This window comes from Streptomyces sp. NPDC015171 (assembly GCF_043079545.1).
GTDB lineage: Bacteria > Actinomycetota > Actinomycetes > Streptomycetales > Streptomycetaceae > Streptomyces.
On sequence record NZ_JBIBUO010000001.1, the window covers coordinates 508,261 to 619,887 of the forward strand.

A 111,627-nucleotide genomic window follows, 5' to 3' on the forward strand; every position below is an offset into this window, starting at 1 on the left:
AACAACGCGGCCGAGGCGCTGGAGCAGCGGGTGGCGGAGATGGCCGGCCGGGACGACGCGTCCCGCCGGTTCGTCGCCGACATGTCGCACGAGCTGCGGACCCCGCTCACCGCCATCACCGCCGTCACGGAGGTGCTGGAGGAGGAGCTGGAGTCGGAGGCCGGCGGCATCGACCCGATGGTCGAGCCCGCCGTACGGCTGGTGGTCAGCGAGACCCGGCGGCTGAACATCCTGGTCGAGAACCTGATGGAGGTCACCCGCTTCGACGCGGGTACCGCCCGGCTGGTCCTGGACGACGTCGACCTCGCCGACCAGATCACCGCGTGCATCGACGCCCGCGCCTGGCTGGACGCGGTCGAGCTGGACGCCGAGCGCGGCCTGCACGCCCGGCTCGACCCGCGCCGCCTCGACGTCATCCTCGCCAATCTGATCGGCAACGCGCTCAAGCACGGCGGGTCGCCGGTGCGGGTGTCGGTGCGGGAGGCCGAGGAGGCGGGCGCGGAAGTGGTGATCCAGGTCCGCGACCACGGCCCCGGCATCCCGGAGGACGTCCTGCCGCACGTGTTCGACCGCTTCTACAAGGCGAGCGCCTCCCGGCCGCGCTCCGAGGGCAGCGGGCTCGGCCTGTCCATCGCCCTGGAGAACGCCCATATCCACGGCGGCGAGATCACCGCGGCCAACTCCCCGGAGGGCGGGGCGGTGTTCACGCTACGGCTGCCACGGGACGCCTCGCGGCTGACCGAGGAGGACGGCGCGGGCACCGACGACAGCAAGACCGACCGGAACAGTCCGGGAGAGGAGGGGTCATGACCGTACGACGCCTGCTGGCGCTGCCCCTCCTCGGCGCGCTGCTCGCCGGCTGCGGCATCCGGGCCACGGAGGTGCCGACCGACTTCGGGGCGGCGCCCTCCCGGGTGCCGTGCTCGCTGGCCGGGCCCGATCTGGCCACGCAGTCCTCGCGCGGGGTGCCGGTGCAGGTCTTCCTGCTGTGCGGGGCGTCCCTGGTGGCCGTGGACCGCGCGGTGCGGGTGCCGGAGGGCACCCCGGACGCCCGGCGCCGGGTGATCGTGGCGCAGGGGCTGCTGGACCAGCTCGCCGCGTCGCCCTCGGCCGCCGAGCGCGCCGCCGGCTACACGACGTACGTGCCGGGCGCCCTCTCGGTGAGCGGGCCGGGACCGAAGGACCCGGAGGAGGCGCTGCGGCTCGGCACCCCGCCGAGCCGTCTGACCTCGTACGCCCTGGCCCAGCTTGTCTGCACGCTGTCCGACTCGGCCGCCGCCGAGGGGGACGGCTCGGTCATCCTGGGCGGCCCGGACCAGGGGCGGCTGCGGCGCTACGAGTGCACCGACGACGTCCGCGACCGCCCGGGAACGACGCAGCCGCCTTCCAGCGACATCGCGGGGCCGTAGCGGGGTCCGGCGTCGTGCCGGCGCACCCGCGGCACCGGGGCCGGTACGGCGCGTCGCGCCAAAACGTTTCCACAGCGGAACCAATCGCACCCGCCGCCGCGTCTTGGGGGTCGTGCAGCGTCAAGGCTCCATCGGCGGCAGCGCCGCGTCCCGCATCCGTGTGACAGGAGGTGTCCTCCTCGTCGCGCATCTCGCCCTAGTCGCCTGGCTGATGCTGCGCCCCCTGGACGTCCCCTGGGTGATGCCCCCGAATCTGCGCCCGCTGGCCGGCGTCCGGGCCGATCTGGCGCTCGGCTGGCCGGGGGCCGCGAGACCGCTCGGCGAGGGGCTCGCGCTGCTGGCGCCGCTGGGCGTGCTGCTGCCCATGGCGCACGGCAGGCTCACCGTCTCCCCGCTCGCCTCCCTGGTGCGTACGGCCGCCGCGGGCACCCTGATCTCCCTGGGCATCGCCCTGCTGCAGACCGGTGTGCCGGGCCGGGTCGTGGACGTGGACTCGCTGCTGCTGAACACGGCGGGCGTCGCCCTGGCCCACCTGGCCGTCGTGCCGGCGGCCCGGGCCCGGCTGCGGCGCCGGGAGGCGGGGGAACCCGGCAGGGCCGGTCAGGTGGTCACCGTCCAGGAGGAGCTGTCTCAGGGCCGTACCCCGACGATTCCCAGGGTCGGGATCGCCCCGTAGAGCGACGCTTCGCCCCCTTCGTCTCCGTACCGTGGAAGACAGCTGAGGGACCCCGGCCGGGGTCCCGCCACCGGCTCGGGAGCGAGCCGACGACCACGGAGGAGCCGACATGACCGCCCTCGTTCGCCCCACTCACGGCCGCATGATCGGCGGAGTCTGCGCCGGCCTCGCGCGGCGCTTCGGCACCTCGGCCACGACGATGCGGGTGATCTTCCTGGTGTCCTGCCTGCTGCCGGGCCCGCAGTTCCTGGTCTACATAGCGCTGTGGCTGCTGCTGCCCTCCGAGGACAAGGCCCGTACCGCCTGGTGAGCCGGTGCGCGCACGCGCGTGTACGCCGCTGGGGCGCCCCGGTCCTTCGGGGGCGCCCCAGCGGCGTCGTCGTACGGCGGCGGTGTCAGCCGAGCGGGATGCCGTTCACCGGCACGCCGTGCGTGGGCAGGCCGGTCTTCTGCACCGGCAGTCCGCCGATCAGCCGGGCGGCCGGCGCGGTCGGCCCCTCGGCGAGGGCCTGCTGCACGGCGGGCCGGGCGGCGGCCACCCCGGCGCCCACGGCACCCTGCCCATGCGTCACGGCGCGCTGCCCCTGGGAGAGCGCCTGTCCGGCGCCCGGCAGCGCCTTGCCGACGTGCTCGGCCGGCAGCGTCTTGGTGACGGCGTCCAGGGCCTGGGTGGCGTCGGGGACCGCCGGGGCGGCGTTGGCGGCGCCCGCGCCGACGGCGGCGATGGCGGCACCGAGGGCGGCGACGCCCAGGCTCTTGACGGCAGACTGCTTCATTTAAATGCGTCCTTGAATGCGGAGACGGGTGATCAAAAATGATCTGAGCGGTCCACGACCGTAAACATGCCGGACCGCCCGCCGCAAACACCGAAATGCGGACGGCTTGTGAAAGCGCGTCCGCATTCCGTACCGGGAGCAGTCGGCGGCTACCCCTCCGAGCGGTCAGAACCGCTGGTGGAGGCGGTCTGCCGGAACAGCCATTCGGATTTCAGCTCGGCGTATCCGGGCTTGATCACGTCATTGATCATCGCGAGTCGTTCATCGAAAGGAATGAACGCTGATTTCATCGCATTGACGGAGAACCACTGGAGGTCGTCGAGCGTGTAACCGAATGCGTCGACGAGGTGCTCGAATTCGCGGCTCATACTGGTGTGCGACATCAGCCGGTTGTCGGTGTTCACGGTGGCCCGGAAGTGCAGCCGGCGCAGCAGCCCGATGGGGTGCTCGGCGTACGAGGGCGCGGCCCCGGTCTGCAGGTTGGAGCTGGGGCACAGCTCCAGCGGGATGCGCTTGTCCCGCACATAGGAGGCGAGCCGGCCCAGCGTGACCGAGCCGTCCTCGCGGACCTCGATGTCGTCGATGATCCGCACGCCGTGGCCGAGCCGGTCGGCGCCGCACCACTGGAGCGCCTGCCAGATGGACGGCAGACCGAAGGCCTCGCCGGCGTGGATGGTGAAGTGGTTGTTCTCGCGCTTGAGGTACTCGAACGCGTCGAGGTGCCGGGTGGGCGGGTAGCCCGCCTCGGCGCCTGCGATGTCGAAGCCCGCCACGCCCGAGTCCCGGTAGCGGTTGGCCAGTTCGGCGATCTCCAGGGAGCGGGCCGCGTGCCGCATGGCGGTCAGCAGGGCGCCGACGCGGATCCGGTGGCCGTTCTCCCGGGCCAGCCGCTCGCCCTGCCGGAAGCCCTCGTTGACGGCCTCGACCACCTCTTCCAGGGTCAGTCCGCCGTCGAGGTGCTGCTCGGGCGCGTACCGCACCTCGGCGTAGACGACCCCGTCCTCGGCGAGGTCCTCGGCGCACTCCCGGGCGACCCGGATCAGGGACTGCCGGGTCTGCATGACGCCGACGGTGTGCCGGAAGGTCTCCAGATACCGCTCCAGCGAGCCGGAGTCGGCGGCCTCCTGGAACCAGATCCCCAGCTTGTCCGGGTCGGTCTCGGGAAGTTCGGCGTAGCCGGACTCCCGGGCGAGGTCGACGACGGTCCCCGGGCGGAGTCCGCCGTCGAGATGATCGTGCAGCAGTACCTTGGGCGCCCGGCGGATCTGGTCCGGCGTCGGAACGTGTGCCGGCACGGGCGCCGGGACGGCCCCCGTCGGTGCAGTCTGGCTCGTCATTTCCGCACTCTAACTCCTACGCGCGTAGAGCGCCCGGTGCGTGCGTCAGCTGTTTTCCGGCGCTTTTCCGTCGATACGCAACGGTGACCCCATGGACGGGTTTCGTACACCGCCGCTTCTGACACTGTTCTGTCATGGGACAGCAAGCGACGCCGGTCCGAACGGCCAGGCTCGGAAGGGCAGTCGGCCAGGGGCCGGCGCCGGTGAGCGGAGCGGTGCTGCTGCTCCCGGGCGGCGAGGAGGTCTCCGGCCGCCGTCCCTCCCCCGTCTGGTCGATGACCCTCATCCGCTCCCTCGGCCGCGCGCTCGCCCGCGCGGGCCGGGCCGAGGGGCTGGCCGTCCACCCCGTCCAGTACCGCTACCGCGGCTGGAACGGCAGCGAGGCGCATCTGGCCGGGGACGCCGAGTGGGCCGCCGACGAGGTCGTACGGCGGTACGGGGACGTGCCCGTGTGCCTGGTCGGCGTGGACATGGGCGGACGCGCCGCGCTCCGGGCCGGCGGGCACGAGGCCGTCAACTCCGTCGTCGCGCTGGCCCCCTGGCTCCCGGAGGACGATGTCGCGGCCCCCGCCGAGCCGGTGAAGCAGCTGGCCGGCCGCCGGGTGCTGATCGCGCACGGCACGAACGACGAACGGACCGACCCCGAGCTGTCGTTCCGCTTCGCCGCGCGGGCGAAGAAGGCGAACCGGGACGTGTGCCGGTTCGAGGTGCACTCCGACGGGCACGGCCTGCACGCCCACCGGGACGAGGTGCTCTGCCTGTCCGCCGACTTCGTGATGGGGGCGCTGTTCGGCTGCCCGGTGTCGCGCCCGGTCGAGGACGCGCTGGCCGCCCCGCCGCCGATCGGGTTGCGGATGCCGCTGGCGGCGGGGTTCGGCAAGTCGTTGCAGCGCTGAGCCGGGCCGCGGCGCCGCTGCCGTGATCACGCCCACGGCACCGCCCGCCGCGGCTGCCCGGTGCTCAGCGAGGGGCGTTCAGGGCCTCCGGGGCCCGCTCGCCGGCCAGGGTCTGCAGGAGGGCGCGGATGACGTCCGTCGCCGCCCGCTCCTGGGCTTCCCGGGTGCTGGCGCCCAGATGCGGGGTCACCGTCACGTTGTCGAGCCCGAGCAGGGGCGAGTCGGTGCACGGCTCCTCGTCGAAGACGTCGAGGGCGGCGCCCGCGAGGCGGGACTCCCGCAGGGCCGTGTGCAGGGCCGCCTCGTCCACGATGCCGCCGCGGGCGACGTTGGCGAGATAGGCCGTGGGCTTGACCAGGCGGAGTTCGGCCTCGCCGATCAGGCCCGCGGTCCGCGGCGTCCGCGGTACGTGGACGGTGATGAAGTCCGAGCGGGACAGCAGCTCGTCCAGGGCGACCAGCTTGATGCCGTACTGGTCCGCCGTCGCCGCCGTGGCGTAGGGGTCGTGGCCGAGGACCGTCATGTCGAAGGCGGTCATGCGCCGCGCCACGGCCAGGCCGATGCGGCCGAGCCCGACGATCCCCAGGGTCTTGCCCGCGAGTTCGGTGCCGACATGGGTGCTGCGCCGCCAGATGCCCGCCTTCACCTCCCGGCCCGCCGACTGGATGTCGCGGGCCGCCGACAGCAGCAGCCCGCACGTCAGCTCGGCGGCGCTGACGACGTTGGCGGCCGGGGCGTTGACCACCACGACGCCGGCCGCGGTGGCGGCGCCGACGTCGATGTTGTCGACCCCCACCCCGGCCCGTCCGACGACGGCGAGCCGCGGCGCCGCCGCGAGGACCTCGGCGTCCACGGTCGTGGCGCTGCGGACGAGCAGGGCGTGGGCCTCGCCCACCGCGGCCAGGAGCTGCGCGCGGTCGGCGCCGTCGCAGTGGCGCACCTCGTACCCGGGGCCGAAACGCTCCAGGGCGGCCGCCGGCAGGGGGTCGGCGACCAGGACGACACGGGAAGACATCGGTATCTCCGTAGGTGTGGGGGCTGCTGGGCTCTGTGCGGGTGCCGTGCGCCCGGGGTTCAGCTCTCGACCGCCATCGCGATACCGAAGGCGATCATGACCGTGCCCGCGGTGGCGTCGACGGAGCGGCGGACCGAGCGGCGCTTCATCCAGGTGCGCAGACCGTGGGCGCCGAGGCTGATCAGGCCGTACCAGGCCACCGCCTCAAGGGCGTTGACCGCGGCGAGGGCGCTGCCCATGAGCGCGGGGGACGCGTCGTCGGGGATGAACTGCGGGATCGTGGCGCCGTAGAAGACGCCGACCTTGGGGTTGGCCAGGTTGTTCAGCATGCCGCGGCCGAAGGAGCGCCACAGCGAGGCGTTCTCCGGTTCCAGGTCGGTTTCCCCCTCCTGCCCCGAGCCGATGGCCCGCGCCGAGCGCCACAGCCCGATGCCCAGCCAGACCATGTAGGCGGCGCCGACGATCCGGAACACGGTGTAGGCCGTCTCGGAGGCGTCCAGCAGCGCCCCGATGCCCACCGCGATCGCGCCGCCCCAGATGATGGCGCCGACGCCCACGCCGACGCCGGTGACGAAGCCGTGGAGCCTGCCGCGCGCCACGGTGTTGCGGATGACCAGTGCGGTGTCCACGCCCGGCATGACCACCAACAGGGCGGACACCAGGGCGAACGAGACCAATGCCTGAAGGATTGACACCCTTACACTCCTGACTTGTCGGCCGTGATCTCGGCCAGCGGGATTCCGTCGCGCGTGAGGCCACGCAGCCAGTTCCGGTAGAGGATCCGTCCAGGTTCCTGCCAGTTCTCCACCGGGGCCGCCGACGGGTCGTCACCCGGAAAATAGTTCACCGGGAGGGCGATGTCCGCCCCCTTTGCCCGATCGCGGCGGAACTGGCGCAGCAGAGTGTCGACGTCGTACTCCGGGTGCCCGGAGACGTACAGCTCCCGGCCGTCCCGGCTGACCGCGATGTGCACCCCGGACTCGGGCGACTCCACCAGGATCCGCAGCTCCTCGGTCTTCTCGAAGTCGGCGCGGAGGTTCTCGGTGTGGCGCGACTGCGGCACCGCGACGACCGGCTCGAAGCCCGCGAGCAGCGGGGAGGACGGGTCGGTGAGCCGGTGCGGGAAGTTGCCGAACAGCTTGGCGGGCAGCTCGTGCTTGGGGATGCCGTACCGGTGGTAGAGCGCGGCCTGGGCGCCCCAGCAGACGTACTGGGCGGAGGTGACGTTCCGCTGCGCCCAGTCGATGATCCCGCGCAGCTCGTCCCAGTACGACACCTGCTCGAAGGGCAGCAGCTCGACGGCGGCGCCGGTCACGATCAGGGCGTCGAACCGGCGGTCGGCGACGTCCTCGTGGGTCTGGTAGTGCTCCTTCAGGTACGCCTCGGGCGTGCTCTTGGAGATGTGGTCCCGGGGGCGCAGGAGGGTGACGCGGACGGGGAGCCCGGCACCGGACAGCAGGCGCAGCAGCTGGGTCTCGGTGACCGGCTTGTCCGGCATCAGGTTGAGGATCGCGAGTTCGACGGCCGGGGTCGTGGTGCCGGCCGTACGGGGCTCGACGGTGACCGTGATGCCTTCCTCGGCGAGCTGGTCGACGGCGTCGATCCGGGTGTGCACGATGAGAGTCACTGCGTGGCGCTCCTGGTGGTCTCGGGCTCGGCTGCGGCGGCGAGTTCGGCCAGTACGGCGATGACGCACCGGTCGGCGTCCGCCAGCGCGCGGTTGCGCCCGCCGGGTGAGGGGACGTAGTGGTTGTAGAAGGTGGCCCCCTCGCAGAGCGGGCCGAGGACGCGGACCTTCCGGTCGGGCCTGCCGTCGGCGGCGACGGGGTGCTGGTCCGCCGTGATGTCGACACCGCGGCTGCTGCGGGCGCCGGCGCGGTGCCGGCGGGCCCGGCCGCTCGCCACGAGGTCCGCCAGCAGCGGGCTGCCGGTGGCCTCCACGTCGGGCTGGCCCGAGGTGGCGTACGCCAGCCAGTCGGCCGGTGCGCCGTGCTCGGTGCCGAGGCGGGTGGAGGAGAGCCGCCACGCCGTCCCGTCCCACTCGACGCGCGGGGCGGGCCCGAAGGGCACGCTGACGATCCCGGCCTCCAGCAGGGCGAGCAGCTCCTCGTGCCGGTCGAGCTGCGGGCCGGTCACCGAGCGGTTGAGGGTGGCGGTGAAGGAGCCGTAGAACGCGTCGTGGGAGTCCTCGTCCAGGCCGCCGAAGTCGACGGCGTGCCGGACGACGTCGCGCAGGTCACGCAGGACTTCGAGGCCGGCCTTGACGGGGCTGCCGCCGAGGCCGAGCCGGGCCTCCACCAGGTCCGAGCGCAGCCGCTCCTCGTACCACTTGCGGTAGGCGTCGCTCGAGTCGAACTCGGCGCTGTCCGGGAAGAGCAGCTCCTGCGGGTCGAAGTGGCCGAACCGCTCGGCGTGCTCCAGGTCCAGGGCGCGCAGCTCGTCGTCGAGGGTGCCCGCGCCGGCCGCCGCGCCCAGCCGCCCGGTCAGGGCGTGCTCGGCGTCGGCTCCCCCGACGAGGCCGGCGGCCCGGCGGTGGAAGGCGACGCGCATCTCGGTGCGGATCAACGGGAGCAGGTCGCCGTGCAGGTTCAGGAGGCGGCCGTCCCCGGCCGAGCGGAGGCCGTCCAGGGCCTCGGGGGTGAACACCAGCGGCTGGTACGGGCCGCCGGTGCGGTTGGCGGCGGGCCGGGCCCGGAAGGGGATGCCCGTACGGGAGAACAGCAGGACGCGCGGCTCCCGTCCGCTGGGCAGGTAGCGCAGACCGCCCTCGGCCGCCTCGTACCTGCCGCCCCGGCCCAGGGTGAGCGAGGCGAGGACGTCCATGCCCGACAGGCCGGTGCCGCCGAGGGCGACGGTCTGGCCGGGGGCGACGTCCACGAAGGCGGCGGCGGGCGGGTAGATCGCGTGGATGCGGCGGGCCGCTCCCGGCGCCCCGGGGTCGGGGGCGGCCTGCGGGGTGTGCCCGGTGGTGAGGAAGACCGTGTCCACCCGCAGGGTCTCGCCGGTGTCCAGGGTGATCTGCCGGGAGTCGCCGGGGCCGTCGGACAGACGGGTCGCCGCGGCGCGGTGCAGCCGTATCTCCACGTTCTCGGGGGCCCGGTCGAGCAGGCGCCGCAGGAACCAGCCGAGGTACTCGCCGAGCACCCGCCGCGGCAGATAGTCGTCCGGCCGCACCGGCCGGCCCTCGGCGCCGAGCGTGTAGCCGTCCTCGGCCACCTTCAGCCCCCGGGCCGTCACCCACTCGTACAGGTCGGGGCCCCGGTCGCCGACGGCCGCGCCCACCGTGGCCTCCTCGGGGAAGAGGCTCACCTGGGCGCAGACGGTGTTGAGCAGCAGATGGTCGGGCTGGTCCACGGCGTGGATGCCGACGCCGGTGCCGTCCGGGTCCACCACCTCGACCACGAGCCGGCGGCCCGCCCACTCCGGGCGGGCGGCACGGGTGACGAGGCGTTCGAGGACGCCGATGCCCCGCGAGCCCAGGCCGATGATCCCGACGGTGCCCGCGACCGGCGTCTGCCGGAGAGAAGTCGTCACCACCGCTCGGTCTCCCCGAAGAAGTCGGTGATGGCGGTGGTGCGGCCCGACTCGGCGGCGACGCGGTGCACTTCGAGGCCCACGGCGAGGTCGAGGACGCCCAGGCCGAACGGGGAGAAGACGACCGGCTTGTCCGTGCCGACCGCGGCCTCTCCGTTGATCACCTCAGCGAGGGTGCCGGTGATGAAGTCCCGGTTGCCGTACTTCTGTTCGGCCAGGTGCGGGGAGGTGTTGGCCTTCAGGCAGTGGTCGACGTCGTCCAGCACGTTGTAGGAGCCGGCGATCAGCTCGGGGCCGATGTCCCGCAGGGAGATGTTGAGGACGATCTGGCCGGGGGCGAAGGCGTCGGTGTCCAGGACGTACGGCTCGCCCGCGGTGGTGGCGAAGACGACCAGGTCGGCGCCGGCGGTGGCCTCCTGGAGGGTGCCGGCGTAGGACGCCGGGTAGCCGAGCCGCTCGGTGGCGTGGGTGGCCAGGGCCGTGCCGTACTCCGGGCTCAGGTCGTGCACCACGACCTGCTCGAACTCCCACTGCTCGGCGTGGAAGAACTCCAGGATGTTCCGGGCGATGATGCCGGCGCCCACCACCGCGAGCCGGCCGCTCTTGCGCCCGCCGGCCAGGACGTCGGCGGCCAGGACGGCCGACGCCGCGGTGCGGGCGGCGCTGATCTGCGAGGCCTCCAGCAGTGCGAACGGGTAGCCGGTCTCCGCGTCGTTCAGCACGAGCGTGGCCGAGGCGCGGGGGATGCCGCGCTCGATGTTGGCCGGGAAGCTGGCTATCCACTTGATGCCCGCGACCTCGCGCTCGCCGTCGAGGTAGGCGGGCAGGGCGATGATCCGGTCCGCGGGCTTCTCGGGAAAGCGGAGGAAATAGCTGTCCGGGTTCACGGAGCGTCCGGCGTGGTGGGCGAGGTAGGTGTCCCGGACGACCCGGACGATGTCCCGGCGGCTGTCCCGGACGATGTCCTGGACGGTACGGCCGCCGACGACGTCAAATTCGAACATGGGTGGCTCCTTCAGATCCTGGCTGCGTTGCGCGGTGGTGCGGAGGACGACAACGTCGTCCGGGTCAGTCGTCGGCGGCGCCGAAGCGCTCGCCGACCCAGTCGTCGTCGTAGATCGTGTCGAGGTAGCGCTCGCCGAGGTCCGGGCTGATGGCGGCCACGGACGCGCCCTCGGGGATGTCGTGGCTGGTGGCCGCGACCGCGGCGAGCACCGAACCGGTCGAGCCGCCGGCGAGGATCCCCCGCCGGGTCGCGAGCCCCCGGCACATGCGCACCGCGGCGGACTCCGGCACCATGACGACCTCGTCGACGAGCCCGTCGCGGTAGATCTCCGGGCGCCGGCTGGTGCCGAGGCCGGGTATGTGCCGGCGGGCCGGGGCGGCGCCGAAGGTGACCGAGCCGAGGGTGTCGACGGCGATGATGCGGGTCCCGGGCGAGTACTCGCGGAAGTACTCGGCGCAGCCCATGAGCGTGCCGGTGGTGCCCGCGCCGATGAAGACGATGTCGAACCCGCGCTCCTTGAGCAGGGCGGGGGCGGTACGCCGGTAATGGGCCTGCGGATTGGCCTCGTTGGCGTACTGGTTGGGCCAGACCAGGCCGGGGTCCTCGCTCAGCCGGGCGTGGATGTGGTCGATACGGGACTGGAGGAAGCCGCCGTTGGCGTCGCGGCGGTCGACGATGACCACCTCGGCGCCGTACGCCCGCATCAGACGGACGCTGGTGCGCGCGGTGTTGGGGTCCGCGACGCAGGTGAAGCGGTAGCCGCGGGCCGCGCAGACCGAGCTGAGCGCGATGCCGAGGTTGCCGGAGGAGGACTCGATGACCCGGCCGCCCGGCTTGAGCACGCCACGGCGTTCCAGGTCCTCCAGGAGGCCCACGGCCGCCTTCAGTTTGATGGATCCGGCGAGGTTGAGGCCCTCGACCTTGAGGGTGAGGTCGACGCCGGGGATGAAGTCGCCCAGGTCGAGGAAGATGTCGTCCAGTACCAGGTCGTACGCATTGCGAAAGATCATCGAGCACCTTCGGAAACGGGATGAGCGTGACGGAGGTGGTACGAGTGGTGCGGTGGCGGCACGGCGACGGCGGCCGGGCGCACGAGGGCATGGGTGTGCCCGGGGCGCCGGTCATGGCCGTCGTGGGACATGCCGCGGACGTGATCCGGAGGGTGCCGACGAGGCGCTGCTCACCTCGTCCGCCGGATGTCAGGCCGGCGCGGCCTCGGAGGCGGAATGTGTCCGCGCACCGGGGAGCCGCTGGGCATGACAGAGCGAGGGACGCGCCCGGCGTTCTCCGGGCGGACACGGAGCGGGCCGGCCGTAGGCGGAAGAGCCTTTCCCGGACTCGGTGCGACGCCGGTGTCTCACCGGGCGGGTCGCGGGAAGTGCGCGGCGACGACATCGCTCGTCGCGGCGCGAATGCCGGCGTCTCCGGTCATGGATACGGGAGTTCGCCCGCCGGACCGGCGGAGATTCGACAGGTGCTAAGTGATCGTCCGTCTGCTCGCCGACCGATGCCCCCGACGGCCCGGAGTGGCTTTCCCTCGGTGCGACGACCGCACGCGTGACGTGCACGCCTTTCCCCTTCCCCCGTTGGTGCCACTGGTGTTGCCGTTGCGTCACGAACTGCCGGTCCGGCGACAGCGCGTGATCTTGCGGAAACTGTAACCCGCGCTCTGTGACACGTCTATGACAACGGGATTAAGGGGCTATGCGATTCGGTTCTCTCCAGCCAGAAGCCTCTCCCCAGGAACTTTATGACACTCCGTCATATTCCTTGATTTCAGGCGCTGTTCATCAAGGCCGACGGGGAGATGAGACGCGAACCTATTCCGAAACGGTGAATAAGCGCCATTCTCGTCCGCGTCGCGGACAGCCGCCGCACAGGGAGAGGCGGAAATGGGTGTACGCCCTCAGGGAAGCAGACTCCCCCGCCGTGAGAGCAGGAACTTCTTGAAGGCGGCCACCGGGGGTGTGTCCGGGCGGTCGGCCAGCCAGGCGACCCCGATCTCGCGGGCCGCCCTCGGGGCGGTGACCGTCAGCTCCACCACCCCCGGGCGGGGAACGGTCGGCGGCGGCAGGAGGGCCACTCCGAGACCCGCGGCGACCAGACCCCGCAGGGTCTCCGCCTCCTCCCCCTCGAAGGCGATACGGGGCTTGAAGCCGGCCTCGCGGCACAGCGCGTCGGTGATCCGCCTCAGGCCGTAGCCGGGCTCCAGGGTGACGAAGGTTTCCTCGGCCGCCTCGGCGAGCCGGATGCGGCGGCGGGCGGCCAGGCGGTGCTCGGCGGGGACGACGAGGCGGAGCTTCTGCTCGTCCAGCCGGCGGGCGACCAGATCGGGGGCGTCGGGGACCGGCGAGGTGAGGCAGAGGTCCAGCTCGCCCGCCCGGAGCCGCTCCAGCATCGCCTCGCCGTAGTTCTGCACCAGGCTGAAGCGGATGCGCGGGTGGTCGGCGCGGAAGGCGTGCAGCAGTCCCGGTACCGTCTCGGCGCCCATGGTGTGCAGAAAGCCGAAGGCGACCTTGCCGGTGGCCGGGTCGGCGTCCGCGCGGACCTCCTCGGCAGCCCGCTCGACCTCGGCGAGGGCCCGCTCGACGGAGGCGAGGAAGGTACGGCCCGCGGTGGTCAGCGAGACGGTCCGGCCGTGCCGGGCGAACAGGTCGACACCCAGGTCCTGCTCCAGACGGGCCATCGCGCGGGAGAGGGTGGACTGGGGGACGTTCATCTCCCGCGCCGCCCGGGTGACGTGCTCGGTGCGGGCGACCCCGGCGAACCAGGCGAGCCGGGGCGCGAGCACCCGCACCACCTCGCTCATGTCTTCTGTGTCACCAAACGGTGACAGCCGCCCCTGTGACCTCTGCTGATGCGCCATGGGAACGATTATGGCGATTCCATGCATTGGACGGATCAGAGGTGCCGTCCCTACGGTCGAAGCATGTCTCCCGCCAGTACCGGGGCGTCCACCCGTGTGGACGCCGTTGCCCCGGCCCCCGCAGTCCCCGCCCCCGACTCCGACTCCCGGATGGCCCCGGGCGACCCCGGCTACGGCCGGATGCGGCTCGCCCTCTTCCTCGCCGGAGTCGCCACCTTCGCCCTCCTCTACTCCACCCAGGCACTGCTGCCGCTGATCTCCGGCGAGTACGGGGTCACGGCGAGCGAGGCGAGCTGGACCGTGGCGGCCGCGACCGGCGGACTGGCCCTGTTCGTCCTGCCCATGAGCGCCCTGTCGGAGCGCTTCGGCCGCCGAGCGGTGATGACGGGCTCGCTGGCCGTCGCCGTCACCATCGGCCTGCTGGTGCCGTTCGCGCCGTCGATCGGCGCGCTGGTGGTGCTGCGCGGGCTGCAGGGTGCGGCCCTGGCCGGTCTCCCGGCCTCGGCGCAGGCGTATCTGGCCGAGGAGGTGCGGCCGAAGGCGCTGGTCACGGCGATCGGCCTGTTCGTGGCGGGCAACAGCGTCGGCGGGATGAGCGGCCGGGTGATCACCGGCTGGGTCGCGCAGGAGTGGGGCTGGCGGGTCTCGGTCGCGGTGATCGGCGTGCTCGCGGTCGCGTGCGCGGTGGCGTTCCGGCTGCTGCTGCCGGCACCCCGGCACTTCACCGCGGGCTCGCTGCGCCCCCGGGTGCTGCTCGGCACGGTCCGCGGCCACCTCTCGGACCCGCTGCTGCGCCGCCTGTACGCGATCGGCGCGCTGTTCATGACGGTGTTCGGCGGGGTCTACACGGTGATCGGCTACCGGCTGACGGCACAGCCGTTCGGACTGCCCCAGGGCATCGTGGGCTCGATCTTCCTGGTCTACCTGGTGGGTACGGTCTCCGCGTCCACCGCCGGCCGGCTGGTGGGCCGCCTCGGCAGGCGCGGCGCGCTGTACCTGGCGGGCGGCACCACGGCGGCGGGTCTGCTGCTCTCGCTGGCGCCCGCGCTGCCGCTGGTGCTGCTGGGCCTGGTCCTGATCACGGCCGGCTTCTTCGCCGGGCACGCGGTCGCCTCCTCGGCGGTCAGCAAGACCGCCACCCACGGCCGCGCCCAGGCGTCGGCCCTCTACCAGTCCGCGTACTACATCGGCTCAAGCGCCGGCAGCACGGCGGGCGCGATGGCCTTCCACTCGGGCGGCTGGGCCGGCACGGTCGGCGTGGGCGTCCTCGCGGTCCTCGGCGTCGTCACGATCACGGTGCTCGGTTCCCGGGCGGCCCGGGCCGCCGCCCGCCGGGAGCCGGTCGCGGCACGGCCGGTCGCGGCCCGCTGACGCCCGCGGGACCCCCTCACACCTGCCGGACCCGCCGCGCCTGCCGGACCCGCTGACCCGCCGGTCCGGCCCGCTGGTCCGGTCCGCCGGCCCGCCGTTGCCGCCGGTCCGTCCTCGGCGCCCCGGACGGGCTCCCCCCACGTCTCGGAAGCGACTGGTCCGAGCTGCGTGTTTTCGCACTCCGGGGGCCATTGTCGGTGCGCTGCGGTAGCTTCCGAAGTGCTGGGGCGCGAGGGCGCGCTTACGGGACGGCCACAGGGGTGGGTGGACGATGGGCAACGGCACGGCGACGGCGGATCTCGACGTCGTACTGGAGAAGCACCGGACCGAGCTGACGGGGTACTGCTATCGCATGCTCGGCTCCTCCTTCGAGGCCGAGGACGCGGTGCAGGACACCCTGGTGCGGGCCTGGCGCGGCTACGACACGTTCGAGGGCCGTTCCTCGGTGCGCTCGTGGCTGTACCGGATCGCGACGAACGTGTGCCTCGACATGCTGGCGGCGGGCAACAAGCGGGCCAGGCCGGTGGACCTGTCCGAGTCCACCCCGCTGGCGAGCTACGCCCTCTCCCCGCGCCCGGACCACACCTGGCTGGAGCCGATGCCGGACACCCGGGTGCTGCCGGCGCTCGACGACCCGGCCGAGGCCGCCGTCGCCAAGGAGTCGGTGCGGCTCGCCTTCATGGCCGCCCTCCAGCAACTCCCGCCCAAGCAGCGGGCGGTGCTGATCCTGCGCGAGGTGCTGGCCTGGAAGGCGGCCGAGGTCGCCGCGCTGCTGGACACCACGGTCGCGTCGGTCAACAGCGCCCTCCAGCGGGCCCGGGCGACGCTCGCCGAGCGCGACGACAAGGGCGCCCGGGCGGCGGTCTCCGACCCCCTGGACGAGGAGCAGCGCAAGCTCCTCGAACGCTATGTGGCGGCGTTCGAGGGGTACGACATGACGGCGCTGACGGCGCTGCTGCACGAGGACGCCATCATGACGATGCCGCCGTTCGAGATGTGGCTGACCGGCGCCGGCGACATCACGGGCTTCATGACGTCGATCGGCCACGAGTGCGAGGGCTCCCGTCTGCTGCCGGTCGAGGTGAACGGCCTGCCGGGCTTCGCCCACTACAAGCCGGACCCGGAAGCGGGCGGCCTCTCGCCGTGGTCGATCCAGGTCCTGGAGATCTCAGCGGGCCGCCTGACCGGGTTCCACTTCTTCCTCGACACCAAGCGCCTGTTCCCGCTGTTCGGCCTGCCGCTCCATCTCGAAGCGGAGTCCGACGAGGTCGAGAAGGGCGGGTAGCGCGGGATCGGCGCCCCGCAGCCTGATCCGCCCGCCGGCCCGGCGGGCGGCCAGCTCCAGCCGGGCGAGCAGATCGACGGCGGCGAGACCCGGCGGCCCGAGCCCGCCCACGTCGCACACGACCACGCCGGCCCCGCCGGTCTCCAGCAGGGCCCGCACATCGGCGCAGAGCCCGGGCACCTCGTCACGGCGGACGGACCCGGGCAGCACGAGCACGGCGGGGAACTCGGCATCCACGTGCGGTAGACCGGCCCGGCGCCCGGAACTCATCGCGGTCGCCCGCGCCGTCCGGCACGGATCACATTGACCGGCCCGCCCCGGTCACCGGAGGGTTGGCCGTGTGACGGGGGTGCTGAGCGGGTTCGCGGTGATCGCGGTCGTGATCGGGGTGGGTTATGTGCTCGGGCGGCGCGGGACGCTCGGCGAGCAGGGGCGTGCGGTCCTGACCGGCCTCGCCTTCACCGTGGCGGGCCCGGCGCTGCTGTTCACGACCCTGGCGCGGGCCGACCTGTCCACCGTCTTCTCCCGCCGGCTGCTGGTGACGGCCCTGAGCACGGCGGCGGTCGCCGGGGTCTTCGTGGCGTTCGGCGTACTGCGGCGCTGGGGCGTGGGCCGTACGACGATCGGCGCCCTGTGCTCCGGCTACGTCAACTCGGGGAACCTGGGCATCCCGATCGCCGTGTACGTGCTGGGCGACGCGTCCCTGGTGGCTCCGGTGCTGCTGTTCCAGGTCGTCCTGGTCACCCCCGTCGCCCTGACGGTCCTGGACCTGTCCGGGGCGGGCGGTAAGGGCACGGTGGCGCGGCGGCTGCTGACACCGCTGCGCAATCCGATCGCCGTGGGCTCCCTGTCCGGGGCCGTCGTGTCGGCGGCGGGCTGGCAGCTGCCCGGCCCGCTGCTGAACCCGCTCACCCTGATCGGGGACATGTCCGTGCCCGCCGCCCTGCTGGCCTTCGGCATGTCCCTGCACGGCAGCGCGGCCCCGGGCCGGGGGCGGGACCGCGGACCCGTCCTGCTGTCGGTCGCGCTCAAGTCGGTGGGGCAGCCGCTGGTGGCCTGGGTACTGGCGACAGCCGTCTTCGGGCTGCGCGGGGCCCCGCTGCTGGACGTGGTGGTGACCGCGGCCCTGCCGGGCGCCCAGAACCTGTTCACCTACGCCAGCCGCTACCGGGTGGCGGAGTCCCTGGCCCGCGAGTCGGTCCTGCTGTCGACGGTGGTGTCCGTGCCGGTGCTCGTGGGGGTGGCGGCGGCACTGGGGTGATCCCTGGTGCGGCCGGGATGACCGTGCACAGGGCCGTCCCTATCGGGGCGTCACCGGTCCCAGCATGCCGAACGGGACCGGCGCCAGTCCGCCGGTCCCGTTCACCCGCATGGGAAAACCGCAGGTCAGGAGATGCGCTCCAGCACGACCGGGGTCGCCTCGAAGGCGGTGCCCGGGGCCGCGATGTCGTACGAGCCCGCCACCGCCTCCAGCGCGTACGCGAAGCGGTCCGGGGTGTCGGTGTGCAGGGTGAGCAGGGGCTGGCCCTCGGTCACCGTGTCACCCGGCTTGGCGTGCATCTCCACGCCCGCCCCGGCCTGCACCGGGTCCTCCTTGCGGGCGCGGCCGGCGCCGAGACGCCAGGCCGCGATACCGATGTCGTAGGCGTCGAGGCGGGTGAGGACACCGGACGACGGGGCCTTGATGACGTGCTGCTCCTTCGACGTGGGCAGCTCGGCGTCCGGGTCGCCGCCCTGGGCCGCGATCATGCGCCGCCAGACGTCCATCGCGGAGCCGTCGGCCAGGGCCTTGGCCGGGTCGGCGTCCTTGATGCCCGCCGCGTCCAGCATCTCGCGGGCCAGCGCGACCGTCAGCTCCACGACGTCCGCGGGGCCGCCGCCCGCCAGGACCTCCACCGACTCGCGGACCTCCAGGGCGTTGCCCGCGGTGAGGCCGAGCGGGGTGGACATGTCCGTCAGCAGCGCGACCGTCTTCACACCGTGGTCCGTGCCGAGGCCGACCATCGTGGAGGCCAGCTCGCGGGCGTCCTCGATGGTCTTCATGAAGGCGCCCGTGCCCACCTTCACGTCCAGCACCAGGCTGCCGGTGCCCTCGGCGATCTTCTTCGACATGATCGAGGAGGCGATCAGCGGGATCGCCTCGACCGTGCCGGTGACATCGCGCAGCGCGTACAGCTTCTTGTCCGCGGGGGCCAGGCCGTCGCCCGCCGCGCAGATCACCGCGCCCGTGGTGTCGAGGACGTGCAGCATCTCCTCGTTCGAGAGCAGGGCCCGCCAGCCGGGGATCGACTCCAGCTTGTCCAGGGTTCCGCCGGTGTGGCCGAGGCCCCGGCCCGACAGCTGCGGGACGGCCGCGCCGCAGGCCGCGACCAGGGGGGCCAGCGGCAGGGTGATCTTGTCGCCGACGCCGCCGGTGGAGTGCTTGTCGGCCGTCGGACGGGACAGCGACGAGAAGTCCATGCGCTCGCCTGAGGCGATCATGGCCGCGGTCCAGCGGGCGATCTCGCGGCGGTTCATGCCGTTCAGCAGGATCGCCATGTTGAGCGCGGCCATCTGATAGTCGGCGACCTCGCCGCGGGTGTACGCGTCGATGACCCAGTCGATCTGCTGGTCGGTCAGCTCGCCGCGGTCCCGCTTGGTGCGGATGACGGAGATGGCGTCCATGGCCATGGCTGAGGGCTTCCTTCCGGGAGGTGCGATGTGTACGGCCCCCCTGAGCGGATCAGGGGGGCCGTACGGGAGTTACTTGGTGAGATGTTCCGGGCCGAAGGCCTGGGGCAGCATCTCGGAGAGCGGGACGATCCCCGCGGGGGTGTCCAGGAGCAGGCCGGGGCCGCCGAACTCGTACAGGAGCTGGCGGCAGCGACCGCACGGGACCAGCAGGGCGCCGGCGCCGTCGACGCAGGTGAAGTGGGTCAGCCGACCGCCGCCCGTGCGCTGGAGCTGCGAGACCAGACCGCACTCGGCGCACAGGCCGAGACCGTAGGAGGCGTTCTCGACGTTGCAGCCGGTGACCGTGCGGCCGTCGTCGGCCACGGCGGCGGCACCGACCGGGAAGCCCGAGTAGGGGGCGTAGGCGTGGGACATGGCCTCCCGCGCCTCGGCGCGCAGCGCCTCCCAGTCGAAGCCGGTGCCCTGCCTGGTCACTTGCCCTGGCCCTTCCGGTACCGCATGCCGTCCGCCTTCGGCATCCGCAGGCGCTGCGCGGACAGCGACAGCACCAGCAGCGTGACGACGTACGGGGTGGCGCCCACGAAGTCGCTCGGGACCTCGTCGGTGAGCAGGTACCAGACCAGGACGAGCGCGGCCATGACGGCACTGACGACGCCCTGCCACATGGCCTTCTTGTACATCTTCCACCCTGCCAGCAGGGCGAGCAGGACGACCAGCAGCAGGAGCAGCGCGTGGACCGTGACACCGCCGTTGCGCAGCTGGAGCGCGTCGGAGTAGCCGAACAGTCCGGCGCCCATCGCCAGGCCGCCGGGGCGCCAGTTGCCGAAGATCATGGCGGCGAGACCGATGTAGCCGCGGCCGCCGGTCTGGCCCTCCAGGTAGGTGTGCGAGGTGACCAGCGCGAGGAACGCGCCGCCGAGGCCGGCGAGGCCGCCGGAGACGGCCACGGCCGCGTACTTGTACCGGTAGACGTTGACGCCGAGCGACTCCGCCGCGGTCGGGTTCTCGCCGCAGGAGCGCAGCCGCAGACCGAACGGGGTGCGCCACAGCACCCACCAGCTGCCGATGAACAGCAGCACGGCGAGGATCGTCACCACGGACAGGTCGGTGACCAGACCGCCGATGATGCCGGCCAGGTCGGAGACGAGGAACCAGTGGTGCTTCTCGATCGAGGCGAGGCCGTCGGAGAGGCCGGGGATCGTGATGTCCGGCAGCGAGTCCGCGGGCGGGGACTGCTTGGGGTTGCCGCCCGCCTCCGCCGCCTTGCCGCCGGCGAAGAACAGCTTGGCGAGGTACTGGGTGGCGCCGAGCGCCAGCAGGTTGACGGCGACACCGGAGACGATGTGGTCGACGCCGAAGGTCACGGTGGCGACGGCGTGCACCAGGCCGCCGATGACACCGAAGCCGATGCCGCACAGCAGGCCGAGCCAGGGGCTGGACTGCCAGCCGATCCAGCCGGCGCCGAAGGTGCCGAGGATCATCATGCCTTCGAGGCCGATGTTGACCACACCGGCCCGCTCGGACCACAGACCGGCGAGCCCGGCGAGGCCGATGGGGACGGCGAGGCCGAGGGCGGCGGCGACCTGTCCGGCGGAGTCGAGCTGGTTGGAGCCGGTGACCATGCGCACGGCGGCGACAAGCAGCAGTGCGCCGGCGACGATCACGAGGATCTGGCCGAGCGAGCGGCCCGAGCGCTGAGGCGCGTCGCCCGCTTTGGGCGCCGCCGGCGGCGGCGCGTCGGTCATCGTGGCAGTCATCACGCCACCTCCTGCTTCTTCGTCGGGGCGGCGGCCTGGGCGGCGAGTTCGGCGCCGACGCGCTGCTGCTGGCGCTTGAGGCCGTAACGGCGCACGACCTCGTAGGCGATGACGACGCACAGGACGATGACGCCCTGGATGACGCCGAGGATTTCCTTGTCGTAGCCCTGGAACTCCAGGTGGTTGGTGGTGCGCTCGAGGAAGCCCCACAGCAGGGCGCCGAGCGCGATACCGACCGGGTTGTTGCGGCCGAGCAGCGCGATGGCGATGCCGGTGAAGCCGATGCCGGCCGGGAAGTCGTTGCTGAACGCGTGGCTGTCGTTGAGCAGGGTCGGCATGCCGATCAGACCGGCCACCGCACCCGAGATGACCATGCTGGTGGCGACCATCTTCTTCACCGAGACGCCGCTGGCGCTGGCCGCGCTCTCGGACTGGCCGACGGTGCGCAGGTCGAAGCCGAAGCGGGTGCGGCCGAGCACGAACCAGTAGGCGACACCCACCAGGACGGCGATGAAGAGGAAGCCCCACAGCTCACCGGCCGGGCCCGCGTTGATCGTGAAGAAGTACGAGGACGAGGGCAGCGGCTTGGTGGAGACGACGGTGCCGCCCTGTTCGAGCCGGGCGAGCTTCCCAGGCTGCAGCAAGTAGGCGATGATCGCGGTGGCGATCGAGTTCAGCATGATGGTCGAGATGACCTCGCTGACGCCCCGGGTCACCTTGAGGATGCCGGCGATGGCGGCCCAGAGGGCACCGGTCACCATGGCCGCGATGATGATCAGCGGGATGGCGAGCCAGCCCGGCACGGTCAGCGCGCCGCCGAGGACGGCGGCGATGAACGCGGCGAGCCGGTACTGGCCGTCGACGCCGATGTTGAACAGGTTCATGCGGAAGCCGATGGCCACCGAGACACCCGCGAGGTAGTACGTCGTCGCCTTGTTCAGGATGTAGACCTGGCTGTCGCTGGCGAAGCCGTAGGTCAGCATGTCGTTGAAGGCGGCGCCGGGGTTCTTGCCGGTCGCGAGGATCACCAGGGCGGTGACGAGGAGCGCGGCGACGACCGCCAGTACCGGCGCGGCCACGCCGAGGAGCATCCGCTCCTTGTCGATCCGTGAGGTCAGTTTCTTCATCGCTCGTCGTCCTCTGTGTGCTCCAGGTGGCCGGTGGCCGCACCCGTCATGGCGGAGCCCAGCTCTTCGGGGGTGATCGTGGCGGGGTCGGCGTCGGCGACCAGGCGGCCGCGGTACATCACCCGCAGGGTGTCGGAGAGCCCGATCAGCTCGTCCAGGTCGGCGGAGATCAGCAGCACGGCCAGGCCCTCGCGGCGGGCCTCGCGGATGTAGTCCCAGATGGCCGCCTGGGCGCCGACGTCCACACCGCGGGTGGGGTGGGCGGCGATGAGCAGCTTGGGGTGGTGGCTCATCTCGCGGCCGACGATCAGCTTCTGCTGATTGCCGCCGGACAGAGAGGCCGCGGTCACGTCGATGCCGGGGGTGCGGACGTCGTACGCCTGCACGATCCGCTCGGTGTCGGCGCGGGCCGCCTTGATGTTGAGGAGCCCGCCGCGGGAGTTGGGCTTCTCGGTGACATGGCCGAGGATGCGGTTCTCCCACAGCGGTGCTTCCAGGAGCAGCGCGTGGCGGTGGCGGTCCTCGGGGATGTAGCCGATGCCGGCCTCGCGGCGGTCGCGGGTGGGGGTCCCCGAGATGTCGGCGCCGTCGAGGGTGACGGTGCCGGTGTCGGGCCGCCGCATGCCCATGATCGCTTCGACCAGTTCGGACTGGCCGTTGCCCTCCACACCGGCGATGCCGAGGACCTCGCCCTTGTGGATGGTCAGGGAGATCTCGTCCAGGATGATCCGCTCGATGCCGTCGAGGTCGGTCTGCGACAGGTGCAGGCCGTCCAGCTTCAGCATCGGGACGTCCGTGACCGTGGACTCCTCGGTCTCGGGGGTGGGCAGCTCGCTGCCGACCATCAGCTCGGCGAGCTGCTTGGGGGTGGTGCCCCGCGGCTCGACGGTGCCGACGGTGGTACCGCGCCGGATGACGGTGATCTCGTCGGCGACGGAGAGCACCTCGCCCAGCTTGTGGGAGATGAAGATGACGGTGAGGCCCTCGGCCTTCAGCTCGCGCAGGTTGTCGAAGAGCGCGTCGACTTCCTGGGGCACGAGGACGGCGGTGGGCTCGTCCAGGATGAGGGTCTTGGCGCCGCGGTAGAGGACCTTGAGGATCTCCACGCGCTGGCGGTCGGCGACGCCCAGCTCCTCCACGAGCACGTCGGGCCGGACGTTCAGGCTGTACGCGTCCGAGATCTCCTTGATCCTGGCGCGGGCCTTGCCGCCGATGCCGTGCAGCTTCTCCGCGCCGAGGACGACGTTCTCCAGCACGGTGAGGTTGTCGGCGAGCATGAAGTGCTGGTGCACCATGCCGATGCCGCGGGCGATGGCCTCGCCGGGGTTGGCGAAGGTGACCTGTTCGCCGTTGATCGTGATGGTGCCCTCGTCCGGCTGCTGCATGCCGTAGAGGATCTTCATCAGGGTGGACTTGCCGGCGCCGTTCTCACCGCAGAGGGCATGGACGGTGCCCGTGCGGACGGTGATGTCGATGTCGCGGTTGGCCACGACGCCGGGGAAACGCTTGGTGATGCCGCGCAGTTCGACGGCAGCGGGAGGGCTGGACGCGTTGATGGCGCACTCTCCTCGGGGAAAGGGGCTGCTTAGGGGAGGTGGCAGGCGTCGGCGACGCTAGCGCGGCAACTCCGTGCTACACGCGTAGAGTTGACACATTGTTATGGCTCGGCGGGGGGCTCCGGAAGGCGCCCCCGCGCCGAGCCACAAGTCCGACGGAATCCGTCAGATCACGGGGTGGTCTTGACCTTGACCGAACCGTCGACGATCTTCTTCTTCGCCGCGTCCAGCTTGGCCTTGATGTCGTCGATGAAGCCGCCGCTCGTGGAGAGCGAGACGCCCTCCTTCTCGAGCGAGTAGGTGTTGGTGCCGGTCAGCGGCTTGCCGTCCTTGACCGACTTGACGAAGTCGTAGACACCGACGTCGACGTTCTTGACCATCGAGGTCAGGATCGAGTTCTTGTACTTGGCCAGGCCCGGGATCTGGTACTGGTCGGAGTCCACGCCGATGGCCCAGGCGCCCTTGACGCCGTTGACGGCCTCGATCGCGCCGTTGCCGGAGGAGCCGGCCGCCGAGTAGACCACGTCGGCGCCGTTGTCCAGCATGCCCTGCGCGGCCTGCTTGCCCTTGTCGGGGCTGGCGAAGCCGGAGGTGTCCGAGCCGTGGCTGAGGTACTGGGTGTCGACCTTGATCTTCGAGTTGGTGTCCTTGACGCCCTGGACGTAACCGGCCTCGAACTTCTTGATCAGCGGGCTGTCGACACCGCCGATGAAGCCGACGTGGTCCTTCTTCGTCTTCAGCGCGGCCGCGACACCGGCCAGGTAGGAGCCCTGCTCCTCGGTGAAGGTGATGCTGTCGACGTTCTTGCCGGGCACCACAGCGTCGATCAGGCCGAACGACGTCTTCGGGAACTGCTTGGCGACCTTGTCGACGGCGGGCGCGTAGGTGTAACCGACGGCGATGATCGGGTTGTAACCGGCCTGGGCCAGGTCCGAGAGGCGCTGCTCACGGTCGGCCGGGGTGTCCGAGGACTTCGCGGTCAGCTCCTTGATGGAGCCGCCGAACTCGCCCTTGGCCTTGTCGGCACCGCGCGCGGCGGAGTCGTTGAAGGAGCGGTCACCACGGCCGCCGACGTCATAGGCGAGACCGATCTTGACGCCCTTGCCGCCGCCCGTGGAGGACGAGTCGGTGTCGTTGTCGGACGAGGTGCTGCCACACGCGGTGGCAGTCATGGCGAGAGCTGCGGTGGCGATACACGCAGCGGAAAGCTTGGCTACCCGGCGCACGGGAGGCTCCTTCACCTGACCTGAGCGCCGTGTCGGCGCTTGATGGGAGCACCTTGACAGTGCCCCAGCCGAGACGCCCCCATTGGCGTCGGCTTCGCGGCATCGTAACGCGCGTAGATGTCGCAAAAAACCCCCTCGCGAAGCCGTTATCGATTCGAGGCAAACAGCGTCTGAACTCGGAATCCCGGCCTCTGCCGCCATCCTCGCGGACAGTGCACGAATGGCTCACGGGAGTGTTGCGCCGGACAGCGGAACCTCGTCCGGGGAGGCATGCGGCCCGCTGGCGGCCCCGCCGTCCGACAGCCCGATCACGCCCCTCCTTGATCGAAATCCCTTGCACTCTCCGTGCGCAGTTGACTACGTTTCCTCGAACGACCTTCGGCATCTGACCAATGCCGATCACCAACGATGGTCCACAAGAGGGGGAACTCTTGAACTTCCGCAAGTCCATCTCGGCCGCGGTCGGCCTCGGCATCACCGCCGGCGCCGCGCTCGTCGCCTTCTCGTCGTCGCCCGCTGCCGCGGAGACGACGTGCACCACGTGGAAGTCCTCCAACGGAGGCACTGCCTACGGCAAGTGCACCGGAGGGGATACTCGATTTTCCGTGCACCGGGTCTGGGCCGTGTGCATAGGGCCGGACGGTAAGAAGTTCAACCGCGAAGGCCCCTGGGTCAATACCCGCAAGGGCCAGACCTCCAAGGCGGTGTGCAGCCCGGATCCCGGACACACCGGCATCGGCGTCTACTCGATGAAGATCGAGACCGACGAACCCGTCTGACCTGAAGTCGTTGAGTGATCTTCACCCGCGTTCCCTGACCAGGGCCGTCCGGCGCAGCACCGGGCGGCCCTGCTCGCTCCGCCGGGCGCGGCTCAGCCCTGCGCCGTGTTCGGGTCCAGGAAGACGGCCGCGGTGAACAGTTCCACGCCGACCGTGATCGCGTGCTCGTCGGCGTCGAAATCGCCCTGGTGGAGATCGCGTACGGTGCGCTCGCCGGGGCGCCGCACCCCGAGCCGGGCCAGCGCGCCGGGCACGTGCTCCAGGTACCAGGAGAAGTCCTCGCCGCCGAGGCTCTGCTCGGTGCTCTCGACGGATCGCATACCGCGCCGGGCGACCATGGCGCGGCGCAGCAGCTCGGTGGACTGCCGGTCGTTGACGACGGGCGGCACCCCGCGCATGTAGTTGATCTCGGACTTGGCCCGGTGCAGGGTGGCGACCTCGTCGATGGCCGCGTGCACGATGTCGGGCGCCTCCCGCCAGGCCTCCAGGTCCAGGCAGCGCAGGGTCCCGGACAGCTCCGCGTGCTGCGGGATCACGTTCGGGGCGTGGCCGGACTCGATGCGGCCCCAGGTGAGGGCGAGACCGGCACGGGTGTCCACACGGCGGGCGATCAGCGCGGGGACGTCGAGGGCGACCCGGGCGGCGGCGGTGACCAGGTCGGTGGTCAGGTGGGGGCGTGCGGTGTGCCCGCCGGGGCCGTCGAGCGCGATTTCCAGGCGGTCGCAGGCGCTGGTGATCGGCCCGTGCCGCAGTCCGATCCGGCCGGCGTCCACCCGGGGGTCGCAGTGCACGGCGAGGATCTGGCCCACGTCGGCCAGCGCGCCGTCCGCGATGGCGTCCAGGGCGCCGCCGGGCAGCACCTCCTCGGCGGGCTGGAAGATCAGCCGCACCGGACGGGCCAGCAGGCCCTTGGCGTGCAGCTCGGCGAGGACGAGGCCGGTGCCGAGGACGACGGTGGTGTGCACGTCGTGACCGCAGGCGTGGGCGCGGTCGGGCACGGTCGACCGGTAGGGGCAGTCGACCTTGGAGTCCGGGATGGGCAGGGCGTCGATGTCGGCGCGGAACGCGAGCAGCGGCGCGGACGGCCGCTCACCCTCCGCGAGCCCGATGTCACAGACGAGTCCCGTACCGGTGCTGAGGACCCGGGGCCTGAGCCCGGCCTGCTCCAGCCGCTCCTTGATCGCGGCAGTGGTGCGGAACTCCTGGTTGCCCAGCTCGGGGTGCATGTGCAAGTCGCGGCGGAAGGCCACGAGTTCGGCGTGCAGGGACTCGCTCAGCACGCCGGGGAGCACATCACCCGAAAGGCCGGCCTCGGACTCTAGGGACATCAATTGCTTCACCCTCTGAAGGGTAGGCCGCCCGACTGATCAACTACCCCTCGATCAACAAAAGTTCAGCCCGTTAGGGGAAGAAAATCTGACCGGCGGACGCATGGCGGCGGACTCGGATGGGTAAAACATCTGTTTTCTCCTTCCACGCATACCACGCCGCACGGGGGTCCCGCTCGCGATGTCCAGGAATCGGACCCCACCCGGGCGCCGGCCCCGGGCGGCGAGGGACGCTAGAAGTGTTCGACCTTCTGGCCGTCGGGGACCTGGTAGCAGCCGGAGACGACGTCCACGCTCAGCATCGGAGGGCTGTCCTTCGCCATCTGGACGATGTGGACACTGGCCTTCTTCGCGTCGTTGTCGGCCGTGAGCCTCAGGTTCTTGTTCTTGCTGGTGTCCGGCCCGTACTCGACGATCTTCCATCCGTGCTCCGGTAGTGCCGCCCTGAGCCGTCGCATGGCTGCCTCCAGATCACCGGAGGACGCCGGGGTGAAGCTCCACGGGTGGAGGATCCGGAAGTACGTGTCCGGGTCCTTGCCGGAACACTCCGTCACCGTGGCGCGGCTGTCGGACGTCTTCCCCTTGATCCCGATCAGGTCGTAGATACCGCTGGAAAGGGCCTCCAGCTTGTCCGCGGCGTCACTCGACGTGCTCGTGCCGGCGGACGGGATGCCGGGGCTCTTGTCAGTCATGCCGCATCCGGAGATGAGGGTGAGCGTCAGGGGCACGGCGACCGCGAGGGCGCCCAGCTTGATCTTCACGTCAGGGAGTCTCTCCAACTTCACACGCGCCCGGTAACCGGGCGGCCCGAACGTCTCGGGCGGGGGCTTCAGCTCCACGTTGTCGCCCTTCCCCACGACGACCAGCGCCTGGTTCAGCAGGCTCTTGGCGGCGGGGGCCCAGTACCCCCCGTGCCCGTGGGTGTCCGTCGCCATCTGGTCGGCGCCGAAGTCCGGGTCGCTCGGGATGACGAAGCCGTCCCCGCCGTGGCCGTAGCGGCCGATGTCCGGAACCGGGTCCGCGCCGCCCTCCTCGTTCCACACGGAGCTCCGTCGTAGCCCAGCCAGGTGATCGTGGAGACGGAGTGGCCGTCGGCCTTGGAGTGGGCCGCGTCCCAGACGTCGACCCTCCGGTTGACGGTGTGTGCCGTCGAGTGACCCGTGCGCAGATCACCGGCCGCGGCACCGCCGCCCGCCTCCTGCGGCACATGGTTCGACCGCGTCCCGGCGGACCCCGCGCGCCGCGGTGTCCGCCGTCAACCGCTCCCACTCGTCCCAGGCCATGCCTGTGGACCTCCCCCGTGTTCTAGGCGAGGCTCACCGCCGCCAGTCGGTGGACGTCCCGGGCGGTGCCGGTCACGCCGGAGAGGAAGCCCTGGGCCCGTGGCGAGGCGGTGTCCGTGAGCCAGGTGGGGTCGATGTCGCAGACCGCCACGCGGACGCCGGTACCGGCCAGGGCCAGCGGGAGGGTGTGGACGACCGTGGAGGGGAAGCTGAGGATCGTCCGGCCGATGGGGCCGCGGCGGGCGATCAGTTCCAGGGGGAGGTCCGGGCGGACTATCTCCAGCCCCGTCTCGACGGCGAGGCGGTGCAGTTTGTCGGTGCTCTCGCGGCGGTGGGCGAAGTAGCGGGTGGCGCCGTGCGCCTTGGCCAGGTTGCGGACGGCCTCCAGATAGCGGTCGCCGTCCACCACACCGGTCTCCACCAGGGAGGTGCCGACCATGTCCGCGCCCTTGGTGATGCGCGGCGGCCCGAAGCGGGCCCGGGTCCAGGCGAAGTCGTTGGCGGTGACGGTGACGCCCTCGGGGGTCTCCGTGACCGGCATGGAGGAGAAGACCTCGACGCGGCGCCGGTCGCTCGGGGTGAGGCGGCGGCGGGCCGAGGAGGAGACGGGGGCGAAGAGCAGGTCGCGGGCGCCGGGCCGGCCGCCCTTGCGGTGCCAGCGGACCAGGCGTTCGCCGCGGGCCAGCTGGGCGACGAACTCCATCGTCGCCGTGCCGTCGTCGACCACCACCAGGTCCCTGGCCCGGGTGATCGTCAGCAGCAGCTGGACATAGCGGGAGAACGGGTCTCCCATGACGATGCGGTCGGCGCGGCGGAGGGGTCCCGCCAGCCCGCCGATGGTGTGGAAGGGCGCGGTCGTACCGCCCCGCGCCTCCTCCCAGCGCACCCGGTACCCCTCGTCCCGGGCCAGGTCCGCCATGCGGCGCAGCTGGCCCCGGGTCATGGGGTCGGTCGGGGACAGGACGACGACGGTGAGCTCCGCGCCGGCCGCCGGGTTCACACCGGCCACCGTGCGCCGTATCTGCGTGGGTACGGACGGCAGGCCGTCCGGATCCGTGCTGTGCAGGCCGTGCAGGTGCGCCCACTCCAGTACGTTCAGCAGCTGGACCGGGCTCTCCACGAAGGCGAGCGTGCGGGCAGGGTGGCCGGCATGACCGGCACGGGGGCTCATCGTCGTACGACCGTCCCGTCGTAGGGCAGTTAAGGCGATCAGGGTGCTCAGACCGAGACCGGCTCGCCCGCGGCCGCGGCGATCTCCGCCTCGGCGACGGCGCCGGCGACGCGGCGCAGCTTCTTCATCGGGCCCAGCTCGGAGTCGTAGACCTTCTTGACGCCGTCGCCGAGGGAGGCCTCGATGGTGCGGATGTCGCGGACGAGGCGGACGAGGCCCTGCGGCTCCACGGAGGCGGCCTGGTCGGAGCCCCACATGGCGCGGTCGAGGGTGATGTGGCGCTCGACGAAGACGGCGCCGAGGGCGACGGCGGCCAGCGTGGTCTGCAGGCCCGTCTCGTGGCCGGAGTAGCCGATCGGGACGTTCGGGAACTCCTTCTCCAGCGTGTTGATCACGCGGAGGTTCAGCTCCTCGGCCTTGGCCGGGTAGGTGGAGGTGGCGTGGCACATGAGGATGTTGTCGCTGCCCAGGACCTCGACCGCGTGGCGGATCTGCTTCGGGGTCGACATGCCGGTGGAGAGGATGACCGTGCGGCCGGTGGCGCGCAGGGCCTTCAGCAGCTCGTCGTCGGTCAGGGAGGCGGAGGCCACCTTGTGGGCGGGGATGTCGAACTTCTCCAGGAAGGCGACGGCCTCGGTGTCCCACGGGGAGGCGAACCAGTCGATCCCCTTCTCCTTGCAGTACTCGTCGATCTGGCGGTACTCGTCCTCACCGAACTCCACGCGGTGGCGGTAGTCGATGTAGGTCATCCGGCCCCAGGGGGTGTCGCGCTCGATGTCCCACTGGTCGCGGGGGGTGCAGATCTCGGGGGTGCGCTTCTGGAACTTCACCGCGTCGCAGCCGGCCTCGACGGCCACATCGATCAGCTTGAAGGCGTTCTCCAGCTCACCGTTGTGGTTGATGCCGATCTCGCCGCAGATGTAGACGGGCTTGCCGGGGCCGACCTCGCGCGAACGGAACGTGCGCAGACGGGAGTTGGTGCTCATCAGGGGGTGTCCTTACTTGGGGAGGGAATCGAGAGAGGGGCCGAGGATCCAGCTGGCGATCTCTCGGATCGCGCCGTCACCGCCGGGGACCGTGGTGACCGCGCGTGCGGCGCCGCGTACGACGTCGTGAGCGCTCGCGACCGCCACGGGCCAGCCGACGAGGGCGAAGCACGGGAGGTCGTTGACGTCGTTGCCGACGTAGAGCACGCGCTCCGGCGCGATGCCCTGCTCCTCGCACCACTGCTTCAGCGCGAGGTCTTTCCGGTCGATGCCGTGCAGCACGGGGATCTGCAGCTTCCGTGCGCGGGCGGCGACGACCGGGTTCTGTTCCGTGGACAGGATCAGCATCTTCAGGCCGCTCCTGCGGAGGGCTGCGACACCGAGTCCGTCACCGCGGTGCACGGCGACGATCTCCCGTCCGTCGGAGTCGATCAGCACCCGGTCGTCCGTCTGGGTGCCGTCGAAGTCCAGTACGACCGCGTCCACGTCGTCGGCGGTCGGCAGCGAACCGGGGCGGTCCGCGTCGAAGAGGGGGGCCAGGGCCCGGGCCCGCGCCAGGTCGTGCGGGTCGTCGATCTCCAGCACCCGGGCTGGGTCGGTGCGGACCAGCTCGGTGTGGCCGAAGAAGCGGTGGCTGTGCTCGCGGAAGCCGGCCGCGTCCATCGCGTAGGCGGCGCCGGTCTCCAGGTAGTCCTGGGGGCGGTCCTGGCGGCGCGGGCGGTAGGACTTGTCGTGGTTGACGCCCACCCCGCCCTCGGTCTCCACCTCGGCGTCGCGCCAGATGAAGCCGTGGAAGGGGGCCACCGTGACGGCGGTGTCGGCGCCGTTCTCGGCGACCGCGGCGACGACCGCGTCGATGTCCTCGCGGATCAGGAACGGGCTGGTGCACTGCACGAGCAGGACCACGTCGACCGCCGCGCCGTGCAGCGCCTCGTGGGCGTCCATGGCGTGCAGGACCGCTGCCTCCGAGGTGGCGGTGTCGCCGGCGATGGCGGCGGGCCGCAGCACGACCTCGGCGCCGGCCTGCCGGGCGGCGGTGGCGATCGCCTGGTCGTCGGTGGACACGACGACATCGGTCACCAGCCGGGTCGCCCGGCACTCGCGCACCGCGCGCGCCACCAGCGGGACACCGCCCACGGGGGCGAGGTTCTTCGCGGGCACGCCCTTGGAGCCGCCGCGCGCGGGGATCACCGCGAGCACCCGGCGGACCGGAGTGCGTGGGCCCGCTTCCGAGTCGGTCATGGGGTCTACTCCTTGGAAAGTGGTCACAGCTCGCCCATCCGCCGGATCACGGGGGCGACCCGCTGGACGCCGTGGCGGTAGGCGCCGCGAGCGGCCCGGCGCACGATCTGCCGGACGGGGCCCGGCTCCTTGTCGGCGGCCGGGGCACCGGGCAGCGGGACGCCGTCGGGGCCGAGGTGGTGGCGGGCGAGGATGCCGGGCAGATAGCCGGGGGCGGTCTCGGGGGTGTAGTAGGGGTTCAGCGGCGGCAGGCCGCCCGGCCGGTCCAGCAGCGCGGCGATCCGCTCGCGGGCGGCGTCGAAGGCGGTCTCGTACGAGCCGTCGGCGGCGACACCCTGCCGGGCCACCCACTCCTCGTCCGCCGCCGGCCGGTGCCCGGCGTCGAGCTGGTCCCAGGAGGCGAGGCAGCCGGAACCGGTGAAGTGGTGGTTGCCGAGCACCTCGCGGACCCCGAGGTCGGTGAGGACGGCCGTGGGTACACGGCGGTGCAGGGCCTCGAGGGCGGCCGTGGAGCTGACCGTGACGAGCAGGTCGGTACGGTCGAGCACCTCGCCCATGTGCCCGTACACCAGCTGGAAGTTGGCGGGCACGTCCCTGCCCTGGACCAGCTTCTGGTACGGCAGTTCCTCGATGTGCGTGGTGTGCTCGCCGGGCTTGGAGCGCAGCTTGAGCAGCACCTCGCGCTCGGGGTGCCTGCGGGCGTGCTCGATCAGCCGGTCGAGCAGGTAGGCACGGTCGCGGCGGCTGTCCGGCACGGACGGCTGGGCCGCGAACACCACGGTGTACGGCTCGTGTTCGCCGGTGTAGGGCCGGCCGCCCAGGAAGGGCAGCGCGACCTCGGTGACCGAGGCGGCGTCGGCGCCCACTCCCTCGTACACGGCCCGGAAACGGTCCGCGTCATGGCGGGAGTTGGCGAGGACGAGGTCCGCGCCGTGGCGCAGCAGCAGCCCGTCGGCGAGCTTCTCGTAGACCACGCCGACATAGCCGGTGACGACGACGGGACGCTTCCCGGCGCCCCAGGCGGCGCGCAGTCCGTGCAGCATCGCCTGGACGCCGCCGCCCACCAGGGCTATGACGAGGACGTCGCAGGGCTCCTCGGTCATCGCGCGGAGGAACTCGACGCCGGTGACCTCGCGCAGGGAGTCGGCCTGGACGCCGACCTCCGTCAGCTGGCGGGCGGTCGGGGTGGCTCGTCCCCGAAGGAGGTATCCGTCGAGCCGGACCTCGGCAGCCGCCGGAGTGAGGCGCTGCGCGGTGAGCGCGCCCCACTTCCACCGGGTGTCGGAGTCCGCCAGGACGGCGACCCGCAGAGACTTCGTTGCACTTGCTGGCACGTCGAAGACGCTAGGAAGCGATTCCGAGGTTCCGCCCAACCCGAACACAACAAACGGTTAACAGCACATCGCCGAATGGCGAATCCGGCCCCGAATGGGGCTGGGGCAAGCCCAGTTAACAGCTTCGCCACACTTCGTTCACCTGATATAAAGGATCCCGTCAAGACGAATGACGGGCCGCCGCCTAACGTCCGTGACGTGGTCAAGCTCTCCGTCATCGTGCCGTTCTACAACGTGCAGCAATACGCGCCGGACACTCTGAGGAGCCTCAGTGCGAACGCGCGTGACGACTTCGAATTCATTCTCGTCGACGACTGTTCCCGCGACGGGACACCAGACATTCTCGCGCGCGCAGAACGCGAGCTGCCGGGGGCGGTCCTCGTCCGGCACGAGAAGAACGGGGGGCTCGCCACCGCCCGTAACACCGGCATGGACCGGGCGCGCGGCGAGTACCTGACGTTCCTGGACGGTGACGACTGGCTCGCCCCCGGCTACTACGAGCAGCTGCTCGGCGCCATCGAGGGACTGGGCTGCGACTTCCTGCGCACCGACCATGTGCAGTGCACCACACGGGCGCGCAGTGTGCACCGGGTGCCCGTGGGCCGGCGCAACGTGGTGCTGGACCCGCGGGAGGTGATCCTGCCCGCCGACCGCTCGACCTCCGTCGACTACGCCTTCGCCTGGGCGGGCGTCTACCACCGCCGGCTGCTGGACAAGGGCCTGCTGCACTTCACCGACGGGCTGCGCACGGCCGAGGACCGGCCGTGGATCTGGAAGCTGCACCGCGAGGCGGAATCCTTCGCCGTGGTGAACCTGCTGGGTGTCTTCTACCGGCGCGGCGTCGCCTCGTCGCTGACCCAGATCGGTGATGTCCGCCAGCTCGACTTCATCCGCGCGTTCGATCAGGTGATCGAGGAGACCGCCACGGACCGGGATGCCGACGCCCTGCTGCCGAAGGCCGTCCGCACGTACTGCGCCATCATTTCCCATCACCTGGGATCCATCGAAAGGTTCGAGCCCGCCGTGGCGAAGCAGCTGAAATCCATGAGTGCGGATGCGCTGCGGCGCATGCCGCAGGCCGTGCTGGACGACGCGCTGGACTCGATGGACCTCCAGCGCGCCACCAAGCTGCGCCGGCTGCGCCGCCGGGCCGCCGCCGCGGGAGCCGCCGCATGACCACTCAGATCTTCCAGGCGTCGACGCTGTACGGCACGGCCACGCTCGCCGCGGCCCTGGACTCCGGCCGCTTCGCCGCCGCCGACCGGCGGATCCTGCTGGTCTGCAACAACGCGGCCACCCCGGAGACGACCCCCGCCCTGAACGAGATGCCCGGCTTCGAGCGGCTGCGCGACCGCTTCGACGACGTGATCTCGTACAACGAGACCATCTTCCCCTTCCACCCCGGTGGCTGGGCGCCCCGCGCGGACGATCTGCCGCTGTGGGAGCGCTTCCTGCGCCACGAGTGGGAACTGGGCGACGACGACGTGCAGTTGGCCGTCGAGTCGATCCAGGTCAACCCCTCGCTCGCGCTCGCCCAGATCTTCGTCGGCGCCCCGGTCACGGTCTACGCCGACGGCCTGATGAGCTACGGCCCGACCCGCAACAAGATCGACCCGCTGGTCGGCACCCGCGTGGACCGCGTGCTCCACCTCGACCTGGTACCCGGCCTGAAGCCGCTGCTGCTGACCGAGTTCGACGTGCCCGCCGAGGTCCTGCCGACGGCCGACTTCCTCAAGACGCTCGCCGAGCTGGCGCCCCTCGGTGACGACCTGCCGCCGGTCGAGGAGCCGGCCCTGCTGCTGGGCCAGTACCTCTCCGCACTGGACATCCTCACCGCCGAGGAGGAGGAGGACCTGCACGTGCGGATGCTGCGCGGCGCGGTCCGGCTCGGCCACTCGAAGGTGGTGTTCAAGCCGCATCCCTCCGCCCCGGCCCGCTTCACCCGCTCGCTGGAGCAGGAGGCGGACAAGCTCGGGGTCGGCCTGACCGTCCTCGACACACCGCTCCTCGCCGAGGTGCTGTACCAGCGGTTGCGCCCGGCGCTGGTCGTCGGCTGCTTCTCCACCGCCCTGCTGACCGCTTCCGCGCTGTTCAACCTGCCCGTCGCGCGCGTCGGCACCGAGCTGCTGCTGGAGCGGCTGACGCCGTTCGAGAACAGCAACCGCATCCCCGTCACCATCGTCGACGCGCTGCTGCCCGACCTGGGCGACGCGGCGGCGGTCACCGAGCAGCGCCAGGGCACGGACGTGACGGCGCTGGGCAAGCTGGTGCGCGCCGTCGGTTTCGCGATGCAGCCGAAGATCCTGCCGAGGCTGCGCGAGGAGACCGAGGAGTTCCTCGCGGCCCACCTGAACGTCAAGACGCTGCGCTACTTCAAGCGCAGGCGTCTGACCTCGCTGGCGCTGCCGGGCGGGCTGCCCGCCCAGATGTCGTTCATCCCCCGCAACGCCACCGTCCGCCGGGTGGCACGCAAGGCGCGCAACCTGCGCCGGTCCGTCCGCCGCTGACCTCTTTCCCTCTCCCCGGGGCGGGCCCGCGACCGGGCCCGCCTCCCTTTTTTGCCCGACCGTCGGCCCCGTTAATTCAAAGTGACTTGACGGCAAACCGATCCGAACGGGCAGGAGAACAGCTGGAATATCGATCACGTTCTATTCCGTGATTCACCCAAGTGACGGCTGCCCGATCCCTCACTCCAGGGATATTCACAAGAATTCTCTAATGGTCAGCGCATGTTCGGGTAAGCGCCGAACACCATGTCTGCCGCATCCCCCGCTTTCGTCGCCCCCGCCCCCGCCCCCGTGCCGGCGGGAGCCACCGCCCGCTCCACCGAGGGCCGCCCCGCCCCCGGCGGACGCCGCAGCCGCCTGCTCGCCCTCGACGGCCTGCGGCTGCTGGCCGCGCTGATGGTCTGCGTCTACCACTACACCGGACGCGGCGGCACGGTCTCCGAGTCCTGGCACCGGACGCCGTCCCAGCTGTTCCCGACCCTGTCCCAGGGGGCCGTCTACGGCTGTCTGGGCGTGCAGTTCTTCTTCGTCATCAGCGGATTCGTCATCTGCATGAGCAGTTGGGGCCGCACGCTCGGCGACTTCTTCCGCTCCCGGGTCGCCCGCCTCTACCCCGCCTACTGGGTCGCCCTGGCGCTGATCACCGCCGCGTCCCTCGCCTGGCCGGCCGTCACTCGTGCCGTACGGCCGGACGAGTTCCTGGTCAACCTGACCATGTTCCAGCAGCCGATGGGCGCACCGCGTGTGCTCGGCGTGTGCTGGACCCTCTGGGTCGAGGTCCGCTTCTACGCGCTGTTCGCCCTGCTCGTCGTCGTGCGCGGGGTCACCTACCGCCGGGTGGTGCTGTTCTGCGGCGGGTGGACCCTGGCGGCCGTCCTCTGCCGCACCGCCGGCAGTGAGCTGCTCGACCAGCTCGTCATGCCCGACTACGCCCCGTTCTTCATCGGCGGTCTCGCCCTCTACCTCATCCACCGCTTCGGCAGCGACCTGCTGCTGTGGGGCCTGGTCGTCACCTCCTGGCTGCTCGGCCAGTACACCGCCACCAGCGGACTGTGGCACGAGGGCGCCCACGGCGGGTCCGTGCGCAGCCCCTACGTCATCCTGCTGATCGTCACCCTGGCCTTCGCCGCCGTCGCCGCCGTGGCCCTGGGCTGGACCGGCCGGGCCAACTGGCCCTGGCTGGCGACGGCAGGCGCGCTGACCTACCCCTTCTACCTGGTCCACGAGCACCTGGGCTGGTTCGTCATCCGCGCCCTGCGCCAGGAACTCGGCCTGGCCGCGTGGCCGACGCTCGGGGCGACGGTCACCGCCATGCTGGCGCTGGCCTGGCTGATGTACCGCTTCGTGGAGAAACCGTTCGGCCCGCGTCTCAAGAGAGCGCTGAAGAGGTCCCGTCCACCCGGCTCGCGGCTGTAGTTCCCGAAGGGGCGTTGCGGCCGGGCTCTCTCCTGGGGGGCGCCGCGACCGTGCTCAGCCGGTCCCGTACCGCGCCCCGATGCCCGCGATCAGCAGGGCGAGTCCCTCCTCGAACTGCCGGTCGTACCCCTCGAAGAGCAGCTGCCCGGCCTCCGCGGCGAGCGGGTAGCCGGCCAGGCGCCGGGCGCGCTCCTCGACGTCGTACCCCTCGCGGCGCTCGCCCGGCAGCGGCTGCACGCCCTGCTCCTCGATGACGAAGCCGACGGTGTACGCGTGCGCCGCGCGGCCCGCGTCGACCGCCTGGGCGAGCGTGAAACCGGCCCCCGTCAGCAGGCGCAGGTTCGCCTCCAGCTCACCGGCGTGGTCCGCGCCCGTGAAGCGCGAGCCGCTGAAGACCCGGGCGCCGTCCCGGTAGCCGAGCAGCGCGGTCCGCAGTCCGCGGTTGGACTTCAGCAGCCGTTCCTGCCACGTGTCGGCGGGGTCGAGCGTGACGCCGGCGACCATCCGCCGGTACATCTCCGTCGCCATCTCGTCCAGCAGCGCCTGCTTGTCCTTGAAGTGCCAGTACAGGGCGGGCGCCTTGACGTCCAGTTCCTTGGCGATGGCCCGCAGGGTCAGTCCCTCCAGGCCGCCTTCGTTCAGCAGCCGCAACGCCGTGTCGGCGACGCGTCCGCGGTCCAGGGGTGCGCGTTTCTCGGGGCTCACACTTGACAGCTTAACAGCGTTAAGGGCACTCTCGTGGACGACGGCACTTAACGGCGTTAAGGAGATATGGCATGAACGTCGCGGATGTTCTGATCGTCGGCGCGGGCCCGACCGGCCTGGCCCTCGGCATCGACCTCGCCCGGCGCGGAGTGGAGGCGCTGGTGGCCGAGCGGGGGGACGGCCTGTTCCCCGGCTCGCGCGGCAAGGGCATCCAGCCGCGCACCCAGGAGGTCTTCGACGACCTCGGCGTCCTGGACGCCGTCCGCGCGGCCGGCGGGCCCTACCCGGCGCGGATGTTCTGGAAGGACGGCGAGCGCCTGGAGGAGCAGCAGCTGTTCGAGGAGATCCCGGCGGACGAGGGCACGCCGTACACCGAGCCGCTGATGGTCCCGCAGTGGCGGACCCAGCAGGTCCTGCACGCGCGGCTGGCCGAACTGGGCGGCCGGGTGGCCTTCGGGCAGGAGGTGACGGGCCTGGCGCAGGACGACGAGGGCGTGACCGTGCGGTTCGCGGACGGCACGGCCCGGCGCGCGCGGTACGTGGTCGCGGCCGACGGCGGACGCTCGGTGGTCCGGCGCGCGCTGGGCGTGGGCATGACCGGGGAGACGGTCGACCCGGCGCCGTTCCTGGTGGCGGACGTGCGGGTGCGCGGGCTCGAGCGGGACAACTGGCACACGTTCGCGGCCGACGACGGCACCGGTCTGATGCTGTGCCCGCTCCCCGGCACGGAGGACTTCCAGCTGGCCGCGCGGGTCGCGGACGGCGAGCAGACCGATCTGTCGCTGGACGGCCTGCGCGGGCTGGTCGACCGGTACACGCACCTGGCCGCCGAGGACGTGACGGAGCTGCACTGGGCGTCCGACTTCCGGCCGCGCGCGGCACTGGCGGACCGGTTCCGGGTGGGCCGGGTCCTCCTCGCCGGGGACGCGGCGCATGTGCACTCACCGGCCGGCGGGCAGGGCCTGAACACCAGCGTGCAGGACGCCTACAACCTGGGCTGGAAGCTGGGCGCCGTACTGCGGGACGGTGCGCCCGAGGCGCTGCTCGGCACGTACGAGGAGGAGCGGCGGGCGAACGCCGCGGCCATGCTGGACCTGTCGACGGGCGTGCACCGCGGGGAGGTGCGGCGCGGACGGGCGACGGTCCAGCTGGGGCTCGGCTACCGTGAGTCGTCGCTCAGCGCGGACGCCCGCACGGCCCCGGCCGGGCTGCGCGCGGGCGACCGGGCGCCGGACGGCACGGTGGCCGGCGTACGGCTCTTCGACGCCTTCCGGGGGCCGCACTGGACGCTGCTGGGGGCCTCGGCGCCCGGGGTCCGCTCGCTCCCGGCGGCCCCGGACTCGTACGGCCGGGGCGTCTTCCTCGTCCGGCCGGACGGGTACGTGGGCTGGGCCGGCGACACGGCGGCCGGACTGGACGCCTACCTCGCCCGGGTCGGCCGCCGCTGAACCCCTCGCGCTACGTGCTCGCGAGTGACAGCTTCACGGCGAAGCCGAGGAACAGGGCACCCGCCGCCGAGGTCGCCGTCGCCGACAGCCGCTTGCGGCGGCGGAAGGCCGCGGCCAGGCGGGTGCCGCCGAATATCAGCGCGCTCAGGTAGAGACAGCTGGCCAGCTGGGCGAAGGCGCCGAGGACGACGAAGGACAGCGCCGGATAGGCGTATCCCGGGTCCACGAACTGCACGAAGAAGGCGACGAAGAAGAGGATCGCCTTGGGGTTGAAGAGGCTGACCACGAAGGCGCGGCGGAACGGCCGCTCGTCGGCGGCCCTGGCGGGCTCCAGGTCCTCGACGGCCCGCTCCCGCCGGGTCCGCCACATGCTCAGGGCGGACCGCAGCATCCCGATCGCCAGCCACGTCAGATATCCGGCACCGGCGTACTTCACGATCCCGAACAGCACCGCGTTGCCCTGGAGCAGGGAGGCGACGCCGGCGGCGGACAGCGTCATGAGGACCGTGTCCCCGCACCACACACCGGCGGCGGCCGTGTATCCGGCCCGCACACCGCGGCGGGCGGCCACGGAAAGGACGTAGAGGGAGTTGGGGCCGGGCAGCAGGACGATCACGATCAGACCTGCGAGATAGGTGGGGAGGTCGATGACGCCGAACATGAGAAGGAGTGTCGCACGGGGGTACGACATTCCGGCCCGGAGCGGCGCCGGCCCGGGAGAGGCGGCGGCCCGGGAGAGGCGGCGGCCCGGACGGCTCAGAAGGCGTCCGACGGCACGTACGACCCCCAGACCTCCCGCAGGGCCCCGCACACCTCCCCCACCGTCGCCCGCGCGCGCAGCGCCTCCTTCATCGGGTACAGCACGTTCTCCGTGCCCGCCGCCGCCTCCCGCAACTCGGCGAGGGCCGAGTCCACCGCGCCCTGGTCCCGTCCGGCCCGCAGCCGGGCCAGCCGCTCCACCTGCCGGGCCTCGATCGCCGGGTCCACGCGGAGCGGCTCGTACGGCTCCTCCGCCTCCAGCCGGAAGCGGTTGAGGCCCACGACGACCCGCTCGCCGGAGTCCGTCTCCCGGGCGATGCGGTACGCGTTCCGCTCGATCTCGGCCTTCTGGAAGCCCTGTTCGATCGCGGCCTCCGCCCCGCCCAGGTCCTCGATCCGCCGCATCAGGTCCAGCGCGGCGGCCTCGACGTCGTCCGTCATCCGCTCCACCGCGTAGGAGCCGGCGAACGGGTCCACCGTCGCCGGCACGTCCGTCTCGTACGCCAGCACCTGCTGTGTCCGCAGCGCCAGCCGAGCGCTCTTGTCCGTCGGCAGCGCGATCGCCTCGTCGAAGGAGTTGGTGTGCAGGGACTGGGTCCCGCCGAGGACCGCGGCCAGGGCCTGGACGGCGACCCGGACCAGGTTCACCTCCGGCTGCTGGGCCGTCAGCTGGACCCCCGCCGTCTGGGTGTGGAAGCGCAGCATCCAGGACTTCGGGTTCCGCGCGCCGAAGTCCTCCCGCATCACCCGCGCCCAGATCCGCCGCGCCGCGCGGAACTTGGCGACCTCCTCCAGCAGCACCGTACGGGCCACGAAGAAGAAGGACAGCCGGGGGGCGAAGGCGTCGACGTCCATGCCCGCCGACACCGCCGTACGGACGTACTCGATGCCGTCCGCGAGGGTGAACGCGATCTCCTGCGCGGGCGACGCGCCCGCCTCGGCCATGTGGTACCCGGAGATCGAGATGGTGTTCCACTTCGGGATCTCGGCGGTGCAGTACCTGAAGATGTCGGCGGTCAGCCTGAGGGAGGGCTTCGGCGGGAAGATGTACGTGCCCCGCGCGATGTACTCCTTCAGGACGTCGTTCTGCACGGTCCCGGTCAGCCGGTCGGCCGGCACGCCCTGTTCCTCGGCCACCAGCTGGTAGAGCAGGAGCAGCAGCGCAGCGGGCGCGTTGATCGTCATCGAGGTGGAGACCCGGTCCAGCGGGATGCCGCCGAACAGCACCCGCATGTCCTCGATCGAGTCGACCGCCACGCCCACCTTGCCGACCTCGCCGTGCGCGAGCGGCGCGTCGGAGTCGTGGCCCATCTGGGTGGGCAGGTCGAAGGCGACGGACAGGCCGGTGGTGCCGTGCGCGATCAGCTGCCGGTAGCGGGCGTTCGACTCGGCCGCCGTGCCGAAGCCGGCGTACTGCCGCATGGTCCAGGGGCGGCCGGTGTACATCGTCGGGTACACCCCGCGGGTGTACGGGTACGCGCCCGGTCGGCCCAGCTTGCGGTCCGGGTCCCAGCCGGTCAGGTCGGCCGGCCCGTAGACCGGCTCGATGGGCAGACCCGATTCCGACTCATGTGCCATGGACGCCTCCGACCCGTACGACCCGTCCTCCTCACCATGCCTCCTAGTTCGGCGCCGGTCACGCGGGGAAGCATCCACGGCATGAGGATCCCGGGGAGACCTGCCGTCCTGCTCGCCTCGACCGTCGCGCTCGCCGCGCTCTGCGGGTGCACCGCGCAGCCCGCGGGCGACGACGGCAAGCACCGCCCGCCGGTGCGCGTCCAACTGCCGCCCTCCAGCCGCGCCCGCACCGACCCGGCCGGCTCGGCCGCTCCAGCCGCTCCGGCCGCTCCGGCCGCTCCGGCCGCTCCGGCCCGGACTACGCCTGCCGCGCCCACCGCGTCCGCCGCGCCCCCGCCCCGGGTGCTGTGGTCGCGCGGGGACAGCGGCCCGGGCGTCCGCGAACTCCAGGCCCGGCTCCGCCAGGTCGCCTGGCTGGCCGAAGGGCCGACGGGGACGTACGGCGGGCTGACCGAGCAGGCCGTCAGCGGCTTCCAGGGCAGACGGGGGCTGCCGCGGACCGGCTCGCTGGACACCGTCACCTGGCAGCGGCTGCTGGCCATGACGCACGAGCCGGGCCGGTGGGAGCTGTATCCGATGGGCGGTCAGCCGGCCGCCCCGCCGGACGCACGGTGCCTGACCGGCCGGGTGCTGTGCGTCGACAAGACCAGCAGGACCTTGCGCTGGATGGTGGACGGGCGCACGGTCGAGACGCTGTCCGTCCGCTTCGGCACGCAGTACACCCCGACCCGTGAGGGTGTGTTCCACGTCTACTGGAAGTCACGGCACCATGTGTCGACGCTCTACCACTCGCCGATGCCGTACGCGATGTTCTTCAGCGGCGGCCAGGCGGTGCACTACTCCTCCGACTTCGCGGCGCGCGGTTACGCGGGCGGTTCGCACGGGTGCGTCAACGTCCGGGACGAGGCGGCCATCGCTCGGCTGTTCGCGCAGGTGAGGGTGGGCGACAAGGTCGTCGTCTCCTGGTGAGACGTGCGGGGCGCGGGCGGGACCGGGGGAACGTGTCCCGCCCGCGCCAGGTGCACGAGCCGTAGGTACGGGGGGAACCCCGGCTCAGTGCGAGGCCGATGACCAGTCGGCTCACTCAGTACTGCGTCGCGGACTCCAGAAACGTCACACCTCGCGCGAAAGCAATTTCACGCAAGGTGAAACCGCAGGTCAGAGGGGTGCCAGCGGATCAGAGCGCGGTGTACGACGGGCTCGCGGACGGGAGCGGGAGCGTCCGGTCGCCGCCCGTACGGTCATGGTGCGCGGCGGAGGCGGAGGGGAGGACGGGCAGCGCACCGCCGTGGCGCCGGCCGTCGTGGCCACCGCCTCGGCCGTCGCGGCCGTCACCTCGGCCGTGTCCGCCGCCCGGGTGGTCGTGGCCCCCGCCCCGGCCCCCGTCTCCGCCCTTGCCCCCGCCCCCGTCCTTGTCCTTGTCCTCGCCGCCCTTGCCCTTGCCGTCTTTGCCGCTGCCCTCGCCGTCCTTGCCGCCCTTGCCCTTGCCGGGGGTGCCGCCGTGCGCGGTGCCGGACGTGGAGTCGCCGGAGGCCAGCAGGACCTTGCAGTACGCGGCCAGGCGCGCGGCGCCGCCCGCCAGGTGTTCGAGGCCGCGCCTGCGGCCGGGGTCCAGGTCCTTGCCGTCCCGCAGGGCACGGCAGGTCGCGGCGGCGCCGAGCCAGCCGGTGCCGGACGTCGCGGAGGGGGGTGCGGATCCGGGAGCGGTGTCCCGTCCCGTGCCGTCGTCCGTCCCCGCCGCCTCGCCCGGAGGAGTGCCGCCGGGACTCCCGCGCGTGGCGCCGTCCGGCGTGCCCGTGCCCGTACCGCTGCCCGGCGCGGCCGACGGGGGCGGGGAGGCGAGCGGATCGCCGGTGGTCGAGTCGGCGGAGACGGAGGCGCCGGGGCGGGGGTGCTCGTCACCGAACGGAGTGGGCAGCACTCCGCTGCTCGCGGCCACCGCGACCCCGCCGAGCATGCCCGCGGCCAGGGCGGCGGCGAGCGCGAGGCGCACCGGGCGGGCCCAGCGGGGGCGCCGCCGGGCCGGGATTCCGGTACGGGGCGGGGCACCGATACGGATCAGACCCGCGTCGGCGCCGGGCCCCGGGGCGCGGGTGACGGAGGGGGCGTGGGCGGCGGCGGTGCGCTCCGCATCGGCCGCCTCCCGGGCCTTGCGGAACGCGGCCAGGGCAGCCTGCTCACCAGGGAGTTCAGCGGTGGCGGGGGCCGCCTCGGCGGACAGCGCGCCGAGCGCCCGGGAGAGGCGTTCGGCCTGGTCACGGGCAGCGGCGTCGACGGCGTCCAGCGACTCGCCGCGCAGCAGACGGTCCGCTGTCGCACGGTCCAGCCACGTGTACTGCTCGTCGGCCATCACATGTCCTTCTGCGTCCGCGACCGCGTATGCGTCACAGTTGCGGACGTCACCGCGCGGCGGCGCGGTTCTCGCTGCGGCGGGAGGGCGTCGAGTCCGCCCGCCGATTCCGGATCGGCGCCGATCAGCTCCGCGAGCCGTTTCAGACCGCGGTGTGCGGCGGTACGGACGGCGCCCGCGCGTTTGCCGAGCGTCTCGGCGGCGGTCTTGGCGTCCAGGCCCACGACCACGCGCAGGACGACCGCCTCGGCCTGGTCCTGCGGGAGCCGCGCGATCAGGGAGAGGGTGCTGTCGGTGGCCAGGGCCTCGATGGCCTCGCCCGCAGTGTCGGACTCGGCGGCCCGGCCGGTCAGCTCCGTCTCGTCGCCGCCTATGGCGGGGCGGCGTCCGCGCATCCGGATGTGGTCGAGGGCCCGGTTGCGGGCGATCCGGGCGGCCCAGCCGCGGAACCGGTCGGCGTCCCCGCTGAACCGGTCCAGGTCACGGGCGATCTGCAGCCACGCCTCGGACGCGACGTCCTCGGCGTCCGGGTCGCCGACCAGTGTGCGTACGTATCCGAGCAGCCGGGGATGCACCGAGCGGTACACCGTACGGAACGCGCTCTCGTCCCCGTTCTGTGCCGCACGCACCGCGGCGGTCAGCTCCGCGTCGTCCCCCAGCACCGCACTCCCTATACGCCTGTCTTCGGTCGGCGCGAATGGCACGTTACGGCGTGAAACCTCAGCTCGTCCATGTCTGTAGAAGATGCAACTAACTCGTGACCGGGTTCGGATGTGCGCACGGTGAGCCCCGAGGTGGCCGGGTGTGACAGAAACCGCACTCATGGCGCTGAAAGGAGTACGGGTCGCGCGCGGCCCGTCCGCGCGACGGCCGGGGCCTCTCCTGTGGGGGGTGGCGGCCCCGGCCGTCTCTGGACTCCCCCCCGCTCTGAGCAGGCAGCGTTCGCCGCACGGGACCTCTGCACGACCAACGCGTGACCCCCGCGTCCTGGCGTCCGCCCGGCCTTGCCCGCGCCAGCGCCTCCGTTCGGACACTGTCCGCGCTCCGTCACCCCAGCGCCTTCGAACCCGGCGCGATCCGTCGACGCCGGCTTTACCGCCCTCACCCCCAACCCTTTAGGGCGCCTCGCACCGCCGGCACCACCGCCACCGCGCACCCATAGCCCAGCGCAGTGATGTGGGTCACAATTCGAGGCCCAGGATGGACAACCTCCTCGGACATCGCCGACACGCCCGAGCCTTCAAGCAGCGCGGATGTCGCCTCCGTGCAGCGCAGACCGACTGCGCATGCTTACACGATCAGTACAGACAGCGTCCGGCACCCCTTGGCGGACTTCGTTCCGCTGCTAATTTTGACGGCAGTCGACCGGAGGCGGCTACGGCCATATCCGGTCGACGCCGAGAGGTGACTGGAAGGAGGAATGCGCAGCGATGATGCGCAGTGCCCTCGCCAGGAATGCATCGCGAGAACCCAAGAGGAGTTTCCCGTGGAGAACGTGGACGCCGGCCGCCCCGCCACGGAGGTCGTCGAACGACTCTGGCGCGCGTACGCGCCCTTCCAAAGAGGCCGCAGCACGGACCGGGACCTCACCGCGATGCTGGCCATGCTGGCGCTCGCGAAGTTCATGGACTCGGCCCGCGATCCGGCCGAAGAACTGACAAAGCGGTGGTCCAGAGCCGTCGCGGAAGCGAGAACCGGCTATTTGCCGCTGAGGGACCTGCATCACGCGTACTCCCTCGCGACCAGTCACGCCCAGTTTCCCCTGGTCGCCTCGTGGGACACGGAGAACGTTTTCGCCACCGCAGTCGATACAGACGACCTGCCATGGACACCGGCCTTTCTCACCGCGCTCCAGGAGTTCCCTCCAGCCACCCAGGCGGGATTCGAGGAGGTCACCGACCTGCTCCTGGAGCGCTTTGTCACGGAGAGTGCCAGTCAGACGGGCGAGTTCTACACGCCGCGGGCTGTCACACGGCTGGTCGTGGAGTCTCTGTCCCCCCAACCCGGCGATCGCGTACTCGATCCCGCCTGTGGCACCGGCGGGTTCCTCACAGCGGCCGCGCAATACGTGGCCGAGCGGGGACACGCTGGTGGCGTGTCTCTTGAGGGCTACGCCATGGATCACCGCAACCCCCAGCCGGCCATGCTGAACCTGGCCCTGCACGGAATCAACCAGCCCCTGGTGCGAGCCTCCGACCCCGCGTCACTCTTTCGGGATCCAGGGGTCGGCAGGGCCGAATTCGTGATGTGCAATCCGCCCTTCAACCAGCGCGTCCAAGGTCTGGAACACCTGAACTGGCCCTTCGGGATCCCCCTCGAATCGAACGCGAACTTCGCCTGGCTCCAATTCGCGTGGACCCGGCTGAGCAACAAGGGGAAGGCAGGCATCATCATGCCTACCGGTGCCGCTTCCACACGCGGCCACGGAACGGAGATGCGCAGGGCGATACTGGCCGCTCACGCACTTCTCGGCGTTGTCGCACTACCGGCCGGGATGTTCTCCCACACCGCTGTGCCTGTGCACATCTGGCTGCTCGCCCGTGACGCGACCCATCACCTCCCGGCCGGGGAAGCCGGATCCGTGCTCTTCATCGACGCGAGCCGATCGGGCACGCAGACCCCACGTGGGGCGCGTGTGGTCGGCACGGCCGAAATCGACCGCATCAGCGCTACGTTCCGCACCTGGCTGCGGTCTCCCCATGCGAACTCCGACGCCCCTGGCTTCTCCCGCTCGGTCTCGTACGACGAGATACTGGCGAACGACGGTTGCCCCTTCGACCCCCGGTTGTACGTGGAGCCGACGCAGGAGCGGCCTGCCGCGGCGCTGGGCGTACGCCGGCTGCTCGACGACCTGGCGCAGCGGGCCAGTTCTGCGGCCGTATCGACGACCTCACTCGGCAGAAGCTTCGACCACAGCGAGCGGGCGGCACGCAGCGAGGCGGATGTTCCGCGCGAATCGCTTCGGAACTTGCTCGCCAGCACCCCGGGAGAAGGGGTCGACGCCCGGCACCAGTTGCTCGCGGGGCCTTCGGGGAGTCTGATCCGCGCCGACGACTACGTCGATATCGGCGGCGTTCCCGTCGTGATGCCGAAAGACCTGACAGGAGGCGGCTTCAGCACGGCGAGCATCCGGCACATCAGCGAGCTGCAGGCCAAAAGGCTGGAGCGCTTCCGTCTTCGCCCCGGGGACGTGGTCCTGGCTCGCCGGGGCGAGCTGGGCCGAGCCGCCGTCATCCGCGATGGACAGCGTGGCTGGGTATGCGGCACAGGTTGCTTCCTGCTGCGTCCCCCAGCAGAGCTCGACCCCGGCTACTTCGCTGCGTACCTGCGAAGCCCGGAGGCACGTGCGTGGCTGGAGGCTCACTCCACAGGAAGCATGAAAATGAAGACCATCTCGCTCGACGTTCTCAGCGACCTGCCCGTGCCAGTGCCCGCTCTCTCCGCTCAGCGCGCGATCGCCGACGCGATGGAGCGGCTGGACGAGTACGAGCGCCTGCTGGGCGAGCAGCTCGCCCTCACCCGACGTATCCGTCACACTGCGCTGGACGGAGGCATCGTTCCCGCCCCATAAGGGCGTACGGCCCGTGGCGAGACCGGTTACGGGGATCCGGGGAGCTCCCGACCTCCTGCGACCGCACCCGCTACCGTGAAGCCATGACCGCACTGCCCGACTGGATGCGCCCGCCACGCGCGGAAGGCTGGTTCGCGGAGGACCTGGATCACCTCCCCGAGGCACCGCGCCACACAGAGTTGATCGACGGAGCCCTCGTATTCATGATGTCGCCCCAGCGGTCCTGGCACGGCCGACTAATCACCGCCCTGACCACCACCCTCATGGCGCAGGCACCGACCGGCGTCGAGGTCGAACGGGAAATGACCATCCGCCTCGATGCCCGTAACCGACCCGAGCCGGACCTCTTGCTGACGGATCTGCCCTACGAACCCGACCGCACCTGGTACGCGCCTGAACACGTGAAGCTCGTCGTGGAGGTCGTCTCCCCCGAGTCCGCCCACCGCGACCGCACAGTCAAGCTCCGCAAGTACGCAGAGGCTGGCATCCCGCACTACTGGTGCATCGAAGACGAGGACGGCACGCCTGCCGTCCATGTGTATGAACTGGATGAGCCTACGGGAGCCTATGCCCCCGCCGGGATCTTCCGGGGCTCGCTTCGGCGCCCAGTGCCCTTCGAGATCAGTCTCGACCTCGACAAACTCACGCCTTCACGGAGCAGCTGAGGAGCGCTGACAGCTCAGCCTCTGGGCAAGGAACAGGCCAGACTCCGGCGAAAGACCGGACCAACCGACAACCGATTGCTCCGCTTGGGACCGCAGTGCCCGTTCAGGCACTCTCGCACGCTCAACGGAACCGGGGATGGCGGCCCCGGCCGTTGCCTTCGCGGAGCCGGCTGGCGGCCGGCGCTCGCCGTCGGTGGGCGTGCGGCGCTCGCCGTCGGCTTTCCGCTGCGGCCCGCGGGTGTCAGAGGGTCGTCCGCAGCGGGGGGCGGGTGCGGCCCGGCTGCCCGGGGCGCCAGTCGTCCCGCGACCGGGGCCGCGCGTCGTGCGCGCCCGCCTCGCGTGCGGCGCGGAACGCGGCCACGGCGGTGCGCTCCGCCTCGGGGTCGACCCCCTCGCCGCGCAGTACGTCGCCGAAGCGCGTCTCCAGACCGGAGACACCGGGGACCGCCGCGGCGACGGTGCCTTCGGGGTGCGCGGGCAGGCGACCGGGCAGCCGGTCGCCGCTGTGCCGTTCACCCATGTCCGTTCCCGCCCTCGTTCCGCCCGGAATCCCGTACGCCGTCGGAGCCGGGAGCCCGCGCCCCCCGCGAGCCGAGCCGTCGCGTGCCCTTGCATACGTCCCGCGCCCGGCATCGTTCATCCCGACTCACCCGGCGTCGGGGGATCGCCGTCCGTCACACCGTCGGCGCGCTCGTCCGCCGCGCCCTGGGCGCCGAGCCGGCGGGCCAGCCGGCGCAGCCCCCGGTACGCGGCCGTACGGACGGCGCCGGGGCGTTTGCCGAGGACGCGGGCGGCGGCCGGGCCGTCGAGGCCGACGACCACCCGCAGCAGCACCGCCTCGGCCTGGTCGCGCGGCAGCCCGCGCACCAGCTCCAGCGCGCGTGCGGTGGAGAGGGACTCCAGGGCCTGCTCGTAGGTGCTGTGCCGGCCGGGGAGTTCCAGGGCGTCCTGGTCGAGCCGCGCGGCCCGGGGCCTGACCCGCTGCCGGCGCAGATGGTCCAGCGCGCGGTGCCGGGCGATGGTCGCGGTCCAGCCGCGGAAGCCGGCGCCGTCGCCGCGGAAGCGGCCGAGGTCCCGGGCTATCTCCAGCCAGGCGTCGGAGGCGACGTCCTCGGCGTCGTCGCCGACCAGACCGCGCAGGTAGCCCAGCAGGCCGGGCTGCACGATCCGGTAGGCCACCGCGAAGGCGGTCTCGTCACCCTCCTGGGCCCGCGCGACGGCCGCGCCAAGCTCCCCGTCCCGCGGCTGCGGGCGGCGGGGTTCCCCTCCCTGGCCCAAGACCGTCCTCGTTCGTGCCGAGTTCCTGGCCACTGCGTGGCGCCTGCCTCACGGTGCGACACGCTCCGGCCGTGTCCCCCGCCCTCCACGATCATCTGCGTCGGCCCGGACGGAAGTGTCACAGCCGGGGCCGGTCAGCCCGCGGCGGTCGCGTCCCGGCACAGCAGCCGGAGCGAGCCGTGCCCGCCGTGGCAGCGGCGGGCCTCGTCGATCGGGTCCCACAGCCGGCCGCCGGGGGTGCGCACCCAGTGCTCGCCGCCGGTCGCCCACCACTCGCCGCCGGTCCGGCGGACGATCACCTCGCCCGCGTAGGCACCGAAGCCGCGCAGCACGCTCTCGACGGCGGCGTACGGTGCCCCCTCGCGGCGGATCTCGTCGATCATCCGGTCCACCCGCCACAGGCTCTGCTCCGAGTAGTCGAGCGGCACCCGCTCCCTCTCGCGCACGGCCGCCACCGCGTCCGCCGCCCACCGCACGGGCTTCGCCGCGGCGGTCGGTCTGGTCTCCTGCTGAGCTGTCACGTGCTGGGCCGTCACTTGCGTTGTCACCTGGGTTGTGGGTCGGGTTGTGGGGTGGGGTGGGGTGGGGTGTCGGGCGGGGGGTGCGATGGGCCGGGGGGCGAAGGTGTGCGATGGAGTGTCGCATCAGGGGGGCGGGCTCGGGCTTGGGGCCGTCATGCCATGTCGAATCGTTTCTTCAGTGCGTGGCCGTCCGCTGTGGAAACACGCCGTGACCGCCGGGCGAAGCGCACGGGAACTACCTCAGGCTCCGGGTTCCCCCGCGCCGCGCGCCCGGCGCGAGACCACCGCGCGCAGCACCCGGCGGCCCTCCACCGACACATCGAGCGCCCGGCGCAGCCCCTGCGCGCCATGGCCCGCGAGGAGTTCCAGGACCGCCGCCTGGCGGCGCAGCTCGGCGGCGACGAGCGGCGGCAGTCCCGCGGTGTCCCCCGCGCGCCCGGCGTCGGGGCCCTCCGGGACCGCCGGATCGGTGCCGCCGTCCGCGGCGGGGTCGAGCAGCCGGTGGATGCGCAGCGAGGCGACCGAGCAGGCGTCGGCCCAGGGCCGTACCGCGCCTTCGGTGCGCTCGGCCGGGGCCGTCTCCAGCATGCGGTGGGCGAGCCGCGCGGCCTCGTCGCCGGCCGGCTCGGCGGGGCCGAGGGCCGCGCGGGCCCGCACCAGGCTCCCGGCCCACTCCGAGCCGTCGGCGAGGCTCGCCCACAGCGGGCGCAGCAGCTCGTCGTCAGCGCCGCCGAGCAGCGGCAGACACCGATCCAAACAAGCCAACCCGCTGGCGGCCAGTCCGCGTTCGTCGGCCTGCGCGATCAGTTCCACCAGGCTCATGAATGTTCCCCTCGCCAGGGCGCCGACCGGTACGGAGCCCGTACTTCCCCTTACTGCGTGCGAGGGCGCGGGAGTGTCACAGTGACGGTTTTTCAGCCAAGTGCCGGGGCGGGCAGCTCACCGGAGAGGACCTTGCGCTCCTGCATCCCGGTCAGCCGGAGGACCACCGCGACGGCGAGGACGGCCGCCGCGATGTCGAGGGCGTCGGAGAGGAGCATCGCCCGCGCCGCGTCGCGCAGGCCGGCCGCCGTCTCGGCGTGCCGGGAGCTGGTGGCGGCGAACCGGCCCACGAGGAGGCCGACGATCCACACCGTCCACCAGGCGTTGATCAGCCCGTGCCCGTCCCGGGCGCCCCAGGGAGCGCTGGCGTCCCAGGTCTCGGCGACGATCCGGCGGGGGAACCACAGGTTCACGAGCGGGCAGAACCAGCCGCCGATCGTCCAGCCGCGCTTCATGGTGTGCCGGGAGGCGTCGAACACCTCGGCGTTCACCCGCGCCCGCCACAGCCAGCACAGGTAGACGACGGCCGCGGCCACCAGCGCCGCCCCCTGGGCGATGCCGGAGGCGCTGTAGAGGGCGTCCGCGTGGTCGGCCCGGTCGACGACGCCGGAGCCGACGGCGCCGTCGGCGATGTCACCCGCGACGTTCATCTCCAGCACGTCCGCGAAGCAGGCGAACAGATCGGTGGCGGCGACCAGCCCGAGCAGGACGACGGCGGCCCGGCCGAGCCCGGCCGGAGAGCGCAGCAGGGCGACGGGCGGCGGGGCGTACGGCGGCGCGGGCATGGGTGTGGTCATGAAGAGGTTCCCCCGAGAAGACCGAGATCCGAGACGGCGCGCGGCACTCCCCGTGCCGCGCGGACACCGGAACATACGGTCGCACGCCGCGGCCCGTCCACTCGGTTCTCAGCCCAGCCGGTCCGCCAGCGCCTTGAAGCCGGTCCAGGACAGCGCGGGCTCGCCGGAGTCCCACAGCTTCTGCGCGGTGGCCCGCAGCGGCATCCGGATCCCCGCGGCGACCTGCCCCTGCGTCTGCGCGCCCGCGAGGTCGCACCACACGGCGAACGACCCGCCGAGGATCTGCGCGTCGTAGCGCTCCGGCACGGCGGTCGTGCCGCGCAGCACCCGCGGGGTCCACTGCTCGTAGATCCGCTGCCCGGTCGGGTACACGAAGGTCTGCGGCTGCCCGAGCACGTAGTAGAGGAACTCGTCGTTGTAGTTGATGACCCGGCGGCCGGCGCTCAGGTACTCGGCGGGCGGCCGGGCGCCGATCTCCTTGCCGGTCCAGTAGGCGACCCGCAGGTCCTTGTCGGGCTGCACGGAGGTGCCGCGGAAGAAGCCGTCGTTCCAGGCCCGGGGGGTCTTGTCATGGGCGCGGACGGTGGCGGCGCGGGCGTTGAGCCAGCCGGTGGTGAGGTCGGCGACGGTCCCGCCGGCACCGTAGGCGCGCTGGGCGGCGGCGGCCAGCTGCGGATAGGACGCCTGCGGGTCCGCCACGGTCAGCGCCTGGTACTCGTCGCCGCCCAGGTGCCACTGCCCGCCGGTGAAGAGGCCGGCGTACTCGTCGAGCAGGTCGTCGACGATCTTCGCCGAGCCTTCCTTGGATATGTCGATCGCGCCGCGCGTCGCGACCCCGTTCGCGTTGCGCAGCTGGAGGTCGGGGTGGGCGGCGATGACCGCGCCCAGATGCCCGGGCGAGTCGATCTCGGGCACGACGGTGATGTGCCGGGCGGCCGCGAGGTCCACGATCTTCTTGACCTGCGCCTTGGTCAGATGGACCGGGGAGACGATCTCGGGGTGGCTGGTGGACTCGATCCGGAAGGCCTGGTCGTCGGAGAAGTGCAGGCCCAGCTCGTTGTACTTCAGGTCGCCCAGCTCACGGACCCGGTCCTCGATCCAGCTCTCGCTGAACGGCTTGCGCGCGATGTCCAGCATGAAGCCGCGCACCGGCTTGGCGGGCTGGTCGCGTACGACGCCCTCGGGGACCGTACCGCCGCCGTGCACCTCCTGCTTCAGGGTGCGGGTGCCGTAGAAGACCCCGGCCTCGCCGGGCCCGCTGATGTCGACCCGCCCGTCCCGGACGGTCATGGTGTACGACTCCTGGTTCCCGCCCCCGCCGCCGAGCGACAGCCGTACGTCGCCGGCCCGCGTGTCGGCCGCCCGCCCCGCGTACGTCAGCCCCAGCTCCCCGGCCGTCAGCCGGCCCTCGTCGGCCAGCGCGGGGTCGCTCACCACCACCCGTCCGCCGTCGCGCGGCTGCCAGCCGGGGCCGCGCGCCGGGGTGTGGGAGCCCACCGCGGGTATCGTGCGGGGCGCCCGCGAGAGCGGGTAGGAGCGGCTCGGACTGGGACTGGCCGACGGCGCGGCCGGTGCGCCGGTCTCGGCCACCCGGCCGGACGACGACTGCCGGGCGCTGCCGCCCGGCTTCCCGCCGCCCCCGTCCGAGGAGGCCCACACGCCCACGCCCGTGCCGAGCGCGACCGTCCCGACGAACGTGGCTGCCACCACCGCCCGCTTGCGTATCACCTGTCGCGCCGTGCCCCGGCGCCGATGCGTGTGCTGGGTCACCCTGCCAACGTACGTCCGATCAGCGGCCCACCTGTCACCCAGGGGTTCCGAAACTCTTCCGTCCGGGTGAAATTCAGGCATCCCTCGGACACAGCGTGACCACTCTCGATAACCTGACGACACACCTTTCACAGCATCCCCTGCCACACCACATGTGACGCGAGGACCCACGCTGCCCGCCCACCGCCTGCCGTATCTCCCCAAGCCTCTCGACGCCTTCAACACCGTTCCCGTCGACGAGGCGCGCTCCCTTCTTCTGCACTGCCTGCACAGCCGGCGCTGGTCCCACCGGCTCGCCGACCACCGGCCCTACCCCGACCTGGGCGCGCTGCTGGCGGCGGCGGACGAGGCCGCGTACGACCTCGCACCGGCCGACCTGGCCGAGGCCCTGGCGGGCGAGTCGCTTCCGGAGCTTCCCGAGGACACCTACTCGGCGGCCCACATGGCCCTGAGCGCCGCGCACGCCGCCTACGAGGCGCGATTCGGACACGCGTTCGTCATCTATCTGGGTGACGCCCCGCCGGACGAGGCCGTCGACCGCTTCCTCGAAGCGATCCGGTCACGATTGGCGAACGATCCCGAGGAGGAGCGGATCGTGACGGCGGAGGAGCTGCGGCGCCTGGCCAAGGACCGGCTGGCCCGGCTCCTGGGCGGCGCGGGGCCGCATCCACCAGCGGCTCCGCCGCGCGGCGCGACCAGCCACAACGGCGCCGCACCCGGCAGATAGCGGTACATCCCGCCCCGGCGGCGGCCCGGTGATAGCCCATCCGATGCCAGTTTGATCACACAGGTAGGCCCCCCGTAAGCCGCGCGGCGGCGCATGGATACGATGCTGGGGGCCGGTGGACCGTACCCGGCCGGGCCCGACCGACAGTGAAGCCGGCGCGGCCCTTAGTCCCCGCTCCCGGAGGGTTCTTCCGTGCCGGCTGGAACGCTGTACCGCGGCCGGGAAGGAATGTGGTCCTGGGTGGCTCATCGAGTCACCGGCGTCCTCATCTTCTTCTTCCTGTTCGTCCACGTCCTGGACACCGCTCTCGTGCGTGTCTCCCCCGAGGACTACGACAAGGTCGTAGCCACGTACAAGACGCCGATCGTCGCGCTGCTGGAGTACGGCCTCGTCGCCGCCATCCTCTTCCACGCGCTCAACGGCCTGCGCGTCATCGCCGTCGACTTCTGGTCGAAGGGGCCGCGCTACCAGAAGCAGATGCTCTGGACCGTCGTCGGCATCTGGGTCGTCCTGATGGCGGGGGCGGTCTACCCCGTCCTCGGCCACGCCGCTCGTGTTCTGTTCGGGAGCTGACGCCCATGTCCACGACTGAAACCACCGCGTCCGGAGTCGGCCCCGTCGAGGGTGCCCCGCTCTACTCGGTCGACAACCCGGCCCCGTTCATCGAGGCCCCGCGCAAGCGCACCAAGAAGACCCCGAAGTCCACGCGGGGCAACTTCGAGATGGCCGCCTGGCTGTTCATGCGCCTGTCCGGCGTCGTGCTGGTCGTCCTCGTCCTCGGCCACCTGCTGATCCAGCTGGTGCTGGACGGCGGCGTCTCCAAGATCGGCTTCGCCTTCGTGGCGGGCCGCTGGGCGTCCCCGTTCTGGCAGGTCTGGGATCTGCTGATGCTGTGGCTCGCGATGCTGCACGGCGCCAACGGCCTGCGCACGGTCATCAACGACTACGCCGAGCGTCCGAACACCCGGCTGTGGCTGAAGGGCCTGCTCTACACGGCCACGGTGTTCACCATCCTGCTCGGCACGCTGGTGATCTTCACCTTCGACCCGAACATCCGCTAGGCACGGGGCTGCGAGAATCATGAAGATCCACAAGTACGACACCGTCATCGTCGGCGCCGGCGGCGCCGGCATGCGCGCGGCCATCGAGGCGACGAAGCGCAGCCGCACCGCCGTCCTGACCAAGCTCTACCCCACCCGCTCCCACACGGGCGCCGCGCAGGGCGGCATGGCCGCCGCGCTGGCCAACGTGGAGGAGGACAACTGGGAGTGGCACACCTTCGACACGGTCAAGGGCGGTGACTACCTGGTCGACCAGGACGCCGCCGAGATCCTGGCGAAGGAGGCCATCGACGCCGTCCTCGACCTGGAGAAGATGGGCCTGCCGTTCAACCGGACCCCGAACGGCACCATCGACCAGCGCCGCTTCGGCGGTCACTCCCGCAACCACGGCGAGGCCCCGGTCCGCCGGTCCTGCTACGCCGCGGACCGCACCGGCCACATGATCCTCCAGACGCTGTACCAGAACTGCGTCAAGGAGGGCGTGGAGTTCTTCAACGAGTTCTACGTCCTGGACCAGCTGATCACCGAGGTCGACGGCGTCAAGAAGTCGGCCGGCGTGGTGGCGTACGAGCTGGCCACCGGCGAGATCCACGTCTTCCAGGCGAAGTCGGTCATCTACGCGTCCGGCGGCACCGGCAAGTTCTTCAAGGTGACCTCCAACGCGCACACGCTGACCGGTGACGGCCAGGCCGCGTGCTACCGCCGGGGCATCCCGCTGGAGGACATGGAGTTCTTCCAGTTCCACCCGACCGGCATCTGGCGCATGGGCATCCTGCTGACGGAGGGCGCCCGCGGTGAGGGCGGCATCCTCCGCAACAAGGACGGCGAGCGCTTCATGGAGAAGTACGCGCCGGTCATGAAGGACCTCGCGTCCCGTGACGTCGTCTCGCGCTCCATCTACACGGAGATCCGCGAGGGCCGCGGCTGCGGTCCCGAGGGCGACCACGTCTACCTCGACCTCACCCACCTGCCGCCGGAGCAGCTGGACGCCAAGCTCCCGGACATCACCGAGTTCGCGCGGACCTACCTGGGCATCGAGCCGTACACGGACCCGATCCCGATCCAGCCGACCGCGCACTACGCGATGGGCGGCATCCCGACGAACGTCGAGGGTGAGGTCCTGGCGGACAACACCACCGTCATCCCGGGTCTGTACGCGGCCGGCGAGGTCGCCTGTGTCTCCGTGCACGGCGCCAACCGCCTCGGCACCAACTCGCTGCTGGACATCAACGTGTTCGGCCGCCGCGCGGGCATCGCCGCCGCCGAGTACGCGCACACCGCCGACTTCGTCGAGCTGCCGGAGGACCCGGAGGCGTTCGTCGTCGGGCAGATCGAGCAGCTGCGCACCTCCACCGGCAACGAGCGGGTGGCCACCATCCGCCGCGAGCTGCAGGAGACCATGGACGCGAACGTCATGGTGTTCCGCACCGAGCAGACGATCAAGACCGCGGTCGAGAAGATCGCCGAGCTGCGCGAGCGCTACCAGAACGTGTCGATCCAGGACAAGGGCAAGCGGTTCAACACGGACCTGCTGGAGGCCGTCGAGCTGGGCAACCTGCTCGAACTGGCCGAGGTCATGGCGGTCTCCGCCCTGGCCCGCAAGGAGTCCCGCGGCGGTCACTACCGCGAGGACTACCCGAACCGCGACGACGTCAACTTCATGCGCCACACGATGGCGTACCGCGAGGTGGGCGACGACGGCTCGGAGACCGTCCGTCTCGACTACAAGCCGGTCGTCCAGACCCGCTACCAGCCGATGGAGCGTAAGTACTGATGGCTACCCCTGTTCTGGACAAGGCGGACGCGGCCGGCCAGCCCGAGCCCGGCTTCGCCGACTCCCCCTACATCACCGTCACCTTCCGGATCCGCCGGTTCAACCCCGAGGTCTCGGCGGAGTCGGCCTGGGAAGACTTCCAGCTGGAGATCGACCCGAAGGAGCGCGTCCTCGACGGCCTCCACAAGATCAAGTGGGACGTCGACGGCACGCTGACGTTCCGCCGCTCCTGCGCGCACGGCATCTGCGGTTCGGACGCGATGCGGATCAACGGCAAGAACCGTCTTGCCTGCAAGACCCTCATCAAGGACATCAACCCCGAGAAGCCGATCACGGTCGAGCCCATCAAGGGCCTGACGGTCCTGAAGGACCTGGTCGTGGACATGGAGCCGTTCTTCCAGGCGTACCGGGACGTCATGCCGTTCCTGATCACCAAGGACACGAACGAGCCCACGCGCGAGCGGCTGCAGTCCGCCGAGGACCGCGAGCGCTTCGACGACACGACGAAGTGCATCCTCTGCGCCGCCTGCACCTCCTCCTGCCCGGTGTTCTGGAACGACGGCCAGTACTTCGGTCCGGCCGCGATCGTGAACGCCCACCGCTTCATCTTCGACAGCCGTGACGAGGCGGGCGAGCAGCGCCTGGAGATCCTCAACGACAAGGACGGCGTGTGGCGCTGCCGCACGACCTTCAACTGCACGGACGCCTGCCCGCGCGGTATCGAGGTCACCAAGGCGATCCAGGAGGTCAAGCGCGCGCTGATCACGCGTCGCTACTGATCCGCCGTACGCCTGCGGCCTTTCGGGCCCCGTCCCCGGTCACGCACCGAGGGCGGGGCCCGCGCAGTGACGGTCCCTGCGGGAGCCCGCCGAGGGACCCTGGGAGCCCCACCGGAGTCCGCTCCGGTGGGGCTCCTCGCATACCGGGGCGAGGGCTCCTAATATGACGACATGTCAGATGAAGAGTCGTACGAACTGCTCGGCTTCGACAACGTGCTGCTCCCCGTCGGCGACCTCGGCGAGGCGGTCTCCTTCTACGAGCGGGCCGGGTTCGCCGTGGGGTTCCGGTTCGACGAGGCCGGGATCGCGCTGCTGAAGGTCGGCGGGGAGACGCCCGGCGTCCTGCTGCGCGCCGAGGAGGGGCTGGGGCACCGCTCGCCGCACTGGCCCTCGGCGCGGGTCTGGCTGGAGGTGCCGGACGCGCGCGTGGCGGCGCGCAGGCTGGCCGCCGCCGGCATCGAGCCGCTGGACGAGATCTGCCAGGCGGCCACCGGCTGGGCCGTGGAGATCGCCGACCCCTGGGGCAACATCCTCGGCTTCACGGACTACACCAAGCGCCCGGCGCTGGGCCGCAGAGGCTGACTCCGGCACGGCGCCGGCCATCTGGGCGGGCCCGACCGGCATGACCGCCGCGCACCCCGTGCGGGGCCGGGGCGTCACGAGCGCCCCGGTGTGCCGACCGACCGTGCCGCACGACGCCGTGGGCGGCCTGTGCACCCGTCCGCGCGACCGGCCCGGCAGCGGTTCCGGCGGCGCCGGGTGGTGCCGCCGGCACCGCTGCCGGCCGGCCCGGAACGGGTCCGCGCCCGCTCCCCCGGGCTCGACCACGCGGGCACCCCCGACGAGGGCGGCCGTCGGCGGCGACGCAGGGCAGGCCCACCGGGGGCCGCGCGCCTGGACCGTCGTCCCGCGGGCCCTGCGCGAGGACCGCCCGCTCGCCCCACCGGCTCGCCGCCCCGGCGGGCGCGCAGCCGGCCCGCGGGACCCTGCTCGCCGTCGCGAAGAGGCGGGAGGCGCGGCGGGCCGGGCACCGCGGGGAGAGGGCGGGCGTACCGCCGGGCCGACGGCCGGCCGTATCACCCGGGCACGGGCCGGTCCCGCGAGCCGCCGTCCTGTCCGGCGCCGCCCGCGCCACTCGTTAGGCTCTTCTACCGTGCCCGCGAAGAACGACGGCCCCGAAGCGGCCGGACCCCAGAGCAGCAAGTCCGAGCAGACCCGTGCGCTGATCCTGGAGACCGCGATGCGGTTGTTCCAGGAGCGGGGGTACGACAAGACGACGATGCGGGCCATCGCCACGGAGGCCGGGGTCTCCGTCGGCAACGCCTACTACTACTTCGCGGGCAAGGAACACCTGATCCAGGGGTTCTACGACCGGATCGCCGCCGAGCACCAGGCGGCGGTCCGGGAGGTCCTGGACCGGGAGACCGATCTGGAGGCGCGGCTCACCGGCGTGCTGACCGCGTGGCTCGACATCGCCCGGCCGTACCACGAGTTCGCGGTGCAGTTCTTCAAGAACGCCGCCGACCCCGACAGCCCGCTCAGCCCCTTCTCGCCGGAGAGCGAGCACGCGCGCGAACAGGCCATGAGCGTGCACCGCGAGGTGCTGGCCGGCTCCAAGTCCAAGGTGGCCCCGGAACTGCAGGACGTCCTCCCGGAGTTGATGTGGCTGTCGCAGATGGGCCTGGTGCTGTACTGGATCTTCGACCGCACGGAGGACCGCGAGCGCAGCTACCGGCTGGCCCGGCGCGGCGCCCGCCTCACCGCCCGCGGCGTCTCCCTGGCCCGCTTCCGCGTCCTGCGCCCGCTGGTCCTGGAGATCCACGAGCTGTTCACGGACTTCCTGCCGGGGATGACGAAGGTGCTGCCGGATCCGGGGCGGCAGCGGGACGAGTGACTCAGATCCAGTTCAGCCGCCACAGCCGGAACACGCCGGTGCCGTCCGTCAGGTACTGGCCGCCGCCCACGTCCTCGGTGCTGACCACGTACTCCTTGCGCTGCCACAGCGGGATCAGCGGGACGTCCCGTGCCACGTCCGCCTGGATCTGCTGGAAGTCCCTCGCGGCCCGGGACCGGTCGGCGAACTGCTGGCTGTCCAGGACGAGATGGTCGACCAGCTTGTTGCTGTAGCCGGTGCTCATCGAGGAGCCGGTGCCGACGAGCGCGGCGCCGAAGGTGTCCGGGTCGGGATAGTCGGCCACCCAGCCGACCGCCCACGCGTCCATCTTCCCGGCGGCCCAGCGCTTCTGGAAGTCGGTCCACTCGTAGCCCTTGACGTCCACCTTGAACAGGCCGCCCGCCTCCAGCTGCTTCTTCAGTTCCGCGGCCTCCTCGGCGCCCGCGCCCCGGCCGATGCCGTAGCCGAAGGTGAAGCGCACCGGCAGGCTCACCCCGGCCTCGGTGAGCAGCTCGCGCGCCGTGCGGGTGCTCGGCTTGGGGTAGTTGTCGAAGAACGACGTGGTGTGGCCGGTGATACCGGTCGGGATCAGCGAGTACAGCGGGTCGACCGTGCCCTCGTAGACCGTCGCGGCCAGCTGCTCGCGGTCGACCAGCCAGGCCATCGCCCGGCGCACCCGCGCGTCGTGCAGCGGGGAGGCCGGGCGGGTGTTCAGGTACAGGTTGCGGGTCTCGGAGCTGTCGGACTCGGTGACCCGCAGGCCGGGGTCGCTCGGGTTCAGCTCGGAGAGCATGTGCGGCGGCAGGTTCCGGGTGGCGACGTCGATCCGCTTGGCCTTCCAGGCGCTGTCGAGCTTCGCGGAGTCGGTGTAGTAGCGCAGCTCGACCGGGCGGCCGGTGCCGCTCAGATACCCCTGGTAGCGCTTGTTGGGCGCGAGGTCCGCCTTCTGGTCCTTGGTGTACGCGGTCAGCGTGTACGGCCCGGTGCCGTCGACGGCGCCGTCCGTGCGCAGGGCGTCGGCCGGGTACTTCTCCCTGTCCACGATCGCACCGGCGCCGGTGGCGACCTTCAGCGGGAAGGTGGCGTCCGAGGACGAGAGGTGGAAGGTGACGGTGTGCGCGTCGTCGGCGGTCACCGAGCCGAGCGTGCTGAACAGGGACGCCGGGCCGACATCGGAGTGGATCTTCTTGACCCGGTCGAAGGAGTACTTCACGTCCTCGGCGGTCATGCCGCGCCCGCTCGGGAAGGTGAGCCCGGAGCGCAGCGTGCACCGGTACGTCTTCAGGCCGCTGCCCGCGAAGGCGCAGCTTTGCGCCGCGTCCGGGACCGGCTCGACCCCGCCCGGCTCGAACGTCAGCAGCGACTGGAACACGTTGCTGAACAGTGCCCAGGACCCGGCGTCGTAGGCACCGGCAGGGTCGAGCGTGGTGATCGCGTCCGTCGTACCGACGGTGATGGTCCTGCCCTTGCCGCCCTGCGAGGGCAGCAGCTGCCAGCCACCGATGCCTACGACGGCCAGTACGAGCAGCGTCACGAGAATCCGCATGCGAACAGATCGCACGGTGGTGCCCTCCCCGGGCCCGTCGAGGCCCTACCCCTGGCCCAGCACGAATCGGCCACTCCCCCTGAGTGGCGCGGCTCACCTAATCACACGGGTTTCACCGTGGGGAAGGGCTTTCTGACCAGTTGTGGAAGAACTTACCGAGGCGTGGTGGACGGCGGCTTCACAGCTTCCGCACAGCCGTGGGAGCGGTTCCGCGGGGTGTCTTTTAGCATCCCCGGCCCGCCGGACGGAAGCACTTTCCTCATGTACACACAAAAAGGTGCCTTGCTCATTAAACGGTTGCCTTTGGGGGGATTCCCCCTCTGCCCGCCTCACACGAGGCGGCTGCTCCGACGAAAGGCGAACGCTCATGAGCATGTTCCAGAGCGGCAAGCTTCAGCTGAGTTCATCCAATCCCACCGCGACCACCGGCGGGGACACCTCGACCTTCACCCAGGTCGTCTTCCCGGCGGCGTTCCCCGACGGGTCCTCGGTGGTCGTGATCCCCTTCGTGCAGACGTTCAACGGCCCTGACACCCCGGGCCTGCGCATCGCCGACGTCACCACGGTGGGCTTCAAGATCCGCATCAACGAGATCCACGCGGCCGGCAAGGTCACCGCGGACGGGACGCACACCGCGGAGACGGTGGGCTGGATCGCCAGCACCGTGTGACACCCCGACAGCCGTCCGCCCCTGGCAATCGACGTGCCAGGGGCGGACGCACGCGAGTCTACGCGCCGGATCCACGCCGCCCGGGACGGGCGGCGTGGATCCGGCGCGTCCGCCGCTATGACGTCCGGCGCAGTGCGCGCAGTCCGCGCAACCCGATGCCCCCGACGACCGTCCCCAATACGAAGGAAACGACCGCCAGCAGCAGGTGCACCCAGAAGTATGCGGTCGGGTGGCCGTCGTCGAAGGCGAGCCCGCTGCTGTCCTTGACGAGATTCTTGACGAAAGTGACCCAGATGACCCAGCTCCACACTCCGAAGGCGAGCAGGAACCAGGAGACCGGGCGGCTGAGCTTCATGACACCAGTATCGCCGTCGCCCGTCCGGTTCCGTGTCGGGGGTGGGGCCGGCGGTGGGACGCCGTCCTCCGGTGCCGGTACGTTCTCGACCGTGCCCGCACCGAAAACGACCGGCCGGCGATCCCTGCTGATCACCTCCGCCACGCTGCTGTCCCTGTCCGTCACCGCGCCCGCCGCGCTCGCCGCGCCGACCCCGCCGACGAGCCCTTCCACGACTCCCTCCACGAGTCCTTCGACGAGGCCGACGGCCACGCCCCCGGCCGGGATGTCGACCCTCGGCGGGGCCCGGCTCGGGCAGCCCGGCACCCAGGTGAATCTCGCCCCCGGCGTGCCGGTGCTGCCCAAGGACCTCACCGCCCGCTCCTGGATCGTCTCCGACGCCGAGTCGGGCGAGGTGCTCGCCGCGCACAACGCGCACTGGCGGCTGCCCCCGGCGAGCACGCTGAAGATGCTCTTCGCGGACACCGTGCTGCCCCGGTTCCCCAAGGGCGACCGGCACAAGGTGGCGGCGGCGGACCTCAAGGGCGTGGGCGTCGGCTCCAGCGTGGTCGGGATAAAGGAGGGCGGCACCTACTCCGTCCGGGACCTGTGGCTCGGGGTCTTCCTGCGCTCGGGCAACGACGCCGTGCACGTGCTGTCCGCGATGAACGGCGGCGTCCGGCAGACCGTCGAGGACATGCAGAAACACGCCGAGGAGCTGCAGGCGCTGGACACCCACGTCGTCTCGCCCGACGGCTACGACGCCCCGGAGCAGGTGTCGTCGGCGTACGACCTCACCCTGTTCGCCCGCTCCGGGCTGCAGAAGAAGGACTTCCGCGACTACTGCTCGACGGTGAGCGCCACGTTCGGCTCCCAGGAGATCCGCAACACCAACCGGCTGCTGAGCGGCGACAGCGACGTCCCCGTCTACCAGGGCATCGCGGGCGTGAAGAACGGCAACACCACCCACGCGGGCGCCACCTTCACCGGGGTCGCCGAGCGGGGCGGCAAGGTGCTGCTGGTCACGGTGATGAACCCGGAGAAGGCCGAGCACAACGAGGTCTACAAGGAGACCGCGAAGCTGTTCGACTGGGGCTTCGGGGCGGCCGGCAAGGTCGCTCCGGTGGGCGAGCTGGTGCCGCCGAAGAGCGCCGTGTCCCCCGGCTCGCGGCCGAGCGCCGGCGCGTCCGCCGGGCAGGGCGCGGAGCGGACGTCCGGCGGCACCGGCGGGGCGGGCGCGAAGCCGGCGGCGAGCGCCACCGGCGCGTCCGGTTCCGGCGGCGCCGGGATCGCCCTGGCCGTCGCGGGCGGGCTGCTGGTGCTGCTCGCGGGCGGCGCGTTCCTGGTCAACCGCCGCTGGCCGCTGCCTGACCTGATGCGCCGTCGGACCCGTCCCTGAGCCCCGCCGTGTCGTCCCCGTCGGCCCGCTCGCTCGGTGTCGCCGTCCAGGAGGCGCAGAACAGCACGATCTTCGAGGTGAAGTTGATCCACAGCAGCAGGGCGACGGGGACCCCGAACGCGCCGTACATGCTCTTCGCGGCGACGCCCTGGATATAGCCGCTGAGCAGCAGCTTCAGCAGTTCGAAGCCGATCGCGCCGAGCAGCGCGGCGACCAGCAGGCGCCGGCGCGGCGGCTCGACGCCGGGCAGCAGGGTCAGGACGTAGAGCAGGACGAGGAAGTCGGCGAGCACGGCGACGGCGAACGCCAGGACGCGCAGCAGGATGCCGCCCCAGCCGTCGCGGTCGAGGCCGAGCTGCTCGGTGATCCAGCCCACCAGCGCCGAGGCGATGGTGGAGATGGCGATCGTGGCGATGACGGCTCCGCCGAGGCCGACCAGGATGCCCGCGTCCTTGGCCTTGGCCAGGAACAGGTTCTCCTCCTTGTCGGGCAGCTCCCACACCGCGCGCAGACAGGAGCGCATCTGCTCGACCCAGCCCATGCCGGTGAAGAGGAGCACGGCTCCCGCGATGACGCCGACCGTGCCGGCGTTCTGCACCAGGGAGCTGATGTCCAGCTGGTCGGAGAGGCCGGGCACCTGGTCGGCGAGCTTGCTCTGGAGCTTCTTCTGCCCGGAGTCGTCGAGCGTGGCGGCGGCGATCGCGGCGGCCAGCGTCAGCAGCGGGAACAGCGCGACGAAGCTGATGAAGGTCATCGCGGCGGCCAGCCGCGTCCACTTCACCCGGTCCAGACGCTCGTACGACCGCCAGGCGTGCGTGGTCATCAACCGGGTCACGACCGGTCCGATGCCGGGAAGCTTCTTCAGCCAGTCCATGATCCGACTGTGCCCGCTCCGAGTGGTCGTCAACACCGCGTTTCTCCGGCGATACCGGCATATAGGGGCGATACGGTCAGCTGTCATGAAGGACGCCACCGCTCCGCCCCAGTCCCTGCTCGTCCTCGGCGGCACGTCCGAGATCGCGCTGGCCACCGCGCGCCGGCTGATCGCCCGCCGCGTCCGCACGGTGTGGCTGGCCGGCCGCCCCTCCCCGGCCCTGGAACAGGCCGCCGAGGAACTGCGGGAGCTGGGCGCGGACGCCCGCACCGTCGTCTTCGACGCGCTCGACCCCGACTCCCACGACACGGTCCTCGGCAAGGTGTTCGCCGAGGGCCCGATCGACTTGGTGCTGCTCGCCTTCGGCATCCTCGGCGACCAGGCGCACGACGAACGCGACCCGGTCCGCGCGGTGCGGGTCGCCCAGACCAACTACACCGGGGCCGTCTCGGCGGGCCTGGTGGCGGGCCGGGCACTGCAGGCCCAGGGCCACGGCTCGCTCGTCGTGCTGTCCTCCGCCGCCGCCGAGCGGGCCCGCCGCGCCGACTTCATCTACGGCTCCAGCAAGGCCGGCCTCGATGTGTTCGCCCAGGGCCTCGGCGACGCCCTGCACGGCACCGGTGTGCGTGTCATGGTCGTACGCCCCGGGTTCGTCCGGACGCGCGGGACGGCGGGCCGGCCGCAGGCGCCGTTCGCCACCACCCCCGAGGCGGTCGCCACGGCCGTCGAACTCGGCCTGCGCCGCCGCTCGGAGACGGTGTGGGTGCCCGGCACGCTGCGCCTGGTGATGGCCGTGCTGCGGCACGCGCCGCGGGCGCTGTTCCGGCGGCTGCCGCTCTAGCCGCGCAGCGCCCCGCGCCCGATGCCGGCGTGGCCGGGCTGGGCCGGTACGACGGATCCGCCGAAGGTGAGTTCGCGCAGCTTGCGCCACACGCCGTCGGCGCCCTGCTCGTACAGCGCGAAGCCGGTGCAGGGCCACTGGGCGTCGTAGTCCGCCAGTTCCTCGAAGGCGCGGTCCATCGCCGCCTCGTCGATGCCGTGCGCCACGGTGACATGCGGGTGGTACGGGAACTGCAGTTCGCGCGCCACCGGACCGGAGGCGTCCCGGATCCGCTGCTGGAGCCGGGCGCAGTCCTCGGCGCCCTGGACGACACGCACGTACACCACCGGTGACAGGGGCCGGAAGGTGCCGGTGCCGGACAGCCGCATCGGGAACGGCCGGCCCGTGGCGGCGACCTCGGTGAGGTGCGCCTCGATCGCCGGCAGGCCGCTCTCGTCCACCTCGGTGGGCGGCAGCAGGGTGACGTGCGTGGGGATGCCATGAGCCGCGGCGTCGCCGAAGCCCGCGCGCAGCTCCTGAAGCCGGCTGCCGTAAGGCTCCGGGACCGCGATCGACACGCCGATCGTTACGGTCCCCACGTCGTCTCCTGTCGTCGTGTCTGTTTTCTGCTCTGCCGTCGGCTATGACTGTACGGCCACGGGTGTCCTGTGGGCAGGCGCAGCGGAAGTGATGTGCAGCGCTCCGCCCGCGCACACCCGTGCGGTTGTACGCCTCAGTGCTTGGCGGGGAGGAAACCCACGCGGTCGTACGCCTGCGCGAGGGTCTCGGCGGCGACGGCACGCGCCTTCTCCGCGCCCTTGGCGAGGACCGAGTCCAGCGTCTCGGGGTCGTCCAGGTACTGCTGGGTGCGCTCCCGGAACGGGGTGACGAACTCGACCATGACCTCGGCGAGATCCGTCTTGAGCGCGCCGTACATCTTGCCCGCGTACTCCTGCTCCAGCTCGGCGATCGAGGTGCCGGTGAGCGTGGAGTAGATGGTGAGGAGGTTCGAGACGCCCGGCTTGTTCTCGGTGTCGAAGCGGATGACCGTGTCCGTGTCGGTGACCGCGCTCTTGACCTTCTTGGCCGTGGCCTTGGGGTCGTCGAGCAGGTTGATGAGGCCCTTCGGCGTGGACGCCGACTTGCTCATCTTGACCGTCGGGTCCTGGAGGTCGTAGATCTTCGCCGTCTCCTTGAGGATGTACGGCTTCGGGACGGTGAAGGTCGGGCCGAACCGGCCGTTGAACCGGTCGGCGAGGTCGCGGGTCAGCTCGATGTGCTGGCGCTGGTCCTCGCCGACGGGCACCTCGTGGGCCTGGTAGAGCAGGATGTCCGCGACCTGGAGGACCGGGTAGGTGAACAGGCCGACGGAGGCCCGGTCGGCGCCCTGCTTGGCGGACTTGTCCTTGAACTGGGTCATGCGGCTGGCCTCGCCGAAGCCGGTGAGGCAGTTCATGACCCAGGCGAGCTGGGCGTGCTCGGCGACATGGCTCTGCACGAAGAGCGTGCAGCGGTCCGGGTCGAGGCCGGCGGCCAGCAGCTGTGCGGCGGCGAGGCGGGTGTTGGCCCGCAGCTCCTTCGGGTCCTGCGGGATCGTGATCGCGTGCAGGTCGACGACCATGTAGAACGCGTCGTGGGACTCCTGCAGGGCCACCCACTGGCGGACGGCGCCGAGGTAGTTGCCGAGGTGGAACGAGCCGGCGGTGGGCTGGATTCCGGAGAGCACGCGGGGACGGTCAGCAGAGGCCATGTCCACCATTCTCGCAGAGGGCGGAGGCGGGGACGGCCCGTGCGGGGCGGGGTGGCCGCGGAGCGCGGGGGACGGCGGTCCTGCGGGGCCGTTCGCGTGGTTCCCCGCGCTCCTGCGGGCGCGTCAGCCGAGGTCGATCTCCGGGTACAGCGGGAAGCCCGCGACCAGGTCCGTCGCCCGCTGGGCGATCTCCGCCGCGATCTTCTCGTCCAGGACGTGGGCGGCCTTGGAGGTGGCGCCCGACTTGGTGGTGCCCTGCTCGGTGCTGGTCAGGACGCGGTCGATCAGGGCCGCCACCTCGTCCATCTCCGCCGTGCCGAGGCCGCGGGTGGTGAGGGCGGGGGTGCCGATGCGGATGCCGGAGGTGTACCAGGCGCCGTTCGGGTCGGCCGGGATGGCGTTGCGGTTGGTGACGATGCCCGAGTCGAGCAGGGCCGCCTCGGCCTGGCGGCCGGTGAGGCCGTAGGAGGTGGCGACGTCGATCAGGTTGAGGTGGTTGTCCGTGCCGCCCGTGACCAGGGTGGCGCCCCGGCGCATCAGGCCCTCGGCCAGCGCGCGGGAGTTGTCCACGATCCGCTGGGCGTAGTCCCGGAAGGCGGGCTGCCGGGCCTCGGCGAGGGCGACCGCCTTGGCGCCCATGACGTGCGGGAGCGGGCCGCCGAGGACCATCGGGCAGCCGCGGTCGACCTGGTCCTTGAGGGAGTCGTCGCACAGCACCATGCCGCCGCGCGGGCCGCGCAGCGACTTGTGGGTGGTGGTGGTGACGATCTGGGCGTGCGGGACCGGGTCGAAGTCGCCGGTGAGGACCTTGCCGGCGACCAGGCCCGCGAAGTGCGCCATGTCGACCATGAGGGTCGCGCCGACCTCGTCGGCGATCTCGCGCATGATCCGGAAGTTCACCAGACGGGGGTACGCGGAGTAGCCGGCGACCAGGATCAGCGGCTTGAAGTCGCGGGCCTGGGCGCGCAGGGCCTCGTAGTCGATCAGGCCGGTGGCCGGGTCGGTGCCGTAGGAGCGCTGGTCGAACATCTTGCCCGAGATGTTCGGGCGGAAGCCGTGGGTGAGGTGGCCGCCCGCGTCCAGGGACATGCCGAGCATGCGCTGGTTGCCGAAGGCCTGGCGCAGCTCGGCCCAGTCGGCCTCGGAGAGGTCGTTGATCTGGCGGGCGCCGGTCTTCTCCAGGAAGGGGGCCTCGACGCGGTCGGCGAGGACGGCCCAGAAGGCGACGAGGTTGGCGTCGATGCCGGAGTGCGGCTGGACGTAGGCGTGGCGGGCGCCGAAGAGTTCGCGGGCGTGCTCGGCGGCGAGGGCCTCGACGGTGTCGACGTTGCGGCAGCCGGCGTAGAAGCGGCGGCCGACGGTGCCCTCGGCGTACTTGTCGCTGAACCAGTTGCCCATCGCCAGCAGGGTGGCGGGGGACGCGTAGTTCTCGGAGGCGATCAGCTTGAGCATCTCGCGCTGGTCGTGGACCTCCTGGCCGATGGCGTCGGCCACGCGCGGCTCGACGGCGCGGATCACGTCGAGCGCGGCGCGGAAGGCGGTGGACTCGGTGGAGAGGGGGGCGGCGTTCTCGGGCATCGGGGACCTCCGGACGGTGTGCGTACGGCATTCACGTTCGGCCCAGGCGCACGGCACTCTTCCCGCTCGGGCCGCTCCCTGATGGTCCGTCCCATCCCAGCGCGCCAGTCACGGCCCGCCGGCCAGCCTACCGGGCACGCCGGGTGCGGCAGATCCCGAGTCCATCATGCGAGCGGGGGCGAACGGGGGGTCCGCGAGGAGGACCGGGGCCGGGTCCGGGCGACGGAGGAGGCCGTTTCGGCGGGGGCCCGGCGGGCTGTCACCCGGCCGGGTGACAGCCGCCCCCCGGCGCACGCGGCGATGAGTCCGCTCCGGTCCGCCGGTCCCTAATGGGAAGGGGACGACGAGGGAGAAGGTGACGGCGTATGCCCGCACGTGAGCCGAGGACCGAGCTGGACGCCCGGTACAGCTCGGCGCTCAACCCGCTGCCCGGCGCCGAGGACGTCACCGCCACCGAGTGGGCCCAGGCCCGGCGGCAGCTGGAGAGCGCCGAGATCTTCTGGCTGACCACGGTCAGGACCGACGGCCGGCCGCACATCACACCGGTGATCGCCGCCTGGCACGACGGCGTGCTGTACTTCGCGACCGGACCGGCGGAGCAGAAGGCGAGGAACCTGGCGCACAACGCGCACTGCACGCTGACCACCGGGCGCAACTCGCTCACCGAGGGCCTCGACCTCATGGTCGAGGGCAGGGCGGAGCGGGTGACGGACCCGGCGGTGCGGGAGGCGGCCATCACCGCCTACGAGACGCAGTACGGCGAGCACATCACCTCGCCCGAAGGCACTTTCTTCGGCTTCGGGGACGCCCTGCGCACCGGCGAGGCGCTGCTCTTCGCGGTGGCGCCGGTGACGGCGTACGGCTTCGGCAGGGACGCGGGGCTGTTCAGCCACACGCGCTGGTCCTTCGCCTAGGGGTCACCTGAGCGGGATGTCCGCCCCGTGCTCGGCGAGGGGCCGGGGTCCGAGGATGCGCCGGTCGGCCTCGCGGATGGGCAGGTCGTTGATGCAGGCCTCGCGGCGGCGCATCAGGCCGTGCTCGTCGAACTCCCACAGTTCGTTGCCGTAGCTGCGCCACCACTGGCCGGCGGCGTCGCGGCACTCGTACTGGAAGCGGACGGCGATCCGGTTCTCGTGAAAGCTCCAGAGGCTCTTGCGCAGGGCGTAGTCGCGTTCGCGCTCCCACTTCTCGGTCAGGAAGGCGACGATCTCCTCGCGGCCGGTGACGAACCGGTCCCGGTTGCGCCACTCGGAGCCGGGTGTGTAGGCCAGCGCGACCCGGTGGGGGTCGCGGGTGTTCCAGGCGTCCTCGGCCGCCTGCACCTTCTGGCGGGCGGTCTCCAGGGTGAACGGCGGGTACGGCGGGCGGTCTTCCGGCACGGCGGCCTCCTCAGGTCGAGAACGATCGTTCTCCATCGTGGGTCTAAGGTAGAGAACGACCGTTCTCATCGTCAAGGAGCCCCGATGCCCGCCCCGATCACCGAAGAGCAGAACCGCCTGGACCGCGAGGCGCTCCTGGACGCGGCACAGACGCTGTTCTACGCGCACGGCATCCAGGCGGTCGGGATGGACCGGGTCCGCGAGGCGTCCGGGCTGCCCCTGAAGCGGATCTACCGGCTCTTCGCCACCAAGGAGGAACTGGTGGTGGCGATGCTCCGGCGGCGCGACCGGCACTGGCGCGCGAGCCTGGCCGCCCGGGTGGAGCAGGTCGCGGACCCGCGCCAGCGGGTGCTCGCGGTCTTCGACTGGCTCGCGGACTGGTTCGCCGAGCCCGGCTTCCGCGGCTGCGCCTGGATCAACGCCCACGGCGAACTCGGCTCGTCCTCAGCGCCGGTGCTGGCCGAGGTCAGGGCGCACAAGCGGGCCTTCCACGACCAGCTCGCGGCCTGGGTGGGCGCCACCGGCGTGCCGGTGGCCGAAGCGGTGTACCTGCTCGCCGAGGGCGCCATGGTCACCGCCGGCCTCACCGGCGACCCGGCCGCCGCCGGGCAGGCGCGGGCGGCCGTGGAGAGGCTTCTGGCCGGCGCGGCAGGGCCGGCCGGCGGCCCGCGGCGCGGCTAGAGGATCACATGGGGCAGGAAGCGGGCGTACTCGTCCGTGATCAGGCCCGTGGACTCGCGCAGGCCGAGTCCGGCCGGCTCGTCCCGGACGACCCAGGCGCCGAGCACGACGTGGTTGCCGTCGAAGGCGGGCAGCGGGGCGAGCGCCTGGTAGCAGCAGGGCTCGTCGCGCGGGGCGGCCGGTGTTCCCGCCGGGTGCACCGTGACGCCCTCGCCCTCGCGGCCGAGGAGGGGCTTGGCGACGTAACCGCCCGACCCGGCCAGCTCGCGGGGGCCGTCCAGATAGGCGGGGAGGAGGTTGGGGTGGCCCGGGTACAGCTCCCAGAGGACCGCCAGGAGGGCCTTGTTGCTCAGGAGCATCTTCCAGGCGGGTTCGATCCACAGGGTGGTGCCGGTGCCGCCGCCGTTGTCCAGGGTGTCCAGGACGTGTCCGGCGAAGGCGTCGGTGGTGAGCCACTCCCAGGGGTAGAGCTTGAAGACGCTGCGGATGAAGCGGAGCCGGTTGTCGACGAAGCGGCCGGAGAGGCTGTCCCAGCCGATCTCCTCCATGGAGATCCAGTCGGTGTCCAGGCCGGCCTGTTCGGCGGTCTCCTTCAGATAGGCGACCGTCATCAGGTCCTCGCCGAGTTCGTCGGCCGAGGAGTGCGCGAAGTGCAGCGGGCTGCCCGGCGGGAGCAGTCGGGCCTGCTCGCGCCAGACGTCGACCAGCCGTTCGTGCAGGGAGTTCCACTGGTCGGCGCCGGGGAAGCGGTCCTCCATCCAGAACCACTGCGGGGAGGCGGCCTCCACCAGCGAGGTGGGCGTGTCGGCGTTGTACTCCAGGAGCTTCGCCGGTCCCGTGCCGTCGTAGCGGAGGTCGAAGCGACCGTAGACGGAGGGGAGTTCGGCGCGGCGGTGCCAGGCGTCGGTGACCGCTGCGGCCACCCGCGGGTCGGTGATGCCGAGGTCGGCGAGACGGTTCTCGGCCACGATGTGCCCGGCGGCGGCGAGGCACATCCGGTGCAGTTCCTCGACGGTCTCCTCCAGCGCCTCCACCTCCTCCAGGGTGAAGACGTAGCAGGCGCTCTCGTCCCAGTAGGGGCGCAGGGAGCCGTCGGGGTGGCGGGTGAGCGGGTAGACGAGCCCCTGCTCCTCGACGGTCCGCTGCCAGCCGGGGCGGGGGGTGAGGGTACGGCGTTCCATGGTGTCGTCCGGTCAGCCGCCGGAGCTGCCCTTGCCGCCGCCGAAGCCGCCGCGGTGGACCCCGCTGTGATCGTCGTCGTACGAGCCCCCGCCGCCGGAGCCGGACCCGGAGCCGGAACCGGGCTTGGTGAAGGAGCCGCCGTCGACCCAGCCGCTCTTCTCGTCGCCGTCGTAGTACCAGGCGGCGTCGGCCTTCTTGGTGACGGTCTTCTTCTTGCCGGTCCCGGACTTGCCGCTCGTCCTCACGGTCGTGGCGGAGCCGGTCTTGCAGCTCTTGTCGGAGACGACCTTGTAGCCCTTGGCGAGGTTGTAGCTGTCGCGGTCGACGCAGCGCTTGTCCGGCTCGGACGAGCAGGCGGTGAGCGCGGCGGCCAGCAGGCCCATGCCGCCCAGGACGACCGTGCCGGAACGGAGCTGCCTTCGTGCCTGCGCCATGGTGGTCTCCCCCGTCGGATGCGATGTTCGGCGGTCAGCCTAGAGACCGCCGTCGGCGGCCGTACAGGTACCCCCGCGATCTCCCGCTCGCCTAGAGTCACTTCGTGCTTTTTGGAATGGTGTGCGCCCTGGGGGCGGCGGTCTGCTTCGGTACGGCCACGGTGTTGCAGGCGATGGCGGCGCGGGCCGCGGGTGCGGAGGAGGGGCGCGGCGGGGACGCGGCACTGCTGTTGCGGGCGCTGCGCCAGTGGCGCTACCTCGCCGGTCTGGCCCTGGACGGCGTCGGCTTCCTGCTGCAGATCGCGGCCCTGCGGTCGGTGCCGATCTACGCGGTGGGCGCGGCCCTCGCGGCGAGCCTCGCGGTGACGGCGGTGGTGGCGGCGCGGCTGCTGCGGGTCCGGCTGAGCGGCCTTGAGTGGGCGGCCGTGGCGGTGGTGTGCGCCGGGCTCGCCCTGCTGGGGCTGGCCTCGGGCACGGAGGGCGAGCGCGCCGGCCCGGACTGGCTGCCGTACGCGCTGCTCGGCGCCGCGGTGGGGGTGCTGCTGCTCGGCGGGGTCGGCGGGCGCCTGTCCGGCCGGAGCCGGGCGCTGCTGCTGGGGCTCGGCGCCGGGTTCGGGTTCGGGGTGGTGGAGGTGGCGGTACGGCTGATCGACTCGCTGCGGCCGGCCGAGCTGCTGACCGACCCGGCGGCGTACGCCCTGCTGATCGGCGGCGGCGCCGCGTTCCTGCTGCTCACCTCGGCCCTCCAGCGGGGCTCGGTGACGACGGCGACGGCCGGCCTGGTGCTCGGCGAGACGATCGGCCCGGCGGCGGTGGGCGTGTTCTGGCTCGGCGACCGCACCCGGGAGGGCCTGGGCTGGCTGGCCGCCCTCGGCTTCGCGGTGGCGGTGGCGGGAGCACTGGCACTGGCCCGGTTCGGGGAGGCGCCGGCGGCGGAGGAGGGCTGACGGCGGCCGCCTGTCTCAGTGGTCGCGCCAGGGATCGCTTCGCGCATGTTCCCAGTTCCGGAGCGCACAGATGCCCCACGAGAAACGGCGTAACCGCGCCTGCTCGACGTGCAGGGCGGTGTCGCCGTAATCCCCGTTGAGGTGGTGTCCGAGGACGACGACGGCCACGCTGCCGGCGCCCGCGGACTTCAGTGCGGCGGCTGCGGACTGGGCGTGGTTGCCGGTGGTCCAGGTGTCGTCGATGAGCAGTACGTTCTCGCCCCAGAGCGCTGCTGAGACGTAGCGCGTGGCGGACACGGTGCGACCGAGTCCGGCCGCGTCCGGCGTGGGCGTGAGCAGATCGCGGTAGCGGCCACGCGTGGCGCCGACCATGTCGGCGGCCATGGTGCGCAGCGGATGGTCCGCACGGCCGCTGGTGCTGGGCACGGTGGTGACGATGCCGAAGCCGGGGACGGCGCAGTGGTCCGCGACGCAGGTCTCGTGGACGGCGAGGAAGCGCCAGAGCACAGCGGCAAGCCCGGTGCGGAAGTACTGCTGCTGCGGGCCGACGGCGTTCTTGTAGCGCCACAGCTCGTTGGCGTACTGCTCGCCCTTGAGGGCCAGGCTCACCGGGACCACGGCATCGGCAGCACCCGTGCCCAGGACTTTGCCCGCCTCATGGCAGGGCCAGCAGGTGGGATAGCCCGCCTTCGCCGGGCCTCGGCATAACTGGCACACGCCCGGGCCGGGCAGCAGAGGGTGGACAAGGAAGTTGGCGTAGCGGGCGGAGAGCCCGACAACGGTGGCCACCCCGGATCCGCCCGTCTATGCCCAGGTCAGCTCGCCCGTGACCGGGACGAGGGAGTCGATGTGCCGGAAGACGTCCTCGGGACCGTCGATGACGGTGGTGTTGGGCCTGGCCGCGTACTCCCGCGCCCACTCGTGTGTCATCAGGGACCGCATGAGGAAGACCCGGCGGCCGTGCTCCAGAGCGAGCCGGGCCTGCATGCGGGCGCCGCTGCGGTAGGCCGCCTCGATCACGACGGTGGCCAGGCTGTAGCCGCTCATCACGGCGTTGCGCAGAGGGAAGGACGCCTTGGTGGGCGCCGCGTCCGGCCAGAACTGGGAGATCACCAGCCCTCGGTCGGCGATCTGCTGCTGGAGCCGAGCGTTCTGCGCCGGATAGGTGCGGCGCAGTCCGGTGCCGATGACGGCGACGGTACGGCCGCCGACGGCCAGCGCGCTGCTGTGGGCGGCGGTGTCGATGCCGGCGGCCAGGCCGGAGACCACGGTGACACCCCGCTCCGCCAGCCCGCCCGCGACGGCCCGGGCGTGAGCGACGCCCTCCGGGGTGGGAGTGCGGGTACCGACGACGGCTACCCGCAGATCGTCCTCCGCGGGTGCGCCGCGCAGGAACAGGAAAGGCGGGCGTTGGTGGACCAGCCGCAGGTAGAGGGGGTACTCCTCGTCCAGGATCGTCACCAGCCGCATGCCCTCCCGCTCCCACGCGGCGATCTCGGCGGCGACTGCCTCCAGGTCCGCAGCGGGCCCGGTGTCGAACAGGGCGGCCTGGCCCGACATGTCGAGCGCGTCTTCCAGCACGTCACGGGCACTGCCCACGGCCTCGACCTGATCGGTGAGATCGGGCCAGGAACGATCCCCGCGCCGCAGCAGCGCGACGAGCGCGGCTCGCTCCAGTTCCTGGTCCATGCCGAAAGTATAGGAAGCCCGCCCGCGCCGGGCAGCCGAACGGCTCGGATACGCGATCAAGGGCGTCACCGCGGTGCATTCGGCCTCCGGTCTCCGTGCCGTCAGTCCCCGGCAGGGTCGCCCGAGCCCCCCGCCAGCATCCCGAGGCACTCGTCCAGCGCCGCGTGCAACGGGCGTACCAGGGCGGCGAGTTCGATGTCCGAGGCCTCGCCCGCCTCCAGCACGGCCCCGATGACCGCCACCAGGACGGCGGCGGTCTCCAGGGCGCGCGCGTCGGCCAGCGACTCCAGGAGGCCGCCGGGGCGTGCGAACGCGAACGCCTCCTTGCCGGTGACCGGGTCGACACCGAGGCTGCGGGGGCGCCCGCTCATACGGCGGCCTCCCAGGGGGCGTAGTAGTGCCGCTCCCGTTCGTCCCGCTCGCGCTCCCAGACGACGACGTAGGGCCGGACCAGCGGCATGCCGTCGGCGGTGATGACGTCGTCCGGCGGGTTCGGCGGCGGGGTCCGGCGGGCGGGGGCGGGCCGGAGCGCGGAGGCTGACGGGCAGGCGGTGAGGGGCGGCGGCGTGCGCTCCGCGCGGGAAGACCGGAAAGGGCTCAGGATCGCGGCCAGTAGGCTGCGCATAGGTCGACTCCTGTTCAGTCGGCTCAGCCCCGGCACGGAAGCTCTCACCCTTCCCGCCGGGGCGTCTTCGTTCCCGCACTCTACCCAGATAACGGTAGTGGTGGGTAGTGGTTGGTAGTAGTGGTAGGTAATGCGTAGTGGGAAGTGGCGTTCTACGGTCAAAACGTGGACAAGATCAGCCCGGACTCGCCGCAGTACGTCTATGAACAGCTGGCCGCGATCATCGAGCGGAAGATCCGTTCCGGCGAGTACCCGCCGGGCACCCGACTGCCGGGCGAACTGACGATGACACACGAATACAAGGTCGGTCCGGGTACCGTGCGCCGCGCTCTGGACATCCTTCGGGACAGGGGGCTCGTAGTGACCGTGCGCGCCCGAGGCTCGTTCGTCGTCGACACCCTGCCGCCCTCCCCCGCCGGCTGACGTCGGCTCACGGCAGCACTCTGGTCAGCGCTTCCAGCGCGCCCGCCCACGCGCTGTCCGACGGTGTCCCATAGCCCACCACCAGCGCGTCCAGCGGGTCGGTGGTGGCCTGCGGGTGGCGGAGGAAGGTCAGGCCGTGCAGGGCCAGGCCCTGCCAGGTGGCCGCCTGGACCACCGACTGCTCCGTGCCGGGCGGCAGCCGCAGCAGCGCGTGCAGTCCGGCGGCGATCCCGGTGACCCGGACCTCCGGCGAGCGTTCGGCCACCGCGGCGGCGAGGGCGTCCCGGCGGCGCCGGTAGCGCAGGCGGGCCGAGCGGACGTGGCGGTCGTAGGCGCCCGACGTCAGGAACTCGGCCAGCGTCAGTTGGTCCAGGACACCGCAGGTGTCGATGTGGCCCTTGGCGGCGACCGCCTCCTCCAGCAGGGACGGGGGCAGCGCCATCCAGCCCAGCCGCAGGCCGGGGGCGAGGGACTTGCTGGCGGTGCCGAGGTAGACGACCCGGTCGGGATCGAGGCCCTGGAGGGCGCCGACGGGCTGTCGGTCGTAGCGGAACTCGCCGTCGTAGTCGTCCTCCAGGACGAGGCCGCCGGTGCGCCGCGCCCAGTCCACTACGGCGGCCCGCCGGTCGGGGTGCAGCGGCGTGCCCATCGGGAACTGGTGGGCGGGGGTGAGGAGCACCGCCCCTTCCGCGTCCAGGGGCCCCGGGTCCGTGCCGAGGCCGTCGTAGGGCAGGGCGGGGGTGGCGAGGCCCGCGCCGCGCAGCAGCTCCCAGTGGACGTCGAGGCCGTACGACTCCACCGCGACCGACCGAGCCCCGCGCGCCCGCAGCAGCGCGCCGAGGATGCGCAGCGCGTGCGAGAAGCCCGCGGTGATCACGATCGAGTCGGGACGGGTGCGTACGCCCCGGGCGCGGGCGAGATAGCCGGCGAGGGCGGCGCGCAGCTCGGGGCGGCCCCGCGGGTCGCCGTAGCCGAGGGCGTCGAAGGGGGCCGCGGCCAGCGCGCGGCGGGCGGCCCTGAGCCACTCGGCGCGCGGGAAGGAGGCGAGGTCGGGGGTGCCGGGGACGAGGCTGTGGACGGGCTCGCCCGGCCGGCGGCGACTGGGCGCGACGGCCGCGGGCGGGGCCACCACCCGGTCCGCGACCCGGGTGCCCGAGCCCTGCCGGGCGGTGAGCCAGCCCTCCGCGACCAGGTCGGCGTACGCCTCGGCGACGGTGTTGCGGGCGATGCCGAGGTCGCCGGCGAGGGAGCGGGAGGAGGGCAGCCGGGTGCCGGGGGCGAGCCGGCCGGAGCGGACCGCGTCGCGCAGCGCGTCGGTCAGGCCCCGGCGCAGCCCGCCCGCGCCGACCGGTTCGAGGTGCAGGTCGACACCCAGAGTGGCCCAGGATTCCGCCATGGAAATGGACCATACTCCTGGGCTGCCCCGCTCCTAGGCTCGACCGCATGAGTACTGCACAGGACACCGCACAGGACACCGCCGAGTACGCCCCCGAGCACTCCCCGAGGCTGAACTGGGCCGAGCACGCGCCCGAGGTCTACAAGGCCATGATCCGGCTGGAGACGGCCGCCAGGAAGGGCCTGGACCCCAAGCTGTACGAGCTGGTGAAGATCCGGGCCTCGCAGCTCAACCACTGCGCCTTCTGCCTCGACATGCACACCAAGGACGCCCTCGCGGCGGGCGAGAGCGTGGAGCGGATCGTGCAGCTCGCCGCCTGGGAGGAGTCGCGGCACTTCTACACCGGGAAGGAGCTCGCGGCGATCGAGCTGACCGAGGCGATCACCGTCCTGACCGACGGCTTCGTGCCCGACGAGGTGTACGCGAAGGCCGCCGAGCGGTTCGAGGAGGCCGAGCTGGCCCAGCTGATCGCCGCGATCACCGTGATCAACGCCTGGAACCGGTTCGGCGTGAGCACCCGCATGGTCCCGGGCCACTACCAGCCGGGCCAGTACAAGTGAGCAGGGCGGAGGCGTTCCGCGCGCTGCATCTGCACCGCGTCGCGGGCGATCCGCTCGTCCTGCCCGGCCCCTGGGACGCGGCCAGCGCGCGGGCGTTCGCGGCGGCCGGGTTCCCGGCGCTGGCCACGCCCAGCGCCGGCATCGCCGCCTCGCTCGGGTACGCGGACGGGCAGACCCCGGCGGACGAGATGTTCGCCGCGGTCACGCGGATCACCCGGGCGGTTAACGTGCCGGTCTCGGCGGACGTCGAGGACGGGTACGGGCTCGCGCCGGCGGAGCTGGTGGAGCGGCTGCTGGCGGCGGGCGCCGTCGGCTGCAACCTGGAGGACTCCGCGGGGGGTGTCCTCAAGGACCCGCACGCGCACGCCGAGTTCCTCGCCGGGGTACGGGCCGCCGCCGGGGACCGGCTGTTCCTCAACGCCCGTGTCGACGTCTTCGTCCACGGCGACGGCGATCCGGAACGGGCCATCGAGCGGGCCGCGCTCTACCACGCGGCCGGTGCCGACTGCGTGTACCCGATACTCGCCCCCGCCGCCGTACTGCCCCTGCTGCGGTCCGGCATGGAGGGTCCGCTGAACGCCCTGGCCCGCCTCGACGGGGACGGCCCCTCGCCCGCCGCGCTCGGCGGACTCGGGGCCACCCGGGTCACGTTCGGGCCGGGACTCCAGCTGCGCGCGACGGCCGCGCTGCGGGAGATCGCCGACGGCCTGCGGCCGTAGGGCCGGTCAGGACAGCCACTTCTTCCACACGGAGGGGTGGCTGTCCACCCACTTCTCCGCCGCCTCCTGCGGGCTCAGCTTCTGTTCGGCGATCATCAGCGAGACCTCGTTCTGGTCCTCCGTCGTCCACTTGAACTTCTTCAGGAAGGCCGCCGCCTTCCCGCCGGACTTCGCGAAGCCGGCGTTGAGGTACTTCTGCAGCGGGGTGCGCGGGTAGGCGCAGGTGATCGCGGCCGGGTCCGCGTCGCAGCCGTCCTTGTACGCCGGCAGCTTCACCTCCGTCATGGGGACCTTCTTGAACAGCCACTGCGGCGCGTACCAGTACGTCAGGAAGGGCTTCTTCTCCTTGGCGAACTGCTTCATCTGGGTGATCTGGGCCGCCTCGGAGCCGGCGAAGACGACCTGGTAGTCCAGCTTCAGGTTCTTCACCAGGGCCTTGTCGTTGGTGACGTAGGACGGGGAGCCGTCCATCAGCTGGCCCTTGCCGCCGCTCTCCGCGGTGCGGAAGAGCGAGGCGTACTTGTTCAGGTTCTTCCAGTCGGTGATGTCCGGGTGCTGCTTCGCCAGGTACGTCGGCACGAACCAGCCGATGTGCCCGGTCACCCCGAGGTCGCCGCCGGGCGCGATGGTCTTCTTGTCCTCGACGTACCGCTTCTCCTGGTCGGGGTGGCCCCAGTCCTCCAGGAGGGCGTCGACCCGGCCCTGGCTGAGCGCGTCCCAGGCGGGCACCTCGTCGACCTGGACGGTGTCGACGCGGTAGCCGAGCTTGTGCTCCAGGAGGTACTGGGCGACGGCCACGTTGGACTGCGCGCCCACCCAGGACTGCACGGACAGGGTGACCGTCTTCGCGCCGCGGGCGTTCGCGAACGGGCTGGCCTGCTTGGTCATGTCGGCGGCGCCGCAGCCGGTCAGCAGCGCGAGCGCGGACACGCCGGCGGCCATCGTCACAGTCGTACGGAATCGCATGTCACGCTCCCTTCTTCGGGCGCCGTCCGGTCGGCTGGGTCACCCGGTCGAGCATCAGGCCGAGGCAGACGATGGCGGCACCGGCGACCAGGCCGGTCGCCAGGTCGCCCTGGGCGAGGCCGAAGGCGACGTCGTAGCCGAGGGCGCCGCCGCCGACCAGGCCGCCGATGATGACGACCGCGAGGACCAGGACGACGCCCTGGTTGACGGCGAGCAGCAGCGCGCGCCGGGCCAGCGGGAGCTGGACCTGCCACAGCTGCTGCCGTCCGGTCGCGCCGAGCGAGCGCGCGGACTCCAGCGCGGCCTGGTCGACCTGGCGCAGGCCCTGCGCGGTGATCCGGACGACCGCCGGGAGGGCGTAGACGACGGCCGCCGCGACGGCGGGCGCGCGGCCGACGCCGAACAGGGCGACGACCGGGATCAGGTACACGAACTGCGGCATGGTCTGGAACACGTCCAGGACCGGGCGCAGGGCGCGTTCGACACGGTCGCTGCGGGCCGCCGCGATACCGGTCGCGAAGCCCAGCACGAGGGTGACGGCGACGGCGGCCAGCACCTGGGAGAGGGTGTCGAGCGACGGCTCCCACACGCCGAGCACGCCGATCGCGGCCATGGCGAGGACGGCGGTCAGCGCGGTGCGCCAGGTGCCGATCAGCCAGGCGAGGGCGGCGACGATCAGCAGGACCGACCACCAGGGCAGCCACTGCAGGCCGTCCCGGACGGGGTCGAGGACCCAGGTGGTGAAGTGGCCCGCCCAGTCGGCGGTGCCGCCGACGACCGGGACGCCGGAGTAGAGGTGGTTGACCATCCAGTCGACGGCGCGGTTGACCGGTTCGGCGATGGGCAGCGTCCAGCCGTCGGGCCAGTCGAGCGCGCCGAGCAGCCGGGTGGCGAGGGCGACGGCCGCGGTGACGGCCAGGGCGTAGGGCCAGCCGATGGTCCTGGCGGGCGCGGTTCCGGCGCCGGCCGCGGCGGTCACCCGGTCGAGGACGACCGCGAGCAGCACCAGCGGGATGCCGGCCGAGAGGGCCGCGCCGACGTCGACCGAGGCGAGGGCCTGGTAGACGCGGTCGCCGAGGCCGCCGGCGCCGATGACCGCGGCGATGACGGCCATGGACAGCGCCATCATGATCGTCTGGTTGAGGCCGAGCAGGAGTTCCTTGCGGGCCAGCGGAAGCCGGGCGGTCAGCAGCCGCTGGCGCCCCGTGGCGCCGAGTGACTCCACGGCCTCCAGGACTTCGGGGTCGGCGCCGCGGAGGCCGAGCGCGGTGAGGCGGGCCATCGGCGGGGCGGCGTAGACGACGGTGGCGAGGACGGCCGCTGGGACGCCGATGCCGAAGACCAGGACGACGGGGAGGAGGTAGGCGAAGGCCGGGAGCACCTGCATGGTGTCCAGGACCGGTCGCAGGGCGCGGTTCAGCCGGTCGGAGAGGCCGGCGCCGAGCCCGAGGAGCGCGCCGACGGCCACCGAGGCGAGCACGGCGACCACCATCAGGGCGAGGGTCTGCATCGTCGGGACCCACATGCCGAGGGCGCCGCAGGCCAGCAGGGCGATCGCGGTGCCCGCGGCGAGGCGGGGGCCGGCGAAGCGCCAGGCGAGGAGGGCGCCGAACGCGGTGACGCCGGTCCAGCCCGCGGCGAGCAGGGTGAGGTAGACGCCGCGTACGGAGAGGACGACCGCGTTGCTGATGTAGCCGAAGAAGTAGAGGAACAGCGGGTGGCTGTCCCGGTTGTCGATGACCCAGTCACTGGCGGAGGACAGCGGCTTGGAGAGCTGGATCGTCAGCTCGTGCGGCCAGGCGCCGTTGCCCCAGCGGGTGAGCAGGGGCAGCAGGACCGCCGTGAGGAGGGCGAGCAGCAGGAGCTTGCCCGCCGCCCGGCTTCTGAGGACGCCGGGTTTGCCCGTGCCGGAGGTGGGGACGGTGAGCGTTGCCATCAGACGGCCTCCGGACTGGTGCGGGGGGCCGGCGGGACGGCTTGCCCGCGCTTGCGGAGGGCCGCCGGCTTCGGGGCGGGCGCGTCCTTCGCGGTACGGGCGGCCTGGGCCGGGACGGCGTCCGCGTTCGGCGCGGCGGCGCCGTTCACGCCGGCGACGACGTCGAGCAGCTGCTCGTGGCCGACCACACCGAGGCAGCGGCCCTCGTCCATGACCCGGGCCGGGGCGCCCGCGCGGGCCACCGCCTCGATGGCCTCGGCGACGGTGGCCTGCGGGCGGACGGCGGGGCCGGCGGCCGTCTCCTCGGCGGACGCGGGGCGCATCGCCGTACGGACCGTCATCACCTGTTCGCGCGGGACGTCGCGGACGAACTCGCGGACGTAGTCGTCGGCCGGGGAACCGACGATCTCCTCCGGGGTGCCCAGCTGGACGACCCGGCCGTCGCGCATCAGCGCGATGCGGTCGCCGAGCTTCAGGGCCTCGCTCAGGTCGTGGGTGATGAAGACCATCGTGCGGCCCTCTTCCTCGTGCAGCCGGGTCACCTCGTCCTGCATGTCGCGGCGGATGAGCGGGTCGAGGGCGCTGAACGGCTCGTCGAAGAGGAGGACCTCGGGGTCCACGGCCAGGGCGCGGGCCAGGCCCACCCGCTGGCGCTGTCCGCCGGAGAGCTGGCCGGGGCGGCGCTTCTCCATGCCTTCGAGGCCGACCTTGGTGACGAACTCGGCGGCCCGCTCACGGCGTTCGGCCTTGCCGACGCCCTGGATCTCCAGGCCGTAGGCGACGTTGTCCAGGACCGTGCGGTGCGGGAGCAGGCCGAAGTGCTGGAAGACCATCGCGGCCCGGTGCCGGCGCAGTTCGCGCAGCCGGGCCTTGTCCATGGCGCGGACGTCCTCGCCGTCGATGGAGATCGTGCCGGCCGTCGGCTCGATCAGCCGGGTCAGACAGCGGACCAGGGTGGACTTGCCGGAGCCGGACAGGCCCATGACGACGAAGACCTCGCCCTTGCGCACGTCGAAGGAGACGTCCCGGACGGCGGCGGTGCAGCCGGTGCGGGCGCGCAGGCCGGCGGGGTCCAGCGTGCTGAGTTCCGGGTCGCCGGGGATCCGCTCCGGCTTCGGGCCGAAGACCTTCCACAGGCCGTCGACGGAGAAGACGGGGGAGTCGGTGGGGGGCTTGCGTGTGGGGACCGTGAGAGTCATCGGCCCTCACCTCCGATCAGATCGACGGCCTTTTCCCCGACCATGAGCACCCCGATCATCGGGTTCACGGCGGGCATGGTCGGGAAGACGGAGGCATCGGCGACACGGATGCCGTCGATGCCGCGGACGCGCAGCTCCGGGTCGACCACGGCGAGCGCGTCGTCGGCGGCGCCCATCTTGCAGGTGCCGGCCGGGTGGTAGACGGTGTGCGCGACCTTGCGGGCGTACTCGCTCAGCTCGGCGTCGCCGAGGATCTCCGGTCCCGGGCTGACCTCGCGCTTGAGCCAGCCGGCCAGCGGTTCGGACTTGGCGATCTCGCGGGCGATGCGGATGCCGTCGACCAGGGTCCGCGCGTCGTAGTCGTCCTCGTCGGTGAAGTACCGGAAGTCGAGGGCGGGCTTCACCGACGGGTCGGCGCTGGTCAGGTAGAGCCGGCCGCGGCTCTTCGGCTTGGGGATGTTCGGGGTCATGGAGACGCCGAACTCCGGCCGCTCGTAGCCCAGTCGCTCCGGGTTGTCCGTGAACGGGATCTGGTAGAAGTGGAACATCAGGTCCGGGCCCGCGTGCTCGGGGTCGCGGCGCACGAACAGGCCGGCGTCGGAGTCCATCGCGGAGTTCTCCGGGATCGGGCCGTGGGTCTCCCAGACGATCACCGACTCGGGGTGGTCGAGGAGGTTCTCGCCGACGCCGGGCAGGTCGTGCACGACGGGGATGCCGAGCGCCTCCAGGTCCTTGCGGGAGCCGATGCCCGAGTGCATCAGCAGCCGCGGCGAGTCGACGGCGCCGGCGCACAGCACGACCTCGTTGCGGGCCCGTATGAGGAGTTCCTCGCCGTCCTTGGTGCGCACGTGGACGCCCTCGGCACGGGTGCCGTCGAGCTCCAGGCGGTACGCCCAGGTCTCCAGGAGGATCGTGAGGTTGGGGCGCTCGTCCATCACCGGGTGCAGATAGGCCACGGAGGCGGAGGAGCGCTTGTTGTTCTCGGGGTGGTAGGCCAGGTCGAAGAAGCCGACGCCCTCGGTGAACGGCTTCTTGTTGAAGCCCTCCACCCGGGGGACCCCGAGCGCCGAGCGGGCGGCGTCGACGAAGTCGCGGGCGATGGCGTTGCGGTCCTTCTCGTCGACGGAGACGATGTTGTTCTTCAGCCGGGCGAAGTACGCCTCCATGGGGACGGCGCCCCAGCCCTCGGCGCCGGCCTCCTCCCACTCGTCCCAGTCGGACGGCAGCGGCTTGAAGGAGATCAGGGTGTTGTGCGAGGAGCAGCCGCCGAGGACGCGGGCGCGGCTGTGCCGGATGTGGGAGTTGCCGCGGGGCTGTTCCACCGTCGGGTAGTCGTAGTCCAGCTCGCCGCCGAGCAGGCCCATCCAGCGGCGCAGGGTGAGGACGTCGTCGCGGCCGACGTCGCTCGGGCCGCCCTCGATGACGGCCACGGTGACGTCGGGGTTCTCGGTGAGGCGGGAGGCGATGACGGAGCCTGCGGTGCCGCCGCCGATCACGACGTAGTCGTAGAGGTGAGGGGTGGTCTCGGACATGGGGGTACTACTCCAGGGGTGGGGAAGAGGGGCGGGGCTCAGCCGGCGAACCAGCGCACGGGCTTCGGCGCCAGGTTCTGGTAGACGTGCTTGGTCTCGCGGTACTCGGCGAGTCCCGCGGGTCCCAGCTCGCGGCCGGTGCCGCTCCTGCCGAAGCCGCCCCACTCCGCCTGCGGCAGGTAGGGGTGGAAGTCGTTGATCCAGACGGTGCCGTGGCGCAGCCGGGCCGCGACCCGGCGGGCCTTGGCGACGTCCGCGCTCCAGACACCGCCGGCGAGGCCGTACTCGGTGTCGTTGGCGAGGCGGACGGCCTCCTCCTCGGTGGTGAAGGTCTCGACGGTGAGGACGGGTCCGAAGACCTCCTCGCGGACGACCCTCATCCCGCGGTGGCAGGCGTCGAGAACGGTCGGCTCGTAGAAGTAGCCGGATTCCGGGCGGCTCTCGTCGGGTGCGGGCCGCTTGCCGCCGCAGCGCAGCACGGCGCCCTCGGCCAGCGCGGAGGCGACGTACCCCTCGACCTTCTCGCGCTGCTGGGCGGAGACGAGCGGGCCGCACTCGACGCCGGGGGCGGTGCCGCGGCCGAGCCTGATCCGCTGGGCGCGGCGGGCGAGTTCGGCGACGAAGCGCTCGCGGACGGACTCCTCGACGATGAGGCGGGCGCCGGCCGAGCAGACCTGGCCGCTGTGGATGAAGGCCGCGTTGAGGGCCTGGTCCACGGCGGTGTCGAAGCCCTCCTCGGTGGCGCAGGCGTCGGCGAAGACGACGTTGGGGTTCTTGCCGCCGAGTTCGAGGGCGACCTTCTTGACGGTGGGCGCGGCGGCCTGGGCGACCTTGGTGCCGCTGACCAGGCCGCCGGTGAAGGAGACCAGGTCGACGTCGGGGTGGTCGGCGAGCCGGGCGCCGACCGTGTGGCCGGGGCCGGTGACGATGTTGGCCACGCCGGCGGGCAGGCCGGCCTCGGCCAGCAGGTCGATCAGCGCGATCGTGGTCAGCGGGGTGATCTCGCTGGGCTTGATCACGAAGGTGTTGCCGGCGGCGAGCGCCGGGGCGATCTTCCAGCTGGCCTGGAGCAGCGGGTAGTTCCAGGGGGTGATCAGCGCGCAGACGCCGACCGGCTCGTGCACGACCACGCTGTGGATGTCGGGCGAGCCCGCGTCGACCACCCGGCCCGGGGCCTCGGCGGCGACCAGGTCGGCGAAGTAACGGAAGGCGTCGGCGACGCAGTCGATGTCGACGCGGCCCTCCTCGGCGGTCTTGCCCGCGTCCCGGCTCTCCAGCAGGCCGAGCGTCTCGCGGTCGCGGACGAGGAGGTCGGCGACGCGGCGCAGCAGGGCGGCGCGCTCGGCGACCGGGGTGCGCGGCCAGGGGCCGTCGTCGAAGGCCCGCCGGGCGGCGGCGATCGCGCGCTCGGTGTCCTTCTCGTCGCCCTCGGCGACCACGGCGAACGGCCGGGCGTCCGCGGGGTCGAGGATCTCCCGGGTCGCGCCGGAGATCGCCGTCAGCCATTCGCCGCCGGCGTGGATGGTCGCCTCGGCCTGTCGTTCCGTTCTGTCCGCCATGATCGGTATTGCCTTCCGTTCCTGATCCGTACCCCTGTGTCACAGTCGTGTCACAATCCGGGACCGCGACCGCCTGCCCCGCCGGGCGGATCGCATGCGCAATCAGCGACCGAAAGTGCGCCGCATCACTGAAAAGACGGTCGAAAACGGACTAAAAGAGGCACTGACCAGGCATGATCGGACACCTTGGGCCGATCAGGTGGGTTCCGCCCCTTGGAGCATCAGCTCCCGGACGCAGCCGCGCAGCCAGGCGTGTGCCGGATCGGCGTCGTGACGCGGGTGCCAGGCGAAGCCCAGCCGTATCGCGGGCAGCGGCAGCGGGATCTCGAAGGGGACCAGGCCGAGGGTGACGGCCAGCTCCCGGCCCGCCCGGTTGATCAGCCCGATCAGATCGGTCTCGCGCAGCACGAAGAGCGAGGCCAGATAGGTGCCGACGGTAGCCACCACCCGGCGCTCGAGACCGAGGCCGGCGAGGGCGTCGTCGATCGGACCGCGCACCCTGCCGCGCCGGGAGACGATCAGATGTGCGGCCTCCCCGGCGAACCGCTCGGGCGTCACCTCGCCGTCGAGCAGCGGGTGCCCGGCCCGCACGGCCCCCAGCATGCGGTCCTCGCACACCGTCTCCACCCGCACCTCGGGCGCGTCCGAGTCGATCACCCCGACCTCCAGGTCGGCGGTGCCCTGGCGCAGGAAGGGGGCGTCGACATGGCTCTCGCCGAGAAAGCGCAGCCGGATGCCGGGGGCCTCGCGGGCGGCGCGGGCGAAGAGGGCCGCGCCGTGGGTGGCGGCGGTCGCGTCGTGGCCGAGGATCGTGAAGGTGCGGGTCACCGTGCGCAGGTCGGTGTCCCGGCCGGGCGCGAACAGCGCCCTGGCCCGCTCCACCACCGCGCTCACCTCGGCGCGCACGGCCAGCGCGTGCGGGGTCGGCACCAGCCGCCGGCCGGCCCGGACCAGCACCGGGTCGCCGAGCGCCTTGCGGATCCGGCCGAGCGTGCGGCTCATGGCCGGTTCGGACAGATGCAGCCGCCGGGCGGCCCCCCGCACGCTCTGCTCCTCCAGCAGCACGTCCAGCGCGACCAGCAGATTCAGGTCCAGGCCCGTGGATTGCGTCATACGCAGGTATTCCTTGCAAAGGTTGCACTGGAAGACAGGTCGGTGCCGACCCTACGGTGAGAGCGCATCCCCCACCACCCACCAGCTCCCGGGAGGAGCCGTGCCCGCGCACGCCCTGAAACGTTCCACCCTGCTCGCGCTGTGCGCCTGCGTCCTGGTCGCGCAGAGCATGGTCGCCGCGATCAACCTGCTGATACCGCAACTGACCGCCTCCGCCCTGCACCCCTCGCACACCCAGGTCCTGTGGACGGTCGACGCCTACGTCATCGTCTTCGCGGGCCTGCTGATCCCGGCCGGCGCGCTCGGCGACCGCTACGGCCGCAAGGGCGCCCTGCTCACCGGCCTCGCCCTGTTCGCCGCGGGCGCCGCCACCAGCGCGCTCGCCCCCGGTCCGGCCCTGCTGATCGCGGGCCGGGGCCTGTCCGGCGCCGGGGCCGCGCTGATCACCCCGGCCACCATGTCGATCCTGGTGCAGCTCGCCGGACCCGAGCGCCGAGCCCAGGCGATGGCGTCCTGGACGCTGGCCATGGGCCTGGGCGGACTGGCCGGCAATCTGGGCGGCGGCCTGGTCGGCCAGTTCCTGACCTGGCGGGCGCTGTTCGCCGCGATGGTGCCGCTGGCCGCCGTCCTCGCCGCCGTGGTGGCGGTGACCACCCCGCGCACGGAGCGCTCCCGGCTCGGCAGCCCGGACCCGGTCGGCACCCTGCTGCTCACCGCGGGCCTGGTCGCGGTGCTGTTCGGCATCATCGAGGGCCCCGGCCACGGCTGGACCTCGGCGCGCATCCTCACCGCGTTCGGCACCGGCGCCCTGCTGATCGCCGCCTTCACCGTGCACGCCCGGCGCTCCCGGGCCCCGCTGTTCGACCCGCGCGTCTTCCGCTCGGCCGGGCTGCGCGCGAACACGCTGGGCCTTGCGACCGGATTCTTCGGCCTGTTCGCCCTGTTCTTCGTCAACTCGCAGTACCTCCAGGAGGTCAAGGGCTTCGGGCCGGCGCTGACCGGGTTCGCGATCGTGCCGCTGATCGTCGGCATGGCCCTGGTCCCGAAGTTCGCCGCCCGCTGGTCGGCCCGTCCGCGTCCGGTGATCGGCACGGGGCTCGCGCTGATCGGCCTCGGCCTGCTGGCCGCGTCCACGGCCGACGCCCACACGCCCTACGCGCTGTACGCCTGCTGGCTGCTGGTCATCTCGGCGGGCACCGGCCTGGCCATGCCCGCGCTCACCCTCGGGGTGGTCATGTCCCTCCCGTCGCACCGGGCGGGCCTCGGCTCCGGTCTCGGCACCTCGGCGCGCGAGATCGGCGCCGCCCTCGGTGTCGCCGTCGCCGGCACCGCCCTGGCGGGCCACGCGGACTTCGCGGACGGCATGGGCCCCGCGCTGCGGGTGGTGGGCACCACGGTCCTGGCGGCGACGGCCCTGGTGGTGGCCGGCCACCGGCGCTCCGGCAGCCCGGCGCGGGCGGCCCGGGCCGCCGCCGGCGCGACGGCGGCGGCCGAGGAACCGGTGGCCTGAACACGTCGCCGGGTGACCGCCGATGGCGCAGACTGCAGGCCCCGACCGAGAGGACCCCTCCGTGCGCCGCACCCCGACCTGTGTGTTCACCGACGCGGGCCCGCCCCGGGTGACCGGCGGACACGCGGTGGACCGGTACGTCCAGATCGGCTCCCTCACCAAGGCGCTGACCGGCACGGTGCTCTCCCGGATGGCGCAGGCGGGCGTGCTCGGCCTCGACGACCCCGTCGAACGGTGGCTGCCGGCGCCGCCCGGCACCGGCATCACCCTGCTGAACCTGGCCCGGCACACCTCGGGGCTCCCCCGGCTGCCGGCGGGCCTGCACGGCCGCGATCCGTACGCGGCCTTCGGCCCGGCGGAGTTGCTGCGGCTGGTGCGCGGCCTGGACACGGTCGCCGTGCGCCCGCCGGGCGACGAGGAGTACTCCAACCTCGGGTACGCCGTCCTCGGCGCGGCCCTCGCCGCCGCGGGCGGCGCCGCCTACGAGGAGCTGCTGGAGACGTACGTGCTGCGGCCGGCGGACATCACCGAGGTGAGCGTCCGCCCGTCCGCCGCGCGGCGGCTGACGGCGCCGGGCCTGCTGCCGGGCGTGCGGCGCAGGCCCTGGACGATGGACGGGGCGATCCTCCCGGCGGGCGGCCTGTGGGCGACGCCGCGTGCCGTCGCCGGTCTCGTCGTCCGGCTGCTGGTGGAGCGGCGCCTCGGCGAACCGTCCGTCAGCTGGCAGACGGCGGGGCAGCTGCGCTGGCACAACGGCGCCACCCGGGACGCTTCCGTGTTCGCCGGTGCGACGGCGGACGGGCGCTGGGTGGTGCTCCACCGGCTGAACGGGCGGCCGGAGCGCACCGACGAGGCCGCGATCGAACTGCTCGGACGGGAGAAGTGACGGACCGTAGGGCCGGGCACGACAAAGGTCCCCTCCCGTTTCCACGGGAGGGGACCTTTGTGACTGGAGCGCCGGGCAGGCCTTGCACCTGCATCTCCCCACAGGAAGTGGGGCGTCTTTCCTTGGACCACCAACGCATCACCTGGTGCCGGGTTTTCCGGCGGCCGGTGCGTGATCAACTATAGCGCACCGTCCGCCGGGGTCGCACCGCGCCGGATCAGATGAGGCCGAGACCGCGGACCGCGTCGCGCTCCTCCGCCAGCTCCTGGACGGAGGCGTCGATGCGGGCGCGGGAGAAGTCGTTGATGTCCAGGCCCTGGACGATCTCGTACTTGCCGTCCTTGGTGGTGACGGGGAAGGAGGAGATCAGGCCCTCCGGGACGCCGTAGGAGCCGTCCGACGGGATGCCCATGGAGGTCCAGTCGCCGTCGGCGGTGCCGTTGACCCACGTGTGGACGTGGTCGATGGCGGCGTTGGCGGCGGAGGCGGCCGACGAGGCGCCACGGGCCTCGATGATCGCGGCACCGCGCTTGGCGACGGTCGGGATGAAGTCCTCGGCGAGCCACTTCTCGTCGTTGACGACCTCGGCGGCGTTCTTGCCGGCGACCGTGGCGTGGAAGATGTCCGGGTACTGGGTGGCGGAGTGGTTGCCCCAGATGGTCAGGCGCTTGATGTCGGCGACCGTCGAGCCCGTCTTCTTCGCGAGCTGGGTCAGCGCGCGGTTGTGGTCGAGGCGGGTCATCGCGGTGAAGCGCTCGGCCGGCACGTCCGGCGCGGCGGCCTGGGCGATCAGGGCGTTGGTGTTGGCCGGGTTGCCGACGACCAGGACCTTGATGTCGTCCGCCGCGTGGTCGTTGATGGCCTTGCCCTGCGGCTTGAAGATGCCGCCGTTGGCCTCCAGCAGGTCACCGCGCTCCATGCCCTTGGTGCGCGGGCGGGCGCCGACCAGGAGGGCTACGTTGGCGCCGTCGAAGGCGACGTTCGGGTCGTCGGTGATCTCGATGCCCTGGAGCAGCGGGAACGCGCAGTCGTCCAGCTCCATGGCGGTGCCCTCGGCGGCCTTGAGCGCCGGGGTGATCTCCAGCAGGCGCAGCTTGACCGGCACGTCCGCGCCGAGCAGCTGGCCGGAGGCGATGCGGAAGAGCAGGGCGTAACCGATCTGGCCGGCCGCGCCGGTGACGGTGACGTTCACGGGAGTGCGGGTCATGGCGTTCTCCGTATGACAGCTGGCGGTGGGGCGTCCCTGCCCCGGGCGGATGATCGATCTCTTGGCGTCAAGAGAGATCCAGCGGTCAGGCTATCGCGCATCCGCGATGCGAGACGTCCGGGGCCGTGTGGCTCACCCCACAAGGGGATCAGCGGGGACGTATCGGCGCGCGCGGGGTCGCCGGAGAGCCGCGGAAAGGGGGGAGGGAGGCGGCCGTCCCGGCGTCCGGGGGGAAGGACGGGGACGGCCGCCCTGGGGTGACCGGCGTGCCGGAATCCCGTGGGGGTATCGTTCGCGTGCCCAGGATCCGGCCGGCTATGCGCGCCGCCGCGGAAATTCCCTCTCCTCCGGCGTGCGGCAGAGGGCTCCGACGCGGGCCGTACGGCCCGTCGTCGCCCTCCGCCGCGTCACTTCGTGCAGCCGGTCAGGCCGGAGGCGAGCGTGGCGCAGGCCCGGGCCTCGGCCGGTTTCCGCACGACGACCATCGGGGTGTAGCCGATGGTGTCCCCGGCGGCGGTGATGTCGCCCGTCTGCCGCTCCTTGCCCGCGGAGACCTCGACGGTGTCGCCCGGTGCGCCGTTGGTGATCCGGCCCCAGGCCGTGCCGCAGGCTCTGCTGTAGCGGACCTCCAGGGTGGTGGTGCCGACGGTGGCGGTCTTGGCGGTGGTCACCAGGTCGCCGCTGCACCCCATGGTCTCGGCGTCCTTGCCGACGCAGGCGGAGCCGGCGCACTTGACCCCGGGCGGCGGGCTCGTCCGCGCGGAGGCCGACGGGGACGGCGACTTGGCGGCGCCCTCGCCCTGGTGGCCGACGCCGCCCCGGTGCGTGAAGAAGAGGACGCCGCCGATGAGGACCAGGACGCCGATCAGGCCGGCGAGGAACATCGTCACCTGCTGGCGGCGCGCGGACCACCGGGCTCCTGGCGCCGGGACCTCGGGCTGGGGGCCGGGGGTGCCGGGCGCACCGGCCGGGGCCGCGGGACCTGCGGGGCCGGACGGGGCGGTGCCGGACGGGACGGACGGAGTGCCGGACGGGGTGCCGGACGGGGCGGACGGGGTGCCGGGCGGGCCCGCGGGGGCCGGCGGGCCGTCCGGGCGCCGGGTGCCGCCCGGGCGGGCGCTCGCCTGCGACGGGCCCCGGTAACCGGCGAGGCCCCAGGAGTTCCGGCCCGCCGACGCGTCACCGCCGTCCGCCGGGCCGGGCGCGGCGCCGTCGCGGGCGCCGGACTCCGGGTCCGACGGCTGGGCCGGGATCGTCGGCGACACACCGGCGGGCCCGGCGATCCCCGGTACGGCGGTCCCCCCGGCCCCCTTGCGGGCGTCCGGTCCCCCGGCCCGCCCCTCCCCCAGCGCGGCGCGGGCCTCGGAGACGCGCAGGGCGTCCATCGTCGTGTCATGCCGCATCTCCGCCCGGCTCCAGGCGCGTTCGGCCAGCTCCCACAGGGTGGTCAGATGGCCCGGGTGGGTGCCGGTGGCCTCGGCGAGCGCGATGACCGCGCCCTTGGGCGCGAGCAGCCGGCCGTCCAGGTACCGCTCCCAGGACAGCTTGCTGTAGCCGGTGCGGTCGGCCAGGACCGCGATGCTCAGGCCACTGCTGTCCACGAGTCCCCGCAGCCGGCCGGTGAATTCCGTGATCTGCGGTTCCAGATCCTCCGGCAAGGCTTTCCAACGAGGCATGGTCTTCCCCCACTTCCCCCCGGTCGTGCTGTCGTTCGCGCGCGCGGGCCCGGCCACCCGCAGAGATGCGCTGACCAAGGATCCCAGTTCCCGGGGCGGGGTGCACGCGCGCGGGGGCGGCGCGCGGCTGCCGGGGGTCAGCCGCCGGGGGTCACCAGTCCCGTCTCGTACGCCAGCACCACCGCCTGCGCCCGGCTGCCCAGGCCGAGCTTGGTCATGGTCCGGTTCAGATGGGTCTTGACGGTGGCCTCGCTGATGTAGAGGCGGTCGGCGATCTCCAGGTTGGACAGGCCGCGCGCGGTGAGCTTGAGGACCTCCGCCTCGCGGGAGGTGAGCACGCCGAGGTCGGGCGGGCGCGGGCCGCCGGCCGCGGCCCGCGGGGCCTGCTGCCGGGCGAAGGCCTCCACCAGGCGCCGGGTGACGCTGGGCGCGAAGAGGGCGTCGCCGCCGTCGACCGCGGTGACCGCCGCCAGCAGCCGTTCGGGCCCGGAGTCCTTCAGCAGGAACCCGGAGGCGCCGGCCCGCAGCGCCCCGTACACGTACTCGTCCAGGTCGAAGGTGGTCAGCACCAGCACGCGGGGCGGGCGGTCGGGGGCCTGGGCGAGGATGCGGGCGGTGGCCTCGATGCCGTTGACGCCGGGCATCCGGATGTCCATGAGGACGACGTCGGGGCGGGTCTCGGCGGCGAGCCGCACGGCCTCCTCGCCGTCCCCCGCCTCGCCCGCCACCTCGAAGCCGGGCGCGGCCTCCAGCAGGCCGACGAGTCCGGCGCGGATGAGGAACTGGTCGTCCACGACGAGCACTCTGGTCATCCCGTACGCCCGTCCCCCCGCCCCGCGTCCCCGTCACCGCTCCGCCTCCGGCGAGCCCCCGCGGCCGCGTGCCGCGGCCGTGGCCGGCAGCGTCAGCCGGACCTCGAAGCCGCCCTCGGAGCGCGGGCCGGCCGCGACCGACCCGCCGTAGAGCTTGGCCCGTTCGCGCATACCGATCAAGCCGTGTCCGCCGCGCGCCGGCACTCTGGCCGGATCCGCACCCTCGCCGTCGTCGGTGACCCGCACGGTCAGCTCATGGGGGCCGTACCGGAGTTCCACGCGCGCGCGAGCGGGTCCTGCGTGCTTGAGGGCGTTGGTGAGCGCCTCCTGGACGACGCGGTAGGCGCACAGTTCGACGCCGGGCGGCAGCGGGCGGGGGGCGCCCTCGACGGCGAGGTCCACGGGCAGGCCACCGGCCCGGATCCGGCCGACGAGTTCGCCGAGCCGGGCCAGGGTGGGCATGGGCGCGCGCTCGGGGGCCTCGGGGTCCTCCTCGCGCAGCACCTGGAGCATGCGGCGCAGCTCCTCCAGGCCCTCGGCGCTGGTGTCCGCGATGGTGCCGAGCGCGCCGCGCGCCGTGCCGGGGTCGGAGGCGAAGACGAACCGGGCGAGTCCGGCCTGCACGGAGATCACCGACATGTGGTGGGCGACCACGTCGTGCAGTTCGCGCGCGATGCGCCCGCGTTCCTCGGCGACCGCGCGCCGGGCCCGTTCGGCCTGCTCGGCGCGCAGGCGCCGGGTGAGTTCGGCGCTGCGGCGGGCCAGCTGCCCGAACCAGACGAGCACCGAGCAGTACAGCAGCGCCTGGCCGAGGACGGACGCCATGGAAGGGGTGCGGCTGACCACACCGGCGTAGACGGGCGGCCAGGCAGCAGGCCGCGGCGAGGGCGGTGCACAGCGAGCGGGCGGCGGCCACGGTGTACAGGGCGAGCAGGGGGCCGAACGTGCACACCACCGGCCAGTAGCCGAGGCTGACGTAGCCGACGGCGGCGGCCAGGACGGCGGCGAAGACGGCGCGGGGGTACCGGCCGCGCAGGGCGACCGGGAGGTGGGCGAGGGCGACCAGGACAGCGGCACGGGCGTCGAGTTCCGGCCAACCCTGGGAGCGGGACTCCCGCCCGAGCAGGAGGGCCACCACGCACATGGCCACCGCGATCAATGGGTCCACGACAATCGGGCGGGGGGTCCTCGGTCGCATCGCCGCAGGGTAGCCCGCACGGCCGGGCACCGGAGTCAACCAACGGCCGTACCGCGGAAGTTGCAGCGTGCGGACGGCACCCATCCATGGTCGTAGAGCGGTTCGGTCCATGGACGGAGGCGGTGCGCTACGCGCGGCCGTAGCGTCGGGGCGGGGGATACGGCGGTGGCCCGCGTCCCCGGGGGAGGCGCGGGCCACCGGTCGTACCGTGTGCGCTACTTGGCGAGTGTGAAGTGCAGGATGCCCTTCAGGAACGGGATCTGCAGCCAGGGGTTCGGCTGGGCCGTCATCGCCAGCAGGGTGATCGTCAGCCCGAGGACTCCGTAGGTGGCGATGTCCGTGAAGCGGGAGCGGACGGCGAGCATGCCGACGCCGGGCAGTATCCAGCGTATGACCGCCCCGGCCAGCAGGGCCGCGCCGATCAGCAGGGTGCCGTAGCGGAAGACGCCGAGCGCGGTCAGCAGCAGGCCGAGCGCGACCGTCGACAGCACGGCGAGCAGGGGCCACTGCCGGGCGGGTGCCGGGGCGTCACCGGGCGCCGCCCGGCCGCCGCCCTCGGGCCGTGCGGTGTCCCGGGTGATCCTCGGGAAGCGGCGGGTGGGCCGCCGGCGCTCCCCCGCGTGCTCGGAATCGCGGGTGAGGGCCCCCGCGCGGGCGCCCTCAGCCGACACTGCGCTCCGCCGCCTCGACCACGTTGACCAGCAGCTGCGCCCGGGTCATCGGGCCCACACCGCCGGGGTTCGGGGAGATCCAGCCGGCCACCTCGGCCACGGCCGGGTCGACGTCGCCGACGATCTTGCCCTCGGCGCTGCGGGAGACACCGACGTCCAGGACGGCCGCGCCCGGCTTCACGTCCTCCGGACGGACCAGGTGGGCCGAGCCGGCCGCCGCGATGATGATGTCGGCCCGCTTCAGGTGGGCGGAGAGGTCACGGGTGCCGGTGTGGCACTGGGTGACGGTGGCGTTCTCGCTGCGCCGGGTGAGCAGCAGCGGCATCGGGCGGCCGATGGTGACACCGCGGCCGACGACGACGACCTCGGCGCCCTTGATCTCCACGCCGTGGGCGCGCAGCAGGGTGATGATGCCGTTGGGGGTGCAGGGCAGCGGGGCCGGCTCGTTCAGGACCAGGCGGCCGAGGTTCATCGGGTGCAGGCCGTCGGCGTCCTTGTCCGGGTCCATCAGCTCCAGGACGCGGTTCTCGTCGATGCCCCTGGGCAGCGGCAGCTGGACGATGTAGCCGGTGCAGGCCGGGTCCTCGTTCAGCTCGCGGACGACGGCCTCGATCTCCTCCTGGGTGGCCGTGGCCGGCAGCTCCCGCTGGATGGAGGCGATGCCCACCTGGGCGCAGTCGCGGTGCTTGCCCGCGACGTACTTCTGGCTGCCGGGGTCGTCCCCGACCAGGATCGTGCCGAGGCCGGGCGTGACGCCCTTCTCCTTCAGCGCCGCCACGCGGGCGGTCAGATCGGACTTGATCGCGGCTGCGGTGGCCTTGCCATCGAGAATCTGGGCGGTCATGGTCCCATCCTCGCGGATGACCCGGCCCCGGTTCCAATCCGGGTGTCACAGCATGATCAGTGATGTTGCACTTGCACAACACCTGACGTATCCGGCTGGACAAGTAAGAGCCGTCTAAAGAACGATGAGCACACAGTGCCGCGGGCAGTGCCGGGGGGACGGACCGCATCTGTAGAACTCTCCTCCGAACCGTGCCGCGCGTCGTCCCCGCACTTAAGCAACGCAACGGAGGAAATCCGCCATGAGCTTTGGCGACCCGAACAACCCTTACGGCCCGCCGCAGCAGCAGGCTGCCGCTCCCCAGTACGGCTATCCCCAGCAGACCCCGCCGGGTGCGCCTCCGCAGGTTCCGGGGTATCCCCAGCAGCCGGCGTACCCCGGTTACCCGGCCGCCAACGCGCTGCCCCAGACGATGCCCGGTCTGGTGACCACCGCGCGGGTCCTGCTCTACATCGTGGCGGGCGCGCAGGTCCTCATCGGGATATTCGCCCTGCTCGGCGCCGCGACGCTCAACGACGCGTCCAACGCGAGCGAGGACACCTTCGGCAGCAACGGCTTCGCCGACATCGGGCATGACGGCGCCGGCATCGTCGCCGTCATCGCGCTGCTCTTCCTCGGCCTCTCCGCCCTGTCGATCACCTTGGGCGTGAAGTTCTCCAAGGGCGGTCAGGGCGTACGGGTCACCACCATGGTCTACGGCCTCCTGGGTGCCCTCTTCGGCGTCCTGATCCTCATCGGCGCGGCCAACGCCGGCTCCAGCGCCGCGCTGGTGTGGTCCCTGCTGTGGATCGGCTTCGGCGGTGTGATGGCGGCGGCGATGATCGCCCCGTCCGGTTCGGCCTGGTTCAACCGACCCCGGTACTGAGGCGTCAGGACTCCGAACACTTCAGGGCAGGGTCCCGTCCGGACGGACGGGACCCTGCCCTGCGCCTTTTCCTGGGCCGGCGACCGCGCTCACCGGCCCAGGAAGACGATGACGGCCAGAAACCCGGTCCGGGTAAGTCGCCCAGGGCTGACACGACAAGGCTGCAAGCGCCATTTCCGCAAAGAAGTGAATTTCCGCACGCCGCGAAAGCCGCGCATCGAGGATGCACGGCTTTTTTTGCACTCTTCCTCACCCATCCAACCATCCGCTCGGCCGGAATGCTTAATTCCACTACTGGCCACTCCCTCTCCCCCCTCAAGATCGCTTGCGCTACGAGGTGCGATGCGTGTACCTATGTCCCCGACACGGCATGCGACCGCTCACGGGGCATGCATGTGTACGCGGCTCCCCGACCAGGAGCCGCCGAGCCATACTCGGGGAAAGTTCATGAGAAATAAGAAAATGAGTACTCACTCGTACTCCATACGCGCAGCAGCATTTCTCGGCACTGCGCTCCTTTCGGCAACGACAGCGATCGGCATGTTCGCTTCGGCTCCGGCGCACGCGGACGAAGCACATGTGGATGATCCGGGGATAGCCTCCGTCAAGGATGCAACCTCATCGCACGTCTACCGATTCGACACGGTGACCCCGTCGGGCGGGAAGCTGGTGCCCGCGAAGGCGCCGCAGGGGACAGGCATCACGAGCGATGTGCTGGTCACCGACGAGAACGGCAAGGTCGTGGGCGCCTACGACTCGCCGGTGGCCTGGGATGCCACCAACCAGCCGGTCTCCGCGAGCTATCGCATCGAGGGTTCCACCCTCGTCGAAACAGTGGACTTCACGACCGAGACCAAATTTCCGGTGAGTTTCGCGCGTCCGCTGTATTCAGCCTACATGGACCCGCAGGCGGCCGACGGTGACGATGTCATCGTTGCAGCCTCATCCGGCAAGGTAACGGTTCCTTCCAACTACGTGTACAAGCCGAGCATGGGCACCTTGCACGACTACTGCACCAGTGCGCCCGAATTCTGGTCGGATGCAGATTTCCGCGGACCGTGCGCCCGGCATGACATGTGTTACGCAAAGCCCGGCGACCATAAAAAGTCGTGCGACGCCGCCTTTTTCAAGAACCTCTACCAGAACTGCAGGTACGCCTTCGGTTCCTTCAACCCCCTCCGTTACGAATGCTTCACTGTGTCCGCCACTTACTACGATGTGGTGATAGCCGCCGGACATGACCATTAGGCGTTACGCCTGAGACCTGGTTCCGGCAGGCGGAGCTCACTGGTCCAGATAGGCCAGCACCGCCAGGACCCGGCGGTTGTCGGCGTCGCCGGGGAGGAGGCCGAGCTTGGTGAAGATGTTGCTGATGTGCTTGGCGACGGCCTTCTCGGTGACGAACAGGGCCTGCGCGATGCCGGCGTTGGAGCGGCCCTGGGCGACGAGTTCCAGGACCTCCCGCTCGCGGCCGGAGAGGCTGCCGACGGACTCGTCGCGCTCCTTGCGGGTCAGCAGCTGGGAGATGACGTCGGGGTCCATCGCGGTGCCGCCCGCGGCCACCCGCTCGATGGAGTCGAGGAACTGGGCGCCGTTGGTGACGCGGTCCTTGAGCATGTAGCCGACGCCCCGGCCGCCGCTGGTGAGCAGCTCACGGGCGTAGAGGGGTTCGACGTACTGGGAGAGCAGCAGCACCGGGAGGTCGGGGTTGCGCTTGCGGGCGGCCAGGACGGCGCGCAGGCCCTCGTCGGTGAAGTTCGGCGGGAGCCGGACGTCGACGACCGCGACGTCCGGCTCTTCCCGGCTCAGCGCATCGAGCAGATCGGTGCCGTTGTCCACGGCGGCCACCACGTCGTGGCCGTAGGCCGCGAGCAGGCGGATCAGCCCCTCCCTCAGGAGGAAGTGGTCTTCGGCGAGGACAATACGCACGGGATCTCCATCGTCACCATCGTCGGCCCGTTGACCGGACTGCTCACGGCCAGCACACCGTCGAAGGTGGCGAGCCGCCGCTCGATGCCCCGCAGGCCGGTGCCGCGCGAGGCGTCGGCACCGCCGTGGCCGTCGTCGGTCACGGTGATGTGGAGCATGCCGCGATCGTAACGAAGGTCGATCCAGGCCCGGTCGGCGCCCGCGTGCTTCGCGACATTGGTGAGGATCTCGGAGATGGCGAAGTAGGCGGCGGACTCCACGGGCATCTCGGGGCGGCCCGGCAGATCGACCTGGACCTCGGTGCGCACCGGGCAGGTCATGGCCAACGCCCGTACGGCGTCGGCGAGTCCGCGGTCGGCGAGGACCGGCGGGTGGATGCCGCGGACCAGGTTGCGCAGTTCCTCCAGCGCCGCCGAGGACGACTGCCGGGCCTCGATCAGCAGGGCCCGCACGGCCTCGGGGTTGGTCTCCAGCAGGTGCTCGGCCGCGTCCAGGGTCATGCCCATGGCCACGAGCCGGGCCTGGGCGCCGTCGTGCAGATCGCGCTCGATCCGGCGGATCTCGGCCATCTGCGTGTCCACCGCGTCGGAGCGGGTGGCGGCCAGGTGCTGGATCCGGCTGGCCATCATCTCGCTCTCGCTCGGCGCCAGCATCGCCCTGGTGTACAGGGCGTGCCTGCGGACCGCGCGCGGGGCCGCCCACAGGGCCAGCGGCAGCTGGAGCAGGCCGAGGAGGCCGGCGAGGATCGCGGTGGCCTGGCCCTCGATCGGGATGAACTGGTACCACAGGCCGTCCCACTCGGTGGACAGCGGAACCCCGAAGAAGGCGAGGAAGACGCCCCAGACACCGCTGAGGATCAGCGCGAGCGGGAAGAAGGCGAGGAATCCGCCGGCGATCGGGTCGGTGAGCACCCAGACGTACTCGCGCCGGGTCTGCGGGTCGCTCATGATCCAGCGGTAGCGGGCGACGGCACCGGAGGCGCCGGCGGGTGCGGGCGGCAGCGGTCCGGGCGGGCCGGGGATCTCCACGCCCGCCCAGCGCCGGGAGAGTCCGCGCTGCTCGGCGGCCAGGTTGCGGACGCCCTCCATGGCGCGCGGCACCATGCCGAGGCCCGGACCGACCAGGGTGATCGCGGCGGACACAGCGAGCGAACGGCCAAAGGCCGCCATCGACATCCAGCACAGCGTCACCGCCCGGCGCAGGCCCGTCAGTCCGGCGGACACCGAGAATCCCCTGATCGCCTGCGGCGGGCGGATCCCGCCGAGCTGCATCGTGCGGTCGTCCATACGACTCGCTCCTTCCTGGCCTTGCTCCGCCGTGCGCGGTGCCGTACGTCTGTCGCGGGCCGAAACGCCCGCCCCTCATTGTGGTGGCCGCAGGGCGGGGAAATCGGTGGTAAAAACCCCCCTCTTGACCTCTCGGTTCAGGGGCCGACGAACAGCGAGAGCGTGTCGGCCACACAGACGGGCCGGGGCTCCCCCTCGACCTCCACCGTCATGCGGACGGCGGCCAGATGACCGGAGGGGGTCTGGCGCACGCCGCTGAGCTTCGCCCCGCCGCGCACCCGGGAGCCGACCGGGACCGGGCGCGGGAAACGCACCTTGTCCAGGCCGAAGTTGACGCCCATGTCGACCTTCTCGATGTCGAAGATGGCGCGCATCATGGCGGGCAGCAGGGCGAGGGTCATATAGCCGTGCATGATGGTGCCGCCGAACGGCCCGGTCGCCGCGCGCTCCGGGTCCGTGTGGATCCACTGCACGTCGCCGGTCGCCCCCGCGAACTGGTCCACCTGCTCCTGGGTCACCCGCAACCACGGACTGTGGCCGAGGTGTTCGCCGGCGGCGGCGGAGAACTCGTCCAGACTGGCGAAAGATCTCATGGCGTCGATTCTGTGCGGCTGCCGAAGGGCCGGACAAGGCGGTCGCCCGGCGCGCGGCCGTTCGGTCAGCGGGCCGTCATCCGTTCGTCAGCGCGCGCCGGGGCCTGGCCGGCTCCGGCGCGCACCAGGTCAGCCGTACCGCTTCAGCTCGTGGAAGAAGCCCGGCACGGTGTGCAGCTGGTCGGCGTCCCGCACGCGGTCGTAGACGTACTTGGCGACCGCCAGGTCGAGCACGCCGAGGCCGAACGGCGAGAAGACCACCGGACGGTCGGCCGGCGGGGTGATCGCGCCGGTCAGCACGTCGTACAGGGTGCCGGCGACGAAGTCGCGGTTCCCGGAGCGCTGTTCGGCCAGGTGCGGCGAGGTGCCCGCCTTCAGGCAGTGGTCGATGTCGTCGACCGCGTTCCACGCGGAGAGGATGACCTCCGGGGACAGGTCGCGCAGCGACACGTGCAGCACCAGCGGATGGTGCGCGAACCACCGCGGGTCGGTCACGTGCGGCTCGCCCGCGACGGTGGCGAAGACGACGAGGTCGCTGGCGCGGACCAGGTCCTCCGCCTTGTCGTGCACGGTGATCTCCGTGCCGTCGCCGGCCGCCCGGCGCAGATAGCCGGTGAAGCCCTCGGCGTGCTCGGCGGACAGGTCGTGCACGCCGATGGCGTCGAACGCGAACCCGGTGGCCGCCAGATAGGTGTGCAGGTACCGGGCGATCAGGCCGGTGCCGAAGAAGCCGACCCGGGTGGGCCGCGTGCCGCGCGCCCGGCTGATCCGGTCGGCGGCCAGGGCCGCCGAGGCGGCGGTGCGCGCGGCGCTGATGATGGAGGACTCCAGGCAGGCGAACGGGTACCCGTTCGCCGCGTCGTTGAGGACGAGGACGGCCGAGGCGCGCGGCAGTCCCCCGGCCACGTTCTCCGGGAAGCTGGAGATCCACTTGATGCCGTGCACGTCCACGTCACCGCCGACCGAGGCGGGCAGCGCGATGATCCGCGAGGACGGCCGGTCCGGGAAGCGCAGGAAGTACGAGTCGGGGTTGACCGTCAGCGCCTCGCCGTGCAGCCGGTAGGCGGCCTCGACGGTGGCGACGACCTCGTCCTCGGACCCGGTGAGCACCTGGTGCACCTGGGCACCGGGGATCACGGAGAAGGACGGGGCCCGGGACACCTGTGGGGTCATGGGAACACTGCTCCAGGAAGGTCGGGAGGGAAGGGTCAGCCGATGCGGGCCAGGCCCTTGGCGCGCTGCCGGGCCCGGCCGCGGGAGACCCGCAGCGGGTCCCAGCCCGCTTCGCGCGCGGGCAGCCGGGCCGGGTCGCCGAGGACCGCGCCGGACAGCACCTCGGGCAGCAGCGGGCGTCCCAGGATCCGGGAGACGGCGGCCATGCCGCCGGCGGCCACCCCGGCCATGCCGCTGCCGTGCCGGGTGTTCTGCCCGACCACGTACAGCCCCTCGACGTCGGTGCGGACATCGGGCCGCTGCCGGGACGTGCCCCAGGTGGCCATGCCGTACGGGGTTCCGCCGCTGGAGCGGATGTAGCGCTCGTGGGTGAGCGGGCTGGCCAGCTCGACATGGGTGACGCGGTCCCGGAAGGGGCCGATGACCTGCTCGGCGGTGTCCAGGATCAGCTCGGTGACCTCCCGCTTGCGGGCCAGGTAGGCGGGCCTGCGGCGGTACGGCTCGCCCGTGCGCGGGCCGCCGTCGACGCCCCAGAAGCCGTGCCCCGGCGGGAGGATCGTCATCAGCTGGAAGTTGCTGTGGCCCGGCGGGCACACGGCGGGGGCGCCCGCGTCCTTCACGGAGGCGAAGGAGAAGGCGAGCTGCCGGATGCGGGCCAGGGTGCCGGTGCGGGCGTACTCGTCGAGCATCTCGGCGTGCGCGCCCTCCATGTCGTCGCTGCCGTGCCACCAGATGTTGGCGTTGGGCAGGCCCGGCAGCTCGGTGTCCAGGGCGACGTACACCGCGACCACGGCGTCGCGCATGGTGGCCGCGCGGGTCCGGGCGACCAGGTCGGCCGGGAAGGCCGCCTCGCCGCCGCACAGGTCGAGGACGGTGCTGCGGTAGTCGGCGTTGGAGACGACCAGCGGGGCGCCGATCCGGGTGCCGTCGGCGAGTTCGACGCCGGTGGCGCGGCCCCGCTCGACCAGGATGCGGCGCACCTCGCAGCGGGTGCGCAGCTCGCCGCCGTACGCCTCCAGGGCCTCCACGAAGGCGGCCACCAGGGCCTGGCCGCCGCCCTCGGGGTAGTAGGCGCCGCGCAGGTAGTGGTCCAGCATCGTGACGTGCTCGGCGAAGCCGACGTCGGCGGGCAGGGCGCCGTAGTTGCCGGCCTGCGCGGCGAGCAGGGTGCGGCCCCTGGCGGAGAGGCCGCTGTGGTCCAGGGCCTGGCCGAGGGTGCGCCGGTTCCACCGCATGGTCTGCGGCGACCGGCGGAACAGCTCCACCATCGGGGTGCCGAGCATGCTGGCCCGGCCGGCCTCGGCGACGCCCGTGGCGAGGTCGAGGAACCGGTCGGCCGCGTCGGCCTCGGCGGGCAGCGCGGCGCGCACCCGGGCGCGGTAGCGGTCCCAGCCGGCCGGTACGTCGAGCCGGGCGGTCGGGGTGATGATCCGGTCGAAGCCGCCCTCGTTGTCCAGCGGCCGGAACGGCACCCGGTCGGCCACGCCGAGCCCGGCGAGCACGGCGGGCAGCAGTCCGCCCGGGCCGCAGTCGCCGATGTAGTGCGTGCCGACGTCGAACTCGTACTTGCGCCGGCGGCGGAAGACATGGGCGTTGCCGCCCGCCACGTCGTGCTGTTCGAGGACGAGGACCCGGCGGCCGTCGGCGGCCAGATAGCCGGCCGTCACCAGGCCGCCGACGCCGCTGCCGACCACGATCGCGTCGTAGTGCTCGCCCGCACCCACCATCTGGTCCCCCATCAGAAGACGCCGCCCCCGTGGATCTCCACGACCGAACCGGTGATGTACGCGGCCCGGTCCGACACCAGGAACGACACCAGGTCCGCGACCTCCTCGGCGCGGCCGAGCCGGCCGAGGGGCACGCCCTTCAGCTGCCGTTCGAGGGCGGCGGCCGGCATGCCGCCGACCATGTCGGTCTCGATCAGTCCGGGGGCGACGACGTTGGCGCGCACGCCCCGCGGGCCCAGCTCCTTGGCGAGGGACTTGGTGAAGCCGATGATCCCGGCCTTGGAGGCGGCGTAGTTGGCCTGCCCGGCGTTGCCGTAGACACCCGACACGGAGGACAGGTTGACGATCGTCCCGGCCCGGCGCTTGCTCATGGAGAACGCGGCGGCCCGGCACACGTGGTAGACGCCGTCCAGGTTGGTGCGCAGCACCCCGTCCCAGTCCTCCTGGCCCATCAGCACCAGCGGCCGGTCCCGGGTGATGCCCGCCGAGGTGACGACGGCGTCGACGGGGCCGAGTTCGCGTTCGGTGCGCGCGTACCAGGCGCGCACGTCCTCCGCGTCGGCGACGTCGCAGCGCACGGCGAGCACCCGGGTGCCGGACTCGGCGGCCTCCTTGGCGAGTTCCTCGGCGGCGTCCTCGTGGGAGCGGTAGCAGAACGACACGTCGTAGCCGTCCCGCGCGAGGCGGCGTACGACGGCCCGGCCGATGCCCCGGGAGCCGCCGCTGACCAGTGCGATCACGCGTCCTCCCCGAGCAGGCGGAGCACGGCGGCGGCCACGGCGCCGTCCCGGTCGACGGCGGTCACCAGCGCGGCCCGGCCGCGCGAGGCCGGGTCGGCGGCGGCGATGGCGAGCACCGCGCCGATCTGGAAGGAGGCGGCGGCGGCACTGGTGTCGCCGAGCAGCTCCATCGACGGCACCCGGCCGAGCGCCTCGGCCGGCACCAGCGCGGTGAGCGCCTCGTGCTCGGCGCGGCCCGCCGCGCCGGCCGCCGCGCAGGGGACGGCCGCCCAGACCTCGTCGGCGGTGACCCCGGCCCGGTCGAGGGCGCGGCGGGCGCAGGCGCCGACCGCGGCGTACGGGTCGTCGTCGATGTCGACGCGGGTCTCGATGCTCAGCACGGCGGCGAGCGCCGGGCGTTCGGCGGTGCCGGCGGGCTCCACGAGGAAGAGTCCGCAGCCCTCGCCGAGCAGCGGGGCGGCCTCGCCGGTCCCGGCGGCGGTCGCCTCGTACCAGGCGTGCGCGGCGGAGAACTCCTCGGCGGAGCCGGCCACGTACTTGGTGGCGCGGCCCTGGGCGAGCAGCCGGCGGGCGTAGTTCAGGGCGAGCAGTCCGCTGACCCGGCCGCCGGCGACGGTGGTGTTGGGGCCCTTCAGACCGTGCCGGATGGCGGTGGCGCCGGCGGCGTGGTTGAGGCTGCCGAACGGGATGCGGCCGGCGTCGACGTAGAACGGGCGCTCGTTGGTGTAGGACTGGCGCAGGAAGTCGGTGACGTTCTCCAGGCTGCCCATGGTGATGCCGAGGACGACGCCGGTGAGGTCGTCGGTGGCGACCGCGCGCTCGCCGTCGGCGTCCAGCAGCAGCCCGTCGGAGGCGACCAGGGCGAGCGCGGTGAGCCGGTCCATCTTGGCGGTGCCCCGCTTGCCGAGCAGCTCCTGGATGTCGAAGCCGGGCACGGTGCACACCTCGGGCGAGGGCAGGGTGCCGAGCGCGGCGTCCGCCTTCACCGCCGTCTTCGCCCCGGCGCGCACCCCGGCGGCGAACGCGTCCCGGCCGACGCCGTACGGCGACACCGCCGACCAGCCGGTGATGACGGGCGTGTCCGGAGGCAGCGCGGCCCGCGGGACGGCAGTTGCGATGCTCATGATCGGACTCTCTCCCCGTAGGTGCCAAGGATCAGCACGGCGTTGTTGCCGGCGAAGGCACTTGAGTTGTTCTGCACGATCCGTACGTCCGCCTCGACCGCCTCGTTGGGGACCACGTCGAGCGGGCAGTCCGGGTCGGTCTCACGGTGGTTGATGGTGGGCGGGATGAAGCCGTGCTCGATGGCGAGGCCGCAGGCGATCGCGCCGAGCGCGCTGGCCGCTCCCATCGAGTGGCCCAGCATCGACTTCACGGCGACCGTGCGCGGCGGCGCGTCCCCGTACACGTCGAGGATGGCCGCGGTCTCGGTGCTGTCGTTGGCCTTGGTGCCGGTGCCGTGCGCGGAGATGAAGTCGATCTCCCGCCGTTCGACGCCTGCGTCGTCCAGGGCGAGCCGGATGCCGCGGGCGATGCCGTCCCGGTTGGGGGCGGTGGGGTGGGCGGCGTCGCAGCTGAGGCCGTAGCCGAGGACCTCGGCGTAGATGCGCGCGCCGCGGGCCAGGGCCGATTCCAGGCTCTCCATGACGAGGATGCCGGCGCCCTCGCCGGTGAGGATGCCCTGGCGGTCCTTGTCGAAGGGGCGCACCACGTCGGGGCTGAGCGCGCCGAACCGCTTGAACAGGGCGAACGCCTTGCGGCAGACGGCGTCAGCGCCGCCGCACAGCGCCAGGTCGACCTCGCCGGAGCGGATGGCGTCCAGGCCGTAGCCGATCGAGTAGTTGCCGGCCGCGCACGCGGTGGTGACGGTGGTCGCCTCCACGTTCGGCATGCGCAGTTCGCGGGCGATGGCGGTGGAGAGCCGGCCGGCGTAGATCCGGCGGGCGACCACCGGGTCCATGCCCTCGGGGTCCCCGGCGGCCAGCTCCTGCTCCAGCAGGACGGCGATGTCGTGGGACTCGCCGTCGGTGGTGCCGACGGTGACGACGGCGGACCGGTCGGCGAGGTCGGCCTCGCTCAGCCCGGCGTCCTCGACGGCCATGCGGGCGGCGGCGACGGCGAACTGGCCGGCGCGGCCCACATGGTCGAGCGGCAGGTTGCGGATCCAGCGCTCCGGCTCGAAGTCGGGGACCTCGCAGGCGGTGTTCTGCCCGAAGCCCTCGGTGTCGAAGCGGGTGATCGGCCGGGCGCCGGACCGGCCGGCCCGCAGGCCGGCGGTGTACTCCTCGACTCCGGTGCCGATGCTGGAGATCACCCCGAAGCCGGTGACGACGACCCGCCGCCGCCCGGCCCGGCCGGTGGATTCCGTGGTGGTCATCGGGGTCACCAGCCGGCGGCCTCGGCGGCCACCTGGTAAGTGGCCTCCACGTTGACCATCTTCGGCAGATCGTTCATGTCGATGACGATGGAGTACTCCATCTCCAGCGCGCTGAGGACATCGATCAGCTTCAGGGAGTCGGCACCGAGTTCGTCGATGAAGAGCGCGGTGTCGGAAAGGCGCTCCGGATCCACGTCGATGTTCTCGGCGATGATCTCGCGGATACGGATGAGGCGCTCGGGAGCGGCCGTGGTCATGGCTCGGTCCTCCGTTTTCGGATTGCCGGTCGAAGAGACGGGAAAAAGCTGGGAGAGAAAGCCGGAAGAGCGATGGGGCTGCGCGGTGAAGGGGCAGCGATGCGGCTCGGTCAAAAACCTAGTCAGCGGCGATGACTGCCCGATGACGGCCAACTGACGGCCCACTGACGGCGTCAGCGGCCGCCCGCGTGGCGGAACCCGCGCACGCCGCCCCACACCGCGGCGGCCAGCAGGGCGGTGAGCGTCACGGCGGTGACCAGGCCGGGGTGCTGGGCGGGGAAGCCGCCGGCCGACGCCGCCCGCCCGGGGTCGTTGCCCCACAGCTGCCGGCACGTGGTGATGACCGAGGTGACGGGGTTCCATTCGGCGACCGGGCGCAGCCAGCCGGGCAGGCCGCCGACGGGGACGTAGGCGTTGGACAGGAAGCTGAGGACGACCAGCACCAGGGCGCCGGTGCCGTCGATGGCCTCGATGTTGCGCTGGGTGGTGCCGAGCAGGATGCCGACCCAGGTCATCACGTAGATGAAGGCGAGCAGCACGCCGAAGCCGGCGGCGGTGCGCAGCACGCCCTCGTGCGGGCGCCAGCCCACGCACAGGCCGACGAGGCTGACCGCGGTCAGGCTGGCCGCGCCGACGGCCAGGTCGGACAGGGTGCGCCCGAGGAGCACGGCGGACGGGGCGATCGGCAGCGAGCGGAACCGGTCGACCAGGCCGTGCCGCAGGTCGAGGGCGACGCCGATGGCGGTGGGGCCGACGCCGGTCAGCCCGACCTGGATGGCGATGCCGGCCATGATGAAGTCCTCGTAGGCCACGCCGCCGGGGATGTGCATGGACTCGCGGAACAGATAGCCGACGGCGATCAGCATCACCAGCGGGTTCATGGTGACCAGCACCAGGCGGCCCGGTGAGCGGCGCAGATGGGTCAGATGGCGGCCGGCCAGGGCGAGCGTGTCGCCGAGGTGGCCGCGCACGGGGCCGGTCCGCCCGGGGCGGGCGGCCGGCTGTCCGGCGGCGGTCGGGGTGGTGGCCGTGGCCGTCACTTGGTCTCCTCTTTCCGGCCCGTGCCCGTGAGGTCGAAGAAGACGTCGTCGAGCGTGGGCTTGCGCAGTTCGAAGTCGACGGTGGGCACGCCCTTGTCGCGCAGGGCCTGTGCGGCGCGCGCGAGGTCGTCCAGGCCGTCCGTGCCGAGCTGTACGGAGACCCGGCGCGCGGCCTCGTCGGCGACCGGCGGCGGGCCGCCGAGCACGGCCAGCGCGGCGACCGCGTCGGCGAGGTGTTCGGGGCCGGCCACGGTCACCTCCAGGCGGTCGGTGCCGACCTGCCGCTTGAGGCTGTCCGGGGTGCCCTCGGCGATGACCCGGCCGGCGTCGATCACCGCGACCCGGTCGGCGAGTTCGTCGGCCTCGGCCAGGTACTGGGTGGTGAGCAGGATGGTCACGCCGCCGGCGGCCAGGTCCCGCACCACGCCCCACAGGACGTTGCGGCTGGCCGGGTCGAGGCCGGTGGTGGGCTCGTCGAGGAACAGCACCTCGGGGTCGCCGATGACGCAGGTGGCCAGGTCGAGCCGGCGGCGCATACCGCCGGAGTAGGTGCCGGCGGGCCGGTCGGCGGCCTCGGTCAGCTCGAACCTCTCCAGCAGCTCGGCCGCCCGGCGGGCGGCACCGCGCCGCCCGAACCGGAGCAGCCGGGCCAGCAGGACGAGGTTCTCGCGGCCGGTGAGGAGTTCGTCGACGGCGGCGTACTGTCCGGCGAGGCCGATGCGCCGGCGCACCTCGCGGCCCTGGCGGACCACGTCGTACCCGGCGACCTCGGCCCGGCCGCCGGAGGGCTGCACCAGGGTGGCGAGGATGCGGACGGTGGTGGTCTTGCCCGCGCCGTTGGGGCCGAGGACCCCGAGGACGGTGCCGGCCGGCACCGCGAGGTCGATGCCGTGCAGTGCGGTGTGGGAGCGGTAGGTCTTGCTCAGCCCTTCGGCGAGGATCGCGGTGTCGGAGGCGGTCACGGGTCAGTCCGCCAGCCGCTGCAGGCTGAGCGGGCGCAGGTCGGTCCAGTTGCTCTCCACGTAGGCGACGGCGGCGGCGCGGTCGGTGGCGTCCAGGGCCACGCGCCAGCCGTCGGGCACGGCGGCGAAGGACGGCCACAGGGAGTGCTGCCCCTCGTCGTTGACGAGGACGAGGAAGGTGCCCTCTTCGTTGTCGAAGGGGTTGGCCATGGCGGGTCTCCAGATCTCGGGCGGTGGGTGTGGTGCGACAGGGTCGGTTCAGCGGGCGGCGGCGCCCAGACGGCGTGCCACGGCGCGGCCGATGAGCGCCGCCGGGGCGGGCCGCAGCATCTGCTGGTGGCCCGCTGGCACGTCGTGGACCTCGGCGGGCCGGCCCAGGTACGGCTCCCAGCTCTTGGCCTTCAGGGCGCGTTCCTCCCCGGTGAGCCCCTCGGCGGCCCGGAACAGCGTCATCGGGCAGCCGTCGAAGCGCTCGGGGGTGTGCTCCCGGACCAGTTCGAGGTGGTTGCGCATGACCGCGATCAGCCGTTCGAGGGTGGCCCGGCCCAGTCCGGCGAGCGGGCCGCCGGTGCGGTCCAGATGGGCGGCGACGGCGGGCGGGTCGAGCCGGTCGAGGCCGGTGGTGTCGACGCCGGCCTCGGCGAGGAAGTCGGCGAGGAACTCCGCGTCGGTGGGGTGGACGCCGCGCCCGTCGTCCGGGTAGGCGTCCAGGTTGGCCAGGTAGGCGACCTCCTCGCCCGCCGCGTGCAGGCGGACCGCCATCTCGTGGGCGACGATGCCGCCGTAGGACCAGCCGAGCAGGTGGTAGGGGCCGTCCGGCTGGAGGGCGCGGATCCGCTCCAGGTAGGCGTCCGCGACCTCGCCGATGCCGGCGGGCAGCGGGCGGTCGTCGGCGAGGCCGGCGGCCTGGAGGCCGTACACGGGCCGGTCGGGGTCGAGGTGCTCGGCGAGCGCCGCGAACGGGATGCCGAAGCCGAGGCCGCCGTGCACGCAGAACAGCGGCGGCCGGCTGCCGGTGGTGCGGATGGGCAGGACCGGGCCGAGCAGGTCGACGGTGCCGCCGTCGGCGGCGGCGCTCGCGGCCAGCGCCTCCAGCGTGCGGTGCTCGAAGACGGCGGCGAGGCTGATCCGCAGCCCGGCCCGGGCGGCGGAGTTGACCAGCCGGATCGCCTTCAGGCTGTCCCCGCCGAGGGCGAAGAACGAGTCGTCGGGGCCGGCCGGGCCGCCGAGCACCTCGGCGACGGCCGCGCACAGCCGCCGCTCGGCTTCGGTGTGGGGCGGCCGGAGCGCGGCGGAGCCGGCGGGCCGGTCCGGGGCGGGCGGCAGGGCGGCGGTGTCCAGCTTGCCGTTGACGGTCATCGGCAGCTCGGCCAGGGGCACGCAGGCGTCCGGCACCATGTAGTCGGGCAGCGTGCGGGCCAGGTGCCGGCGCAGCTCGGCCGGCTCGGGCGCGGGCCCGCCGGCGACGGGGACGACGTAGGCGACCAGCCGGCGCCGGCCGGCGGGGTCGGCGGGGGCGACGACGGCGGCCCGGGCGACCGCCGGGTGGGCGGTGAGCCGGCGTTCGATCTCGCCGGGTTCGATGCGGTAGCCGCGGATCTTCACCTGCTGGTCGGCGCGGCCCACGTAGTCGATCCGGCCGCGGGCGTCCCAGCGCACCAGGTCGCCGGTGCGGTACATGCGCGCGCCGGGCTCGCCGAACGGGCAGGCCACGAACCGTGCGGCGGTCAGCGCCGGCCGGCCCAGGTAGCCGCGGGCGAGGCCGGGCCCGGCCAGGTACAGCTCGCCCGTCACGCCCTGCGGCACCGGTTGCAGCGCCGCGTCCAGGACGTAGGCGCAGGTGCCGTCGACGGGCAGGCCGATGGGCACGCCGGCGGGTGCGTCGGCGCCGGCGCCGGCGTCCTGGAGGGTGGCGAAGGTGGTGGTCTCGGTGGGGCCGTACACGTTGTACACCGCGGTGTCCGGCAGGGCGGCCCGCAGCCGGTCCAGGTGGTCCCGGGAGTGGGCCTCGCCGCCGGAGAGCAGGGCCCGCAGCGGGGCCAGGGCGCGCGGCCGGGTGTCGGCGACGGCGTTGACGAACTGGGTGGTGAGGAAGGCGACGGTGACCTGGGCCTGCCGCAGGAACGCCCCGAGCGCCTCGGGGTCCGCGGGTCCCGGCGGGCAGACGGCGAGCCGGGCGCCGTGCACGAGCGGGGCCCAGATCTCGAAGGTGGACGCGTCGAACGCGACCGGCGCGAAGTACAGGAACGTGTCGTCGGCGGTGATCCGCACCTCGGGCAGGGCGTGCACGAGGTGTGCGGCGGCCCGGTGGGAGACGGCCACGCCCTTGGGCCGGCCGGTGGAGCCGGAGGTGTAGATGACGTAGAGCAGGTCGTCGGGGCGGGGTGCGGGCACGTCCGGTGCGTGGCCGGGCAGGCCGGCGAGGGCGGCCCGGGTGGCGGGCGCGTCCAGGACGAGCGGTGCGGTGCCGGGTCCGGCGGCCTCGGCGCAGCGGGCGGCGAGGGAGTCCTGGGTGAGCAGCAGCCGGGCCCCGGCGTCGGCGAGCATGTCGCGCATCCGCTCGGCCGGGTAGGCGGGGTCGAGCGGCAGATAGGCGGCGCCGGTCAGGGCGACGGCGAGCAGCGCGGTCACGGTCTCGGGGCCGCGTTCCAGGCACAGCCCGACCACGTCGCCGCGGCCGACGCCCCGGGCGGCGAGCAGGTGGGCGAGGCGGCCGGCGGCGCGGTGCAGGCCGGCGTGGCTGGTCGTGGTGAGGCGGCCGGCCGGGTCCCGGTGGACCAGGGCGACGGCGTCCGGGGTGGCGGCGGCCCGGCGGGCCGTCAGTTCCGTGAGGGTGGTGGCCGGGGCCGCGGTGCGGCGGGTGCCGCGGGCCAGCAGCGCGGCGCGCTCCTCGGTGCCGAGGAGGTCGAGCCGGGACAGCGGGCGGTCCGGGTCGGCCAGCGCGGCGCCGAGGAGCCGGACGCAGGCGTCGGCGATCCGTCGGGCGGTGCCGGGCTCGAACAGGTCGGCGCTGTACTCCAGGGCCAGTTCGAGGGCCGGCTCGGTGCCGGTGCCGGTGCCCGTCTCGGTATCCGTCCCGATGCCCGCCTCGGTGCCCGTCTCGGTGAACCGGAAGAACAGGTCCCACTTGGCGGTGGCGGTCGGCACCTCCTCGGGCCGCACCGTGAGTCCGGCGGGTCCGGCCGGGGTGGCGGGTCCGGCGGCCGTGTCCCGCTGCTCGTGGGCGAACATCACCTGGAACAGGGGGTGCCGGGCCATCGACCGCTCGGGGGCGAGGGCCTCGACGAGCTTCTCGAACGGCACGTCCTGGTGCTGGTAGGCCGCCAGGTCCCGTTCGCGCACCCGGTCGACGAGGTCCCGCAGACCGGGGTCGCCGCCGGTGTCGGTGCGCAGCACGAGGGTGTTGACGAACATGCCGACCACGTCGTCGAGACGTTCGTCGCCGCGGCCCGCCACGGGGGTGCCGAGCGGGATGTCGGTGCCCGCGCCGAGCCGGGTGAGCAGGGCG

The 111,627-nt window shown here is 72.4% G+C and carries 107 protein-coding genes and 1 pseudogene (2 of these 108 cut by a window edge); 36 read left to right on the top strand and 72 right to left on the bottom strand.

What is annotated here, in order from left to right:
* The 4 genes from ACF073_RS02345 to ACF073_RS02360 form a co-directional block, all read left to right on the top strand.
* Window positions 1–810, top strand: partial view of an ATP-binding protein gene (locus ACF073_RS02345; RefSeq protein ID WP_392066081.1) — the 3' portion only. Its footprint begins 789 nt before the window's first position; 810 of the gene's 1,599 nt are visible here — the last part of the coding sequence; its start codon lies off the left edge, out of view; it ends in the stop codon at window positions 808–810.
* On the top strand, window positions 807–1,409 hold the full coding sequence (locus tag ACF073_RS02350; RefSeq protein WP_392066083.1) for a hypothetical protein: 603 nt from the start codon (window positions 807–809) through the stop codon (window positions 1,407–1,409). Before ACF073_RS02345 ends, ACF073_RS02350 begins: the two co-directional genes overlap by 4 nt.
* Window positions 1,410–1,521: 112 nt before the next feature.
* Window positions 1,522–2,085 (top strand): VanZ family protein, encoded by a 564-nt coding sequence (locus ACF073_RS02355; protein WP_392066085.1) that lies wholly within the window; start codon window positions 1,522–1,524, stop codon window positions 2,083–2,085.
* Between the two features lie 109 nt (window positions 2,086–2,194).
* The gene (locus ACF073_RS02360) at window positions 2,195–2,395 is read left to right on the top strand and encodes a PspC domain-containing protein (protein WP_392066087.1); all 201 of its coding nucleotides are present in this window, start codon (window positions 2,195–2,197) and stop codon (window positions 2,393–2,395) included.
* Window positions 2,396–2,480: 85 nt separating this feature from the next.
* On the opposite strand, the gene ACF073_RS02365 is transcribed toward ACF073_RS02360, so the two are convergent.
* Window positions 2,481–2,861 carry an ATP-binding protein gene (locus ACF073_RS02365; RefSeq protein WP_392066089.1) on the bottom strand — a complete coding sequence of 127 codons (381 nt, stop codon included), beginning with the start codon at window positions 2,859–2,861 and terminating at the stop codon, window positions 2,481–2,483.
* 149 nt (window positions 2,862–3,010) lie between these two features.
* Window positions 3,011–4,198, bottom strand: coding sequence for an adenosine deaminase (locus ACF073_RS02370; RefSeq protein WP_392066091.1), 1,188 nt, complete (start codon window positions 4,196–4,198; stop codon window positions 3,011–3,013).
* A 134-nt stretch (window positions 4,199–4,332) separates the two neighbouring features.
* Between ACF073_RS02370 and ACF073_RS02375 the strand changes: the two genes are divergently transcribed.
* A complete protein-coding gene (locus tag ACF073_RS02375) occupies window positions 4,333–5,094 on the top strand; it encodes a dienelactone hydrolase family protein (protein WP_392066093.1) in 762 nt (253 codons plus the stop codon).
* 64 nt (window positions 5,095–5,158) lie between these two features.
* Here the strand turns inward: ACF073_RS02375 and ACF073_RS02380 are convergent, their stop codons facing one another.
* The 7 genes from ACF073_RS02380 to ACF073_RS02410 all read right to left on the bottom strand — a co-directional run bounded on the left by ACF073_RS02380 (window position 5,159) and on the right by ACF073_RS02410 (window position 13,515).
* Window positions 5,159–6,109, bottom strand: coding sequence for a hydroxyacid dehydrogenase (locus ACF073_RS02380; RefSeq protein ID WP_392066095.1), 951 nt, complete (start codon window positions 6,107–6,109; stop codon window positions 5,159–5,161).
* A 59-nt stretch (window positions 6,110–6,168) separates the two neighbouring features.
* Complete coding sequence (locus ACF073_RS02385; RefSeq protein WP_392066097.1) at window positions 6,169–6,804, bottom strand: LysE family translocator; 636 nt, start codon at window positions 6,802–6,804, stop codon at window positions 6,169–6,171.
* A 2-nt stretch (window positions 6,805–6,806) separates the two neighbouring features.
* Window positions 6,807–7,736: a homoserine O-succinyltransferase gene (locus ACF073_RS02390; protein ID WP_392066099.1), complete on the bottom strand. Its 930-nt coding sequence runs from the start codon at window positions 7,734–7,736 to the stop codon at window positions 6,807–6,809.
* The gene (locus tag ACF073_RS02395) at window positions 7,733–9,643 is read right to left on the bottom strand and encodes an FAD/NAD(P)-binding protein (protein WP_392066101.1); all 1,911 of its coding nucleotides are present in this window, start codon (window positions 9,641–9,643) and stop codon (window positions 7,733–7,735) included. The genes ACF073_RS02390 and ACF073_RS02395 overlap by 4 nt, the downstream gene beginning before the upstream one ends.
* Window positions 9,640–10,647, bottom strand: coding sequence for a 2,3-diaminopropionate biosynthesis protein SbnB (gene sbnB / locus ACF073_RS02400; RefSeq protein WP_392066103.1), 1,008 nt, complete (start codon window positions 10,645–10,647; stop codon window positions 9,640–9,642). Before sbnB (ACF073_RS02400) ends, ACF073_RS02395 begins: the two co-directional genes overlap by 4 nt.
* Window positions 10,648–10,711: 64 nt before the next feature.
* Window positions 10,712–11,659 (bottom strand): 2,3-diaminopropionate biosynthesis protein SbnA, encoded by a 948-nt coding sequence (gene sbnA / locus ACF073_RS02405; RefSeq protein ID WP_392066105.1) that lies wholly within the window; start codon window positions 11,657–11,659, stop codon window positions 10,712–10,714.
* Between the two features lie 896 nt (window positions 11,660–12,555).
* The gene (locus ACF073_RS02410) at window positions 12,556–13,515 is read right to left on the bottom strand and encodes a LysR family transcriptional regulator (protein WP_392066107.1); all 960 of its coding nucleotides are present in this window, start codon (window positions 13,513–13,515) and stop codon (window positions 12,556–12,558) included.
* Between the two features lie 63 nt (window positions 13,516–13,578).
* On the opposite strand from ACF073_RS02410, the gene ACF073_RS02415 reads away from it, so the two are divergent.
* Together ACF073_RS02415 and ACF073_RS02420 are read left to right on the top strand one after the other, a co-directional pair.
* The gene (locus tag ACF073_RS02415; RefSeq protein ID WP_392066109.1) at window positions 13,579–14,886 is read left to right on the top strand and encodes an MFS transporter; all 1,308 of its coding nucleotides are present in this window, start codon (window positions 13,579–13,581) and stop codon (window positions 14,884–14,886) included.
* 271 nt (window positions 14,887–15,157) lie between these two features.
* Complete coding sequence (locus ACF073_RS02420; protein WP_392066111.1) at window positions 15,158–16,171, top strand: sigma-70 family RNA polymerase sigma factor; 1,014 nt, start codon at window positions 15,158–15,160, stop codon at window positions 16,169–16,171.
* Here ACF073_RS02420 and ACF073_RS02425 read toward each other — a convergent pair.
* Entirely contained in the window at window positions 16,055–16,441 is a 387-nt protein-coding gene (locus ACF073_RS02425) for an STAS domain-containing protein (protein WP_392066113.1), read from the bottom strand. The genes ACF073_RS02420 and ACF073_RS02425 overlap by 117 nt on opposite strands.
* A gap of 70 nt (window positions 16,442–16,511) precedes the next feature.
* Between ACF073_RS02425 and ACF073_RS02430 the strand changes: the two genes are divergently transcribed.
* Window positions 16,512–17,432 (top strand): AEC family transporter, encoded by a 921-nt coding sequence (locus ACF073_RS02430; RefSeq protein WP_392066115.1) that lies wholly within the window; start codon window positions 16,512–16,514, stop codon window positions 17,430–17,432.
* Window positions 17,433–17,557: 125 nt separating this feature from the next.
* Here the strand turns inward: ACF073_RS02430 and ACF073_RS02435 are convergent, their stop codons facing one another.
* From ACF073_RS02435 to ACF073_RS02460, 6 genes are all read right to left on the bottom strand, one after another.
* Window positions 17,558–18,841 carry a thymidine phosphorylase gene (locus ACF073_RS02435; protein WP_392066117.1) on the bottom strand — a complete coding sequence of 428 codons (1,284 nt, stop codon included), beginning with the start codon at window positions 18,839–18,841 and terminating at the stop codon, window positions 17,558–17,560.
* Window positions 18,842–18,913: 72 nt separating this feature from the next.
* Window positions 18,914–19,318: a cytidine deaminase gene (locus ACF073_RS02440; RefSeq protein WP_392066118.1), complete on the bottom strand. Its 405-nt coding sequence runs from the start codon at window positions 19,316–19,318 to the stop codon at window positions 18,914–18,916.
* Window positions 19,315–20,601, bottom strand: coding sequence for an ABC transporter permease (locus ACF073_RS02445; RefSeq protein ID WP_392066120.1), 1,287 nt, complete (start codon window positions 20,599–20,601; stop codon window positions 19,315–19,317). The genes ACF073_RS02440 and ACF073_RS02445 overlap by 4 nt, the downstream gene beginning before the upstream one ends.
* Window positions 20,601–21,728 (bottom strand): ABC transporter permease, encoded by a 1,128-nt coding sequence (locus ACF073_RS02450; protein ID WP_392066122.1) that lies wholly within the window; start codon window positions 21,726–21,728, stop codon window positions 20,601–20,603. Before ACF073_RS02450 ends, ACF073_RS02445 begins: the two co-directional genes overlap by 1 nt.
* Complete coding sequence (locus ACF073_RS02455; protein ID WP_392066124.1) at window positions 21,725–23,218, bottom strand: ABC transporter ATP-binding protein; 1,494 nt, start codon at window positions 23,216–23,218, stop codon at window positions 21,725–21,727. The genes ACF073_RS02450 and ACF073_RS02455 overlap by 4 nt, the downstream gene beginning before the upstream one ends.
* A gap of 236 nt (window positions 23,219–23,454) precedes the next feature.
* Window positions 23,455–24,510: a BMP family protein gene (locus tag ACF073_RS02460; protein WP_392066126.1), complete on the bottom strand. Its 1,056-nt coding sequence runs from the start codon at window positions 24,508–24,510 to the stop codon at window positions 23,455–23,457.
* Window positions 24,511–24,902: 392 nt separating this feature from the next.
* On the opposite strand from ACF073_RS02460, the gene ACF073_RS02465 reads away from it, so the two are divergent.
* Window positions 24,903–25,289, top strand: a complete 387-nt coding sequence (locus ACF073_RS02465; RefSeq protein ID WP_392066128.1) for a hypothetical protein — start codon at window positions 24,903–24,905, stop codon at window positions 25,287–25,289.
* A gap of 92 nt (window positions 25,290–25,381) precedes the next feature.
* Here the strand turns inward: ACF073_RS02465 and ACF073_RS02470 are convergent, their stop codons facing one another.
* The 6 genes from ACF073_RS02470 to ACF073_RS02495 all read right to left on the bottom strand — a co-directional run bounded on the left by ACF073_RS02470 (window position 25,382) and on the right by ACF073_RS02495 (window position 32,633).
* Entirely contained in the window at window positions 25,382–26,617 is a 1,236-nt protein-coding gene (locus ACF073_RS02470; RefSeq protein WP_392066130.1) for an amidohydrolase, read from the bottom strand.
* Between the two features lie 233 nt (window positions 26,618–26,850).
* Complete coding sequence (locus ACF073_RS02475) at window positions 26,851–27,660, bottom strand: hypothetical protein (RefSeq protein WP_392066132.1); 810 nt, start codon at window positions 27,658–27,660, stop codon at window positions 26,851–26,853.
* 262 nt (window positions 27,661–27,922) lie between these two features.
* Window positions 27,923–29,071 (bottom strand): hypothetical protein, encoded by a 1,149-nt coding sequence (locus tag ACF073_RS02480; RefSeq protein ID WP_392066134.1) that lies wholly within the window; start codon window positions 29,069–29,071, stop codon window positions 27,923–27,925.
* Window positions 29,072–29,118: 47 nt separating this feature from the next.
* A complete protein-coding gene (locus ACF073_RS02485) occupies window positions 29,119–30,057 on the bottom strand; it encodes an N-acetylneuraminate synthase family protein (RefSeq protein WP_392066136.1) in 939 nt (312 codons plus the stop codon).
* A gap of 12 nt (window positions 30,058–30,069) precedes the next feature.
* The gene (locus ACF073_RS02490) at window positions 30,070–31,299 is read right to left on the bottom strand and encodes a cytidylyltransferase domain-containing protein (RefSeq protein ID WP_392066138.1); all 1,230 of its coding nucleotides are present in this window, start codon (window positions 31,297–31,299) and stop codon (window positions 30,070–30,072) included.
* 23 nt (window positions 31,300–31,322) lie between these two features.
* A complete protein-coding gene (locus ACF073_RS02495) occupies window positions 31,323–32,633 on the bottom strand; it encodes a DUF6716 putative glycosyltransferase (protein ID WP_392066140.1) in 1,311 nt (436 codons plus the stop codon).
* 198 nt (window positions 32,634–32,831) lie between these two features.
* Here ACF073_RS02495 and ACF073_RS02500 point away from each other — a divergent pair, with 198 nt between their 5' ends.
* The 3 genes from ACF073_RS02500 (at window position 32,832) to ACF073_RS02510 (ending at window position 36,556) form a co-directional block, all read left to right on the top strand.
* Window positions 32,832–33,809 carry a glycosyltransferase family 2 protein gene (locus ACF073_RS02500; protein ID WP_392066142.1) on the top strand — a complete coding sequence of 326 codons (978 nt, stop codon included), beginning with the start codon at window positions 32,832–32,834 and terminating at the stop codon, window positions 33,807–33,809.
* Window positions 33,806–35,140, top strand: a complete 1,335-nt coding sequence (locus ACF073_RS02505) for an alpha-2,8-polysialyltransferase family protein (protein WP_392066144.1) — start codon at window positions 33,806–33,808, stop codon at window positions 35,138–35,140. Before ACF073_RS02500 ends, ACF073_RS02505 begins: the two co-directional genes overlap by 4 nt.
* Window positions 35,141–35,386: 246 nt before the next feature.
* Entirely contained in the window at window positions 35,387–36,556 is a 1,170-nt protein-coding gene (locus ACF073_RS02510; protein WP_392066146.1) for an acyltransferase family protein, read from the top strand.
* Window positions 36,557–36,610: 54 nt separating this feature from the next.
* Here the strand turns inward: ACF073_RS02510 and ACF073_RS02515 are convergent, their stop codons facing one another.
* A complete protein-coding gene (locus ACF073_RS02515; protein WP_392066148.1) occupies window positions 36,611–37,261 on the bottom strand; it encodes a TetR/AcrR family transcriptional regulator C-terminal domain-containing protein in 651 nt (216 codons plus the stop codon).
* Window positions 37,262–37,332: 71 nt separating this feature from the next.
* Between ACF073_RS02515 and ACF073_RS02520 the strand changes: the two genes are divergently transcribed.
* Window positions 37,333–38,709 carry an FAD-dependent monooxygenase gene (locus ACF073_RS02520; protein ID WP_392066150.1) on the top strand — a complete coding sequence of 459 codons (1,377 nt, stop codon included), beginning with the start codon at window positions 37,333–37,335 and terminating at the stop codon, window positions 38,707–38,709.
* Between the two features lie 10 nt (window positions 38,710–38,719).
* Here ACF073_RS02520 and leuE read toward each other — a convergent pair whose 3' ends face one another.
* Both leuE and ACF073_RS02530 read right to left on the bottom strand, forming a co-directional pair.
* On the bottom strand, window positions 38,720–39,370 hold the full coding sequence (gene leuE, locus ACF073_RS02525) for a leucine efflux protein LeuE (protein WP_392066151.1): 651 nt from the start codon (window positions 39,368–39,370) through the stop codon (window positions 38,720–38,722).
* A 95-nt stretch (window positions 39,371–39,465) separates the two neighbouring features.
* The gene (locus ACF073_RS02530; protein WP_392066153.1) at window positions 39,466–41,046 is read right to left on the bottom strand and encodes a methylmalonyl-CoA mutase; all 1,581 of its coding nucleotides are present in this window, start codon (window positions 41,044–41,046) and stop codon (window positions 39,466–39,468) included.
* 81 nt (window positions 41,047–41,127) lie between these two features.
* Between ACF073_RS02530 and ACF073_RS02535 the strand changes: the two genes are divergently transcribed.
* Window positions 41,128–42,015: a L,D-transpeptidase family protein gene (locus ACF073_RS02535; RefSeq protein WP_392066155.1), complete on the top strand. Its 888-nt coding sequence runs from the start codon at window positions 41,128–41,130 to the stop codon at window positions 42,013–42,015.
* 208 nt (window positions 42,016–42,223) lie between these two features.
* Here ACF073_RS02535 and ACF073_RS02540 read toward each other — a convergent pair whose 3' ends face one another.
* Together ACF073_RS02540 and ACF073_RS02545 are read right to left on the bottom strand one after the other, a co-directional pair.
* Window positions 42,224–43,396: a hypothetical protein gene (locus ACF073_RS02540; RefSeq protein ID WP_392066157.1), complete on the bottom strand. Its 1,173-nt coding sequence runs from the start codon at window positions 43,394–43,396 to the stop codon at window positions 42,224–42,226.
* Window positions 43,396–44,058, bottom strand: coding sequence for an RNA polymerase sigma factor (locus ACF073_RS02545; protein ID WP_392066159.1), 663 nt, complete (start codon window positions 44,056–44,058; stop codon window positions 43,396–43,398). Before ACF073_RS02545 ends, ACF073_RS02540 begins: the two co-directional genes overlap by 1 nt.
* An 824-nt stretch (window positions 44,059–44,882) precedes the next feature.
* Between ACF073_RS02545 and ACF073_RS02550 the strand changes: the two genes are divergently transcribed.
* Window positions 44,883–46,967 (top strand): N-6 DNA methylase, encoded by a 2,085-nt coding sequence (locus ACF073_RS02550; RefSeq protein WP_392066161.1) that lies wholly within the window; start codon window positions 44,883–44,885, stop codon window positions 46,965–46,967.
* A gap of 83 nt (window positions 46,968–47,050) precedes the next feature.
* A complete protein-coding gene (locus ACF073_RS02555) occupies window positions 47,051–47,632 on the top strand; it encodes a Uma2 family endonuclease (RefSeq protein ID WP_392066163.1) in 582 nt (193 codons plus the stop codon).
* A gap of 241 nt (window positions 47,633–47,873) precedes the next feature.
* On the opposite strand, the gene ACF073_RS02560 is transcribed toward ACF073_RS02555, so the two are convergent.
* The 6 genes from ACF073_RS02560 to ACF073_RS02585 all read right to left on the bottom strand — a co-directional run bounded on the left by ACF073_RS02560 (window position 47,874) and on the right by ACF073_RS02585 (window position 52,778).
* Complete coding sequence (locus ACF073_RS02560; protein ID WP_392066165.1) at window positions 47,874–48,152, bottom strand: hypothetical protein; 279 nt, start codon at window positions 48,150–48,152, stop codon at window positions 47,874–47,876.
* A gap of 116 nt (window positions 48,153–48,268) precedes the next feature.
* A complete protein-coding gene (locus tag ACF073_RS02565; RefSeq protein WP_392066167.1) occupies window positions 48,269–48,910 on the bottom strand; it encodes an RNA polymerase sigma factor in 642 nt (213 codons plus the stop codon).
* A 134-nt stretch (window positions 48,911–49,044) separates the two neighbouring features.
* Window positions 49,045–49,431 (bottom strand): hypothetical protein, encoded by a 387-nt coding sequence (locus tag ACF073_RS02570; protein ID WP_392066864.1) that lies wholly within the window; start codon window positions 49,429–49,431, stop codon window positions 49,045–49,047.
* A 240-nt stretch (window positions 49,432–49,671) separates the two neighbouring features.
* Window positions 49,672–50,253, bottom strand: coding sequence for a hypothetical protein (locus ACF073_RS02575; RefSeq protein ID WP_392066169.1), 582 nt, complete (start codon window positions 50,251–50,253; stop codon window positions 49,672–49,674).
* A 92-nt stretch (window positions 50,254–50,345) separates the two neighbouring features.
* A complete protein-coding gene (locus tag ACF073_RS02580; RefSeq protein WP_392066171.1) occupies window positions 50,346–51,050 on the bottom strand; it encodes a DUF4328 domain-containing protein in 705 nt (234 codons plus the stop codon).
* Window positions 51,051–51,158: 108 nt separating this feature from the next.
* Window positions 51,159–52,778 (bottom strand): glycoside hydrolase family 20 protein, encoded by a 1,620-nt coding sequence (locus ACF073_RS02585; protein ID WP_392066865.1) that lies wholly within the window; start codon window positions 52,776–52,778, stop codon window positions 51,159–51,161.
* Between the two features lie 196 nt (window positions 52,779–52,974).
* Between ACF073_RS02585 and ACF073_RS02590 the strand changes: the two genes are divergently transcribed.
* The 7 genes from ACF073_RS02590 (at window position 52,975) to ACF073_RS02620 (ending at window position 59,055) form a co-directional block, all read left to right on the top strand.
* Entirely contained in the window at window positions 52,975–53,547 is a 573-nt protein-coding gene (locus tag ACF073_RS02590; RefSeq protein ID WP_392066173.1) for a 2-oxo-4-hydroxy-4-carboxy-5-ureidoimidazoline decarboxylase, read from the top strand.
* 192 nt (window positions 53,548–53,739) lie between these two features.
* Complete coding sequence (sdhC, locus tag ACF073_RS02595) at window positions 53,740–54,120, top strand: succinate dehydrogenase, cytochrome b556 subunit (RefSeq protein ID WP_392066175.1); 381 nt, start codon at window positions 53,740–53,742, stop codon at window positions 54,118–54,120.
* A gap of 5 nt (window positions 54,121–54,125) precedes the next feature.
* Window positions 54,126–54,608, top strand: a complete 483-nt coding sequence (locus ACF073_RS02600; protein WP_392066177.1) for a succinate dehydrogenase hydrophobic membrane anchor subunit — start codon at window positions 54,126–54,128, stop codon at window positions 54,606–54,608.
* A 19-nt stretch (window positions 54,609–54,627) separates the two neighbouring features.
* A complete protein-coding gene (sdhA, locus tag ACF073_RS02605; protein ID WP_392066179.1) occupies window positions 54,628–56,382 on the top strand; it encodes a succinate dehydrogenase flavoprotein subunit in 1,755 nt (584 codons plus the stop codon).
* Window positions 56,382–57,161, top strand: a complete 780-nt coding sequence (locus ACF073_RS02610; protein WP_392066181.1) for a succinate dehydrogenase iron-sulfur subunit — start codon at window positions 56,382–56,384, stop codon at window positions 57,159–57,161. Before sdhA ends, ACF073_RS02610 begins: the two co-directional genes overlap by 1 nt.
* A gap of 171 nt (window positions 57,162–57,332) precedes the next feature.
* On the top strand, window positions 57,333–57,743 hold the full coding sequence (locus tag ACF073_RS02615; RefSeq protein ID WP_392066183.1) for a VOC family protein: 411 nt from the start codon (window positions 57,333–57,335) through the stop codon (window positions 57,741–57,743).
* A 571-nt stretch (window positions 57,744–58,314) separates the two neighbouring features.
* Window positions 58,315–59,055 carry a TetR/AcrR family transcriptional regulator gene (locus ACF073_RS02620; protein WP_392066185.1) on the top strand — a complete coding sequence of 247 codons (741 nt, stop codon included), beginning with the start codon at window positions 58,315–58,317 and terminating at the stop codon, window positions 59,053–59,055.
* A gap of 1 nt (window position 59,056) precedes the next feature.
* On the opposite strand, the gene ACF073_RS02625 is transcribed toward ACF073_RS02620, so the two are convergent.
* Window positions 59,057–60,601, bottom strand: a complete 1,545-nt coding sequence (locus ACF073_RS02625; protein WP_392066187.1) for an ABC transporter substrate-binding protein — start codon at window positions 60,599–60,601, stop codon at window positions 59,057–59,059.
* Between the two features lie 367 nt (window positions 60,602–60,968).
* Between ACF073_RS02625 and ACF073_RS02630 the strand changes: the two genes are divergently transcribed.
* Complete coding sequence (locus tag ACF073_RS02630; RefSeq protein WP_392066188.1) at window positions 60,969–61,271, top strand: hypothetical protein; 303 nt, start codon at window positions 60,969–60,971, stop codon at window positions 61,269–61,271.
* Between the two features lie 115 nt (window positions 61,272–61,386).
* On the opposite strand, the gene ACF073_RS02635 is transcribed toward ACF073_RS02630, so the two are convergent.
* Window positions 61,387–61,626 carry an SCO4848 family membrane protein gene (locus ACF073_RS02635; protein ID WP_121791057.1) on the bottom strand — a complete coding sequence of 80 codons (240 nt, stop codon included), beginning with the start codon at window positions 61,624–61,626 and terminating at the stop codon, window positions 61,387–61,389.
* Between the two features lie 91 nt (window positions 61,627–61,717).
* Here ACF073_RS02635 and ACF073_RS02640 point away from each other — a divergent pair, with 91 nt between their 5' ends.
* Window positions 61,718–63,004, top strand: a complete 1,287-nt coding sequence (locus ACF073_RS02640) for a D-alanyl-D-alanine carboxypeptidase family protein (RefSeq protein WP_392066190.1) — start codon at window positions 61,718–61,720, stop codon at window positions 63,002–63,004.
* Here the strand turns inward: ACF073_RS02640 and ACF073_RS02645 are convergent.
* On the bottom strand, window positions 62,952–63,878 hold the full coding sequence (locus ACF073_RS02645) for a YihY/virulence factor BrkB family protein (RefSeq protein WP_392066192.1): 927 nt from the start codon (window positions 63,876–63,878) through the stop codon (window positions 62,952–62,954). The genes ACF073_RS02640 and ACF073_RS02645 overlap by 53 nt on opposite strands.
* 85 nt (window positions 63,879–63,963) lie before the next feature.
* Here ACF073_RS02645 and ACF073_RS02650 point away from each other — a divergent pair, with 85 nt between their 5' ends.
* Window positions 63,964–64,719, top strand: coding sequence for a decaprenylphospho-beta-D-erythro-pentofuranosid-2-ulose 2-reductase (locus tag ACF073_RS02650; RefSeq protein WP_392066194.1), 756 nt, complete (start codon window positions 63,964–63,966; stop codon window positions 64,717–64,719).
* Here the strand turns inward: ACF073_RS02650 and ACF073_RS02655 are convergent.
* The 3 genes from ACF073_RS02655 to ACF073_RS02665 form a co-directional block, all read right to left on the bottom strand.
* Window positions 64,716–65,297, bottom strand: coding sequence for a 2'-5' RNA ligase family protein (locus ACF073_RS02655; protein WP_392066196.1), 582 nt, complete (start codon window positions 65,295–65,297; stop codon window positions 64,716–64,718). The two genes, ACF073_RS02650 and ACF073_RS02655, sit on opposite strands and share 4 nt — an antisense overlap.
* Window positions 65,298–65,431: 134 nt before the next feature.
* On the bottom strand, window positions 65,432–66,457 hold the full coding sequence (trpS, locus tag ACF073_RS02660; protein WP_392066198.1) for a tryptophan--tRNA ligase: 1,026 nt from the start codon (window positions 66,455–66,457) through the stop codon (window positions 65,432–65,434).
* A gap of 114 nt (window positions 66,458–66,571) precedes the next feature.
* The gene (locus tag ACF073_RS02665; protein WP_392066200.1) at window positions 66,572–68,026 is read right to left on the bottom strand and encodes a glycine hydroxymethyltransferase; all 1,455 of its coding nucleotides are present in this window, start codon (window positions 68,024–68,026) and stop codon (window positions 66,572–66,574) included.
* A 365-nt stretch (window positions 68,027–68,391) separates the two neighbouring features.
* On the opposite strand from ACF073_RS02665, the gene ACF073_RS02670 reads away from it, so the two are divergent.
* Window positions 68,392–68,940, top strand: a complete 549-nt coding sequence (locus ACF073_RS02670) for a pyridoxamine 5'-phosphate oxidase family protein (protein ID WP_392066202.1) — start codon at window positions 68,392–68,394, stop codon at window positions 68,938–68,940.
* Between the two features lie 3 nt (window positions 68,941–68,943).
* On the opposite strand, the gene ACF073_RS02675 is transcribed toward ACF073_RS02670, so the two are convergent.
* Window positions 68,944–69,405: a nuclear transport factor 2 family protein gene (locus ACF073_RS02675; protein WP_392066204.1), complete on the bottom strand. Its 462-nt coding sequence runs from the start codon at window positions 69,403–69,405 to the stop codon at window positions 68,944–68,946.
* An 84-nt stretch (window positions 69,406–69,489) separates the two neighbouring features.
* Between ACF073_RS02675 and ACF073_RS02680 the strand changes: the two genes are divergently transcribed.
* Window positions 69,490–70,086 carry a TetR/AcrR family transcriptional regulator gene (locus ACF073_RS02680; protein ID WP_392066206.1) on the top strand — a complete coding sequence of 199 codons (597 nt, stop codon included), beginning with the start codon at window positions 69,490–69,492 and terminating at the stop codon, window positions 70,084–70,086.
* On the opposite strand, the gene ACF073_RS02685 is transcribed toward ACF073_RS02680, so the two are convergent.
* Both ACF073_RS02685 and ACF073_RS02690 read right to left on the bottom strand, forming a co-directional pair.
* On the bottom strand, window positions 70,083–71,267 hold the full coding sequence (locus ACF073_RS02685) for a glutathionylspermidine synthase family protein (protein WP_392066207.1): 1,185 nt from the start codon (window positions 71,265–71,267) through the stop codon (window positions 70,083–70,085). The genes ACF073_RS02680 and ACF073_RS02685 overlap by 4 nt on opposite strands.
* A 12-nt stretch (window positions 71,268–71,279) precedes the next feature.
* Window positions 71,280–71,702, bottom strand: coding sequence for a hypothetical protein (locus ACF073_RS02690; RefSeq protein WP_392066209.1), 423 nt, complete (start codon window positions 71,700–71,702; stop codon window positions 71,280–71,282).
* Between the two features lie 116 nt (window positions 71,703–71,818).
* Between ACF073_RS02690 and ACF073_RS02695 the strand changes: the two genes are divergently transcribed.
* Entirely contained in the window at window positions 71,819–72,649 is an 831-nt protein-coding gene (locus tag ACF073_RS02695; RefSeq protein WP_392066866.1) for a hypothetical protein, read from the top strand.
* A 15-nt stretch (window positions 72,650–72,664) separates the two neighbouring features.
* Here ACF073_RS02695 and ACF073_RS02700 read toward each other — a convergent pair whose 3' ends face one another.
* The 4 genes from ACF073_RS02700 to ACF073_RS02715 all read right to left on the bottom strand — a co-directional run bounded on the left by ACF073_RS02700 (window position 72,665) and on the right by ACF073_RS02715 (window position 74,963).
* Entirely contained in the window at window positions 72,665–73,438 is a 774-nt protein-coding gene (locus ACF073_RS02700; RefSeq protein ID WP_392066210.1) for a hypothetical protein, read from the bottom strand.
* Between the two features lie 15 nt (window positions 73,439–73,453).
* A complete protein-coding gene (locus ACF073_RS02705) occupies window positions 73,454–74,338 on the bottom strand; it encodes a DNA-processing protein DprA (RefSeq protein ID WP_392066212.1) in 885 nt (294 codons plus the stop codon).
* 101 nt (window positions 74,339–74,439) lie between these two features.
* Window positions 74,440–74,709, bottom strand: a complete 270-nt coding sequence (locus ACF073_RS02710; RefSeq protein WP_392066213.1) for a hypothetical protein — start codon at window positions 74,707–74,709, stop codon at window positions 74,440–74,442.
* On the bottom strand, window positions 74,706–74,963 hold the full coding sequence (locus ACF073_RS02715) for a hypothetical protein (protein WP_392066214.1): 258 nt from the start codon (window positions 74,961–74,963) through the stop codon (window positions 74,706–74,708). Before ACF073_RS02715 ends, ACF073_RS02710 begins: the two co-directional genes overlap by 4 nt.
* A gap of 165 nt (window positions 74,964–75,128) precedes the next feature.
* On the opposite strand from ACF073_RS02715, the gene ACF073_RS02720 reads away from it, so the two are divergent.
* Complete coding sequence (locus ACF073_RS02720) at window positions 75,129–75,386, top strand: GntR family transcriptional regulator (RefSeq protein WP_392066216.1); 258 nt, start codon at window positions 75,129–75,131, stop codon at window positions 75,384–75,386.
* Between the two features lie 7 nt (window positions 75,387–75,393).
* Here ACF073_RS02720 and ACF073_RS02725 read toward each other — a convergent pair whose 3' ends face one another.
* Window positions 75,394–76,782: a PLP-dependent aminotransferase family protein gene (locus ACF073_RS02725; RefSeq protein WP_392066218.1), complete on the bottom strand. Its 1,389-nt coding sequence runs from the start codon at window positions 76,780–76,782 to the stop codon at window positions 75,394–75,396.
* A gap of 47 nt (window positions 76,783–76,829) precedes the next feature.
* Between ACF073_RS02725 and ACF073_RS02730 the strand changes: the two genes are divergently transcribed.
* Together ACF073_RS02730 and ACF073_RS02735 are read left to right on the top strand one after the other, a co-directional pair.
* Complete coding sequence (locus ACF073_RS02730; protein WP_392066220.1) at window positions 76,830–77,342, top strand: carboxymuconolactone decarboxylase family protein; 513 nt, start codon at window positions 76,830–76,832, stop codon at window positions 77,340–77,342.
* Window positions 77,339–78,061: an isocitrate lyase/phosphoenolpyruvate mutase family protein gene (locus ACF073_RS02735; RefSeq protein ID WP_392066222.1), complete on the top strand. Its 723-nt coding sequence runs from the start codon at window positions 77,339–77,341 to the stop codon at window positions 78,059–78,061. Before ACF073_RS02730 ends, ACF073_RS02735 begins: the two co-directional genes overlap by 4 nt.
* A gap of 6 nt (window positions 78,062–78,067) precedes the next feature.
* Here ACF073_RS02735 and ACF073_RS02740 read toward each other — a convergent pair whose 3' ends face one another.
* From ACF073_RS02740 to ACF073_RS02765, 6 genes are all read right to left on the bottom strand, one after another.
* Window positions 78,068–79,027 carry an ABC transporter substrate-binding protein gene (locus tag ACF073_RS02740; RefSeq protein ID WP_392066224.1) on the bottom strand — a complete coding sequence of 320 codons (960 nt, stop codon included), beginning with the start codon at window positions 79,025–79,027 and terminating at the stop codon, window positions 78,068–78,070.
* Window position 79,028: 1 nt separating this feature from the next.
* On the bottom strand, window positions 79,029–80,963 hold the full coding sequence (locus ACF073_RS02745; protein WP_392066226.1) for an ABC transporter permease: 1,935 nt from the start codon (window positions 80,961–80,963) through the stop codon (window positions 79,029–79,031).
* Window positions 80,963–82,162, bottom strand: a complete 1,200-nt coding sequence (locus ACF073_RS02750) for a glycine betaine/L-proline ABC transporter ATP-binding protein (protein ID WP_392066228.1) — start codon at window positions 82,160–82,162, stop codon at window positions 80,963–80,965. The genes ACF073_RS02745 and ACF073_RS02750 overlap by 1 nt, the downstream gene beginning before the upstream one ends.
* Window positions 82,159–83,694, bottom strand: a complete 1,536-nt coding sequence (locus ACF073_RS02755) for a GMC family oxidoreductase (RefSeq protein WP_392066229.1) — start codon at window positions 83,692–83,694, stop codon at window positions 82,159–82,161. The genes ACF073_RS02750 and ACF073_RS02755 overlap by 4 nt, the downstream gene beginning before the upstream one ends.
* Before the next feature lie 38 nt (window positions 83,695–83,732).
* Complete coding sequence (locus tag ACF073_RS02760) at window positions 83,733–85,253, bottom strand: aldehyde dehydrogenase family protein (protein ID WP_392066231.1); 1,521 nt, start codon at window positions 85,251–85,253, stop codon at window positions 83,733–83,735.
* A 195-nt stretch (window positions 85,254–85,448) separates the two neighbouring features.
* Window positions 85,449–86,366 (bottom strand): LysR family transcriptional regulator, encoded by a 918-nt coding sequence (locus ACF073_RS02765; protein WP_392066233.1) that lies wholly within the window; start codon window positions 86,364–86,366, stop codon window positions 85,449–85,451.
* A 100-nt stretch (window positions 86,367–86,466) separates the two neighbouring features.
* Here ACF073_RS02765 and ACF073_RS02770 point away from each other — a divergent pair, with 100 nt between their 5' ends.
* Together ACF073_RS02770 and ACF073_RS02775 are read left to right on the top strand one after the other, a co-directional pair.
* On the top strand, window positions 86,467–87,876 hold the full coding sequence (locus ACF073_RS02770) for an MFS transporter (RefSeq protein WP_392066235.1): 1,410 nt from the start codon (window positions 86,467–86,469) through the stop codon (window positions 87,874–87,876).
* Window positions 87,877–87,898: 22 nt separating this feature from the next.
* On the top strand, window positions 87,899–88,762 hold the full coding sequence (locus ACF073_RS02775) for a serine hydrolase domain-containing protein (protein WP_392066237.1): 864 nt from the start codon (window positions 87,899–87,901) through the stop codon (window positions 88,760–88,762).
* Window positions 88,763–88,979: 217 nt separating this feature from the next.
* Here ACF073_RS02775 and ACF073_RS02780 read toward each other — a convergent pair whose 3' ends face one another.
* The 6 genes and pseudogenes from ACF073_RS02780 to ACF073_RS02805 all read right to left on the bottom strand — a co-directional run bounded on the left by ACF073_RS02780 (window position 88,980) and on the right by ACF073_RS02805 (window position 95,170).
* The gene (locus ACF073_RS02780; RefSeq protein WP_392066239.1) at window positions 88,980–89,969 is read right to left on the bottom strand and encodes a malate dehydrogenase; all 990 of its coding nucleotides are present in this window, start codon (window positions 89,967–89,969) and stop codon (window positions 88,980–88,982) included.
* Between the two features lie 407 nt (window positions 89,970–90,376).
* The gene (locus ACF073_RS02785) at window positions 90,377–91,645 is read right to left on the bottom strand and encodes a DUF2690 domain-containing protein (RefSeq protein WP_392066241.1); all 1,269 of its coding nucleotides are present in this window, start codon (window positions 91,643–91,645) and stop codon (window positions 90,377–90,379) included.
* A 137-nt stretch (window positions 91,646–91,782) separates the two neighbouring features.
* Window positions 91,783–92,457, bottom strand: a complete 675-nt coding sequence (locus ACF073_RS02790; protein WP_392066242.1) for a response regulator — start codon at window positions 92,455–92,457, stop codon at window positions 91,783–91,785.
* Between the two features lie 33 nt (window positions 92,458–92,490).
* Window positions 92,491–93,655 (bottom strand): annotated as a pseudogene (locus ACF073_RS02795) (sensor histidine kinase).
* A gap of 215 nt (window positions 93,656–93,870) precedes the next feature.
* Window positions 93,871–94,326: a DUF3017 domain-containing protein gene (locus tag ACF073_RS02800; protein WP_392066244.1), complete on the bottom strand. Its 456-nt coding sequence runs from the start codon at window positions 94,324–94,326 to the stop codon at window positions 93,871–93,873.
* Window positions 94,316–95,170, bottom strand: coding sequence for a bifunctional methylenetetrahydrofolate dehydrogenase/methenyltetrahydrofolate cyclohydrolase (locus ACF073_RS02805; RefSeq protein ID WP_392066246.1), 855 nt, complete (start codon window positions 95,168–95,170; stop codon window positions 94,316–94,318). Before ACF073_RS02805 ends, ACF073_RS02800 begins: the two co-directional genes overlap by 11 nt.
* A 241-nt stretch (window positions 95,171–95,411) precedes the next feature.
* Here ACF073_RS02805 and ACF073_RS02810 point away from each other — a divergent pair, with 241 nt between their 5' ends.
* Window positions 95,412–96,035: a hypothetical protein gene (locus ACF073_RS02810; RefSeq protein WP_392066248.1), complete on the top strand. Its 624-nt coding sequence runs from the start codon at window positions 95,412–95,414 to the stop codon at window positions 96,033–96,035.
* 447 nt (window positions 96,036–96,482) lie between these two features.
* On the top strand, window positions 96,483–97,283 hold the full coding sequence (locus tag ACF073_RS02815) for a hypothetical protein (protein ID WP_392066250.1): 801 nt from the start codon (window positions 96,483–96,485) through the stop codon (window positions 97,281–97,283).
* A 36-nt stretch (window positions 97,284–97,319) separates the two neighbouring features.
* Here the strand turns inward: ACF073_RS02815 and ACF073_RS02820 are convergent, their stop codons facing one another.
* The 13 genes from ACF073_RS02820 to ACF073_RS02880 all read right to left on the bottom strand — a co-directional run.
* Complete coding sequence (locus tag ACF073_RS02820; protein ID WP_392066252.1) at window positions 97,320–97,964, bottom strand: LuxR C-terminal-related transcriptional regulator; 645 nt, start codon at window positions 97,962–97,964, stop codon at window positions 97,320–97,322.
* A complete protein-coding gene (locus ACF073_RS02825) occupies window positions 97,928–99,250 on the bottom strand; it encodes a histidine kinase (protein ID WP_392066253.1) in 1,323 nt (440 codons plus the stop codon). The genes ACF073_RS02820 and ACF073_RS02825 overlap by 37 nt, the downstream gene beginning before the upstream one ends.
* A gap of 137 nt (window positions 99,251–99,387) precedes the next feature.
* Window positions 99,388–99,843 (bottom strand): MaoC family dehydratase, encoded by a 456-nt coding sequence (locus ACF073_RS02830; protein ID WP_392066255.1) that lies wholly within the window; start codon window positions 99,841–99,843, stop codon window positions 99,388–99,390.
* A 129-nt stretch (window positions 99,844–99,972) separates the two neighbouring features.
* Complete coding sequence (sbnB, locus tag ACF073_RS02835) at window positions 99,973–101,016, bottom strand: 2,3-diaminopropionate biosynthesis protein SbnB (protein WP_392066257.1); 1,044 nt, start codon at window positions 101,014–101,016, stop codon at window positions 99,973–99,975.
* Between the two features lie 35 nt (window positions 101,017–101,051).
* Window positions 101,052–102,755 (bottom strand): phytoene desaturase family protein, encoded by a 1,704-nt coding sequence (locus ACF073_RS02840; protein WP_392066258.1) that lies wholly within the window; start codon window positions 102,753–102,755, stop codon window positions 101,052–101,054.
* Window positions 102,755–103,483 (bottom strand): 3-oxoacyl-[acyl-carrier-protein] reductase, encoded by a 729-nt coding sequence (gene fabG, locus ACF073_RS02845; protein ID WP_392066259.1) that lies wholly within the window; start codon window positions 103,481–103,483, stop codon window positions 102,755–102,757. Before fabG ends, ACF073_RS02840 begins: the two co-directional genes overlap by 1 nt.
* Window positions 103,480–104,607, bottom strand: coding sequence for a beta-ketoacyl synthase N-terminal-like domain-containing protein (locus ACF073_RS02850; RefSeq protein WP_392066261.1), 1,128 nt, complete (start codon window positions 104,605–104,607; stop codon window positions 103,480–103,482). Before ACF073_RS02850 ends, fabG begins: the two co-directional genes overlap by 4 nt.
* The gene (locus ACF073_RS02855) at window positions 104,604–105,860 is read right to left on the bottom strand and encodes a beta-ketoacyl-[acyl-carrier-protein] synthase family protein (protein WP_392066263.1); all 1,257 of its coding nucleotides are present in this window, start codon (window positions 105,858–105,860) and stop codon (window positions 104,604–104,606) included. Before ACF073_RS02855 ends, ACF073_RS02850 begins: the two co-directional genes overlap by 4 nt.
* 5 nt (window positions 105,861–105,865) lie before the next feature.
* The gene (locus ACF073_RS02860; protein ID WP_392066265.1) at window positions 105,866–106,117 is read right to left on the bottom strand and encodes an acyl carrier protein; all 252 of its coding nucleotides are present in this window, start codon (window positions 106,115–106,117) and stop codon (window positions 105,866–105,868) included.
* Window positions 106,118–106,290: 173 nt separating this feature from the next.
* A complete protein-coding gene (locus ACF073_RS02865; protein WP_392066267.1) occupies window positions 106,291–107,157 on the bottom strand; it encodes an ABC transporter permease in 867 nt (288 codons plus the stop codon).
* Window positions 107,154–108,119: an ATP-binding cassette domain-containing protein gene (locus ACF073_RS02870; RefSeq protein WP_392066269.1), complete on the bottom strand. Its 966-nt coding sequence runs from the start codon at window positions 108,117–108,119 to the stop codon at window positions 107,154–107,156. Before ACF073_RS02870 ends, ACF073_RS02865 begins: the two co-directional genes overlap by 4 nt.
* 3 nt (window positions 108,120–108,122) lie before the next feature.
* Entirely contained in the window at window positions 108,123–108,329 is a 207-nt protein-coding gene (locus ACF073_RS02875) for an MbtH family protein (protein ID WP_392066271.1), read from the bottom strand.
* A gap of 48 nt (window positions 108,330–108,377) precedes the next feature.
* Window positions 108,378–111,627: the 3' portion of an amino acid adenylation domain-containing protein gene (locus ACF073_RS02880; protein ID WP_392066273.1), read on the bottom strand. 4,145 nt of this gene lie beyond the right edge of the window; the window shows 3,250 of its 7,395 coding nt (coding positions 4,146–7,395); the start codon falls outside the window, past its right edge; its stop codon occupies window positions 108,378–108,380.

Coding starts and splice junctions, on each gene's coding strand:
- ACF073_RS02815 (WP_392066250.1), top strand. CDS start 96,483: ATGAGAAATAAGAAAATGAGTACTCACTCGTACTCCATACGCGCAGCA.
- ACF073_RS02450 (WP_392066122.1), bottom strand. CDS start 21,728: ATGAAGAAACTGACCTCACGGATCGACAAGGAGCGGATGCTCCTCGGC.
- ACF073_RS02540 (WP_392066157.1), bottom strand. CDS start 43,396: ATGGCCGACGAGCAGTACACGTGGCTGGACCGTGCGACAGCGGACCGT.
- ACF073_RS02690 (WP_392066209.1), bottom strand. CDS start 71,702: ATGGCGCAGGCACGAAGGCAGCTCCGTTCCGGCACGGTCGTCCTGGGC.
- ACF073_RS02645 (WP_392066192.1), bottom strand. CDS start 63,878: ATGGACTGGCTGAAGAAGCTTCCCGGCATCGGACCGGTCGTGACCCGG.
- ACF073_RS02635 (WP_121791057.1), bottom strand. CDS start 61,626: ATGAAGCTCAGCCGCCCGGTCTCCTGGTTCCTGCTCGCCTTCGGAGTG.
- ACF073_RS02360 (WP_392066087.1), top strand. CDS start 2,195: ATGACCGCCCTCGTTCGCCCCACTCACGGCCGCATGATCGGCGGAGTC.
- ACF073_RS02530 (WP_392066153.1), bottom strand. CDS start 41,046: ATGGCACATGAGTCGGAATCGGGTCTGCCCATCGAGCCGGTCTACGGG.
- sbnB (WP_392066257.1), bottom strand. CDS start 101,016: ATGACCCCACAGGTGTCCCGGGCCCCGTCCTTCTCCGTGATCCCCGGT.
- ACF073_RS02830 (WP_392066255.1), bottom strand. CDS start 99,843: ATGAGATCTTTCGCCAGTCTGGACGAGTTCTCCGCCGCCGCCGGCGAA.
- ACF073_RS02750 (WP_392066228.1), bottom strand. CDS start 82,162: ATGACTCTCACGGTCCCCACACGCAAGCCCCCCACCGACTCCCCCGTC.
- ACF073_RS02610 (WP_392066181.1), top strand. CDS start 56,382: ATGGCTACCCCTGTTCTGGACAAGGCGGACGCGGCCGGCCAGCCCGAG.
- ACF073_RS02775 (WP_392066237.1), top strand. CDS start 87,899: ATGGCGCAGACTGCAGGCCCCGACCGAGAGGACCCCTCCGTGCGCCGC.
- ACF073_RS02615 (WP_392066183.1), top strand. CDS start 57,333: ATGTCAGATGAAGAGTCGTACGAACTGCTCGGCTTCGACAACGTGCTG.
- leuE (WP_392066151.1), bottom strand. CDS start 39,370: ATGTTCGGCGTCATCGACCTCCCCACCTATCTCGCAGGTCTGATCGTG.
- ACF073_RS02665 (WP_392066200.1), bottom strand. CDS start 68,026: ATGCCCGAGAACGCCGCCCCCCTCTCCACCGAGTCCACCGCCTTCCGC.
- ACF073_RS02710 (WP_392066213.1), bottom strand. CDS start 74,709: ATGAGCGGGCGCCCCCGCAGCCTCGGTGTCGACCCGGTCACCGGCAAG.
- ACF073_RS02780 (WP_392066239.1), bottom strand. CDS start 89,969: ATGACCCGCACTCCCGTGAACGTCACCGTCACCGGCGCGGCCGGCCAG.
- ACF073_RS02490 (WP_392066138.1), bottom strand. CDS start 31,299: ATGACCGACTCGGAAGCGGGCCCACGCACTCCGGTCCGCCGGGTGCTC.
- ACF073_RS02825 (WP_392066253.1), bottom strand. CDS start 99,250: ATGGACGACCGCACGATGCAGCTCGGCGGGATCCGCCCGCCGCAGGCG.
- ACF073_RS02855 (WP_392066263.1), bottom strand. CDS start 105,860: ATGACCACCACGGAATCCACCGGCCGGGCCGGGCGGCGGCGGGTCGTC.
- ACF073_RS02685 (WP_392066207.1), bottom strand. CDS start 71,267: ATGGAACGCCGTACCCTCACCCCCCGCCCCGGCTGGCAGCGGACCGTC.
- ACF073_RS02370 (WP_392066091.1), bottom strand. CDS start 4,198: ATGACGAGCCAGACTGCACCGACGGGGGCCGTCCCGGCGCCCGTGCCG.
- ACF073_RS02730 (WP_392066220.1), top strand. CDS start 76,830: ATGAGTACTGCACAGGACACCGCACAGGACACCGCCGAGTACGCCCCC.
- ACF073_RS02745 (WP_392066226.1), bottom strand. CDS start 80,963: ATGGCAACGCTCACCGTCCCCACCTCCGGCACGGGCAAACCCGGCGTC.
- ACF073_RS02625 (WP_392066187.1), bottom strand. CDS start 60,601: ATGCGGATTCTCGTGACGCTGCTCGTACTGGCCGTCGTAGGCATCGGT.
- ACF073_RS02740 (WP_392066224.1), bottom strand. CDS start 79,027: ATGCGATTCCGTACGACTGTGACGATGGCCGCCGGCGTGTCCGCGCTC.
- ACF073_RS02760 (WP_392066231.1), bottom strand. CDS start 85,253: ATGGCGGACAGAACGGAACGACAGGCCGAGGCGACCATCCACGCCGGC.
- ACF073_RS02420 (WP_392066111.1), top strand. CDS start 15,158: ATGGGCAACGGCACGGCGACGGCGGATCTCGACGTCGTACTGGAGAAG.
- ACF073_RS02765 (WP_392066233.1), bottom strand. CDS start 86,366: ATGACGCAATCCACGGGCCTGGACCTGAATCTGCTGGTCGCGCTGGAC.
- ACF073_RS02860 (WP_392066265.1), bottom strand. CDS start 106,117: ATGACCACGGCCGCTCCCGAGCGCCTCATCCGTATCCGCGAGATCATC.
- ACF073_RS02410 (WP_392066107.1), bottom strand. CDS start 13,515: ATGGCGCATCAGCAGAGGTCACAGGGGCGGCTGTCACCGTTTGGTGAC.
- ACF073_RS02560 (WP_392066165.1), bottom strand. CDS start 48,152: ATGGGTGAACGGCACAGCGGCGACCGGCTGCCCGGTCGCCTGCCCGCG.
- ACF073_RS02535 (WP_392066155.1), top strand. CDS start 41,128: ATGAGGATCCCGGGGAGACCTGCCGTCCTGCTCGCCTCGACCGTCGCG.
- ACF073_RS02375 (WP_392066093.1), top strand. CDS start 4,333: ATGGGACAGCAAGCGACGCCGGTCCGAACGGCCAGGCTCGGAAGGGCA.
- ACF073_RS02480 (WP_392066134.1), bottom strand. CDS start 29,071: ATGAGCCCCCGTGCCGGTCATGCCGGCCACCCTGCCCGCACGCTCGCC.
- ACF073_RS02875 (WP_392066271.1), bottom strand. CDS start 108,329: ATGGCCAACCCCTTCGACAACGAAGAGGGCACCTTCCTCGTCCTCGTC.
- ACF073_RS02365 (WP_392066089.1), bottom strand. CDS start 2,861: ATGAAGCAGTCTGCCGTCAAGAGCCTGGGCGTCGCCGCCCTCGGTGCC.
- ACF073_RS02465 (WP_392066128.1), top strand. CDS start 24,903: ATGCCGATCACCAACGATGGTCCACAAGAGGGGGAACTCTTGAACTTC.
- ACF073_RS02810 (WP_392066248.1), top strand. CDS start 95,412: ATGAGCTTTGGCGACCCGAACAACCCTTACGGCCCGCCGCAGCAGCAG.
- ACF073_RS02840 (WP_392066258.1), bottom strand. CDS start 102,755: ATGGGGGACCAGATGGTGGGTGCGGGCGAGCACTACGACGCGATCGTG.
- ACF073_RS02600 (WP_392066177.1), top strand. CDS start 54,126: ATGTCCACGACTGAAACCACCGCGTCCGGAGTCGGCCCCGTCGAGGGT.
- ACF073_RS02755 (WP_392066229.1), bottom strand. CDS start 83,694: ATGTCCGAGACCACCCCTCACCTCTACGACTACGTCGTGATCGGCGGC.
- ACF073_RS02715 (WP_392066214.1), bottom strand. CDS start 74,963: ATGCGCAGCCTACTGGCCGCGATCCTGAGCCCTTTCCGGTCTTCCCGC.
- ACF073_RS02555 (WP_392066163.1), top strand. CDS start 47,051: ATGACCGCACTGCCCGACTGGATGCGCCCGCCACGCGCGGAAGGCTGG.
- ACF073_RS02695 (WP_392066866.1), top strand. CDS start 71,819: ATGGTGTGCGCCCTGGGGGCGGCGGTCTGCTTCGGTACGGCCACGGTG.
- ACF073_RS02805 (WP_392066246.1), bottom strand. CDS start 95,170: ATGACCGCCCAGATTCTCGATGGCAAGGCCACCGCAGCCGCGATCAAG.
- ACF073_RS02670 (WP_392066202.1), top strand. CDS start 68,392: ATGCCCGCACGTGAGCCGAGGACCGAGCTGGACGCCCGGTACAGCTCG.
- ACF073_RS02630 (WP_392066188.1), top strand. CDS start 60,969: ATGAGCATGTTCCAGAGCGGCAAGCTTCAGCTGAGTTCATCCAATCCC.
- ACF073_RS02575 (WP_392066169.1), bottom strand. CDS start 50,253: ATGAGCCTGGTGGAACTGATCGCGCAGGCCGACGAACGCGGACTGGCC.
- ACF073_RS02785 (WP_392066241.1), bottom strand. CDS start 91,645: ATGCCTCGTTGGAAAGCCTTGCCGGAGGATCTGGAACCGCAGATCACG.
- ACF073_RS02705 (WP_392066212.1), bottom strand. CDS start 74,338: ATGGACCAGGAACTGGAGCGAGCCGCGCTCGTCGCGCTGCTGCGGCGC.
- ACF073_RS02520 (WP_392066150.1), top strand. CDS start 37,333: ATGAACGTCGCGGATGTTCTGATCGTCGGCGCGGGCCCGACCGGCCTG.
- ACF073_RS02505 (WP_392066144.1), top strand. CDS start 33,806: ATGACCACTCAGATCTTCCAGGCGTCGACGCTGTACGGCACGGCCACG.
- sdhA (WP_392066179.1), top strand. CDS start 54,628: ATGAAGATCCACAAGTACGACACCGTCATCGTCGGCGCCGGCGGCGCC.
- ACF073_RS02380 (WP_392066095.1), bottom strand. CDS start 6,109: ATGTCTTCCCGTGTCGTCCTGGTCGCCGACCCCCTGCCGGCGGCCGCC.
- ACF073_RS02350 (WP_392066083.1), top strand. CDS start 807: ATGACCGTACGACGCCTGCTGGCGCTGCCCCTCCTCGGCGCGCTGCTC.
- ACF073_RS02790 (WP_392066242.1), bottom strand. CDS start 92,457: ATGACCAGAGTGCTCGTCGTGGACGACCAGTTCCTCATCCGCGCCGGA.
- ACF073_RS02415 (WP_392066109.1), top strand. CDS start 13,579: ATGTCTCCCGCCAGTACCGGGGCGTCCACCCGTGTGGACGCCGTTGCC.
- ACF073_RS02425 (WP_392066113.1), bottom strand. CDS start 16,441: ATGAGTTCCGGGCGCCGGGCCGGTCTACCGCACGTGGATGCCGAGTTC.
- ACF073_RS02680 (WP_392066206.1), top strand. CDS start 69,490: ATGCCCGCCCCGATCACCGAAGAGCAGAACCGCCTGGACCGCGAGGCG.
- trpS (WP_392066198.1), bottom strand. CDS start 66,457: ATGGTGGACATGGCCTCTGCTGACCGTCCCCGCGTGCTCTCCGGAATC.
- ACF073_RS02510 (WP_392066146.1), top strand. CDS start 35,387: ATGTCTGCCGCATCCCCCGCTTTCGTCGCCCCCGCCCCCGCCCCCGTG.
- sbnA (WP_392066105.1), bottom strand. CDS start 11,659: ATGATCTTTCGCAATGCGTACGACCTGGTACTGGACGACATCTTCCTC.
- ACF073_RS02650 (WP_392066194.1), top strand. CDS start 63,964: ATGAAGGACGCCACCGCTCCGCCCCAGTCCCTGCTCGTCCTCGGCGGC.
- ACF073_RS02725 (WP_392066218.1), bottom strand. CDS start 76,782: ATGGCGGAATCCTGGGCCACTCTGGGTGTCGACCTGCACCTCGAACCG.
- ACF073_RS02850 (WP_392066261.1), bottom strand. CDS start 104,607: ATGAGCATCGCAACTGCCGTCCCGCGGGCCGCGCTGCCTCCGGACACG.
- ACF073_RS02485 (WP_392066136.1), bottom strand. CDS start 30,057: ATGAGCACCAACTCCCGTCTGCGCACGTTCCGTTCGCGCGAGGTCGGC.
- ACF073_RS02445 (WP_392066120.1), bottom strand. CDS start 20,601: ATGACTGCCACGATGACCGACGCGCCGCCGCCGGCGGCGCCCAAAGCG.
- ACF073_RS02470 (WP_392066130.1), bottom strand. CDS start 26,617: ATGTCCCTAGAGTCCGAGGCCGGCCTTTCGGGTGATGTGCTCCCCGGC.
- ACF073_RS02435 (WP_392066117.1), bottom strand. CDS start 18,841: ATGGCCATGGACGCCATCTCCGTCATCCGCACCAAGCGGGACCGCGGC.
- sbnB (WP_392066103.1), bottom strand. CDS start 10,647: ATGTTCGAATTTGACGTCGTCGGCGGCCGTACCGTCCAGGACATCGTC.
- ACF073_RS02580 (WP_392066171.1), bottom strand. CDS start 51,050: ATGACCACACCCATGCCCGCGCCGCCGTACGCCCCGCCGCCCGTCGCC.